The following is a 113,019-nucleotide window of genomic DNA, read 5'->3' on the forward strand; positions in this document are numbered from 1 at the left end:
GTACGATCGGGCCGCGCTGACCTTCGGCGAGGGTGTCACCAACCACGACAAGAGCAGCAAGGCGCCCGACATGGTGCTGAAGCTGGGCATGAGCTTTGCCGCGCTGAACCGCAAGAGCGATGCCTGCGGCGCCTATTCGATCCTCAATCGGAAATTCCCCAACGCGCCGGCCAATATCAAGGTGTTGACCGAGCGTGAGCAGAAGAGGCTCAGCTGCGGCTGAGCCGGTCCGTGACGAATGACCGGATCGGGGCCTGCTTCGCCCGGGCAATGGCGGCAGCCGGCTGCGTGGAAGCGGCGCCGCATGTAGCCGTGGCGCTTTCCGGCGGGCCGGACAGTCTGGGCCTGACCCTGCTTGCCCGCGACTGGGCGGCGGACCGCGGCGGGCGGGTCACGGCCTTCGTGGTCGATCACGGCCTTCGCCCCGGCAGCGCCGGAGATGCCCGGCGGGCGGCCGCACTGGCCGGGACCGTGGGCGTGCCGGCCCGGATCCTGACCCTCGCCCCCGGCGCCATCGGCGCGGCGGGGGTTGAGGCCGGGGCACGTGCGGCCCGCTATGTCGCCCTGACCGATGCCTGCCGGGCAGCGGGTATCCTGCATCTGCTGACCGGCCACAGCCTGGATGATCAGGCCGAAACCGTGCTGATCCGCCTTGGCCGCGGCAGTGGCGTCGACGGGCTCGCGGCCATGCCGGCGGTCAGGCCCGAGGGAGGCATCCGTCTGGTCCGGCCTGTGCTCGCCATCCGCCGCGCCGAACTCCTGGCGGTGGTGGCGGCGGCGGGGCTGACCCCCCTGCATGATCCGATGAACGATGACGACCGGGTGCAGCGGGTGCGGCTGCGCGCTGCGGCCACCGCCGCCGCCTTCGACGGCGCCGGGCTCGATCCCGTCCGGGTGGTGCAGTCGGCCGCCCGCGCGGCGGCGGCCCGTGCCGCACTTGATGCGCAGATGGTCCGGGTCGCTTTTCGCGGCGGATTGCGTCTGCATGGCTGGGGCGGGGCCGAACTGCCGCTCACGCTTTTCGCCGACCCTGATCTTTCGGCGCCGGGGCTGGATGCCGACCTGCCCGAGCGGCTTGTCGGGCGGCTGGCGATGGTGGTGGGCGGACAGGACCTGCCACCGCGTGGCGCCGCCGCTGCCCGGCTCGCTGCGGATCTGGTCGCGATGGCGCGCGGCGTGCCCGGGGGCGACCATCTGCCGCAGGGGGGGCGCACCTTGGGCGGCTGCCGGTTTCTGTGGGGGGGGCGCCGGCTTCTGGTGCTGCGGGAGCCGCGGGCGATCGCGCCGCCCCGGGCGGTGATGCCGGGGGACCGGCTGCATTGGGACGGGCGTTTCGCCGTCTCCATCCCCGATACGCCGGCATGCCGTGCCGCGGCTGCCGAAGGCCGCCTGCGGCTTCAGGCGGTGGGGGAGGATCTGGCGCGGCGTCTGGGGAAGGTGGCGCCGGCGGCGGCCGCGTCGCTGCGGGCATGTGTCGCTCCGCGCGCGATCGCATCATTGCCGCTCCTCACGCGACTTGACGTACCCCTCGCGTTCCCCCACTTAACAGAGAGCATCCGCAGGGAGGCTGCGGAGGATCAAACCCTTGCCCACACCACTTTCCGGGCATGGTTCGCGCCATCCCGTCCGCTCGACGGTGACGGCGTCTTCTGGGCGATGGCGGGCGAACATTCGGCAGGAAAGAGACCTCGGTCGTGAACAACGTTAAGAACCTCGCGCTCTGGGTGATCATCGCCCTGCTGCTGGTGGCTCTGTTCAATCTGTTCCAGAGTCCCCAAAGTCAGGGCCCGTCGCGCCAGGTCGCGTATTCGGACTTCCTCAATGCCGTCCAGGAGGGGCGCGTCACCGACGTGACCATCCAGGGCGACACGATCCGCGGTCATTTCAATGACGGCAGCGGCGTCGAGTTCCGCACCATCGCGCCGCCGAACGACAACGGCATGGTTGAGCGCCTGCGCGAGGGCAATGTCCGCATCAATGTCGCGCCGGTCGAGGACAACGTGCCCTCGCTGTTCGGCATCCTGATTTCCTGGTTCCCGATGCTTCTGCTCATCGGCGTGTGGATCTTCTTCATGCGTCAGATGCAGGGGGGCGGCGGAAAGGCGATGGGCTTCGGCAAGTCGAAGGCCCGGCTGCTGACCGAGAAGGCCGGTCGGGTGACCTTTGAAGACGTCGCCGGCATCGACGAGGCCAAGGACGAACTGCACGAGATCGTGGAGTTCCTGAAGGCGCCGCAGAAGTTCCAGCGCCTGGGCGGCCGCATTCCCAAGGGCGTGCTGCTGGTGGGCCCTCCGGGTACCGGTAAGACGCTGCTGGCGCGTGCCATCGCCGGCGAGGCGAATGTGCCCTTCTTCTCGATTTCGGGTTCGGACTTCGTCGAGATGTTCGTGGGCGTCGGTGCGAGCCGCGTGCGCGACATGTTCGAGCAGGGCAAGAAGAACGCGCCCTGCCTGATCTTCATCGACGAAATCGACGCCGTCGGCCGCCATCGCGGTGCCGGCCTCGGCGGCGGCAATGACGAGCGCGAGCAGACCCTGAACCAGCTGCTGGTCGAGATGGACGGTTTCGAGGCGAATGAGGGGGTGATCATCATCGCCGCCACCAACCGCCCCGACGTGCTCGACCCCGCGCTGCTGCGCCCGGGCCGCTTCGACCGCCAGGTCGTGGTGCCGAACCCCGACGTGTCGGGCCGCGAGAAGATCCTGTCGGTGCATATGCGCAAGGTGCCGGTCGGCTCCGACGTGAACGCCCGCGTCATCGCCCGCGCCACCCCCGGCTTCTCGGGCGCCGATCTCGCCAATCTGGTGAACGAGGCCGCCCTGCTCGCCGCCCGCCGCAACAAGCGCGTGGTCGGCATGGCGGAGTTCGAGGACGCCAAAGACAAGGTGATGATGGGTGCGGAGCGCCGCTCGATCGCGATGAGCGAGGACGAGAAGCGCCTGACGGCCTATCACGAGGGCGGCCATGCCATCGTCGCCATGCACTGCCCGGCATCCGATCCGATCCACAAGGCGACCATCATTCCCCGTGGCCGCGCGCTCGGCATGGTGATGCGTCTGCCCGAACGCGACCGTCTCTCGGTCTCGCGGGAGAAGCTGGAGGCCGATCTCGCCGTGGCCATGGGCGGGCGTCTGGCGGAAGAGATCATCTTCGGCCACGACAAGGTGACCAGCGGCGCGTCGTCGGATATCCAGATGGCGACCAAGCTGGCCAAGAACATGGTCACCCAGTGGGGCATGAGCGACAAGCTGGGCCCGCTGAACTATGGCGAGGGCGACAACGAGCCGTTCCTCGGCTATGCGGTCACCCAGTCGCGCGGCATCTCGGAAGCCACCGCCAACGTCATCGACCAGGAAGTCCGGCGGATCGTGGAAACCGCCTATGACCGCGCCCGGACCATCCTGACCGAAAACCACGACCAGCTGGAGCGGGTCGCCCAGGCGCTGCTTGAATACGAGACCCTGTCGGGTGACGAGCTGAAGGCGATCGCGGCCGGTGAGCGGATCAAGCCGCGCCGGTCGGACGACAGCGATGGCGGCTCTGCCACGGTGTCGGAGCCGCGCCCGCCGCGGGCCTCCGTCCCCACCGCCGGCGGTGATGACGGCCTTCGCCCCAGCCCGCAGCCGGGCGCCTGATCAACCGACCCGACCAGGACACGACCTTGGCCCACGACCTGCCTGCCAGCACTGCGGCCGCATCTTCGGATGCGGCCGCAGCCGCGTCTCTGGAGACCCGCATCCGCGAGGGCGATGCGGGTCTTCGTCTGTATGCCCGCCCCTTCGGTTTTGCGCCCGTCGGCGTCACGCCGGGGGCGGGGCTTCTGAAGCCCGCCATACGGCTGCCCGGGCCGGGTTTCCGGCAGCTGGCCGGTGGCTGGCTCGCCTTCAACATGGTCGAACTGCTCTGGCGGGGTGGGGAAGGGCGCCCCGGTCGCGTGGTGCTGCCCGTGGAGGCGGCCCTGCGCCTTGCCGACCGGGTGATGGAGTATCCCGGCGGGCGGCGGCTGGCCCGGCGGTTGTGGGCGCTGGAGGCGCCGCGGCAGCGCTTTGCCGGGCTCGATCTGCAGCACCGCGCCCGGGTGATGGCGATCGTCAACGTCACGCCCGACAGTTTTTCGGATGGCGGGGATGCCTTCGCCCCCGCCGATGCTGCCGCTGCGGTCCGTCGGGCGCTGGCCGAGGGTGCGGATCTGCTGGATCTGGGCGCCGAATCGACCCGTCCCGGCGCCGCCGATATCGACCCGTCCGAAGAGATCCGGCGGCTCGAACCGGCGCTCGACGCTGCGGCTGTCGCCGGAGCGGTGGTGTCGGTGGATACCCGCAAGGGTGCGGTGATGCGCCATGCCGCCGGCCGGGGCGCCGCGATCGCCAATGACGTCAGCGGCTTCACCCATGATCCTGCCGCGGCGGGCGTGGTGGCGCAGACCGGGCTTTCGGCGATTGTCATGCATATGCGCGGCACGCCTGAAACCATGCAGCAGCTGACCGCCTATGATGACGTGGTGCTGGATGTCTTCGACGAGATCGAGGACCGGCTCTGCCTGCTCGACGAGGCGGGCGTGTCGCCGGGGCAGGTGGCGGTCGATCCGGGCATCGGTTTTTCGAAGACGGTGGACCAGAATCTCGCGCTGTTGCATAACCTGTCGATCTTTCACGGCCTTGGCCGCCCTTTGCTGATCGGTGTGTCACGCAAGAGCTTCATCGGCCGGGTCACCGGCGAAGAGGCGCCCCGGGCGCGTGTGCCGGGCTCCCTTGCCGCTGCCCTGCTTGCGGTCGGCCAGGGCGCCCAGATCGTGAGGGTGCATGACGTGGCTGAAACGGTTCAGGCGCTGGTGGTCAGCCAGGCAATCGGCCGCGGCCGGGCGTAAAGCCGCCCGTGCTGCGGCCCGGCGGCGCCCGGCCGATGCGGGCCCGGCCGTCATTTCTCCACCATCGGGCCCCTGTGCGGGGGCCAGCCTCGCCCATCCGCCCGCCGGTCAGACCGGCGCGGACGGGCCTCGGGATAAGACATTCGGGTGATCTGATCATGGCGCGACGTTATTTCGGCACCGACGGTATCCGCGGTCAGGCCAATGCCTGGCCGATGACCGCCGAGGTGGCGCTCAGGGTCGGTGTCGCCACCGGCATGCATTTCCGCTCCGCCCGCGCACGGACCCGGGTGGTGATCGGCAAGGACACGCGGCTGTCGGGCTATATGATCGAGCCGGCGCTGACCGCAGGCTTCGTTTCGGCCGGATGCGACGTGTTTCTGGTCGGCCCGATCCCGACACCGGCGATCGCCATGCTCACCCGCTCGATGCGGTGCGATCTGGGCGTGATGATTTCGGCCTCGCACAACCCCTTTGCCGATAACGGCATCAAGCTGTTCGGTCCCGATGGCTACAAGCTCTCCGACGAGGCCCAGGCCGAGATCGAGGCCCTGATGGACGGCCCGCAGGAGGGGGCGCTGGCGGCGCCCGACAAGCTCGGCCGGGCCCGGCGCCTGGACAACGCCCGCGACCGCTATATCGAGGCGATCAAGGGCACGCTGCCGCGCGGGCTCAGGCTCGACGGGCTGAAGGTCGCGGTCGACTGTGCCAATGGCGCCGCCTATGCGGTCGCCCCCACCGTCCTGTGGGAGCTGGGCGCCGAGGTCACCGCGATCGGGGTGGAGCCCGACGGCTTCAACATCAATCGCGGCTGCGGTTCCACGGCACCCGAAGCGCTGGCGCGGACGGTGGTCGAGAAGGGCTGCGATATCGGTATCGCGCTCGATGGCGATGCCGATCGGGTGATCGTGGTCGACGAGGCCGGACGGCAGGTCGACGGCGACCAGATCATGGCTCTGATCGCCTCCAGCTGGGCCAAGCGCGGCCGCCTGACCGGCGGCGGCATCGTTGCCACCGTCATGTCGAATATGGGGCTGGAACGCTATCTGGAAGCCCGCGGCCTCACGCTCGTGCGTACGCAGGTCGGCGATCGCTATGTGGGGGAGCGCATGCGCGCCGACGGCTACAATGTCGGCGGCGAGCAGTCGGGCCACATGATCTTCAGCGACTATGCCACCACCGGCGACGGGCTGGTCGCGGCCCTGCAGGTGCTGGCGGTGATGGTGGATGAGGGCATCTCCGCCTCTGCCGCCACCCGCCGGTTCGATCCCTGGCCGCAGCTGCTGCGCAATGTCCGCTATGCCGGCATGGCGCCCACCGGCGACGAAGAGGTGGCGCGGGTGATCGCGCAGGAGACCTCGCGGCTCGACGGCCATGGTCGCGTCCTGATCCGCCCCTCCGGCACCGAGCCGCTGATCAGGGTCATGGCCGAGGCGGATGATCCCGCACTGGTGGAACAGGTTGTGGGACGTATCGTCGAAGTGATGGAGCGGGTGGCCACGCGACCTGAATGATCTTCGTTGAGAAGGTGGAAGCGTTAACTTTCGGCCCGCTAACATGATGGCGGGCAAAAGGTGGGGCCATGCTTCCGCCAGATCATGAGAACGGGCGTCGCCGGCCGGGGGGCTGGCGGCCCGGAAGCGTCAGGGTAGGGAAAGGGCAGTCCGATGACGGGTGTTTCATCTGCGACAGTCATGCCGCGGCTGCTCAGTGTCGACCACGGCGATCCCGAAGGCCGGGGCGGCATCGCTTTTGACCTGAAACTTGCCACCGCCTGCGGGGTCTATGCGGCAAGCGCGGTCACTGCCATCGTGGCCGACGGCGAGGCGATGCCGGTTCCGGCCGATGTCGTCGGTGGTCAGCTCAGGGCGGTGATGGAGGATATCGGCGCCGATGCCCTGCGCATCGGCCGGGTGACCGAAACCGACCAGCTGCTGGCGGTGTCGGAGGTGGTGGAGCATCTGGGCCACGGTGTTCCGCTGATCCTGGATCCGGTCCTGGTCGATGCCACCGGGCGCCATCTGATGAACCGCGATGCGCTGCAGGTGCTGAAGGCCCGGCTGGTGGTCCGCGCTCAGGCGCTGATCCTGGATCTGGCCGCCGCCGAAGTGATGGTCGGTCGTGAAATCCGCCATATCGACGGGCTGATCGAGGCCGTCGCAACGCTCGCGAGCCTGGGGCCGGAGCAGGTTGTCGTGGCAGGCGGCCCGGCTTTCGGTATCGCCATGCTCGCCGATGACGATATCGACCTGATCGCCGACGAAGGTCTGGCCGCCGGACCGCTGGGCGGGCCGCCGATCGGGCTTGCGACCGCGGTTGCCATGGGGGCGATCCGGGGGCTCGACGCAAGGCGGGCCTGGCGGCATCATGCCGATCTGATCCGCGCGACGGTGGCCGCAGATCCGGTCGCACGCGCCGCGGCCGGCTCGCATCCGTCGACCGACCTGCATGCCGCCTTCCGGGCGGTGACGCCCGACGATCCTGCCGGCGAGGAGACCTGCCCGTGACCACCAGTCTGCCGCGTGTGCTGATCATCGCCGGTTCTGATTCCGGCGGTGGGGCCGGCATTCAGGCCGATGTCAAGACCACGCTGGCTCTCGGTGCCGATGGCTGCCCGGCGATCACCGCACTCACCATCCAGAACACGCTGGGGGTGACGGGGGTTTGGGAAGTGCCGGCCCCTGCGCTGATCGCCGAGATCGATGCCGTGCTGGCAGGTGGCGTCGCCGCGGCCAAGACCGGCATGCTTCATTCTGCCGACGTGATCCGGACGGTCGCGGCCCGGCTCGATCCGGTGCTGGGGAGCGGGCTTGATCTGGTGGTCGACCCGGTGATGGTCGCCAAGGGCGGTCACCGGCTGCTTCGGGCAGATGCGGTCGATGCCTTGAAGGCGTTGATGCTGCCCCGTGCCGCAATCGTCACCCCGAACCTGCCCGAGGCCGAGGTATTGACCGGCCTCACCGTCACCGACCCTGCCTCGATGGTCGAGGCCGGCCGCAGCCTGATCGCCCAGGGCGCCCGCGCAGCGCTGATCAAGGGGGGCCATATGGAGGGGCCGGTACTCGTCGACATGCTGGTGACGCCGGCCCCCGAAGGCGGGCTCAGGGTGCTGCGCTTCGAAAGCGCGCGGATCGACAGCCGCCACACCCACGGCACCGGCTGCACCACCGCCAGCGCCATCGCGGCCGGGCTTGCCCGTGGTCGGCCGATGGCTGAAGCGGTGGCGGTGGCGCGATCCTATGTGCGCCAGGCCATGCTGGCGGCGCCCGGACTTGGCCGTGGCCATGGCCCGCTTCGCCACGACTGGAACCGCGTGGTGGCGTCGTCGTGACAGCCGATCGCCCATAACGGCGTTATTGTGAAACTGACGGTGGGGGCGCGCCAGGTTGGCATCCGGCGGCCAAGGCGTGTAAGGTGAACGAATGGGGCACGGGGTCGTCCGAGGGCGGCAGAGCGGGCCCCTCGACCTTTTGCGTATCCAAGTACCCTTCCCCCTGTCGTCGCGGAACCTTGCCACATGTCGAGCGGTCCGTCAGAGAAGCCGGAGCGGGGCGATCCCACCGCACCGGTCGAAGCCAGTACACTGGTCCGGTTCACGCCGACCAGGCCTCCCACAGCTGCGGGAGGGGCCTCGACGACCGCTACCCGATCCCAACGTTCCGAGACCTCCGGCCGCCGCATGCAGATCCCCATCTGCCATCTCGATGTTTTCGCCGACCGTGTGTTCCGCGGCGTGCCCGCCGTGGTCTGCCCGCTGGACGGCTGGCTTCCCGACGACATCCTGGCCGATATCGCCGGCGAGCATGCCAAGGCCGAAACGGTGTTCCTGGTCGGCTCCGCCGGGGTCTACGAGGTCCGCTGGTTCTCGCGCGCAGCCGAGGTGCCGCTGTCGGCGCCGGGTGCGCTGGCGGCGGCACATACCGTCTTTCACTATCTTGAGCCACAGCTTCGCCGGGTGCAGCTGCTGACGCCGTCGGGCATGATCATGGGCCAGCGCGACACATCATCGGTGCTGGTCGATCTGCCGTTGCGACCGCCGGTGAAGATGCTGGGTCGCGTGGATCTGACCGCGGCGCTGGGCGGCATTGCGCCCGAGACGGTGATGATGCTCGACAGCTCGTGCTATGTGGCGGTTCTGGCCGATGAGGCGGCGGTGGAGGCGGTCCGCATCGACCGTGCCGCCATGGACACGCTCGGCCGGCCGGTGGTGGTGCTCACCTCACCCGGCGATCAGAGCGATTTCACTGCCCGGGTGGTGGCGGCGAAATGGGGGCCCGAGGCACTGGCCGTGCGGTCGTCGGCGCTGTGTACCCTGCTGCCCTATTGGCGCCAGCGCCTGGACCGCGACGACCTGACCGTGCGGGTGGTCGGCCAGCGCGGCGGCAGTGCCTGGTGCAGCAGCGGGCGTGACCGGGCCGTGGTGGCGGCCCTGGTTCAGCGCTACATGGAAGGCATCATCTACCTTTAGGACCGGGCGTCAGGGCCGGACTTCGGCCCCCGGCCGGAACCGTGCTTGTCGGCATACATCCGCCGGTCGGCCGCCATGATCAGCGCATCCAGCGTCGATCCGTCGGCGGGCGCCGCGGCGGCGCCGATGCTGACACGCGCCGGCAGGGGAAAGCCGGCCCCGATGGTAATCCGGCCATTGATGTCGGCATCCAGTTCGGCCACCCGGCCGTCCAGATCGCTGCTGTCGCCCGTTCCGTCGATGAACAGCGCGAATTCATCGCCACCCAGGCGGATCGGCGTCTCGCCCGGCCTGATCAGCCCGCGCAGGGTGCCGGCGATCCAGATCAGCGCCCTGTCGCCCTGATCATGGCCGAAACTGTCATTGATGTGCTTGAACCCGTCCAGGTCGATCAGCACCAGGCCGGCCCGGCCATGGGCCAGGCTGCGTGTCGCCAGACGGTCGAGCAGGCGGCGATTGCCGATGCCGGTCAGCGGATCGCGATCGGCCAGATCGGCCAGCGCGCGATGCACTTTCAGGTTCACCATCAGCAGCATGCCGAAGGTCCAGCTCAGAATGAACACCAGCGAGACCGAGAAGACATAGGCATGTACCGGATCCCCGGGTGCCCGGAAGGTCCCCCGCGGTGCAGTCAGCGCGGTATCGATCCGCAGCAGATAGGCCGCGATGAGCAGGGTGGTGGCGACGGCCATCATCAGATGGATCACCCGCTCGTCCCGGCGGGCGCGCCTGATCAGGGCGGTGATCATGGCGATCAGGACAATGCCGTTCAGGACGTCGTTCAAAACGATCCTGAGCCAGTCCTGGTCCAGATTGACGATGGCCTGAACGGCTGCAACCAGCATGACGGCCGGCGTCATCCAGCGCAGCCGGCCGGGCGTGATCAGGCCGCGGAAGCGCAGGGCGCCGTCGAGAACCAGCACCAGACTACCGGTGGAGACGGCCAGATTGATCGGGACCGCGACGCTGCGCCCGATCCAGGGCATGGCCACCCAGGCGAGAAAGGCGGCGGTTCCGGCGAAGGCGGCCAGCATCCACGAGACGAGGCCGGCCATCGGCCGGTTGAGGCGCCAGAGAACGATCGAAACCATCGACGCGATGACGCAGGTCATGATGATCATGAGCCCGACCGTCCTGAGGTCGATGAAAGCCGGCCAGGAGAGCATTTGAGGGGCGTCGCCGATAGCGGTAGAGGCAGAACCGCACTATGCAGGTATTGAAGTTAAGATTTCATTCGTGTGCCGCAGGTCAGGCCGGAGCGTGAGACATGCACCAGACGCATGGCTTCCGTCGGATTCCTGCGCACCGGACATGTGTTGACCGGTGCAGGCGACCTCACTATCGTCGGCAGCGGGCCGCGACCCCCCAACGGGTCGCCACTCTTCCTGAGGGGAAGGCATATGACGACGAAACCCGCCGCGAAGCCGCTCGATCCGCGCTTCTCGTCCGGCCCCTGCGCCAAGCGCCCGGGCTGGAGCCTCGATGCCTTGAGCGACGCTGCGCTCGGCATCTCGCATCGTGCGAAGCTTGGCAAGGCCAAGCTCAAGGAAGCCATCGACCGCACCGCGGCGATCCTCGGCGTCCCGTCCGACTTCAAGGTCGGCATCGTTCCCGCCTCCGACACCGGCGCCTTCGAGATGGCCATGTGGTCGATGCTCGGCGCCCGTGGCGTCGATATCCTCTCGTGGGAGAGCTTCGGCGACGGCTGGAAGACCGACATCGTCAAGCAGCTGAAGCTGCCCGACGTCCGCAGCTTCACCGCCGGCTATGGCGAGCTGCCCGATCTGGCGCAGGTCGATTTCAGCCGTGACGTGATCTTCACCTGGAACGGCACCACCTCGGGCGTGCGGGTTCCGAACGGCGACTGGATTGCGGCCGATCGCGAAGGGCTCACCTTCTGCGACGCCACCTCCGCCGCCTTCGCGATGGACCTGCCCTGGGACAAGCTCGATGTCGTCACCTTCTCGTGGCAGAAGGTGCTGGGCTCGGAAGGTCAGCACGGCATGCTGATCCTCTCGCCGCGCGCGGTTGCCCGGCTTGAGAGCTACACCCCGGCCTGGCCGATGCCCAAGATCTTCCGCATGACCAAGGGCGGTAAGCTGATCGACGGCATCTTCAAGGGCGAGACGATCAACACCCCGTCGATGCTGGCGCTGGAAGACTATATCGACGCCCTGAAGTGGGCGGAGCAGATCGGCGGCCTGGAGGCCCTCATCGCCCGCACCGAAGGCAATTTCGCGGTGCTGGCCGACTGGGTGGCGAAGACCGACTGGGTCGATTTCCTTGCGACCGATGCCGCCACCCGCTCGCCGACCTCGATCTGCCTCGCCATCGTCGATCCCTGGTTCCAGGGCCTCGACGCTGCCGGCCAGGCCAAGGTCCAGAAGGATCTGACCGGTCTGCTCGAAGCAGAGGGTGCGGCGCTGGATATCGGCGCCTATCGCGATGCCCCGGCGGGTCTGCGCATCTGGGGCGGCGCCACGGTCGAGCGCGCCAATCTTGAAGCGCTGCTGCCCTGGCTCGACTGGGCCTGGGATCAGGTGAAGGCCAAGGCCGCCGCGGCCTGAGCCTCACCCCCTCCATACGACCTCATTTCCCCGAATTCCCGGTTCGAAAACGGTGCCCCGCCCTCCCGCAGGATCACGCGGGCGGGCGTGCGGCCCGCGATGGAGACTTCCCATGTCCAAAGTCCTGATTTCCGACAAGATGAGCCCCGCCGCCGCCGAGATCTTCGCCTCGCGCGGGATCGAGGTCGACGTGAAGCCGGGCATGACCCCGGACGAGCTGCGCGCGGTCATCGGCCAGTATGACGGCCTCGCCATCCGCTCGGCCACCAAGGTCACCAAGGACATTCTGGCGGCCGCGACCAATCTGCGTGTCGTCGGCCGTGCCGGCATCGGCGTCGACAATGTCGACATTCCGGCGGCGTCGGCCCATGGCGTGGTCGTGATGAACACGCCGTTCGGCAACTCGATCACCACCGCCGAGCACGCGATTTCGCTGATGCTGTCGATGCTGCGCCAGATCCCGGCGGCCAATGCCTCGACCCATGCCGGCAAGTGGGAAAAGAACCGCTTCATGGGCGTCGAAGTCACCGGCAAGACCCTCGGTGTCATCGGCGTCGGCAATATCGGTGCCATCGTCGCCGACCGTGCCCAGGGCCTGAAGATGAAGGTGATCGGCTTCGATCCTTTCCTGTCGCCCGAACGTGCGCAGGATCTGGGCGTCGAGAAGGTGGAGCTGGACGAGCTGTTCCGCCGCGCCGATGTCATCACCCTGCACACGCCCCTGACCGACGGCACCCGCGGCATCATCGGCGCCGATGCCTTCACCAAAATGAAGGACGGCGTCTATATCGTGAACTGCGCTCGCGGTGGCCTGGTGGTCGAAAAGGACCTGAAGGCGGCGCTTGAGTCCGGCAAGGTGGCGGGTGCGGCCCTCGACGTCTTCGCCGAAGAGCCGGCGAAGGAAAATGTGCTGTTCGGTGACGAGCGCGTCGTCGCCACCCCGCATCTGGGCGCCAGCACCGTCGAGGCGCAGGAGAATGTGGCCCTGCAGGTGGCCGAGCAGATGGCCGATTATCTGTTGACCGGCGCCATCACCAACGCAATCAACGTGCCGTCGGTGACCGCGGAAGAGGCGCCCAAGCTGAAGCCCTATATGAAGCTGGCCGAACAGCTGGGCAGCTTTGCGGGCCAGCTGGCCGAGAGCGGCCTGCGCGGCGTGACCGTCGAATATTCGGGCCAGGTTGCCACTCTCAACACCCGTCCGATCACGGCGGCCCTGCTGACCGGCCTGCTGCGTCCGCTGCTCGACAGCGTCAACATGGTCAACGCCCCGATCGTCGCCAAGGAGCGCAACATCGCCGTCACCGAGGTGCGCAGCGACAAGGCGACCGATTTCCAGACCCAGATCAAGCTGACCATCTCGGACGAACGCGGCGGCCGCAGCGTTGCCGGTACTCTGATCGCCGGCAATCGCCCGCGTCTGGTCTCGGTCGAGGATGTCGCGATCGAAGCCGAGCTGGCCGAGAACATGCTGTTCGTGGTCAACAACGACAAGCCGGGCTTCATCGGCGCGGTCGGCCGCGCGCTCGGTGAGGCGGGCATCAACATCGCCAGTTTCCATCTCGGCCGTCAGGCACCCGGCGCCCGCGCCATCTGCCTGATTGAGGTTGATCAGCCGCTGCGCGAGGCGGTGCTGAAGCAGGTCCAGGGCCTGCCCAACGTGATCACGGCCCTGTCGCTCAGCTTTTGAGCGACCCCTTGATAAAAACCGCGCTCAGCTTTTGAGCGACCCCTTGATAAAAACCGCGCTCAGCTTTTGAGCGACCCCTTGATAAAAACCGCGCTCAGCTTCTGGGCGTCGGGGGTTCTCACGGCATCGGAACCGGTCGCCCTCTCGGGGGCGGCCGGTTTCGTGCGTTTGCGGTTGAGTGCTTGGGCCCGGGGGGCTACACTCCGCCCCGGCCGTCGGCACCCGGAAAGCGGGGTCGTGACGGCCTTCGTGCGTCTTGAACCGGCCGTGGAAATGCGCGGTCCGGATGTTTTCCATGGGTTGAGATCGGGGCCGATGATCGACGATCGCCAGCGCGCGCTCCTGCCGAACGGGTTGCAGGACCTCCTGCCGCCCGACGCCGCCTTCGAGGCGCAGACGATCGAGCGGCTGATGGCGCATTTCGCGGCCGAAGGCTATGCGCGGGTGAAGCCGCCGCTCGTGGAATTCGAGGACAGCCTGTTGACCGGCCCGGGCCGGTTGCTGGCCGCCCAGATCTTCCGGGTGATGGATCCGGTGTCGCAGCGGATGATGGGCGTGCGCGCCGACATGACGCCGCAGCTGGCCCGCATCGCCGCCACCCGCCTGGCCCATGCCGCCCGGCCGCTGCGCCTGTCCTATGCCGGCCAGGTCCTGCGCGTGCGCGGCGGCATGCTGCGGCCTGAACGCCAGTTCGCCCAGGTCGGTATCGAGCTGATCGGCGCGCCCGAACCCACGGCGGATGCCGAAGTGGTGCGGCTGGCCGCCGAGGCGTTGACCGACATCGGTGTGAAGGGGCTGACCATCGACCTCAACCTGCCGACCATGGTCGATGTGGTGGCCGAGGCCTTCGGCCTGCCCGTCGATCAGCTGGGCCCGCTGCGCGAGGCGCTGGACCGCAAGGATCCGACGGCGGTGGCCGAACTCGCCGGGGCCGCGGCACCGCTTTATGCCGGGCTGCTCGATGCCGCGGGCATCGCCGCCGAGGCGCTGGCCCGGCTGGATGCGCTGGATCTGCCGGCAGAGGCGCGCCGTCTGGTCGCCATGGTCGCCGATGTGGTCCGGGTCATCGACCTGGCCGATCTGGATGCCCAGGTGACGATCGATCCGGTCGAGCATCGCGGCCTCGACTATCAGACCGGTGTCAGCTTCTCGCTCTTTGCCGCCGGTGTGCGCGGCGAACTGGGCAGCGGCGGCCGCTATGTCGCCGGTGCCGACCAGAACGGCGGTGGCGAGCCCGCCACCGGCTTCAGTCTTTATATGGACAGCGTGCTCAGGGCGATCGATGCGCCCGTGCGGCCGCGTCATCTCTACCTGCCGTTCGGTTGCGGTCCGGTTGCGGGCCGTGCGTTCCGTGCCGACGGCTGGATCACCGTCCAGGGCCTTGCGCCCGAGACCGACCCTGTCGCGGAGGCGCGCGCGCAGGGCTGTTCCCATATCCTGCGGGGGGCTGACGCCATCCCGCTCGACGCCATCGATATCCGGGGGGCGTAAGCTCATGAGCAACGTGGTCGTTGTCGGCTCCCAGTGGGGCGACGAGGGCAAGGGCAAGATCGTCGACTGGCTGTCGCACCGTGCCGACGTGGTGGTGCGGTTCCAGGGCGGCCATAATGCCGGTCACACGCTGGTTATCGACGGCAAGACCTATAAGCTCAGCCTGCTGCCGTCGGGCGTGGTGCGGGGCAAGCTGTCGCTGATCGGCAATGGCGTGGTCGTCGATCCCTGGGCCCTGCTCGACGAGATCGACCGGATCGGCAAGCTGGGGGTCAACATCACCCCCGACACGCTGCGGATCGCCGAGAATGTCTGCCTGATCCTGCCGCTGCACGGCGTGGTCGACCGCGCGCGTGAGGCGGCGCGTGGCGGCAACAAGATCGGCACCACCGGCCGCGGCATCGGGCCGGCCTATGAGGACAAGGTCGCCCGCCGCGCGATCCGCCTCTGCGACCTGACCGATCGCGATCTGCTGGCCACTAAGCTCGACGATCTGCTGCTGCACCACAACGCGCTGCTCACCGGCCTTGGTGCCGAAGAGCGCTTCTCGCGCGACGAGGTGATGGCGAAGCTCGACGAGATCGCGCCGAAGCTGCTGCCCTATATGGACCCGGTCTGGCGGACGCTGAACGAGGCCCGCCGCGCCCGCAAGCGCATCCTGTTCGAGGGCGCGCAGGGGGCGATGCTCGACATCGACCACGGCACCTATCCCTTCGTCACCTCGTCGAACACGGTGGCGGCGCAGGCGGCGACCGGCAGCGGCTTTGCCGTCGGCCAGATCGGCTATGTGCTGGGCATCACCAAGGCCTACACCACCCGCGTCGGCTCGGGTCCGTTCCCGAGCGAGCTGCATGACGAGATCGGCAAGCTGCTGGGTGAGCGCGGCCATGAATTCGGCACCGTCACCGGCCGTCCGCGCCGCTGCGGCTGGTTCGATGCCGTGGCCGTGCGTCAGGCGATCAAGACCGGCGGTATCGACGGCATCGCGCTGACCAAGCTCGACGTGCTCGACGGGATTGAGAAGATCAAGGTCTGCACCGGCTATCGCCACAAGGGTGCGGTCATCGACTATCTGCCGTCGAGCCCGCGCGCCCAGGCCGAGATCGAGCCGGTTTACGAGACCATCGAGGGCTGGAGCGAGAGCACCCAGGGCGCGCGCTCCTGGGCCGATCTGCCGGCGACCGCCATCAAGTACATCCGCCGCATCGAGGAACTGATCGAGGCGCCGGTGGCGCTGCTGTCGACCAGCCCCGAACGCGAGGACACCATCCTGGTCCACGATCCGTTCATCGATTGAACGGCGCGTAGCGGGACGAGATCAGGGCCGCCGGTGGGATTTCCGCCGGCGGCTCTGTCGTCTTGCGGATCCCTTCGGCCGTGCAGCATCGGCCGGAACCGGGTATACAGGGGTGATCGCAACCGGGCGGGTACGGAGCGGAGCGGGAAGACCGGGACAGAGCGGGGACGGGGCACGTCTGCATGTCGGAAGCCGGGCAGAACGAACACACCATCATTGGCGGACGTTACCGGATGGTGCCGGGCGTGCGGCTGGAGGAGTTCGACCGGCCGCATGTCGAGGCGTTCGGCGCCGAGGATCTGCGCGAAAAGGATCGCCCGCTGATCGCCCTGGTCGCCCGGCGCGGTCGGCCGGTGCGCGACGACTGGCTGCGGGTGGTGCGCCGGATCGATCAGCCCGGGTTGCTGCGCACCGTGGAAGGCGGGGTGATCGACCCTGGCGACGGCAAGGGCCGGCGCTTCGCGGTGATCCTGGAACGCCCGCTCGGCGGCCGGGTGATCGACTGGCTGAAGACCGATGGCCAGAACCGCGATGATCTGGAACTGTCGCGGCTGCTGCTCCGGCCGCTGATCGCGGCGCTGAAGGCGCTGCACGATGCCCGCATGGCGCACAGGACCATCTCGCTCGACAATCTCTATTTTGCCGATCTGGCCCGCACCCGCATCGCGCTTGGTGACTGCCTGTGCGGCCCCCCGGGCGAGGGGCAGCCGATCGCCTTTGAAAGCGTCGAGCGCGCAGCAGCCCTGCCGGCCGGGCGCGGCGAGGGCGGCCCGCGTGAGGATTTCTTCGCCCTGGGTGCGCTCTTCGCATCGGCCCTGGCCCGCCAGGTACCGGGGCTTGAAAGCGCGGATGCGGCCGCGGATCTGATGCGTCGCCGGCTGGAGCGGGGCTCTTATGTGGCGCTGACGGATCGTGCGCGCTTCGGCACCGATGTCGGCGGCCTGTTGCGGGGCCTGTTGAGCGACAATGCCGAGGAACGCTGGGGCTATGAAGAGGTCAGGGCCTGGTTGGACGGCCGGCGCAGCATCGGCGCCATGCATTCCACCCGGCCGCAGGCCGCCCGATCCTTCGTCTTCAAGGGCGTGGAGCACACCAATGCCATGAGCCTGGCGACGGCGCTGGCTCAGCAGTGGCGCGAATCGCTCCGGGTCGTGATCGACGAAAAGCTCGACGGCTGGGTCGCCCGTGCGATCGGTGACGAGCGGCGCGGCAACATGATCACCCAGGCGATCGCCGCCGGCCGGGTCGATGCCGGGCCCGGCGGCGATGCGACGCTTGCCCGGGTGCTGGCCGCACTCGATCCCGACGGACCGCTCCGGCTGCGCCATGTCGCGGTGATGAAGGACGGGCTGGGACCGCTGATTGCGGTCGCTTTCCTGGATGACGACCGCGACACCCGCCAGGCCATGGCGGAAATGCTGATGGAAGGCCTGCCGATGATCGGGCTCAGCCTGGTCGATCCGAACGATCAGACCAAGCGGCGCCTGGCGCAGAGCGAGATGGCGGATTTCATGCGGCTGCGTGGTTTCGTGGCCGAGCCGATGATGGGGTTCGGGCTGGAGCGCGTGCTCTACGATCTGAACCCGACCCTGCCTTGCCTCAGCCCCCTGGTGGCGGAAGCCTATCCGCAGACGGTCCCCGACCTGCTGATGGCGCTGGATCACCGGGCGCGCGGGGCCGGGCGCGGGACGGCACCGGTCGATCGCCACATCGCCGCTTTCATCGCCACCAGGCTCAGCATCTCTTACGCCGGTGCGCTGCGCGGCGTGGTGGTGGGGGGCGATGGCGAGGCCTCGGAACGGCTCGCCCAGCTCAATCTGTTGAGCCTGGCTCAGGAAACCGAGCCCCAGACGCGGGTGCCGATGCTGGCCCGCTGGCTGGTGCAGCGGCTGGGGCCGGTGGTGCAGAGCTATAACGGCAAGACCACCCGCGAGTGGATGGAAAAAGAGCTGGAGCGGGTGGCGCCGCTTGGCTCGCTGAGTGCGCTGCGGGCGATCGTCGACAATCCCGAGCGGCGCGAGGCCGACAGCCGGGGCATGGCCAATGCCCGGGCAGCCCATGCCCAGCTGTCTTTCGGCATCCGCCGGCTGAACGAGACCCGGGCCGCACGGCGGCTGGAGGCGCAGAATTTCGGCCGCCAGGTGGCGGCGATGCTTGGCTACATGATCCTGCTCGGGGTGCTGGCGGCACTCACCCTGGGCGACGTCTGACCGGCGGGGGCAAGGATGGCGAAGAAGAAGACTGCAGCCCGGGGCAAGCCGGCCAAACAGAAGGGCATGACCCTGCCGCTGATCTTCCTGGCGGTGCTGGGCACGCTCGCGATCTTCGCCACACCCACCGCGCTGGTGCTGGCGATCGGCATGGCGCCGTCGCTGGTGGCGGTGTTCATGGAAAACCGGCCGGGTGCCTATACCGCCAAGTGCATCACCGCCTGCAATATGGCGGGCGTGCTGCCGGTGCTGCGCGATCTCTGGCTGACCGGCCATCTGATGTCGCAGGCGCGGATGATGGTCGGCGATCCGATCGTCTGGCTGCAGATGTACGGCGCGGCCGGTGTCGGCTGGTCGCTGGTCTGGCTGGCCCCGATGGTTGCCGGTGTGTTTGCCGATGCCGGCCACGACCGCTCGGTCGCCAGGCTTGAAGCCCGCCAGGAAAAGCTGCGCGAGGAATGGGGCGACAGCATCACCGGGTGACGCCGTCGCCCCAAGCTCCGCCTCGGCTCAGATCGCCAGATATTCGTTCCGCAGTTCGACATCGTCGAGCACGGCCTGCGCCGTGCCGTCGAAGACGATTTCGCCCATATGCAGGATCAGCGCGCGGTTGGCGAGCTGAAGGGCTGCGACGGCGTTCTGTTCGACGATGATGGTGGTGATGCCCATCTGCTTGATCTCGGCGACGATGCGCTCGATCTCTTCCACGATCACCGGCGCCAGCCCCTCATAGGGTTCGTCCAGCAGCAGAAGCTTCAGGTCGCGGGCAAGGGCGCGCGCCACGGCCAGCATCTGCTGCTCGCCGCCCGACAGCGTCACGCCTTCCTGGTGGCGCCGCTCGGCCAGCCGCGGAAAGCGTTCATAGATCCGCTCCAGCGGCCAGCCCTTGGGCTCGGCGATCTGGGCCAGTTGCAGGTTCTCTTCCACCGTCAGGCCGGGGATGATGCGGCGGTCTTCCTGCACCAGCTGGACACCGTGCTTCGCGGCCTCGAAATCGCGCATCTTGTGCAGGGGCGCGCCGTTCAGCCAGATCTCGCCGCTCTTCAGTTCCGGGTCGGTGGCACGGGCGAGGGTGCGGAGCGTCGAGGTCTTGCCGGCGCCGTTGCGGCCAAGAAGGGCGACGACGTCGCCCTCGGCCATGTCGAAGCTGACCCCCTGGACGATGTAGCTTTCGCCGTAATAGGCATGGATGTTGCGCACGCTGAAATAGGGGGCCTTGGCGGCGGCGTTGGCCGGTGCGGCGGAAGGCATCGCGTTCATCAATGATTTCCTCCGAGATAGGCTTCACGCACCTTCGGATTGGCACGCACCTCGTCGGGTGCGCCGTCGGCGATGATCCGGCCCTGGGCCAGCACGGTGATCCGGTCGGCGAGCGAGAACACCACATGCATGTCGTGTTCGATGATCACCTTGGTCATGCCGCGCTCCTTGATCTTCTTCAGCAGGTCGATCGTGGAGTTGGTGTCGTGGCGCGACATGCCGGCGGTCGGCTCGTCCAGCAGCAGCAGGCGCGGGTGCTGGACCAGGGCCATGGCCAGCTCCAGCCGGCGTTTGTCGCCGCGTGACAGGCTGCCGGCGGTGCGGTGCATATGCTCTTTCAGCCCGACATCGGTCAGCCAGTGTTCCGCCTCGTCGCGAATCTCCGTCTGGGCTCCGACCATCTGCAAGGGGTTGAGCCTGAACGAGCCGTCGCGCTTGGCGAAGGCCGGCACCATCACATTCTGCAAGAGGGTGAGATCGGGGAAGATCTCGGGCGTCTGAAAGACGCGCGCGATGCCCATCTGGTTGATTTCATGCGGCTTCTTGCCGGTGATGACCTGGCCGTCGAACACCACCGCGCCCGAATCCGGCGGCAGCCGGCCGATGCAGACATTGAGCAGGGTGGATTTGCCGGCACCGTTGGGGCCGATGATGGCGTGGGTCGTGCCCTCCATGACCTGAAGGTCGATGTCCGACAGCGCCTTCAGGCCGCGGAAGTTCTTCTGCACATCGGCGACGTGGAGAACCGCATTATCCATGGCCGTCATCTCCTATTCCGCCTTGGCCGGGCGCAGGCCGCCCGTGGTCTGATCTGCCTTCGCAGGCTGCCGGCGCCGTGTCCAGGCCGCCCGGATCCGCCGGGCGCCTTCCATCAGCCCGCCGGGCAGGAAGATCACGATCACCAGGAAGATCAGGCCGAGCGTCAGGTGCCAGCCCTCACCCACGAAAGGCGAGACGATCGTCACCATGCCGTGCTGCAGCCCGTCGGGCAGGAAAGAGAAGGCATCCTCCAGCTTGGCGTGGTGATAGGCGGAGAAGATGTTCTCGAAATACTTGATGACCGTCGCCCCGATCAGCGGGCCGAGCAGGGTGCCGGCACCACCCAGGATGGTCATCAGCACCACCTCGCCCGAGGCGGTCCACTGCATGCGCTCCGCCCCTGCCAGCGGGTCGGTCACCACCAGCAGTGCACCGGCGAGGCCCGCATACATGCCCGAGATCACGAAGGCGGCCATGGTATAGGGTCGGGTGTTGAAGCCGGTATAGGCCATGCGGGTCTGGTTCGACTTGATCGCCCGCAGCATCATGCCGAAGGGCGAATTGTCGATCCGGAGCGTCAGGAAGAAGCCCAGGATCAGCAACACCGCGCAGAAATAGAAGCCGCCGAAGCCGCTCATATCCATACCGAAGATGGTCGGCACCGGCAGGCCGACGGTCTGTTCCACCCCGAGCGCGGCATCGATGATCCGCGGGTCGTTCTGCGACAGCTGCAGGCCGGTTTCGCCGTTGGTGATCGGGGTGAGCACCGAATAGGCCAGGTTGTAGGACATCTGGGCGAAGGCGAGCGTCAGGATCGAGAAATAGATGCCGCTGCGGCGCAGGCTGATGAAGCCGATCACCGCGGCGAAGATGCCTGAGACCAGCACGCCGAAGATCAGCGCCGGGATCGCACTCATGGTCAGCAGTTTGAACGACCACATGGCGGCATAGGACCCGACGCCCAGAAAGGCGGCATGGCCGAAGGACAGATAGCCGGTCATGCCGAACAGGACGTTGAAGCCGATGGCCAGGATGCCGTAGATCGCGAACCGCTGGAGCAGATCGGGATAGGCGGCGCCGAAGGGCTGCATCCACAGCGGCATGGTCAGGATGACCAGGGTGAAGACGCCCATATAGATCAGGTCGTGGCGAAGCGTGCGCATCTCAGTTCTCCATCACGCCCTTGCGGCCCATCAGCCCGCGCGGCCGGATCAGGAGCACGGCGACGGCGACGAGGTAGACGATCACCTGGTCGATGCCGGGGATCACGGCCTTCACCTCGGTCATCGAGGCGAAGCTCTGCAGGATGCCGAGCAGGAAGCCGGCGGCGACCGCGCCGCTGATCGATCCCATGCCGCCGACCACCACGACGACGAAGGAGAGCACCAGGAATTCCATGCCGATATGGTAGCTGGGCGGCACGATCGGCGTGTACATCACACCCGCCATGCCGGCGACCGCGGCCGCGATCCCGAAGACCACGGTGAAACGGCGCTGGATGTTGATGCCCAGGAAGCCGACGGTCTGGCGGTCCTGCATGCCGGCACGCACGACCATGCCGTAGGTGGTGAATTGCAGGAAGGCGATCACGCCTGCGATGATGACCGCTGCAAACCCCAGATAGACCAGCCGCCACCACGGATAGATGACGCCGGCCCCGAGCCCGAGCCATTCACCGATATTGGCGCTGCCGGAAAAGGCCGGCGGGGCGGCCATCGAGATCGGGTTGGCGCCGAAGGCGGCCTTGATCAGCTCCTGCAGCACGATGGCGAGGCCGAAGGTCACCAGGATCTGTTCGGCATGGGTGCGGCGGTAGAAATAGCGGATCAGCCCGCGTTCCATGGCCACCCCCAGCAGCAGCATCACCGGTACGGCGACCAGGATCGACAGCGGCACCGAATACTGCAGCAGGAAGCCGCCGAAATCGCCAAGCCAGGCCTGAACCAGGGGCGTGCGGACCTCCATCGGGGATCCCCAGGGGGTCAACTTGGTGGGATCGACGGTCACGGTTTCCAGGCGCAGCAGCCCGTTCACGCTGACGGCGATGAAGGCGCCGATCATGAACAGGGCACCGTGGGCGAAATTCACCACGCCGAGCGTGCCGAAGACCAGGGTGAGGCCAAGGGCGATCAGCGCATAGGCGCCGCCCTTGTCCAGACCGTTGAGCAGTTGGAGAGCGAATGCGTCCATGGTTTTGTCCAGCCCCGCCTGCGCGGGCCGCTTCCAAGAGGGCAGGAAATGCGCGCCTGGGTGACGCGCGCATATGAGGATGGGCCGGTCCCGTCGCCGGGGCCGGCCCTGGATCCCTCATCGGGTCAGCAGCGGGAGTTGACCGGGCCGAGTTCGCCGCCGAACATCGCGGCGTCGTAGATCACGTCCTCGGTGGGCACCTGCTTGACGATGCGCATCAGGTCGAACTTGTCGGACGGGTTCTCCTTACCCTGCACGACCAGCACCGGCTTGAAGCACTGGTGGTCGTCGGCACGGTAGAGGGTGGGGCCGTTGCCGAGCCCGTCGAACTGGAAGCCTTCCAGTGCCTTGACCACGCCTTCAGGGTTGAAGGTGCCGGCCATCTGGCAGGCATTGGCGTAGAGCAGGGCCTGCACATAGCAGGTCTGGGCGGCCTGCGACGGCGGCTGGCCATATTCCTGGCCGAAGGATTTGGTGAAGGCCCTGGTGCCTTCGTCCTCAAGCTTCCAGTCCCAGTTGGCGGTGCCGTAGATGCCCTTCACGGCATCGCCCGCACCCTGGGCCATCAGTTCCGAGAACAGCGGAACCACGATCTCGAAGCTCTTGCCGTTCACCTGCTTGTCGCGCATGCCGAACTGCACCGCCTGGGTCAGCGAGTTGATCATGTCGCCGCCATAGTGGTTGAGGATCAGCACATCCGCGCCCGAGCTCAGCACCGGGGTCAGATACTGCGAGAAATCCGCCGCACCGAGCGGGGTTCTGACGGTCGCGACCGTCTTCCAGCCCAGTTTCTCGGTGGCGGCCTTGATCGATTCTTCCTGGGTCCAGCCCCAGGTATAGTCGGCGGTCAGGTGATAGGCCTTGCGGTCCTTACCATAGGCCTCGCCCAGCACCGGCCCCAGCGCCTGACCCGACATATAGGCATTGAAGAAGTGCCGGAACCCGTTGCGGCGCTTGTCCTTGCCGGTGGTGTCGTTTGAATGGGTCAGGCCGGACATGAAGATCACGCCGGCGTCCTGGCAGAGCGACTGCACCGCCACGGCCACACCCGACGACGAGCCGCCGGTGATCATGATCGCGCCGTCACGCTCGATCATGCGGGTGGCCGAGGCGCGGGCCGCGTCGGATTTGGTCTGCGTGTCGCCGGTGACGAAGACGACCTTCTTGCCCAGGATGCCGTTGCCCTTCAGCTGCGAGCCCTTGAACGTATTCAGCATGCCGCCGTCGCCCTCGCCGTTGAGGTGCTTGACGGCCAGCTGATAGGCGCGCAATTCGTCCGCTCCCTCGTCGGCATAGGGCCCCGTCTGGGGCACGTTGAAGCCGAGGGTCACGGTGCTGCCGGTCGGTGCGTTGCAGAAGTCCGCGGCTCTGGAGGCGCTGGTGAAGATGGTCGGTACGGCGAGCCCGGCACCGACAAGGGCACTGCTCCTCAGGAAGGCACGTCGGTTCATCCGAACGATGCTCATTATGTCTCCTCCCGTATCTTGATCGCGCCGATCCGCGGGCCGGCGCGTCAGGCGTTCCCGCCTGGGCACCATCCTTCCCCCATTTGTCGCATATTTCAATAAGTCATTGTTTTGATTATATAATTTTGTAAATATTTTGAGTCGATATGTCACCATTCTGTGATTAATTTACAAGAAGGCAGGCTGGGGGAGGGGGATATGTCACGCACGCTGACCGGCATGAAGATCCGGGCCCTGCGCAAGGAGGCGGGGTTGACGCAGGGCGCGCTTGCGCGTCGGGCCGGGATTTCTGCGGCCTATCTCAACCTGATAGAACATGATCGCCGGCCGGTGGCGGGGGAGCTGCTGGACCGGATCGCCCGCGGCATCGGTGTGCCCCGCGGCCTGCTCGACGGCGGTGCCGAACGCCGGCTGGTCGACATGCTGAACGAGATCGCCGCCGATCCGGCGGTGTCCGATGGCGCGCCGCCCGCCGAAGCGGCCGAGGAACTGGTCGGTCGTGCGCCTGGCTGGGCGGCGCTGCTGCTGGGGGTCTACCGGGCCTGGCTGGATCAGCGCCAGGCGGTGCTGGCCATGGCCGACCGGCTGAACCACGACCCTTTCCTGGGCGAAAGCGTTCACCGCATCCTGACCCGGGCGGCGGCGGTGTCGTCGGCGGCCGAAATCCTGGAGGGCGGTGATCTGGAAGAGGCCGACCGGGCGCGCTTCATGGCGATCGTCGCCTCCGACAGCCGCCGTCTGGCGGAAACCGCTCAGCGTCTGGCCGGGTTTTTCGACAGCGCCCATATGCGGGTCCGTTCCTCGACCGTGATGGAACATGTCGACACCTTCATCTATGAAACCGGCAACCATTTTCCGTTTCTCGAAGCCGCGGCCGAGAGCTTTCGCGCCGGGCTGACCCGGGGAGAAACGCCCGAAGCCGCCGCCGCCGCCCGGCTGGGGGTGGCGATGCCAGAGGATGATCCGCTGACGCCCGAGCGGCGGCGCTTCGGCCTGCTGCGCGATCTTGCCGCCGTGCTGGCAGGGGACGAGATCGAGGCCTTCGTCGCCGCCCATCCGGCACTCGGCACCGACGAGGCACGGGTTCTGGCCGCGGCGGCGCTGCAATCCTATATGGCCGCCGCCATCGTCATGCCCTATGACCGCTTCCTTGAGGCGGCCGAACGCCATCGCTACGACCTGGATCGGCTGGGCCGGATCTTCGGCGTGTCGTACGAACAGGCCGCCCACAGGGCGGCCACGCTCCGCCGGCCGGGTGCCGAGGGGGTGCGCTTCGCCTTCATGCGCTCCGACAGTTCCGGCTATGTCACCAAGCGCATGTCGCTGCCACACCTGCCCTTGCCCCGGTACGGCAATGCCTGTCCGCTCTGGCCGATCTACGGCGCCTTCCAGACCCCGGGGGTGACGGCGCGGGCTTTCGGTGAACTGCCGTCGGGTGATGCCTTCCTGTTCTTCGCCCGTGCGGTCGAAAAGCGGCCGCCTGCGGCCGACCGGCCCCGGCATCTGCTGTCGGTGATGCTGGCCGCCGCGGCGGCCGATGCCGACCGGCTGGTGCAGGGCGACGGCATCGACCGCACCACCGCGACCATACCCCTCGGCACGGTCTGCCGGCTCTGTCCGCGCAACGGTTGCGACCATCGTCAGGAAGCCCCGTTGATCACATGATCCGGAAAACCCTTGGGGGCGGGTCGGCGATGGCTGTAGGCTGGAGAAAAAACCGGGGAGGATAGATGCCTTGTCAAGGGCGCGCATACTCATCGCTGAAGATGAGCCGAATATCGCGGAGTCGCTGAGCTTCATACTCTCGCGGGCAGGCTTCGAGGTCGACACCATCGCCAATGGCGCAGATGCGCTGGACCGGCTGCGACGACAACCGTTTCAGGCCCTGATTCTCGACGTCATGCTGCCGGGCATGAACGGTTTCGACGTGCTGCGGGCGATCCGGACCGATCGGGCGATCGGCCGGCTGCCGGTGATCGTGCTCACGGCCAAGGGGCAGGCGCATGACCGCGAGATGGCCGAACAGATCGGCGCCAGCGCCTTCATCGTGAAGCCGTTCTCCAACGCCCACATCGTGGAACGGGTCAGCCACTTCGTCGGGGCCTGATTTACGGAAAGTCCGAGGCATGGAGACCGATCCCGTCGAGGGCGGCGGGGGGCACGACCGGGGGCAGGGCGTCCGCGACCTGGCCGGGGTGCTGCCCTATGCCGCCATCCTGCTGCTGATGCCGCCGATCATCCTGATCTTCACGGCCCCGGTTCAGATCGCCGGCATTCCGCTGATCGTGGTCTATCTGTTCGGGGTCTGGGCGCTGATCGTGGCCGGCGCCTTCGTCGTGGCAGAGCGGCTGCGCCGGCAGGAGACGGCGACGGGCTCCCAAGCGCGGCGCAGACGGGCAGGGCGGGGGTGAGCCGATGCTCCAGGCCAATCTGGTCATCACCGTCTGCCTGCTTTACGTCGCGGTGCTGTTCACCGTTGCCTTCATCTGCGACCGCCAGGCCCGGGCGGGCCGCGCCCGCTGGTCGGCCTCGCCGCTGATCTATACCCTGTCGATCTCGGTCTACTGCACCTCGTGGACCTTTTTCGGCGCGGTGGGCTCTGCCGCCCGCAGCGGGCTCGAATTCGCCACGATCTATATCGGCCCGACCATCGTGTTCACCGGCTGGTGGGTATTCCTGCGCAAGCTGGTCACCGTCGGGCGGGTGCACAACACCACCTCGATCGCCGATCTGATCTCGGCCCGGTTCGGCAAAAACCCGGCGCTGGGCGCCGTGGTCACCCTGGTGGCCCTGGTCGTGACCACGCCTTACATCGCCCTCCAGCTGCAGGCGCTGACCGCCAGCTTTCAGGTCATCACCTTCCCGGCCGGGGCGGTCACCGCCACCAAGATCGATCTGGTGCCCGACTACTGGTCCGGGGCCTGGGTGGCGGTCGGGCTCGCGGTCTTTTCGATCATGTTCGGCGTGCGCAATATCGACGTGAACGAGCGTCATCACGGCGTGATCGCGGCGATCGCGCTCGAAGCGGTGGTCAAGCTGGTGGCGCTGCTCGCGGTCGGGCTCTGGGTGGTGTTCTGGCTGGCGGGCTCCCCCGCGGCTGCCCTCGCCGATGCGCCGGTCAGCCTTACCAACCCGCAGCAGACCTTCGGCGTGCGCTGGATCACACTCTGCATCCTGTCGGGGGCGGCGATCATCTGCCTGCCGCGCCAGTTTCAGGTGACGGTGGTCGAAAACTCGAACGAACGTCAGCTGCGCACCGCCTCCTGGCTGTTCCCGCTCTATCTCTTCGTTTTCTGCCTGCTGGTGGTGCCGATCGCGGTCACCGGGCTCAACCGCCTGCCGCCGGATGCCAATCCCGATCTCTATGTGCTGACCCTGCCGCTGGATGCCGGCCAGGATGTGATCGCGCTGATGGCCTTCATCGGCGGCTTCTCGTCCGCGACATCGATGGTGATCGTATCGTCGATCGCGCTTTCGACCATGATCTCCAACCATATCGTGACCCCGCTGGCGCTGCGCTTTTCTGCGTTGTCGGAGGCGAGTGCCGAAACCGTGCGGAGCTTCATCCTGGGGTCGCGGCGGGCCAGCATCCTGTTCATCATCCTGCTGGGCTTCCTCTATTTCCGCCTGGCCGCAACCTCGGGGGCCCTGGCCGATATCGGCCTGATCTCGTTCTGCGGGGCGGCGCAGTTCCTGCCCGCGCTGGTCGGCGGGCTCTACTGGCGGCGGGCGACCCATATCGGTGCGCTCGCCGGCATGATCGCGGGTTTCCTGATCTGGGCTTATATGCTGTTCCTGCCCAGCTTCCAGAACCATTTCCTGATCTCGACCGCGCTGGTCCAGGACGGCCCCTTCGGCTGGGCGTGGCTGAAGCCGCGCACGCTTTTCGGGTTGAGCGGGCTTGATCCGCTGGTCCATGCCGCCTTCTGGAGCCTGTTCGTCAACACTGCGCTCTTCGTCGTGATCTCCATGATGACCGAGCCGACACCGCTCGCCCGGCTGCAATCGGCGCTGTTCATCGATGTCTTCCGCCGGAGGACCGAAAGCGAGCAGCGGGTGCTGCGCCGCACGGCGCCGATCGCCGAACTTCGCCAGATCGCCGATCGGGTGCTGGGTCCGGCCGAGACCGTGCAGATCTTCGTCCGCGACCGCAGGGCAGGGCGGGCGACGGTGGCGAGCGACGAGCTGATAACGGCGGTGGAGCAGCGGCTTGCCGCCCATATCGGCGCCGCTTCGGCCCGGACCATGATTTCGCGCATCGTCTCCAGCGAGACGATCAGCGTCGAGGAGCTGAAGCGCCTGGCGGGGGAGACCGAGCGGATCCGCGCCTATTCGGCCGAGCTGGAGCGGAAGTCGCAGCAGATCGAGAGCACGGCTGCGGAACTGGCCCGGGCCAATGCCCGGCTGCGCGAGGTCGACAAGCAGAAGGATGATTTCCTGAGCCAGATCAGCCACGAATTGCGCACACCCATGGCCTCGATCCGCTCGTTCAGCGACATCCTGCTTGAGAACCAGGACCTGGACGAGGCGAAGAAGTTGAGATTCCTCGGGATCATCCAGAATGAAAGCCTGCGCCTGACGCGGCTTCTGGACGGGATTCTGGACATGAACCTGCTGGAGACGCGGGGCCTGTCGTGGTCGCCGGGGCTGCTCGATCCCGAAACCGCCCTCGATCAGGCCATCGAAAGCTGTGAGGCGCTGGCGCTGCGCTCGGGCGTGGTGCTGAAGCGGGGCACGCGCACCCGTGACGTCCTGATTCTGGGCGATCGCGACAAGCTGGCCCAGGTGATGGTCAACCTCATCGCCAATGCGATCAAGTACAACACCGATCCCACGCCCCAGGTGGTGGTGTCGAGCCGGGTGCGCGGCGACCGCTACGAGGCGAGCGTGCGCGACAATGGCCGCGGCGTGCCCGACGAGGATCGCGAGCGGATCTTCGAAAAATTCGTCCGCGGCTCTGCCCACCAGCAGACCGGCGCCGGGCTCGGCCTCGCCATCAGCCGCCAGATCGTGGAGAGCTTCGGCGGTCGCCTGGGCCTTGGGACCGGCCGCAGCGGCGCCGAATTCGTCGTCTCACTCCCCCTCCAGCCCCTGCCGGGGGCTGAACGCGAAAGGGCGGATCTGCCGAAAGCTTAGGCAGATCCGCCCGATGGTGATCGTTCAGGGCGCAGTCGGGGCGTCAGCCGCGGTTTTGCCTAGGCTTCGTGAGACGTGATATTTGCGGCCAGGAATGCCTGGTAGCCATTTTCATCCATCAGCCCCGACGCCAGGCTGAGCACCGCATTCGCCGCGTCTTCTTCTTGGGCCGTGAAGCTATAGCCATTCAGCTCAAGGAACAGCACCCCGACCATAAAGCCCGTGCGCTTGTTCCCGTCAATGAAGGGATGATTTTTCACAATACTGGACATATAGATGGCTGCAAGCTTTGCAGGATCAAAAGCTATGGCGCAAGGTTATGCCTTGCTAAGGCCGCGCAAGTGCGGATCTCAAGAGATTGGCATCTCGCAAGCCAGGTGCACCGCCATGAACATCTATTGAATGGCCATGTATTTCTATGACTTCCGGCTCATCTATCCAGATGAATGCCGTCATTGTGCCAGGATGCGCAATGTATTATGATAGCGCTTCATGATGTCTTTGGCTTTTGACATCTTCTTTTCAAAATCAGGACCAGAGGATGCCAGCCGGTAACCGCCTTCTGGCGCTTCAATGAGATAAAGCGCGGCGCCGTCCTGTGCGTTCAGGCGCGAGACTACTTCTTCCGGTAGCACAACTCCAAGAGAGTTCCCGATTTTTCTGACCTTCAACTCGATTATCGCCTGCCCCCTTGATGGTGCTGTTGCAAATGTAACTGCGTCTGGCGATCAGGCAAGCACTGAACGGGGATCTGCAATCGAAAAAGGCGGCCTCTCGGCCGCCCTTTCCGTCTGATCTTCAGTGGTGCATCGCCACCGCCGGCAGCACCGGGGTGCGGCCCATTTCGCGGCGGGTTTCGCGTTTCACCCAACGGCTGACCTTCTCCAGCGCGCGCGCCTCGATCTGGCGCACGCGTTCGCGGCTGATGCCGTAAACCTGGCTCAGATCCTCCAGCGTCGCCGGGGCGTCGACCAGGCGGCGGCGGCTGAAGATGTCGCGTTCCCGGTCGCCGAGGCTCGCGACCGCACCTTCGATCAGGGTGCGCGCGCGGCCGGTTTCCTCGGCTTCGGCCAGCATGGTTTCCTGGTCGTCCTCGGGGCTTTCCAGCCAGTCCTGCCATTCGGTATCGGCTTCCTGGCGCACCGGCTCGTTCAGCGAACTGGCGATGCCGTCCAGATAGCGTTCCATGGCCACCACGTCCGAGGGCTCGACATCCAGCTTCTGGGCGATGATCGCCACCTGATCGTCGTTGAGCCCGGCCTCGCCCATGATGTCGAGTTCGCTCTTCACCCGGCGCAGGTTGAAGAACAGCCGCTTCTGCGAGGCGGTGGTGCCCATGCGGACCACCGACCAGGACCGCATGATGTATTCCTGGATGGCCGCACGGATCCACCAGATCGCATAGGTGGCGAGCCGGAAGCCCCGGTCGGGGTCGAAACGATGTACCGCCTGCATCATGCCGAGATTGCCCTCGGAGATCAGATCGGCCAGCGGCAGACCATAGCCGCGATAACCCATCGCGATCTTTGCGACCAGGCGGAGATGGCTGTTGACCAACTGATCCGCAGCGCGTACATCACCTTCGTCGCGGAAGCGACGGGCGAGACGCTGCTCCTGCTCAAGTTCAAGCACCGGATAGCGGCGGATCTGCTGCAGATAGGGGCCGAGGCCGGCATCGAACATGTTGTCGCGTCCGGCGGTGCGGGGCGTGCGTGTAGCCATGGCACGTGCCTCCTCTCGACTGACCCCAGGGGAGTCAAGGTCCCGGTGGGGTGGGTCCGGCCGCGCCTCTCCCTGGTGCGACCGGCAGGGCTCGTCCACACAACGTGGCTCGACGACCCTCTAACATCCCGTCGCGGGGAGATATGCAAGCAGTGCGCCAATTTCCGGCGCGCGTGACCCGTTGAGTTCATCTCGGGCGGTTTTCGTCCCTCTTATGAGGCTTATACGAGCCGCCGCCCAATATCCTACGTTTCAGGTTGCACCAATCTTACGTGTCGGTCGTCCATCCGGATGCGGCCACGTCGCATTATTTGTCGCGCCGCGCCGTCTTCCGGTCGTCTGTCTGCCGGCATGTCCGGCAGCCGGGACATCTGGTCGGGCAACCGATAGGATGGCCCCGAAGTTCCCAGGGGATGACATGCTCTTTTCGTGACCATGCTGCCCCTCGACGTCCCGAGGATGTCACGCCTTTCGTTACCACGCCCTTAAGGCCCGGCGAGAATCTGCAGGGCGAAGATTTCACCTTGCGGGTGAGCCATTCTCGTCCGGCACGCCCTTGGTCGGGGTGGACAGGCGCGCCCGTTGCCGGGCACGCTTGTGTTGTAGCTCAGCCTGACATAGTCGGACGATGACGTCCATCACACTTTAGAAGAATTCCAAACTGGCCAGAAGCTCCCGCATGTCCTGCGGCAGGGGGCTTTCGAATTTCAGGCGCCGGCCGGTGATCGGGTGCACGAAACCCAGCCGGCGGGCATGCAGGGCCTGGCGCGGGAAATCGCACATCGCCTTCACCCGGGGGTCTTCCATCCGTTGCAGCCGGGCCGGGCTGCGGCCATAGACCGGATCGCCGACCAGAGGGTGGCCGACATGGGAAAGGTGGACGCGGATCTGATGGGTTCGCCCGGTTTCCAGCCGGCAATCCAGCACCGAGGCGAGCGGCTTTTCCGACACCTCCACCACGCCGACCATATTGGCGATCCGGTAATGGGTCACCGCGTGCTTGCCGCCGCGGGTGACCACGGCCATGCGCTGGCGATCGGTGGCATGCCGGCCGATATTGCCCTCGATCCGGCCGGGATCGACGGACGGCACACCCCAGACGATGGCGGTATAGGCCCGGCGGATGGTGTGGTCGGCGAATTGCCGTGCCAGGGCGAGATGGGCGGCATCGGTCTTCGCGAACACGATCAGGCCGCTGGTGTCCTTGTCGATCCGGTGCACCACGCCCGGCCGGGTGGGGGCGCCGATGGAGGACAGCCGCCCCTCGCCATGGGCCAGCAGACCCGAGACCAGGGTGCCGCGATCATTGCCGGCGCCCGGATGCACCACCAGCCCGGCCGGCTTGTCGACCACGATCAGCCACTCGTCCTCGTAGACGATGTCGAGCGCCATGGGCTCGGGGTCCAGGCGGCGTTCCTCGGGCACCGGCACGGTGACGGTCAGCTTCTGGCCGGGCTTTACCCGCCGGGAGGCGTCGGCTATCGTCGCGCCGTCGAGCGTGACCCGGCCGTCGCGGATCAGCGCCTGGACGCGCCCGCGCGACAGCGAGGGCGCGGCATTGGCCAGCAGCCGGTCCGCCCGTTCTTCCGCGAAACCGGCCGGCAGGGTGATGTCGACCGTGCCGCCGAGCACCGCCGCGGCTTCAAGGGCCGACAGCTCGTCATCGTCGAGGCCGGCCTCGGCAAGGGGCTCGTCTTCGTCTGCGTCGGCCGCGTCATCTGCGGTAAGGTCCGGATCTGCGGTCAGATCAGGATCAGCCGGCACCGCCGTCTCGCGGGGCAGGTCGTCGTCGCCGGGCCGGCGGGAATCGCGTCCGCTCAATACATCAACTCCCTTCGGGGGATCGGGGACTTCCAGATGAACGACAAGGCGCCCGAGACGATCGAACAGCGCATGACCCGCATTCTGAAGCGGGTGATCATCGGGCTCGGCATCGCCATCCTGGTGGTCGGTGCCGGTCTAGGCGTGCTGATATACCAGCGGGCGACGTCTAACAAGGACCAGAAGCCGGCACAGACCCCTGTCGCGACGGCGCCGGCTGTGCCGGATGCCGCCGGCCCGGCGCCGCAGCCGGCGGCCCCCGGCCAGATCGCCGGCGATTTCCGCACCGCCAACCCGCCGGCGGCCCCGGTCCGGCCGCTTCGCCCGGCGGGCACCGAGGGGCCGGCCCTGATGTCGGGCGAGAGGGTCGTCGCCCTGGCCGCCGCGGGGGAGGATGTGATGATGGTTGCCGAAGGTGCCGATGGGGTGCAAGTGCTGGTGGTGATCGACCGGGCCTCCGGCCTGTTGATCCGGCGCATCCCGCTGAATGCCGCGGCTGCGGCGGCCGGGGCGAAATGATCCGGGCGCCGCGGGTGACGATCCGCCCCGCGGCGATGCGGGCGGCGGTCGATACGGTCGAAGCCGCCTATCCGGCCGAAGGCTGCGGTCTGCTGCTGGGCCATGTCCGTGCGGACGGGATCGAGGTGACGGAGGCGGTGGCCTCGATCAACCTCGCCCCCGATCCGCGGCGGGCCTTCGAGATCGACCCGGCCTTGCGCCTGCGTCTGCAGCGCCGCTCCCGCGAGGGTGGGGCGCGGATGATCGGCCTTTATCACGGCCATCCGGACATGGCGGCTTCGCCTTCGGCGGCCGATCTGGCCGGCGCCTGGGAGGCGGGGCTGATCTGGATGATCCTCAGGGTCGAGGACGGCCAGATGATCGAGGCCCGCTGCTGGCGGCTGGCGGCCGATGGCAGCTGTTTCACCGAAGGCGTGCTGAGGGTGGGCGAAGACCGACCGGTCGCCTATGGCCCGCCGCGGCCGGTTGAACCTTGACCTGGTGCTGCCTGTAACGATGTTCGACCAGGGCCGGCGGTTTCATGGGACCGGTCCCGACAAAAAAGAGACGGTGTGTGGACGACGATCGCGACGACGACCGCGAAGATGCGGAACTGGACGGCATCCCGGGTGGCGAGGATGACGCGGGCGGGCTGCGTCCGGGCACCCAGATCGAGGTGAGGATCACCGATCTGGGCAGCCATGGCGACGGCATCGGTGCGCATGAAGGCCGGCCGGTCTTCGTGCCCCATGCCCTGCCGGGCGACCTGGTGGCGGCGACCGTGGAGACGGTGGAGCGCGACCGTATCCGCGCCCGCTGGCTGGAACTGGTGGAGCCGGGCCGCGTGCGCGTGGAGCCGGCCTGTCCGCATTTCGGCCCCTGCGGCGGCTGCGCCCTGCAGCACATGGCGCTGCACGACTATCGCGGCTGGAAGCGCGGCCTGGTCGCCGACATCCTGGCCCGCAACGGTTTCGAGGAGGCGACGCTGGCGCCGATGATGCCGGCGGAGCCGCATGAACGCCGCCGGACCAGCTGGAAGCTGCGCGCCACCGCCCGCAAGGCGGTGGTGGGCTATATGGAGGCCGGCAGCCGCCATGTGGTCGATGTCGACCATTGCCTGCTGCTGGTGCCCGAACTGGACCGGCTGATCCCGCGGTTGCGGGATTTCATGGCCGGCCCCGACGGCTATCCCCATCCTGCCCATTTCCGCGAGGCCCATGCCGAGGCCACCGAGGGCGGCGTCGATCTGGTGCTGATGCTGTCTGAAGCCCCCGATGCCGAAGGGCTGCAGGCGCTGGCCCGTTTCGCCGAGACCGCCGGACTTGCGCGGATCTCGTGGCGGCCGGAACCCGATCCGGTGCCCGAGCCGCAGCGCGGCGGGCGTGGCCGGCACCAGAAGGGCCGGCAGAGGGGTCCGGCCCGCGGCGGTCCCCGGGCCGGCAACGCGCCGGCGATCCTGGCCGAGCCTGAGGTGGTGGTGCGCCGCCAGGCGCCGGTGGTCCATCGTGGCGGTGTGGCACTGGAACCGCCACCGGCCGGCTTCGCCCAGGCGACGGCATCGGGTGAGGAGGCGCTGGTGAGCTTCGTCGCCGGTGTCTTCGGCCATGTGATCGCAGAGGGCGGCACGATCGGCGATTTCTTCGCCGGCTCCGGCACGTTCGCCCTTGCCCTTGCCCATCGCGGCGCGCGGGTGATCGCGGCCGAGGTGGAAGGGCCGGCGCTGGAGGCGTTGTCGCGGGCCGCGGCTGCCGCAGGATTGTCCGACCGGGTGACGGTGGAGCCGCGCGACCTGATGCGCTGGCCGCCTTCCGCCCGTGAACTCGCCATTCTGGACGCGGCGGTCTTCGATCCGCCACGGGCGGGCGCCCGGGCGCTGACGGAACAGCTTGCGGCGTCCGGCATTCCGCTGATCGCCGCGGTGTCGTGCAACCCGGTGACCTTCGTGCGCGATGCCAGGATCCTGGCCGCGTCCGGCTACCGGCTGGTGCGGGTGATGCCGGTCGATCAGTTCCTGTGGTCGCGCCATGTGGAGCTTGCCGCCGAATTCCGGCTGGATCCGGCGCTGGCGGCTGCCCGTGGCGGAACGGGGCGTCAGGCGCCGCGCGACGATCCGCATGCCCCGCCCCGCGGTCGGGGGGCGGCCAAGACCGATCGTCATCCGAAGCAGAGGGGGATGCGATGAATTTTCACAGCGATCATGTCGTGGGGGCCCATCCCAAGGTGATGGAGGCGCTGGTCGCCGCCAATCAGGGCTCTGTCCCGTCCTACGGCAATGATCCCGTCTCGGCGGCGCTGGAAGAGGATCTGGCGGTCCTGTTCGGCCGCGAGGTCCGGGTGTTCATGACGCCCACCGGCACGGCCGCCAATGCGCTGTCGCTGGCGGCACTCACCCCGCGCTGGGGCACGATCTATGCCCATAGCGAAGCGCATGTGGAGATGGATGAATGCGCGGCACCGGAATTCTATACCGGCGGCGCCAAACTCTCCCTCGTGCCCGGTGACCATGGCCGGATGGATCTGGACCAGCTGGAGGCCCGGCTGGCCGCGGCGCCGCGCGGCTTCGTCCACGCCGCCCAGCCGGCGGTGATCACGCTGACCCAGGCGACCGAGGCCGGCACGGTCTACACCCCCGATCAGGTCCGGCGGGCCGGCGGGATCGCCCGGGCCCAGGGCGTGCGCCTGCACATGGATGGCGCGCGCTTCGCCAATGCCTGCGTCCATCTGGGTGTGGCGCCGGCCGAGATCACCTGGGATGCCGGCGTCGACGTGTTGAGCTTCGGCTCGGCCAAGAACGGCACGCTGGGGGCCGAGGCGGTGGTGGTCTTCGACCCCGAGCTTGCCGAGGCGATGGGCTATCTGCGCAAGCGCGCCGGCCTGCTGATCCCCAAGATGCGCTTCCTCTCGGCCCAGTTCCGCGCCTATCTGGCCGGCGATCTCTGGCTGTCGCTGGCGGGCCACGCCAACGCCATGGCAACCCGGCTGGCCCATGGCCTGCAGTCGCTGCCCGGTGTCAGGCTGGCCCATCCGGTGGAGGCGAACGAGCTGTTCGTCGACCTGGCGGAGCCTGCGGTCGCGGCGCTGGAGAAGGCCGGCGCCGGCTTCTATCGCTGGGCCGAGCCGGCGCCCGGCACGGTGCGCATCCGCCTGGTCACCTCGTGGGCGACCGACCCGGCGGAGGTCGACCGTTTCCTGGACCATGCCTCGATCGCAGCCGCCCACGGCCGGCGCTGATCCGGCCTGACGAGCCATGAGGGGGTGGAAGCCGTTGATTTTCCGGCCCCCTCATCTCCCGGGAAATATTTCGTCATCGGAGCTTCATTTTTTCTCTTGCACGGCCTGACGGGTGGCTGTAAATATCCGCCCACACGACGACGCCCCCATCGTCTAGCGGTCCAGGACGCCGCCCTCTCACGGCGGAAACAGGGGTTCGATTCCCCTTGGGGGTGCCAATCCTCAAGCGTCGTCAGCGAAACGCCGCGCGGATCTCATGATCCAGCGCGGCGTTTCGCATTTCTGGACTTGGCTTCATTTTTCCTGATCTTCAGCACCCGCCGCCGGATCTTGCCCGGCCGCCGGCGCGCTTGTCCTCTTCCCCGGCCGGGCCTATCGTGCCGGGGCCCAGGATTGCTTAGACCGGAATTGCTCAGGCCAGAATTGCTCAGAGAGGAGGCCCCGCGGTGAGCGACAACCTCTACGCCCGTATCCGTGCCCGTTTCCCGGCCGATCCGGCCCGGCCGATGCTCTACCGGCCCGACGGCAGCGTGCTCACCTATGGCGATGCCGACCGGATTTCGGGCCAGGTCGCGGCCCTGCTGGATCAGCTGGGCGTCGCCCCCGGCGACCGGGTGGCCGTGCAGGTCGACAAGTCGCCGATGGCGCTGATGCTCTATCTGGGCTGCCTGCGCCGGGGCGCGGTCTATCTGCCGCTCAACACCGCCTACAAGCCGGCCGAACTCGAATACTTCATCGACGACGCCGAACCGCGGCTGGTGGTCTGCCGGCCCGAGGCGGAAACCGCGGTCAGGACCATGACCAATGGCCGGCCGATCGAGGTGGCGACGCTTGATGCCACCGGCGACGGCGCCTTCGCCGACCGGGTCCGCGCCACCGCAGGGGTGGCCGAGCCGGTTGCCCGCAGCCGCGACGATCTTGCCGCCATCCTTTATTCCTCGGGCACCACCGGCCGGCCCAAGGGGGTGATGCTCTCGGGCGAGAACCTGTGGAGCAATGCAGAAACGTTGGTCGAGGCCTGGGGCTTCACCGACCGGGACGTGCTGCTGCACATGCTGCCGATCTTCCACACCCACGGTCTGTTCGTCGCCACCCATTGCGTGCTGCTTTCCGGGGCCGCCATGCTGTTCGAACCGAAATTCGATGCGGCCCGTGCGCTGGCGCTGATGCCCAGGGCGACGGTGATGATGGGCGTGCCGACCTTCTATGTCCGCCTGCTGGCCGAGGCCGGGCTCACGCGGGAGGCCACCGCCCATATGCGCCTGTTCGTCTCGGGCTCGGCACCCCTGCTGCCCGAGACCTTCGCCCGGTTCGAGGCCGTTACCGGCCATCGCATCCTTGAGCGCTATGGCATGACCGAGACCAATATGAACACCTCCAACCCCTATGACGGCGACCGCCGCCAGGGCACGGTCGGCCGGCCGCTGCCCGGGGTGGAGCTGCGCATCACCGGCGAGGACGGCGGGCCGGTGGCGCCGGGCGAGGCGGGCATGATCGAGCTCAAGGGCCCGAACGTGTTCAAGGGCTATTGGCGCAAGCCCGAGAAGACCGCCGAGGACTTCACCGCCGACGGCTTCTTCCGCAGCGGCGATATCGGTACCATCGACGACGACGGCTATGTCTCGATCGTCGGTCGGGCCAAGGATCTGGTGATTTCGGGCGGGTTCAACGTCTACCCCAAGGAGATCGAGCTGGTCATCGACAGGATCCCGGGCGTGGATGAAAGTGCCGTGATCGGCGTGCCGCACCCCGATTTCGGCGAGGCCGTGGTGGCGGTGGTGGTCCGCGAGGCCGGGGCCGATGCGCCGGACGAGGCCGGCGTGCTGGCGGTGACCCGCGAGCAGCTGGCCAATTTCAAGCAGCCCAAGCGCGTGCTGTTCGTGGCCGAGCTGCCGCGCAATGCCATGGGCAAGGTGCAGAAGAACCTGCTGCGTGACGCCCATCAGGGCCTCTTCACCGGCTGATCGTGCTGCGCTGCTTGCATCCGTACGGAGGCGGGGGCATGTGAAGGGGAAGCCAGGAAGGGGGGAGGGGGCGCCGCGCGCGTCCCGGTCCTCCATCCTCATCAATATCCTCCACCCTCATCAATACCTTAAGTCTGCAACCGGAAGGCCGACACCATGCGTATCGACGTGATTTCCGACACCGTCTGTCCCTGGTGCTTCATCGGCAAGCGCCGGCTTGAAGAGGCGCTCGACATGTTCGCCGGCCATCCGGCGGCGCAGCCGGTGGAGGTGCGCTGGCATCCCTTCCAGCTGAACCCGTCGATGCCGCGCGAAGGCACCGACCGGGCAGGCTATCTGGCGGCCAAGTTCGGCGGGTCCGAGCGGGCGGCCCAGATCTATGGCCGCATCCGTGCCGCCGGTGCCGAGGCGGGCATCGACATCGATCCCGAGCGCGCAGCCGTGATGCCCAACACGCTCGACAGCCACCGGCTGATCTATCGCATGCAGCTGCGCGATCTGGCGGCGGCCGATGGCGGCAATCGCGGCGATCGGGTGGTCGAGGCGCTGTTCACCGCCTTCTTCGAACAGGGCCGCAATATCGGTGACGCTGCCGTGCTGACCGAGATCGGCCTCGCCGTCGACCCCGAGGACACGGATCTCGGCGCCTGGCTCGCCTCCGACGACGACCGCGATGTGATGGCCGAGGCCGACGCCCAGGCGCGGCGGATCGGCGTCGATGGCGTGCCCTGTTTCATCATCGACGGCCGCTGGGCGGTGATGGGCGCGCAGGCGCCCGAGCAGATGATGATGGCCCTGGTCCGCGCCGCCACCAACCCGGCCGGCGGTGGTGTTGCCGATGACGGCGAGGGCGGCATGTCGGATGACGAGGTGGATGGCGACGGCTGCTCGCCCGAGGATGGCTGTGCGGTGCCGCCGCGCTGACCCCGGGCCTGAGGCTCAGCTGCCGAGCAGGGTGAGGGCGAGCGAGACGGTGGCGACCGAGCCCAGTGTCGAGACCAGGATCGCGGCCGAGATCCGGCTGGTGTCCATCCGGTACTGATCGGCCAGCACGAAGACCGACACCGCGATCGGCAGCGAAGCCTCCAGCACCAGGATCCGCACCAGCAGCGGGTCGAGCGCGAAGACGATGGTGGCCATCCCCAGCACCAGCAGGGGGTGGACCACGATCTTCAGCAGGGCCAGCCCCGAGACCTCGATCATGCCGCGGGTGAGCGAGCAGCCGGCGAGATTGGCGCCGAGTGCGAACAATGCGCAGGGCGCGGCCGCCAGGCCGACGAGATTGCCATAGGCCGCGACCGGCTTGGGCAGCGGCAGCCCCGAGACGCCATAGAGCGCGCCGGCCACGATGGTCAGGATCAGCGGGTTGAAGGCAAGCCCGCGGGCGATCTTGATCAGCGCCCGCTTCAGCCCGCCGCCGGCCGCGCGCTCGCTTTCGATCAGCAGCACGGTCAGCCCCATCATCAGCACGTGGTCGAGCACGATGATGGTCATGGCCGGGGCCGCAGCTTCGGGGCCGAAGGCGAAGATCACCAGCGGCAGGCCCATATAGCCGACATTGGAAAAGGTGGCACCCAGCCCGCGGATCCCCGAGAGCGCCGGGCCGCCCCCGAACAGCCGGCGGCCACCGAAGACCGCAATCGCATAGACGATCAGCCCGGCGCCGTAATAGGCCCCGATCAGTTTCGGGTCGAGCAGCCGGTCGAGCGGGATTTCCGCGACCTTCACGAACAGGAAGGGCGGCAGCGCCACCCAATAGGTGAAGCGGTTGAGCCCGGCCAGCCCGCCCGCATCGATGAAGCGCCGCCGGCCGACGATCCAGCCGGTCAGGATCACCGCGAAGAACGGCAGGCATACATCGATCAGGATCTGCATATCTCGGTCTGTCTCGGCATAAGGGCTTCCAGGCGGCGGAAGGCAGCGGCCGATCCTGACCGGGCGCCCGGCGCATTGCAAGCCCACCACACCTGAAGCGATAACATGTGGACCCTAACTCGCCATAAGCTTGACAGCGGGGGCGGGAAGGGTCGATCATCACGAACAGGTTGAATGGTCCTGTCACCGGATCGATCAGGCGGGGATGCGATGGGGGATCGTCCCCCGTCAGGCCGCCGGTGAGTTTGGTGGTCCGTCTTCTGTACCGGGCACAGGTACGCGCATGGCCTTGTCCGGCCTTCCGTTCACGAGCAAATTCCGGGCGGACTTCGGTCCGCCCGCTTTTTTTATGCCTCCGATGAGATTTTATGCCCCCGATCAGACCGGCCCCGATCAGATTCGGCCCCGGCAGATCACGCCTGCGCGGCAGCCTTGCGGGTGCGACCGCTCGCAAGCCCGCCCCGGCTGCGCTATAGTGCGCCGCGCCGGCCCATGCCGGCACAGCCCATGCGACCCATACCCTATGCGACCCTTCGAGGAGCGGCCCTTCCCATGAGCGGCAAGCCCACCGTATTCATCGACGGCGAGGCCGGAACCACCGGCCTGCAGATCCGGGCACGTCTGGCCGGACGCGAGGATCTCGCGCTGGTCTCGATCGCGCCCGAGCGTCGCAAGGATCCGGCTGAGCGTCGACGCCTGCTGAACGAGGTCGACCTCGCGATTCTCTGCCTGCCCGATGCGGCGGCGGTCGAAAGCGTCTCGATGATCGAGAATCCGGCCGTGAAGGTGCTGGACGCCTCCACCGCCCACCGGGTGAAAGCCGGCTGGAGCTATGGTTTCGCCGAACTTCTGCCCGGCCAGCGCGCCGCCATCGTCGCCGCCACCCGCGTCGCCAATCCCGGCTGCTATCCCACCGGTTTCACCGCCCTGGTGCGGCCCCTGGTCGATGCCGGGATCATCGCGGCCGATGCGGCATTGTCGGTGAATGCCGTCTCGGGCTTTTCGGGCGGTGGCCGGCAGATGGTCGAGGATTACGAGGCAGCCGCCCCCGTCGGGCGCGAGGCGGCCTATCCCTACGGCGATTATGCGCTGGGGCTGGAACACAAGCATCTGCCGGAAATGGCGGTCTATGGCGGCCTCTCCTCGGCGCCGCTGTTCGTCCCGGCCGTCGGTCACTTCAAGTGTGGCATGCTGGTGCATGTGCCCCTGACCCGGGCCCAGCTGGCGAAGACGGCCAGTGTCGCCGATGTTCAGGCCGTGCTCGCCGAACGTTATGCCGGCGAGCGCTTCGTCAGCGTTGCCCCGGCCGGCGGCGGCGACCGGCTGCGCGACGGCAAGTTCCTGGACCCGCGCGAGCTGAACGGCACCAATCGGCTGGAGCTGTTCGTGTTCGGCAATGATGCCGCCGGCCAGATCCTGCTCGCCGCCCGGCTCGACAATCTGGGCAAGGGCGCTTCGGGCGCTGCGGTCCAGAACCTCAACCTGATGCTTGGCCTGGACGAGGCGGCGGGTCTGGAGACGACGCTGCCGCTGTCCGAGACGACGATGTAAGCCCGCTCTTTCAGGCCTGGAACGACAAAGACGGCTGTTCCGCATCGGCGGAACAGCCGTCAGTTCGTTTATCGCGTGCCGGCCCGTGTGGGATCCGTGCCGGTCCGGGACCGGAGACCGGGGACGGGGGGATGGCGGGCTGGGCTCAGGAGCCTGGATCGGGGGACGATCCGCCATCCCGGTGGGCCGGCGGTGCACGATCGACATACCCGAAGCCTAAGATGGCTTTGCCGCTGCGTCAATCTTATTGCGGTATTTTCATAGACTCTATACGCGCAGTGGTGGTGGCGTGGTCTCAGAAGCTCGGCGGCGTGCAGGCGGAGACGATTTCGGCTTCTTCCTCGCCGACATTGCGGAAGCGGTGGGGCAGGCGGCTGTCGAAGTAATAGCCGTCGCCGGCTTCCAGCACGCAGCTCTCGCCGCCGACGGTCAGTTCGATCCGGCCGCGGACCACGATCCCGCCCTCTTCCGACTCGTGTCGCAGCAGCTGCTTGCCGGTATCGGCCCCGGGGGCGTAGCGCTCGTGCAGGATCTGCATCCGCCGCCGGCTCAGATTTTCACCGATCTGGGCATAGGCGACCGAGCCGCGGGCGATCTGGGTCAGCTCGTCGGCCCGATAGAAGGCCCGCTGCCGGGTGGTGAGGTCGAGCGAGAAGAACTCCGACAGCGAGATCGGAATCCCCTCCAGCACCTTCTTCAGTGATCCGACCGAGGGGCTGACCTTGTCCTGTTCGATCAGCGAAATGGTCGCATTGGTCACTCCGGCCCGCTTGGCCAGCTCACGTTGCGACAGGCCATAAATCTGCCGGATGGTCTTGAGGCGCGCACCCAGATCGCCGCTCATCGTCCCGCTTCTCCCCGCTCCATGCCGGCCGCCCTGCCGGTTCCTGTTCAAGATATTTGACATTCCATGTGTGCTGCAACGCAAAATCAATGGCTTGCAATACCGATGGAAATCACTTTGTCGAGTTTAATTGCCAATGCTAGGCTGTTCCACAGGATGAGAGGTGACGCCCGCTGGTCGTCGCCGATCCCCTTCAGCCGCCATTGCGGCGGCGGCCAAGGGCGCGGCAGCGCCCGCCCGGCGAGGGACGAACAACCAGACTCCAGCCGCCATTGCGGCGGCGGCCAAGGGCGCGGCAGCGCCCGCCCGGCGAGGGACGAACAACCAGACTCCAGCCGCCATTGCGGCGGCGGCCAAGGGGTGCGGGAGCACCCCGCCCGGCGAGGGACGAACAACCAGACTCCAGCCGCCATTGCGGCGGCGGCCAAGGGGTGCGGGAGCACCCCGCCCGGCGAGGGACGAACAACCAGACTCCAGCCGCCATTGCGGCGGCGGCCAAGGGCGCGGGAGCACCCCGCCCGGCGAGGGACTGACAAACCAACAGGAGCGACGCGGTCATGGCGCGCATCACGGTTCCGAACGATCTGGACGCGCATTGGATGCCGTTCACGGCCAATCGCCAGTTCAAGGCGGCGCCCCGCCTGCTGGTCGGGGCGAAGGACATGTACTACACCTCGCATGACGGCCGTCAGGTGCTGGACGGCTGCGCGGGGCTGTGGTGCGTGAATGCCGGCCACGGCCGCGACAAGATCTCCGAGGCGGTCGCCCGTCAGATCTCGGAGATGGATTATTCGCCCTCGTTCCAGATGGGCCATCCGCTGAGCTTCGAGCTGGCGAGCCGCCTGGTGGAGCTGGCGCCGGACGGTATCGATCATGTGTTCTACTGCAATTCCGGCTCGGAAGCGGTCGACACGGCGCTGAAGATGGCGCTGGCCTATCACCGCATCCGCGGCGAGGGCAGCCGTACCCGCCTGATCGGCCGTGAGCGCGGCTATCACGGCGTCGGCTTCGGCGGTATCTCGGTCGGCGGCATCGTCTCCAACCGCAAGCATTTCGGCACGCTGCTCTCGGGCGTCGACCATCTGCGCCACACCCATGATCTGGCCCGCAACGCCTTCTCGTGGGGTCAGCCCGAGCATGGTGCCGAGCTGGCCGACGATCTGGAGCGGCTGGTTGCACTGCACGACGCCTCGACCATCGCGGCGGTGATCGTGGAGCCGATCGCGGGCTCGACCGGCGTGCTGATCCCGCCGAAGGGCTACCTGAAGCGCCTGCGCGAGATCTGCGACCGCCATGGCATCCTGCTGATCTTCGACGAGGTCATCTGCGGCTTCGGCCGGACCGGCAAGGCCTTCGGCGCCGACAGCTTCGAGGTGACGCCGGATCTGATGACCACCGCCAAGGGCATCACCAATGGTGCGGTGCCGATGGGTGCGGTCTTCGCGAAGAAGGAGATTTACGACACCTTCATGACCGGGCCCGAGCATCTGATCGAATTCTTCCACGGCTATACCTATTCTGGCCATCCGCTGGCCTGTGCGGCGGCGCTCGCCACGCTCGACATCTATGCCGAAGAGAAGCTGTTCGATCGGGCGGCGAGCCTGTCGGAGTATTTCGGCAAGGCGGCGCATGCGCTGCGCGATCTGCCGAATGTCATCGACATCCGCAATTACGGCATGGTCGCCGCGGTCGAGCTGTCGCCGCGTGCGGGTGAGCCGACCAAGCGGGCCTATGAGGTGTTCGTGCGGGCCTATGAGCAGGGCGTGCTGCTGCGCTTCACCGGCGACATCATCGCGATTTCGCCGCCGCTGATCATCGACGAGGCCCAGATCGACCATCTCTTTGCGGTCCTGTCCGAGGCGATCAGGACGACCGCCTGATCGGGCATCGCTCAATCCATCCGGCGCAACCGTCGCCGATCCGCATCCCCCGCCCGGGCATAGCCCGGGCGGTGCGGCCCAAGCCGGCACAAGATCCGGCGGCCCGGAGATGCGGAGGCGGCGTTGCGTCATTCCTGGGGAGGAAACACCATGCTTCTGGGCGTGCCCAAAGAGATCAAGACCGACGAGCACCGGGTCGGCCTGACCCCCGCCGCCGTGCGCGAGCTGGTTCATCATGGCCACAACGTGCTGGTGGAGCAGGGCGCCGGGCTGGGGGCAGGGCTCGACGATGCGGCCTATGAGGCGGCGGGTGCCACCATCGTGGCCGATGCCGAAGAGGTCTTCGCCCGTGGCGACATGATCGTGAAGGTCAAGGAGCCGCAGCCGGTGGAATGCCGCAGGCTCCGCCCCGGCCAGCTGCTGTTTACCTATCTGCATCTGGCGCCCGATCCTGAACAGACCCGGCTGCTTCTGGACAGCGGCGCCACCGCCATCGCCTACGAGACCGTCACCGATGCGGCGGGCCGCCTGCCGCTGCTGGCGCCGATGAGCGAGGTCGCCGGCCGCATGTCGGTCCAGGCCGCCGCCCATGCGCTGGAAAAGACCCAGGGCGGGCGCGGGGTGCTGATGGGCGGCGTACCGGGTGTTCGCCCGGCGCGGGTGGTGGTGCTGGGCGGTGGCGTGGTCGGCACCAATGCCGCGCGGCTCGCCATCGGGCTTGGCGCCGAGGTGGTGGTGATCGACCGTTCGCTCAACCGGCTGAAGGAGCTGGACGGGCTTTACGGCCCGGCCATGCGCACCCTCTATGCCACGCGTGAGACCATCGAAGAGGCCGTGATTACGGCCGATGCGGTGATCGGCGCGGTGCTGGTGCCGGGGGCGGCGGCGCCCAAACTGATCGACCGGCCGCTCCTCAGCCGCATGCAGCCGGGGGCGGTGCTGGTCGATGTCGCCATCGACCAGGGCGGCTGTTTCGAAACCTCGCGCGCCACCACCCATCGCCAGCCGACCTACGAGGTCGACGGCATCGTCCATTACTGCGTCGCCAACATGCCGGGCGGCGTTGCCCGCACCTCGACCTTCGCGCTCAACAACGCGACCCTGCCTTTCGTGCTGGCGCTGGCCGACAAGGGGGCCGCCCGGGCGCTGGCCGAAGATCCGCATCTGATGAACGGTCTGAACGTCCATGCCGGACAGCTGACCATCGAGGCCGTGGCCGAGGCCCAGAACCTGACCGCCGTCACCCCCGCCGACGCGCTCTCGCGCGCCGCCTGACGGCCGGCCGGGTTGCTCCCGCCTGAACCTCGCCACCGTCCGACGCCCGCAGGCCTGGCCTGCGGGCGTCGGTTCGTTTCCGGGGCAGCTGCCATGACCGGATCACACCCCCCGCCGCGTCAACCTGAACGCCGCGATGATGCCGATCAGACCCACCGGCAGGAAGGCGGCGAAGACCCAGAAGCCGACGGTTTCCGCCGTGGCGGGTTCGGGCAGGGCGCCGGCATGGGCGCCGCCGAAGCCTGAGAGATTGGCGGCGATGCCGGCGGCCGCGGCGCCCAGCGCATAGCCCAGGATCTGCATGGTCGGCACGGCCGAGGAGGCGCTTTCGCGGACCTCTTCGGGTACGGCAGAGACGATCCGGCGGACCAGGAAGGCCCAGCACATGCCGAAGCCGATGCCCTGAGCGGTCGCGAAGGGGGCCACCATCCACAGCTCGCCATGGGGCACGACCAGCGCGAAGCCGGCGACACCGGCCACGATCACCAGGGCGCCGATGCGGATCAGCCAGGGCTCCAGCCGGGCGCCGGCGCCCGAGAGCAGGATGGCGGCCAGCGTCCAGGCCACGCTTTCGATCGCGACCAGATAGCCCGCGGTCAGGGCGTCTGCCCCATGCAGCACCACGAACAGGATCGGGCCGTAAACGGTGAAGGGCACGGTTGCCGCCGAAAGCGTCAGCACCATGGCGAGCCCCATGCCCTGGCGGCGGCGGAGATCGAGCGCACCCGGCGGCAGCAGGCCCTGGCCAAGGGGGGCCCGGCCGTCCCGGCGGAAGAACAGGGTGAGCAGGGCAAGGCCGCCCAGGCCCGTGACGGCTGCGGTCGCCACATCGCCGGTCACCCCGGCGGTCGCCACTGCCAGCACCGCCACGATCAGCAGGGCCAGCCGGCCGGTGGGGACCGCGGCCGAGGGCAGGGCATGGGCGTCGCCCGATCCGGCGGCCGCCTCGGCCGCCGCGGTCACCCGGCGGAGCAGCAGCCCGCCCGCCACCGCCACCAGGGCAGCCTGGGCGCCGAAGGCCCAGAAGGCGCCGCGCCAGAGCCCGGCATCGGCAAACAGCCCGCCGACCAGCGGCCCGGCCAGGGCGGACGCCCCCCACAACCCCGACATGATCGCATAGAGCCGGGGCCAGAGCCTGGGTTCGTAAAGCCTGGAGACCGAGACATGGGCAAGCGCCACCAGCATGCCGCCGCCCAGCCCCTGGACCAGCCGGCCGGCAAGCAGCGTGCCCATATCGGGGGCGACGGCGCTGATGACGCAGCCGATGGCGAAGGTGGTGGCGGCCAGGGTGGTCGCCCGGCCCAGCCCGGCGGCGCGTGCCGCAAGCCCGGTGCAGGCGCCGGCCACGATCGAGCCCAGTTCGTACAGCGCGAGCGCCCAGTTCACCCAGGCGAGCCCGCCGATCTCCATCGTCACCGCCGGCATCACGGTCGTGGTCAGCAGGCTGTCGGCGGCATGCAACCAGATGCCCAGGCACAGCACCATGAAGGCGCCGAAACGTCCGCCGCGGCGGATCTCGGCCCAGTCACCGGCCGGGGTGCCGGTGGTCGTGCGGCCTGCGGGGGACATGGCGGCTCCTTTTTCCAAGTTCAAACTTGTTTTAATCCGGCAAATGCCGCTTCACAAGCCCAAACCGCCGGCCCTCCTGTTGGTTGACGCCTGACGCGCTGTCCGATCCTTCCGGCTGTGCTGGGCCGATCCCGCGCCGTCAGAAGCGGAAGCGGTCCAGGGTCAGGCCCTCGATCGGAATTTCGGGCACGCGGCCCGAGACCAGATCTGCCACCACCCGGCCCGATCCGGCGGCCATGGTCCAGCCCAGCGTGCCATGGCCGGTGTTGAGGAACAGGTTGCGGAAGCGGGTGGGGCCGATCACCGGCACACCATCGGGGCTGGCCGGCCTGAGCCCGCACCAGTATTCCGGCACCGCATCGCGGGCGATGTCGGGGAAGACCGCCTGCACGCCCTTCAGGATCGCTTCCGAGCGGATCCTGTTCAGGCCGAGATCATAGCCGGCAAGCTCTGCCGTGCCGGCGGCGCGCAGCCGGTCGCCCAACCGGGTGAACACGATCCGGCGGGCGTCGTCGGTCAGGCTGCCCCGGGGCGCGTCGTTGCGCCCGGCGACGTTCAGCGTCACCGAATAGCCCTTCAGGGGATAGACCGGCAGGCGGATGCCGATCCGGCGCAGCAGCAGCGGCGTATAGCTGCCCATGGCGGCAACGACGGCATCGGCCTCGATCTGCGTGCCCATGTCCAGCCGTATGGCGGTCACCCGGTCGCCGCTGGTTTCCAGCATCTCGACACTCCGGCCATAGAGCAGGCGACCGCCCCTGGCGGCAACGGCGTCAGCCAGCCGGGCGGTGAACAGATGCGCATCCCCCTGCTCGTCGATCGGGCTCAACACGCCGCCGGCCAGCCGGCCCTGCACCGGTGCCAGGGCGGGTTCATGGGCGACGCACCCGGCCGGGTCCAGCACCTGATGAGGGATGCCGAGCGTGCGGTCCAGCTCCGCCGCATGCCGGCAGGCATGCCCGAAACCTTTCTGATCCTCGAACACATGCAGGATGCCGCGGTGCGCCTCGTCATAGGCGAAGCCTTCCGCGGCGCGGATCGCTTTCATGCCGTCGAGCGAATAGCGGGCAAGCCGCCAGGCGCGTTCGGTGTTGCGGCGGGCAGCCGCGCGGGTGCAATTGGCCAGGAACCGCAGGCCGAAGCGCCAGAGATCCGGATCGGCGCGCCAGCGGAACACCAGCGGCGCATCCTCGCGCAGCAGCCATCCGGGCAACGATTTCAGCGTGACGGGGTTTGCCCAGGGTTCGGCATGGCTGGGGCTGATCTGGCCGCCATTGGCGAAACTGGTCTCAAGCCCCGGCCCCATCCTGCGGTCGACGACCGTGACCTCATGCCCCTGATCGGCAAGGTGCCAGGCGGTGGCCATGCCCACCACACCGGCGCCCAGAACCACCACCTTCACGAACCGGACCCTCCTTCGGGGCGATGGCGGCGGATATGTCGGCGGGCCTGCGACCGCGCGCCGCCTTGTCCGGTGCAGGCGCCCCAGGATATAAGCCCCTCTGGCGCTCGGGCCAAGCTTTCCGCCAGGATCGACCCACGATACGGACCTCAACCGGAAGGAAGACGGATGACGCGGACGATCTGGATCATCGGCACGCTGGGCGCGCTGATCGCCGTCGCGGCGGGTGCCTTCGCGACCCACGGGCTGGAGCAGGCGGGGGATCTTCACACCGCGCAGATCGTGCGCACCGGCGCGCTCTACGGCCTGGTTCACTCCCTGGTGCTGATGATCCTGGCGGTGCTGCGGCCGCTGGTCGATCGCGGCCTGGTCGTGCTGGACGCGCGGCTGCTGATGGCCGCTGCCGGCGCACTGGCCGCCGGTGCGATCCTGTTTCCCGGCAGTCTCTACCTCTATGCCGCCACCGGCTGGCGGCCGCTGGTCTTCGTGACCCCGGTGGGCGGCACCGCCTTTCTGATCGGCTGGGTGCTGGCGACGCTGGCGGCGCTGAAGCGGCCGCGGAGGCGCTGATCCATCGACGTCGATATATCGACGTCAATGTACCTCCGCCCGACCCGATTACATCGATATCGATATATCGATGTCGATGCATCTGATCGACCCTCGGGCGTGCATCCGTGTGTGTGACGCAACCCTTGCGCGGTCGAACATCGCTTGAAATTCTGCTTAATGGTTTAATGCCTTGAACCCACCGGTCGCGATGCTACCCTCTGGCCAGAGATGAGGCTTTCACGGGACCAGACGGGCCATGGACCAGACCACGCAGCCGGCCAAATTCACGGGCACCGACAGCTACGTCGCGACCGAGGACCTGATGATGGCGGTCAACGCCGCCCTCACCCTCGGCCGTCCGCTGCTGATCAAGGGCGAGCCCGGCACCGGCAAGACCATGCTGGCGGAAGAGGTGGCGCGCGCCCTTGGCCGGCCGCTTCACCAGTGGCATGTGAAGTCGACCAGCAAGGCGCAGCAGGGCCTGTACGAATATGACGCCGTCTCGCGCCTGCGCGACAGCCAGCTGGGTGACGACCGGGTCAAGGACGTCAGCAATTACATCCTGCGCGGCGCGCTGTGGGAGGCCTTCGCCAGCGATGAACCCTCGGTCGTGCTGATCGACGAGATCGACAAGGCCGATATCGAGTTCCCGAACGACCTGCTTCGCGAACTCGATCGGATGGAGTTCTACGTCTACGAAACCCGCGAGACCGTCCGCGCCGTCCATCGGCCGCTGGTGATCATCACCTCGAACAACGAGAAAGAGCTGCCCGACGCCTTCCTGCGCCGCTGCTTCTTCCACTTCATCGCCTTCCCCGATGCCGATACGATGCGCGCCATCGTCGACGTGCATTATCCGGGCATCAAGCAGATGCTGGTCAAGGAGGCGCTGGAAATCTTCTTCAGCGTGCGCGAGATGCCCGGGCTGAAGAAGAAGCCCTCCACCTCGGAACTGCTCGACTGGCTGAAGCTGCTGCTGGCCGAGGATCTGGATGCCGAGACGCTGCGCGAGTCCAAGGACAAGGCCCTGCCGCCGCTTTACGGCGCGCTGATCAAGAACGAGCAGGACGTGTCGCTGGCCCAGCGCCTGGTGTTCATGGCCCGCCGTCGGGCCGAAGGCCCCGGCCGTCCGGGCTGAGCCCCGGCACAGGGCTGACAGTGGTACACAGGTCGAGGCGAGAGGGCGGGTCCGGATGCTGATCGATTTCTTCTTCAAGCTTCGCGAGGCGAAGCTGCCGGTCACGATCAATGAATATCTGGTCCTGATCGAGGGCATGAAGGCCGGGCTCGCCCAGTTCTCCCCTGAGGAGTTCTATTACCTCGCCCGCACCTCGCTGGTGAAGAACGAGAAGCATTTCGACCGCTTCGACCAGGTCTTCGCCGCCTATTACAAGGGTGCCCAGGCCCATTTCACTGCCATCGAGGGCCAGATCCCCGAGGAATGGCTGCGCAAGCTGGCCGAGAAGCATCTTACGCCCGAAGAGATGGCCGAGATCGAGGCGCTGGGCGGTTGGGAAAAGCTGATGGAGACGCTGAAACAGCGTCTCGAAGAGCAGAAGGGGCGCCATCAGGGCGGCAACAAATGGATCGGCACGGCCGGTACCAGCCCCTTCGGCGCCTATGGCTACAACCCGGAAGGCGTGCGCATCGGTCAGGACCGCTCGCGTCATCGCCGGGCGGTGAAGGTCTGGGATCAGCGCGCCTTCAAGAACTATGACGACGATGTCGAGCTGGGCACGCGCAACATCAAGGTGGCGCTGAAGCGGCTGCGCGCTTTCGTGCGCGAAGGATCCGACCTGGAACTGGATCTGGATGACACGATCCGTTCCACGGCGCGCAACGCCGGCTGGCTGGACCTGAAGCTTGTGCCGGAAAAGCGCAACAAGGTGAAGGTGCTGCTGTTTCTGGATGTCGGCGGATCGATGGATGATCATGTCAAGATCTGCGAAGAGCTGTTCAGTGCCGCACGCACCGAGCTGAAGCATCTGGAGTATTACTACTTTCACAATTTCATCTACGAGAACGTGTGGAAGGACAATTACCGCCGCTTCTCGGAACGCACCCCCACCATGGATGTGCTGAACAAGTTCGGCCCCGACTACAAGGTGATCTTCGTCGGCGATGCGACCATGAGCGCCTACGAAATCGTGATGCCGGGCGGATCGGTCGAGCATTGGAACGAGGAATCGGGCCAGGTCTGGCTGAAGCGCTTCACCGACCATTTCCCCAAGATGGTCTGGCTGAACCCCGAACCCCAGCAGCGCTGGCGCTATACCGAAAGTGCCAAGATCACCCAGAAGCTGATGGAGGACCGGATGTATCCGCTGACCCTCCGCGGCCTGGACGAGGCGTTGCGCTATCTGAGCCGTTGACGCTTACGTCATCGGGCTTGATGGTTGCGCCAGACGGGCCTTCGACGCTATAGTTGCACCCAACGGACCGCGAGAACGACGGTTCGAAAATCGTGCCACGAAAATCAAACGGCCAGGGGCTGACCCGGCCTGTCGGAACACGCCGCCGGTCTGACCAGGCGGCGCTGTCTGCCTGTTTTCGAATGGTGGCACGATGGTGTCTTCTACATCAGACAGGAACCCGCTGCGGTTCCCGGGGGCAAGGGCGACACCGTCGGCGTTGAGCGATCCGCCGGCGGTGCCCCGGCCTGTTGCCGGCCTGGCGCGACTTGCCCCGGGCGGCACCAGCGCGTCGGCCAGCCTGCCCGCAGTCTATCTTTCCGCGACGGTGTCCGGCGGCACCGAGAGGGATGCCGACGATCCCTTCATCGCCGGCCTGCGCGACCTGCGTGCGGCCCTGGCAGCCCTGTTCCGCCTGATGGGCATGAGCCCGGCCGAGGCCGCAGGCGTCGCCGACAAGGCCGTGGCGGGGGAGGATCTGCCCAAGGGCCAGGACGAGGCCGTACCGGCAACCGGGGGCACGGCGGCAGCGTCGTTCGGCCTTGCGGGGACCACGGTCGAGGATGGTGCCGCGGCCCGGCTGGGCGAGGCCATGGCCAAGGGCGCGCAGGCCCTGCACGGAGAGCTGATCGCTCTGCTGATGCGGCTGGGGCTGGACCCGTCGGCCGCGCGCATCGCAGCCTCGCAGCTGCTGGCCGGTATTGCCGCAGCCGGCGGCACGGGCGGTGCGTCCCCCGCCAGCCTTCTGGCCGATATCCGCCGGGGCGTGCCACCGTCTGCCGGTGCCGTCGGGCTGGCGGTGGGGGTGAAGGACCTCACCCTGTCGCGCGATCCCACCCATGTGCATCTTCATCTGGGCAGCCTGGTGCTGCGCGGCTTCCCGCTTGCCTCCGACGGCGTGCGGCTGGTCCGCGCCGATGCCTCGGGCACCCGGCTGACGGCGGATCTGGTGCTCCCGACCGGCGTGCCGCTGGATGGCGAGGCGGGTTTTACTCGGAAGCCAAGGCCCTGACCGGATCCATGCCGGCCGCCTTACGGGCAGGCAGCCAGCCGAAGATCAGCCCGGTCAGAAAGGAACAGCCGAAGGCGGCCATCGCCGGGGCCGGCCGGATGACGACGTCGAAGCCGCTGCGGGCGAGGATAAGCGCTGCACCGATGCCCAGCGCCACACCGATGATCCCTCCCAGGCCGCAGACCACGACGGCCTCGATGTTGAATTGGGTCAGCACGTCCCGGCGCCTGGCACCTGTGGCCATACGGATGCCGATTTCACGGGTCCGCTCGGTTACGCCCACCAGCATGATATTCATGACGCCGATGCCGCCGACCAGAAGAGAAATGGTGGCCACGGCACCGAGCAGCATCGCGAAGCTGCGCTGACTTTCCGAGAGAGCCTGCTGGGCGGCAGCGCTGTCGGTGATCTGGAAGTTCCGGATGCCGTGTCGCGCCATCATCAGACGGTCGATGTCAGTGGCCACCGCCGCCATGCCTTCGGCGCGATCGACCTTCACCGTTACCGAACTGACATAGGGCTTGCCGAGGATGCGCAGGAAGCCGGCCGAGAGCGGGATGAGTGCGACGTCATCATGGTCGTTACCCCATTGGTCGGCACCGCGGGTGTTCAGGATACCGATCACCTCGAACGGCATGTTCCGGATCACCAGCAGGCGTCCGGTCGGATCCGGGGTCTCGGGAAAGAGGTTGCGGGCGACCGTCTGGCCCAATACCACGACGGCACGATAATCGGCGACGTCTTCGGCAGAAATGAACTCGCCGATGACAGCCCGCCAGTTGCGGACCACGGCGATATCCGGCCAGACACCATGGACCGTGGTGACGTAGTCATTGGTGCCGGCACGCAGTGTGGTCCGGAGGCTGCGAACCGGTGACACCGCCGTCAACCCCTCGACGCCCCGGATGGCCTGGATATCTTCGATGGTGAGCGAGGTGAGATCGGCCGTGTTCCGCACGCCGGGGGCACCCGGCCGTACGATGAGCAGATTGGTCCCCATCTTCTCAAGCCGGGCGAGTGTCGTCTCCCGGCCGCCCTCGCCCACCGCCAGCATCGCAATGACCGAGGCAACGCCGATCATTACCCCCACAAGGGTGAGCAGGGTCCGGAAGGGGGCGCGCCGCAAAGATCGCAGCGCCGTGCGGGCGGCGGCGGCCACCATGTCCAGACGCCAGTGGCCGCCGTGAGGCACGGGATCTGCAAGCGGCTCGGAACTCATGAGGGGGGACGGCGGATCCATATTGCAGAGCTCGTCAGCCACGATCCGGCCGTCGGCGATCCGGATCCGTCGCCGGGCCCGTGCCGCCACCTGCGGATCATGGGTCACGATGATGATCGTGCGGCCGTTGCGGTTCAGCTCTTCCAGCCTGCGGAGCACGTCTTCTCCGCTGGCGGCATCGAGTGCACCTGTCGGCTCGTCGGCAAGAATGACCTGGGCATTGTTGATCAGCGCACGGGCGATCGACACCCGTTGCTGCTGACCGCCGGACAGTTCGGACGGACGGTGGTGAAGGCGATCGCCCAGCCCCAGTCGGGTGAGCAACTCCACTGCCCGTGTCCGCCGCCACCCCGCCGGCGCGCCGGCATACAACGCCGGAAGTTCGACGTTCTCGGCCGCGCTGGCATCAGGGAGCAGATTGTAGCGCTGAAAAACAAAGCCGAACAATTGGTTGCGAAGAGTTGCCAGCGCGTCCGGGGTCATCGTCCCCGTGTCGTGACCGTCGATCAGGCACTGCCCGTCACTCGGCCGGTCGAGGCAGCCCAGGATGTTCATCAATGTGCTTTTACCCGAGCCGGAGGTACCGGTGATCGCGATCATTTCTCCGCGATGGATGTCGAGGGAGATGTCGTCGAGGGCCAGAACGTCGCCGTTGGCGCTGAAACGCCGCGAGATACCGCGAAGCCTGAAGAGGGGCGGGGTGCCGGTCATTCCGTCCCCGCCGCCGCTGGTACCCGGCCGCCAGCGCCCCAGTTGCCCACGCGGGCCGGATCCATGCCGGCGCTGGCAGCGTCGATCGGCAGGACGATCTCTCCGACGTCGAGGCCCGATGTCACCGCGACCCGGCCCCGGGCCGCCAGGCCGATTGTCACCCTTCGGACTTCATGCCGGCCATCCACCAGGCGTACATGCACGCGATCGCCATCCGTCCCGCGATCGAGTGCCGAAAGAGGGATGATCGGTTGATCGACCGCCTGATCCAGCACGAAGAAGACCTGAGCGGTCATGCTGGTCATCAGGGCACCGTCGGGGTTGGCGACATCGATCAGCACGTCGTAGAGCACAACGTCGTTCAGGGTCTGCGGGGTGGGGAGGATCTGTCGGATCCGGCTGTGCCACACCCGATCAGGCCGGCCGAGGGTTGAGAACCGGATCGGCTGTCCGGGTGCGAGGCGTACCACATCTGCCTCCACAACCTGAGCCCTGACCGTCATGGTGGCCAGATCGGCCAGCCTGAGGATGATCGGCGAGGTCTGGTTGGCATTGAGCGTCTGGCCGACTACCGAGGTCTGCGAGACCACCGTGCCGTCAATGGGGGCGAGGATGCGGGTATAGGACAGGTTGGTGCGGTCTCCGTCGAGCGTGGAGCGCGCCTCGCGGAGCTGGGCGTCGATCGCTGCGATTGCAGCCTCGGCGATGGCGAGATTGGCTGCGCTGGTATCGGCTTCCTCGCGGCTGGCGGCCCGATGTTGAAACAGCCGGCGGATGCGTGCCTCGCGCAGACGTGCCAGATCCCGTTCTGCCTTTGCCTGACGTAGCTGTGCTTCCAGATTGAGCAGCCTTGCCTCGCCGCCGGTGACACGGGTCTCGTAGATCCTGGGGTCGATTTCTGCCAGCAGGGTGCCCCTGGTCACCGCGTCGCCGACACCGACATGAACCGCACGCAGCTGTCCCGACACCTGGGTGCCGACATCGACGAAAACCCGCGGCTCCACGACGCCGAGGGCCGAGATGGTTCGTTCGATGGTGCCGCGGACCACCGCTATCGAGGCAGGTGTCGCATCCGTGGCGGCTATCGGCCATTGCGGGATCAGCCGGTCCGACCAGTGGCCGATGCCGACGCCGGCCGAAAACAGGAGGATGCCTGCGGCAAGGACCGCCGGGCGCCGCCGGGAAGTGGCTGTGGGATGCGACATCGGGTCCGGTGCTGTCCGTGGCTCTCGGCTGCAGGGTTCGGAACATGATATGCAGCTGGTTGCCGGTCGCCAGGGCGGAAATCGACAGGTCGCGGATTGATCGCCGGCCCGCCCGGCGTTTCAATGAGATTACACCGGGTCACCGGCCCACCCCCGCGAGGATTGCTGCCCATGGGCAAGAAGGACAAGAAGCAGAAGAAGGCCGAAGAGGCCGAGCGCAAGGCCAAGGCCGAGGCGGCGGATTGGCGCGAGGAGGCCGCGGTCGCAGAACCCGCGCTGGAAAAGGGGGAAGGGCCGGATGCGGCGCTGAAGCGGCTGCAGGATCAGCTCGTCCTGCTGCAGCATGCCTACGTCATTCACGGCCATCGCGGGATCGTGGTGCTGGAGGGCTGGGATGCCGCCGGCAAGGGCGGGCTGATCCGCCGGATCGGCTGGTGTCTGGATCCGCGCCATCTGCGGGTGCATTCGATCGGCGCGCCGAGCCAGGGCGAAAAGCGTCAGCACTGGATGCAGCGCTTCTGGACCCGGGTGCCCGAGAGCGGCCGCATGGCGATCTTCGACCGGTCCTGGTATGGCCGGGTACTGGTGGAGCGGATCGAGGGCTTCGCGACCGAGAGCGAATGGACCCGCGCCTATGACGAGATCCGCGCCTTCGAGACGACGCTGCTGGACGAGGGCATCCGTATCGTCAAACTGCTGCTCGACATCACGCCCGAAACCCAGCTCGACCGGCTGCAGTCGCGCTACGACAATCCGGAAAAGCGGTGGAAGCTGACGGAAGACGATCTGCGCAACCGCGCCCGCTGGCGCGATTACGAGATCGCCTATGGCGAGATGGTGGAGCGGACCTCGCTGCCGCGCGCGCCCTGGCTGCGCATCGATGCCAACGACAAGGACATGGCCCGGATCGCCGCCTTCGAGGCGATCATCAAGGGGCTGGGCGACGGCGTGGATGTCAGCGAGCCGACCGTGCCGCCGCTGATCCGCGCCTTCTTCGGCGATCCGTCCTGATCCGCCGGCCGTCCCATGCCGGAGCTTGGCTGGCCGACGCCCTATCTCGACGTCGCGAGCGCGCTTGCCATCGGCGCACTCATCGGCTTCGAACGTGAAAAGCACAAGGCCGACGAACATCTTCAGGGCGCGCTCGGCCTCAGGAGTTTCATCATTGCAGCCCTCGCCGGGGCCGTCGGTGCGCTGATGACCCGCGCGGTCGGCAGCCCCTGGCCTCTGGTCGCGGTGCTGCTGGCCGTCTCCGGCGTGGTGGTCGCCTCTTACGTCGTGGAGGTCTCGCTCGATCCGCGCAAATCGGGCGCCACCACGGAACTCGCCGCGGTTGCGACCACGGCTCTGGCGGCACTGGCCGTGCTGGGGCATCGCGATATGGCGGTGCCGCTGGCGGTAGCCTGCGCGGCGGCGCTCGCCTTCAAGAAGCCGCTCCGCCGGGTGGTGAAGGGTTTCGACAAGGCGGATCTGCTGGGCATGATGAAGCTGCTGATCGCAAGCTTCATCGTGCTGCCGCTGCTGCCCGACCGCACGCTCGACCCGTTCGATGCGCTCAACCCCTACAGGCTGTGGCTGCTGGTGATCCTGATCACCGCACTCGGGCTGGTGGGCTATGTGGCGATGCGCCGCTTCGGCACCCGCACCGGCACGCTGATGACCGCCGTTGCAGGCGCCCTGGTTTCATCGACCGCGGTCACCCTGTCGCTTGCCCGCCACGCCGCGGCAGTGGACGGTACGGCCGTCCGCCCCGCAGCCGGCGGCATCCTGATCGGCTGGTCGGTGATGGCGGGGCGGATCGCGGTGCTGCTGGTTGCCGTCAATCCGGCCCTGCTGGCGCTGCTCTGGCCGGTGCTGCTGGCGCTGATCCTGCCGGCCATGGCCGGCGCGGGCTGGCTGCTGCTCCGGCGGACCGGCGGAGCCGTCGGACCGGAGCAGCCGGCAGGCGAAGGCACGGATGGTGCGGGGACCGCCCGGACGTCCGCGGCCGGGGTGTCGGCCGCGGTCGCCAACCCGTTCAGCCTGGGGCCGGCGATCCGCTTTGCGGCGCTGATGGCGGTGATCATGTTCGCCTCGGCCCTGGCCGAACGCTATCTGGCGCCCGAGGCGCTGGTTGCGGTCGGGGCCCTGTCGGGCCTGGCGGATGTCGATGCCATCACCGTCTCGATGGCCGAGCGCAGCCTGGCCGAGGCCGCCCGGCTGGATGTCGCCGCCGCCGCGATCATCGCCGCCGCCCTGGTCAATACCGGGGTCAAATACGGGCTGGCCGCCACCGCCGGCGGCCGGGTGATGGCCCGGTTGCTGGCGCCGGCAACGGCGGTATCGCTTCTGGCCGCCCTGGCGGCGGCCTGGCTCAGGCTCTGACGACGGCAGAGGGGAGCGGCGCGGGGGGATCAGTCTTCCCGCGCCGCTCCCTCGATGCTCCGCAGCAGCGGTTCCACCAGATAATCGAGGGCGGTGCGTTCGCGCAGCGGCACCATCACTTCGGCCGGCATGCCGGGGGTGAGGCCGGCATCGGGGAGGCGGTGCAACTCGCTGGTCGGCACCTCGATCCGCATCTCGTAATAGGCGAGGCCGGTGCGTTCTTCGGTGAAGCGGTCGGCCGAAATCTGCGCGACATTGCCGTTCAGGATCGGTGTGGTGCGATAGGGATAGGCGGTCAGCCGCACTTCCGCGACCATGCCGTGGTGAACGTCGTCGATCTGGTCGGGGGGAAGCTGTGCACGCACGACCAGCGGCGTATCGCTGGGCACGATTTCCATCACCGTCTCGCCCGGGCGGATCACGCCCCCCACCGTGAAGGCGGTGAGGCCGACCACCGCGCCCGAGGCCGGCGCCCGGATCTCGGTCCGGCCCAGCTGGGCGCGGACGGCTTCCAGCCGGGGCGTCAGGTCGAAGAGCTGTTCCTGGGTCTGGCGCAGCTGCTCCGCCACTTCAGTCTGGCGTTCGCGCTCGATCTGGTCGATCTGCAGCCGCGCCTCGCCGATCGCCTGGCGGGCGCGGGCGGCGTTCGCCTCGTTCTCTCCCCGCTCTCCATCGAGAGAGGCGGCGGCACGTTCCAGTGACAGCACCCGGGTCTTGGGTGTCAGTCCCTTTTCATAGAGCGAGCGCGTGCCCTGGAGTTCATCGCGGATCAGCGCCAGCTGGCGGCTGTTTGCGGCGGCCTGTGCCTCGAAGCCCTTGATCTGGGCGCCCAACTGCACGATGCGCTGCTGCAGGATGTCGACCTGATTGCCGCGCGAACTGGTCCGGGTGGCGAAGACCCGCTCCTGGCCATGGACCAGCTGATCGACCTCCTCGCCTTTGCCCAGCCGTGCGGTGATGTCGGCTGGAAAGACGATGGCATCCAGTCCGTCGCGCTCGGCGACCAGCCGGGCTTCCAGGATCTTCAGCGCGTCGGTCTGCTTGGAGAGGATCGAGGCCTGGGCGGCCAGTTCGGTATCGTCCAGGCGGACCAGCAACTGCCCCGCCTCCACCCGGTCGCCTTCGCGCACTGGCAGGTCGGCGACGATGCCGCCGTCGCGGTGCTGCACGGCCTGGCGGTTGTTTTCCACCACCACGACACCGGGGGCAACCGCGGCGCTGTCGAGGGGGGCGAAACCGGCCCAGCCGCCAAGCACGCCGAAGAACAGCACTGAGACGATCAGCCCGGTGCGAAGCGGCCTGCCGGCGCCGTCGTCGATGCGGGGAGCAGTCGTCGTCGCGGTCATGCCGGACCTCCGCGCGGGGATGTATCGGGGCCGGAACCCGTCTGATGTCCCGGACCCGTCTGATGTCCCGGACCCGTCTGATGTCCCTGGGCCCCCTGATGCCCCTGATGGGTGGGGGCGGGCGGGCGGCCACCCTGGGATGCATTCAACGCCTTCACAACCTCTGCGGTGGGGCCGTACATCTGCACCCGGCCGTCGCGCATCACCAGCAGCCGGTCGGCGAGACCCAGAATGCCGGTGCGATGGGCGACGATCAGCACGGTGCGGCCCTCGGCACGCAGGCGCTTCAGCGCAATGACCAGCGCCTGCTCGCCCTCGCTGTCGAGGCTGGAATTGGGCTCGTCCAGTGCCACGATCGCCGGGTCGCCATAGAGCGCGCGGGCCAGGCCGATGCGCTGGCGCTGACCGCCCGACAGGCCGAGCCCGCCATCGCCGACCCGGGTGTCATAGCCCTGGGGCAGGCCCAGGATCATCTCGTGTGCGCCGGCCCGTTCGGCCGCCTGGATCACCGCCGCATCATCGGCCTCGCCGAAACGGGCGATGTTGTCGCGGACGGTTCCTGCCAGCAGCACGACATCCTGTGGCAGATAGCCGATCGCCGGGCCCAGCGTTTCGCGCGGCCAGCGCGCCGCATCGGCCCCGTCGAGCCGTACGCTGCCCGACAGCGGAACCCACAACCCGATCATCAGGCGCAGAAGGGTGGATTTGCCGGCGGCCGACGGCCCCAGGATCCCCACGGTCTCTCCCGGCCGGACATCCAGGTCGATGCCACCGATCGCGGGCCGTTCGGCGCCGGGCATGCGGAAGACGACCTTGTCGAGGGTGATCGCACCCTTCGGCCGCGGGAGCTGCGTTTCGCCCGGGCGTGGCGGCGGGGTGGCGGCAAGTGCCTTCGTGACCCGGCCCCAGGCATCGCGGGCAGAGGTCATCTGCCGCCACATGCCGACGATCTGCTCGATGGGCGCAAGTGCCCGGCCGATCAGGATCGAGCCCGCGAACATGGCGCCCGGCGTGATCATCCGCTCGATGGCGAGCCAGGCGCCGATCGCCAGCACCAGGATCTGCAGTGACAGGCGCACGCCCTTGGTGGCAGCGGACCAGAAGGCGCCGCGTTCGGCGGCGCGGGCATGGCCGGCCAGGGCCTCGACCCGCGCCTCGTTCCAACGCGACACCAGGGCCGGGGCAAGGCCCATGGCCTCGATCGGCTCCGCCTCGCGGATCAGCGCGTCACTGGCGGCATGGGCGCGCAGCTGCGCCTGACCGGCCGTGGTCGTGGCCTTGCGCATGCTGTATTCGCCGGCGATCGCCAGCGCCATCAGCAGAAGCGCGCCGCCGAGCGCCAGCATGCCGAGCCAGGGGTGGATCACCCACATGATCGCGACATAGACCGGCATCCATGGCAGGTCGAACACCGCCCCCGGCCCCGGGCCGGCCAGGAAGACCCGCACCGTTTCCAGATCGCGCAGCGGCTGGGCCGCCGGCGGCTGGCCGGGCAGGGCCGACTGGCGGATCAGCCTGGCAAGCAGGGGCCCCGCGAGAGCCCGGTCGACCCTGAGGCCGGCACGGCCCATCAGGATGCCGCGGACCCGGTCGAGCGATGCCATGGTGGCGAGTGCGACGAGGGCGATGACGCTGACGAAAACCAGCGTCGCTTCGCTGCCGCTGGACAGCACGCGGTCATAGACCTGCAGCATATAGAGCGATGGTGTGAGGTAGAGCAGATTAACCGCGGCGCTGAACACCGCAGTTCCGCCCAGATGCCGGCGGATCGAGGCGCGGGCATCCGCAATCAGGCGGTTGCCGTCGGCGGCATCGGTTCTGTCGGGCGTGCTTTTGCCGGGCCGGCGGCCGGCGAGCGGGGGCGCAGTCATCGGGGGGGCGGCTTCCGTGGGGTGCGGCCGTGGATCATGGCAGGAGGATCTGACAACGAATCGAGCTGGGTCGACAGAGACCGGATACGGAACCTGTGAGCGAGCCCCGGTGGTCTCTCTTATCAATATCGATGAAACTGCCGGCTGTCATCCGGCTTCGGGCGGCACGTTACCGGTGCGCTGACGCCAGCGAAAGAAGACCGGTGCGAACATGATGACGTAAACCACCCGCATCACATGGAAAACCGCCACCACGGCGGCATCCAGCCCCAGCGACAGGGCGATCAGCCCCATCTCGGTGAAGCCGCCCGGCACCAGGCTGAGCAGCATCGCCAGGCGTGGTGCACCGGTGAGAGACGTGAAGACCGGGGCGAGAAGAACGGCCGTCCCCAGCATGATGGCGGCAGAAACGAGCGCCAGGATCACGACCCGCGCCAGATGATGCAGCGACAGCCCGGCGAAGCGGGCCCCCATCATCGAGCCCGCGACCAGCTGGGCGAGCGCGATGCCCCAGACCGGGATCTGCACCGTGACGGCGCCCGAGAGATGCAGCCCGCCCGACACCAGCAGCCCGCCCACGAAGCTGGCCCCCGGCAGCCGGATCCGTTCGGCCAGGCGCCAGCCGGCAAGGCCGCCCGTGATCAGCACCAGATATTCCAGAATCCGGCCGGCATCGACGCCGCCGGCCCATGCAGAGACGATCCCGGTATGTGCAGCCATGGCTGGCCGGATGGTGGCTGCCACGCCATGGCCTTCGACATAGGCGAGATAGAGCGGCACGGTGAAGACCACCGCATAGATCCTGACGGCATGGGTGAGGGCGACGGTGGCGATGTCGGCCCGGTATTCCTCGGCGACCCGCGTCATCTCGTTGATGCCGCCGGGCATGGCGGCAAAGAAGGCGGTGGCCCGGTCGACCCGGCCGAAGGCGATCATCAACCCGTAGCCCAGGGCGAAGAGCAGCAGGATATAAAGGGTGAGGGCGGCCAGCCCCAGAGGCCAGCCTGCGGCATGGGCGAAGGTGTCGGGCCGGAAGCTGCCGCCCAGCACGATGCCGAGCGCCACCACCGTCCAGATCCTGAGCCGGCGGTTGATGCCGAGCGGCGCCCCCAGAATCCCGGCCACGGCGGTCAGGCTCATCGCCCCCAGCATCCAGGCCAGAGGCAGATGGAACCAGGCGAACAGGGCGCCGCCGAGCGCGCCGGTCACAAGAGTGAGGGCGATCCTGAAGGGCATCACGTCCGGAGGTATCCTGCTCGCCTTTGGGTTGTGGTTCGACCACTATCGCGCCCGATGGTATACCAGTTCGGCCGCGGCTTTCCCATCCCGTCCCCGTCCTGCCCCGGTGCATGTATCGGCACTTGCCTCCGGCGCGGCTGCGCGGGAGAGTAGGGCGACTGTCGAAGTGTGATGCCGATCCGGCGACGCCGCCCTGCCGAAAACGCCCAGGTGCTGCCAACGCCGGACAGTTCGTTCCGCCTCAGGCCGTGTCCGGCCAACCTCTTCTCGGGTTGGAGGCCGCCCTGCGGGACATGCGAGGAAACGCTGAACCTGATGTCGGTGCTGTTGCTGACCCACCCGGCCTGTCTCAACCACGAGACCGGATCCTGGCACCCGGAATCGCCCGATCGCCTGCGGGCGGTGCTGAAGGCGCTGGACGCCCCCGAATTCGCGGCCCTGGTGCGCGAAGAGGCGCCGCTCGCCTCGGACGAGACGCTGGCCCTTGCCCATGATGCCGCCTATGTGAAGAGCGTGCTGGCCGCGATTCCCCAAACCGGTGCGCAGGCGCTGCATCTGGACCCGGATACCGTGGTCTCGCCCGGGTCGGGAGAGGCGGCGCGCCGTGCGGCGGGCGCCGTGGTGGCGGCGGTGGATGCCGTGATGGCCGGGCGCTTCGACCGCGCCTTCTGCGCCATCCGCCCCCCCGGACATCATGCCGAGCCGGCGCGGCCGATGGGCTTCTGCCTGTTCAACAACGTTGCCGTGGGTGCCATGCATGCGCGTGCCGTGCACAAGGTGAACCGGATCGCGGTGGTGGATTTCGACGTCCATCACGGCAACGGCACCCAGGCGATGTTCGAAAACGACCCCGACCTGTTCTATGGCTCGATCCATCAGGCGCCGTTCTATCCGGGCACCGGGCGGATCTCGGAGCGGGGCGTTGCCGGCAACATCATGAACATTCCCTTCGGTGCCGGATCGGGGGGGATCATGGTCCGCCGGGCCTTCATCGAGCGGCTGATCCCGGCGCTGGACGAATTCATGCCCGACCTGCTGCTGGTCTCCGCCGGCTTCGACGCCCATCACCGCGACCCGGTTGGCGGCATGGACCTTGGCACGGAAGATTTCGCCTGGATGACGAAGGAGCTGATCGAGGTTGCCCGGCGCCATTCCGGCGGCCGCATCATCTCCACGCTTGAAGGCGGCTATGACCTGAGAGCGCTGGCCGATGCCGCCGCATCCCACGTCCATGTGCTGATGACGACCCCCTGATCCCGACCTCCTGATCCTGCGGTCTGATTCTGGCCGGCCTTGCCCGTGGGCGCGGGGCCGGCTTACACTCCGCGCTCATCCGATCTGCCCCACCCCCAGACCGCCCCCCAGACAGACCGAGGAGGTTCCGAGGCCATGGCCGCCGCCGACACCCTGCCGCCGGAGATCGCGGAGCTGAGCTTCGAGGATGCCCTGAAGCAGCTTGAACAGATCGTGCGCAAGCTGGAAAGCGGCGAGGCGCGGCTGGAAGAGGCGATCGAGGATTACGAGCGCGGTGCCCTGCTGCGCCGGCATTGCGAGCGCAAGCTGGCCGAAGCCAAGGCCAAGGTGGAGCGCATCGTGCTGGGCGGCGATGGCCGCCCCGCCGGGCTTGAGCCGGTGGATCCCGAATGAGCACCGGCCCCCGGGATCCCGTTGCCGAAGACCCGTTCGCGAGCGACGAGACCGTGATGCCGCTGCCCGTCTTCGACGCGGCGGCGCGTGCGGCGCTGAACGCCCGGCTGACCGAGGTGGCGGCGGGCGTCGATGCGGCGATGGACCGGCTGCTGCCGCCTGAAGGCGGCGGCGCCTCCCCCCGGCTGACCGAGGCGCTGCGCTATGCGGTCTTTGCCGGCGGCAAGCGGCTGCGGCCCTTCCTGATCGCGGCATCGGGGGCGCTGTTCGACGTGCCGGCAGACCGGCTCTATCGCGCCGGGGCGGCGGTCGAATTTCTGCACACCTATTCGCTGGTCCATGACGATCTGCCGGCGATGGACGACGACGATCTGCGTCGCGGCCGTCCGACCACCCATCGCCGCTTCGACGAGGCGACCGCGATCCTGGTGGGCGACGCGCTGCTGACGCTCGCCTTCCAGGTGCTGGGCGAGCCCGACACCCATCCCGACGGCACGGTCCGCGCCGATCTGGTGGTGGCGCTGGCCGAGGCCGGCGGTGCCGGCGGCATGGTCGGCGGGCAGATGCTGGACATCGAGGCCGAGACCGGCAGCGAGGCGCAGGATCTGGGCGCCATCGGCCGCATGCAGCGGCTGAAGACCGGCGCGCTGATCGAATTCTGCTGCCGGGCCGGCGCAATACTGGGCGGCGCCGGCATGGAGGCGCGCACCAGCCTGCGCGATTATGCCCGTGCGGTGGGCCTGGCCTATCAGATCGCCGACGACCTGATCGATGTGACGGGCGATCCAGCGGCGGCGGGCAAGGCGGTGGGCAAGGATGCGGCCCGCGGCAAGGCCACCTTCGTCGGGCTCATGGGGGTGGACGGCGCGCGTGCCGAGGCCGCCCGGCTGATGGACATGGCGCTGGCGGCGCTTCAGGGCTTCGACGGACGGGCCGACGACCTGCGCCGGCTGGCGGTTCATGTCGTGACGCGTGACCGCTGAGTGCAACCTTTTTGCAACGATGATGGTTGATCGGCGCATGGCTGCGGGCTGTGCAAGCCTTGTGGCGGCCGTTATATTGGCCGGATTTCCGTCGATCCCCTGATCGGCGGGTTTCATTGCCGGTGACGGGCTGCCATATCACCGGTAATGCCTGATCCCCGCGGCGATATCCGTCGTTGCGGGTTGCAAGGGCAGGCCGAGAGCCCTAAGAAACGGGGCTCCCGATGCGGCGGGGTCGTCTTCTGCCGCATCGGTCAACAAAACATCGCGTGCGCGAGGAGAGGTCGCCAGTGTCCGATCGCCCGTCCACCCCGCTGCTCGACACCGTTCGGGTGCCGGCCGATATCCGCGGCTTCAACCGCGACCAGCTCCGCCAGCTGGCCGATGAGCTGCGGGCTGAAACCGTCTCGGCGGTCTCGGTCACCGGCGGCCATCTGGGCGCAGGGCTCGGCGTGGTTGAGCTGAGTGTCGCGATCCATCATGTCTTCGACACGCCGCGCGACCGGCTGATCTGGGATGTCGGCCATCAGTGCTACCCGCATAAGATCCTGACCGGCCGGCGCGATCGCATCCGCACGCTGCGCCAGAAGGACGGGCTGTCGGGCTTCACCAGGCGCGACGAAAGCGAATACGACCCCTTCGGTGCCGCGCACAGCTCTACCTCGATCTCCGCCGGCCTTGGCATGGCGGTCGCGAGCCGGCTGAAGGGCGAAGCGGAGCGGCGGGTGATCGCCGTGATCGGCGACGGCGCAATGAGCGCCGGCATGGCGTACGAGGCCATGAACAATGCCGGCGCTATGCCCGACCGGCTGATCGTGATCCTGAACGACAACGACATGTCGATCGCGCCGCCGACGGGGGCGATGAGCGCCTATCTCTCGCGGCTGATCTCGTCGCGCTCCTACCGTTCGCTTCGCGACATCGCCAAGCAGATGGCCCGGGTCTTCCCCAAGCCGCTGGAGCAGGCGGCGCGGCGGGCCGAGGAATTCGCCCGCGGCCTGGTCACCGGCGGCACGCTGTTCGAGGAACTGGGCTTCTATTATGTCGGCCCGATCGACGGCCACAATCTGGATCACCTGCTGCCGGTGCTGCTGAACGTGCGCGACGCCGACCAGGATGGGCCGGTGCTGATCCACATCGTCACCCAGAAGGGCAAGGGCTATCCGCCGGCCGAAAAGGCGGCGGACAAGTATCACGGCGTGGCGAAGTTCGACGTGGTGACCGGCGCCCAGGTCAAGCCGGCGGCGGGCGCCCCCAGCTATACCAATGTCTTCGCCGATGCACTGATCGCAGAGGCCGAGCATGATCCGCGGGTGCTGGCGGTGACCGCCGCCATGCCGACCGGCACGGGGCTCGACCGCTTCGGCCGGCGCTTCCCCGACCGGGTGTTCGATGTCGGTATCGCCGAGCAGCATGCCGTGACCTTCGCGGCCGGCCTTGCCGCCGAGGGCATGAAGCCCTTCGCCACCATCTATTCGACCTTCCTGCAGCGCGCCTACGACCAGGTGGTGCACGACGTCGCCATCCAGCGCCTGCCGGTGCGCTTCGCCATCGACCGCGCCGGCCTGGTCGGTGCCGACGGCGCCACGCATATGGGCTCGTTCGACCTGACCTATCTGTGCTGTCTGCCCGATTTCGTGGTGATGGCGCCGGCCGACGAGGCCGAGTTGATGCATATGGTGGCGACCGCCGCCCTGATCGACGACCGGCCGAGCGCCGTGCGCTACCCGCGCGGTGAGGGGCTGGGTGTGCCCCTGCCGGCGCGCGGCACCCCGCTTGAGATCGGCCGCGGCCGTATCCTGCGCGAGGGCACCAAGGTCGCCATCCTGGCGCTGGGCAGCCGGGTCGCCGACGCGCTGAAGGCGGGGGAGGAACTCACCGCCCGCGGCTATTCGACCACTGTCGCCGATGCCCGCTTCGCCAAGCCGGTCGACGCCGATCTGGTCCGCCGCCTGGCATCCGAACACGAGGTGCTGATCACCATCGAGGAGAACGCCATCGGCGGCTTCGCGAGCCAGGTGACCCAGCTGCTGTGTGACGGCGCACTGATCGAGCGCGGGCTGAAGCTGCGCCCGATGATGCTGCCGGATCTGTTCATCGACCATGCCAGCCCGCGCGATCAGGTGGAGATGGCGGGCCTCGGCGTGCAGGCGATCGTGGCCAAGGCGCTGGAAGCGCTGGGCCATAACGACGTCGATGTGGTGCTGACCACCAACAGCCGCGCCTGATCCGGACCGCTGCCCCATGGCCACCGCAACCACCCGCCTGGACCAGGCCCTTGTCGACCGCGGGCTTGTGGAGACGCGCAGCCGTGCCCAGGCACTGATCATGGCAGGCCACGTCTTCGTCGACGACCGCAAGGAAACCAAGCCCGGCACGAAGGTGAAGCCGGAGGCGGCTTTGCTGGTCAAGGGGGCCGATCATCCCTGGGTCTCCCGCGGGGGGCTGAAGCTGCAGGGGGCCATCGACCAGTTCGGCCTGGACCCGACTGGGGCGGTTGCGATCGATGTCGGTGCCTCGACCGGCGGCTTCACCGATGTGCTGCTGACCCGCGGCGCCGCCCGGGTCTATGCGGTCGATGTGGGGCATGGCCAACTGGCCTGGAAGCTGCGGCAGGACGAGCGGGTGGTGGTGCTTGAGAAACTGAACGCCCGCTATCTGACCGCAGAGCATGTGCCCGAGCCGGTCGACTGGGTGGTCTGCGATGCCAGTTTCATCGGCCTGCGCACGGTTCTGCCCGCCGCCCTGTCGCGGCTGAAGCCGGGCGGGCTGGCGGTCGCGCTGATCAAGCCGCAATTCGAGGTCGGCAAGGGCCGGGTCGGCAAGGGCGGCATCGTGCGCGAGCCCGAACTGCATGCCGAAGTGGTGGAGACGATTTCCGGCTGGTTCGCGGGCCTTCCCGGCGTCGAGGTGGCCGGGGTGACGCCAAGCCCGATCAAGGGCCCTGACGGCAATGTCGAATTCCTGATCGTGGCACGCTTCACCACCGGCGGCGCGGGGCTTTTCATGCCGCGCGATCCGGGCGAAGCTGACGGGGATGCCGCCGGGGACTGACCGGCGGCCCGTGCATCCCGAGAGGTCCCGCCCCTCACGAGAGGTCAAGCCCGTGCAGCCAACCCGGATTGCCGCCGCCTGGAAGGGGCTTGCCGCGTGCCAGAGCTGCGGCATCCGCCGCCTTGCGCTTTTCGCCGATCTGGAGGCGGAGGATTTCGCCCATATCCACCTGCCGATCGAAGAACGCAGCATCCCGGCGGGCGCCGGGCTCTACGGGCTGGATGATCCGGCAGGGGCGGTGTTCACCATCCGCAGCGGGCTGGTGAAACTGGTCCATATCCAGCCCGATGGCGGCCAGCGCATCGTGCGGCTGGTGCGGGCGGGCGGTGTCGCCGGGATCGAGGCGCTGGTCCGGCCGACCTATCCCCATGCCGCGATGGCCTTGCAGCCGGTGGAATTCTGCCGGATCCCGACATCGGTGGTGACCCGCCTGCAGACCGAGACGCCGCGGCTGCATCAGCGGCTGATGGAGAAATGGTACGAGGCGTTGAGCGTGGCCGACGACTTTCTGACCGAGCTTGCCACCGGCCATGCCCGCCAGCGCCTTGCCCGGCTGCTGCTGTGGCTGAGCGAGGACGCCCCCGATCAGCCGGTGCGGCTGTTCAGCCGCGAGGATCTGGGGGCGATCCTGGGGGTGACGCTGGAGACCACCAGCCGGACGATTTCCGAGTTCCGCCGCAGCGGCGCGCTGACCACGCTGTCGCACAATCTGGTGCGCTGCGACCGGGCGGCGCTCGCAGAAATCGCCGGCTGATCCTGGCCCTCAACCCTGGCTGGCGATCCAGCGGGCAATCCCCGGCCAGTCGTCCCTCAGCGTGCGCGCCCCCATGAACAGGCCGATATGCCCGCCAGGCACGGTCTGCTGCACGATGTCGGCTGCGGGCGTGCCGATGTATTTCGCCGCGTCCAGCACCTGTTCCGGCGTGGTGATGTCGTCGCCGGCGCCGGCCAGAAGATAGGTCGGGCAGGTGATCGTCTTCAGGTCCAGCCGGCGGCCGAGTGCGGTGAAATCGCCCTTTGCCAGCCGGTTCTCCTTGAACAGCAGACGGATCGCCTGAAGATACCAGCGCCCGGGCAGATCGAGCGGATTCTCGTACCAGCTTTCGAATACCTCTTCCTTGGCCAGATAGGCCGGGTCGTCGATATGCTCGTAGAGATCGATATGAGACTGGATGTAATGCTGCTCGGGATGCATGTTCTTCCAGCCCTGCAGCATGAACTTGCCGCGCATCAGACCGCCGCCCAGCTTCACCAGATCCTCGTAAAAGGCCATCGGCGAGGCATGGGCCATGCGCTTGATCGGCCCGTCGCCGGCATCGGTATCGATCGGCGCGCCGGCCAGTACCAGTGAATTCACCTTGTCGGGGAAGCGGGCGGCGATCATGGCCGAGGTCCAGCCGCCCTGACAGAGACCGACCAGATTGACCCGCCCGCCCAGATCGTCGATCGCAACCACCAGCTGGGCCAGATAGTCGTCGATCTCCAGGTCTTTCATGTCGGCCGTGGCGCTTTTCCAATCGGTCAGCGCGACATGGCCGATGCCGTTGGCGAGCAGGGTTTCGACCAGGCTCTGGCCCTGGTGGTAATCCGCGATCATTGCGGTATGGCCGGCATAGGGGGCATTTACCAGCGTCGGAATGCCCCGGCTCTCCTGGCCGTAATCGCGCAACGCCATGGTCCTGAGATCCAGGCGCAGCCGGTTGGGTGTGGCGAGCTTCGGCCGGAGATCATCATGGATGCGGATCTCTTCCTCGACGAATTTCGCGTTGCGGGCATACAGCTCCAGCCCCTGCTGCAGCATGTCGCTGGCCATGGCCAGCGGCCAGAAGGCGGGAACGGCGCTGGGGGTGGCTGCGCCGGGGGATGCGACGGATTTCGACGACATGAGCGACTTCCTTTGCACGGCGTCGCCGGGTCTCCGGCTGCGCGTCCGGGCGGGGTCAGCCGTCCGGGGCGGAGGCTCGACGATCTCATCGACGGGCCGAGTCTATGCCGCAACGCAGCATGGCAAAAATGAATTCCCTGTCAGGATGCCGCAGCCGGGGCAGGGCAGCCATGCATCTCCGCCCAGTGGAGCAGGGTCGGCAGCTGAACATGGCGCAGCGCGTCATGCAGGCGCATCAGCACGGCTTCGGCATCGGGATCGCCGCGGACAGCCGGCAGCAGCCGGCCTTCATAGCATCCGATCGCCGCCACGGCGCCGTCGGCCGCCATCCGGCAGGCAGCGGACAGATCCTCCGGCAGGGCCGGCGGGGCGGCGACCGGGCGCTCGGGCGCAGAGAAGCCGCGGGCCGCAAGCAGGCGGATCAGGGTCGCCGCGTGCAGGTAATCCGACATCAGCAGGTTGCGGAAGGGCATGACCGGCCCGAAGCGCGCGATCACCGCTTCGGCGATCGCCGCTGCCCGCCAGGCTTCGTCCAGCGCCGCCCGGATTGCGGCATCGGTTGTGACGGGCATGACGGACCTCCCTTGGGCTGCACGGGGTCGGGGCACAGCCGATCCTGGCGGCGAAGGCTGGGGCGCGCTTTGAGATTCCGCAAGGACAGGACGGGCGATCTGAAGATGATCAGGGGCAGCCATCCGCAGCAAGGAAAGGTCCGGCCCCATGCCGACCCGCGAGATTCTGGGCATCACCGAATTCGACGCCTATACCCCCGAAGAGACCCGTGCCGCCCTGGCGGCGGGGGAAATCGTGCTGATCGATGTCCGCACCCCGCAGGAATATGCGGTGGAACATATCGAGGGCGCCCTGCTGATGCCGATGGCCTTCTTCGATCCGCGCTTCCTGCCACCCCAGGACAGCCGTCGCATCGTGCTGCATTGCGGATCGGGCATGCGCTCCACCCGCATGGCCGAACGCTGCGCCGCTGCCGGCTTCGACCGCATCGCCCATATGGCCGGCGGCATGAGCGCCTGGAAGGAGCAGGGCCTGCCCTATATCGCCACCGACCCTGCGACGGGCGGGCCGGTCAGGAAGTGAAGGATGTCTGCCATGGATTGAGCAGTTCCACCCCAGTGTCAGCGACATCCTTGACGTTTCGTGTGACCAGGGTGAGACCATGGACGAGGGCCGTGGCGGCTATGAGTGTATCGATGATGGGCCGGCTGCGCTGTACGGCCAAATCGCCCCATTGCCGCGCGACGGCCTGGTCCACCACCAGCAGACGGGACGCATAGTGTTCTTCGAGGTTGGTCACCGGCTCGCGAGTTCCTGTGCGTATACGACATCCCGGCGAGCCACGGACGATATGCCTTTCCGAAGCTCGCCGATTGTCAGCACGCTCAAATACAGCTGCTCAGCTCTGGTCGACGTCAGAAACGACCACACTGACGCATCCATGTGGCGCCGGCGTGTTTCTGAGATGACATTGGTGTCGAAAAGATATCCTGCTTCCCTCATCACAGGGCGATATCCCGGCCCGTATCTTTGTCGCGCGGGATATCGAAATCGTCGATCTTCGGACCGCCTAGAAGATATTCACGAAAATCGGGCTTACGATTAACGAGCGCACGATAATCTTCAAGGGAAAGCACCACGACCCCGGCATCCCCGTCATCCGCGATGGTCTGGGGACCTTCGCGGCGAGCGCGATCAATCACATCTTCAAGTTGTGCCTGGGCCTGAGCAACTTTCCAGGTTGTCATTGGCTTGTCCTCCCGCCGCTGGCTGACCAAGTATATGATCTCCGGCGGCGGGAGGCACAAGTGATGTGATCGACCTCAGTTCACCCGCCGGTCCCGCCCTTCCCAATAGGGCTTGCGCAGATCCCGCTTCAGGATCTTGCCGGCGCCGGACATGGGCAGCGGTTCGTCGCGGATTTCGACGCTGCGCGGGCATTTGTAGCCGGCGATGTGCTGCTTGCAGAAGGCGATGATCTCTTCGGCCGTGGGGCGGGCATCGGATTTCGGCACCACCACGGCATGGACGATTTCGCCCCAATGCTCGTCGGGGATGCCGATCACCGCGCATTGGGCGACGTCCGGATGGCGGGCGACGACGTTTTCGACCTCCAGCGAATAGACGTTCTCGCCGCCGGAGATGATCATGTCCTTCACCCGGTCGACGATATAGATGAAGCCGTCCTCGTCCATGCGCGCGCCGTCGCCGGTGTGCATCCAGCCGTCGACGATCGCCTTCGCGGTCTCTTCCGGGCGTTCCCAATAGCCCATCATGACATTGCGGCCGCGCACGACCACCTCGCCCACCTCGCCCACCGGCACCGGCCGGTCATCGGCATCGACGATGCGCACCTCGCAGCCGATCACTGCCCGGCCGGCCGAGCGGTGGCGGCCTTTGGCCCGGCTTTCGCCCACATGTTCTTCCGGGTGAAGCAGGGTGGCGACGGGGGAAAGCTCGGTCATGCCATAGGCCTGCATGAACTCCACCCCCGGCAGCCTTGTCGAGGCACGATCGAGCACGGCCTCGGTGATCGGCGCGGCGCCGTAGATGATCCGCTTCAGCGAGGAGAGGTCGTAATTGCCGATCGCCGGATGGTCGACCAGCATCTGGATCATGGTCGGCACCAGCAGGGCCGAGGTCACCTTGTGCTCCTGGATCGCCTTCATCACGCCTTCGGGCGTGAAAGAGGGGATGATCACATGCGGCTCGCCCTTCATCAGCAGGGAGAAGGTCGCTGCGCCGTCGGCCAGGTGAAACATCGGTGCGCTGTGCAGATAGATCGTGCCGTCGGGGAACATGCCTTCGGCAAGCGCGTGCAGGCTGTTGGTGATGATGTTCTCGTGCGACAGCATCACGCCCTTCGACCGGCCGGTGGTCCCGCCGGTGTAGAAGATCCCGAACAGATCGTCTCCGCCGCGTTCGGCATCGGGGACCGGATCATGGCTCCGGATCAGATCTTCGATATGGGGCATGTCTTCGGGGGCCGGCCCGTCGCCGGCATAGATGAGCGCGAATTGCGAGCCCGAGGCCGCCGCAATCGCCCGGCCCATTTCGGCGAAGGCATCGTCGACGATCAGCAGGCTGGCGCCGCAATCCTCGATCGCATCGGCATTTTCGGCGCGGCTCCAGCGGATGTTCAGAGGCACGATCACGCCGCCCGCCCAGGGGGTGGCGAGGTAGAATTCGATGTAGCGGTCGGAATTCAGCGTCAGCAGCGCGACGCGGTCGCCATCCTCCAGCCCCAATGCCCGGAAGGCGCCGGCGATGCGGGCGACGCGGTCGGCGGTTTCTCCCCAGTTGCGGGTGCGGCCCGCGCAGATCGTCGAGGTCCGATCGCGGGCGATCGCGATCGTCCGTCGGAGCCCTGATGTGATGCCCATATATCCTCCCAGTGAGTTTGAGCGTTGCCTCCGGTATGCCGTCCGCACTTCTTTTCCGGGCGGATCGGGCAGGAACGCCGGCACGGGGGGAGGGCAGGGCGGCGGGCCGCCGCCGGGGCCCTAACGTGCCAGCGCGTGCCGCGCCATGTCTGCCATGACGTCGGCGATTTCTTCGGCCGTGCGCGGCCCGTCTTCGCGGAACCACTGGCCGACCCAGTTGACCGCACCTGCCAGCAGAAAGGCGGCGATGCGGGTGTCGACCTCGCGGATCGACCCGTCGGCGACGCCCTGGGCGATATAGCCGCGCAGCCTGGTGTCGATCGACCGCTTCCAGTCACGCACCTTCCGCCGGCTTTCGGGCGCCAGATCGCGATCATCCACGCTGACCAGGCACATGCCGAAATCGGCGGTCATGTTGAGCGTATAGGCCCTGAGGAAGGCCACCGCCCGGTCCAGCCCGCGCTTGCCTGCATCGTCGACATCGGCAAGCTCGGATTCGATCAGCTCTCCGCCCAGCTGATAGCAGGCGTAGAGGATGTCTTCCTTGTTGCGGAAATAGTGGTAGAGCGCGGGCTTGGTGATGTGCAGCCGCTCGGCCACGTCCGCCATCTTGGTCCGGTGGAAGCCGTTCTCGACGAACAGCCGCGCTGCCGTACGCAGCACCGCATCACGCTTGGCGTCGCGGTCGCGCTGGCGTTCGGCGGCGGGCTTCCAGGGGGAGGCGGGAATCTCGATCTGCACGGGGGGTCTGATCTCTCTGCTGCACGGGCCTCGGATCGCCGCCCCCCGGAACCGCCGGAGCGGGCCGGTGGGCAGATCCGCGTGATGATCGCACGACCGGCCCGGGATCGGAACGGCCGCGCATCACAATCCGGACGATTGACGGCCCGACTTCGTATTCGCTATCTTACCCATGGGTAAAAGAAAATGTCCATGCCCGTCGCGGCGACCGGCCGCCGGGCCCGTCCATAAGCCCAGTCATCCCAAGGGCCCAGTCATCCCAAGGACGGCGAGCCTTGAGGGCAGTCGTCCCCCCCAACAGGCGAGGAAAGCTCATTATGGTCGAGAGCGTGAGGATCGCGGGCGTCGGCATGATCCCGTTCGTGAAGCCGGGCACCAGCGCGCCCTATAGCGATATGGGGGCCGAGGCTGCCCGTCAGGCCCTGGCCGATGCCGGCATCGGCTACGACCAGATCCAGCAGGCCTATGTCGGTTATGTCTATGGCGACAGCACCTGCGGTCAGGCGGCGCTCTACGAAGTCGGCATGTCCGGCATCCCGGTGGTGAACGTCAACAACAACTGCTCGACCGGCTCGTCGGCGCTGTTCCTGGCGCGGCAGGCGGTGGCCTCGGGTGCGGCGGACTGCGTGCTGGCGCTGGGCTTCGAGCAGATGGTCCCGGGCGCGCTCGCCGATGTCTATCAGGACCGGCCGAGCCCGATGGCGAAGTTCATCGAGGTCGCCAAGGAATTCGATCCCGCCGCCGAGGCGCCGATGGCCATCCGCCTGTTCGGCGGCGCCGGCAAGGAATACCAGCAGAAATACGGGGCGAGCGACGCCGCTTTCGCGATGATCTCGGTGAAGGCACGCCGCCATGCCGAGCATAACGAGCGGGCGATCTTCCGCACGCCGACCTCGGTGGAAGAGGTGCTGGCCTCCAAGCACATGTACGGGCCGCTCACCCGCCTGCAGTGCTGCCCGCCGACCTGCGGCGCCGCGGCGGCGGTGGTGGTGTCGGAAGCCTTCGCCCGCAAGCACGGCCTGACCGACGCCATCCGCCTGCGCGCCCAGGTGATGACCACCGACTTCCCGTCCAGCTTCGGCGAGAAGAGCATGATGAAGGCGGTGGGCTACGACATGGCCCGCGCCGCGGCCGATGCGGTCTATGAGCAGACCGGCGTCGACCCGATGGATGTGAGCGTGGTGGAGATGCATGACTGCTTCACCGCCAACGAGCTGATCTCGTACGAAGCGCTCCGGCTGACGCCCGAGGGCACGGCCGAGAAGTTCATCATGGACGGCGACAACACCTATGGCGGCCGCGTCGTCACCAACCCCTCGGGCGGGCTGATCTCCAAGGGCCATCCGCTGGGTGCGACCGGCCTTGCCCAGTGCGCCGAACTGGTCTGGCAGCTGCGCGGCCAGGCCGGTCCGCGCCAGGTGGAGGGTGCGAAGATCGCGCTTCAGCACAATCTGGGTCTGGGCGGTGCCTGCGTCATCTCGCTCTACGACCGCGCCTGACCGGCATCGAGCAGGAGAGGATGATCATCCATGCTCGATAGAGCGGCGATCGGGCGGGTTCTCCCGCCCGTCACCGCGACGGTCGAACGCGGCCGTCTGCGGTTTTTCCTGAATGCGATCGGCGAGACCAGCCCGATCCACCACGATACGGCCGCGGCGCAGGCCGCCGGCTATCGCGACTGCCCCATCCCGCCCACCTATCTGTTCTGCCTGCGCATGCTGGATGCGCCCGAGCCCTATGCCCTGCTCGACGAGTTGGGGGTGGATCTGGGAACCGTGCTGCATGGCGAGCAGAGCTTCACCTATCACGAGCCGGTGGTGGCGGGTGACGAGATCCGCTTCATCGGCCGGATCGCCGACATCTTCGACCGCAAGGGCGGCGCGCTCGAATTCCTGGTCGAGGAGATCCGGGTCGAGCGGGTGTCGGACGGTGCCCATGTCGCCGATGTGCGGCAGGTGACCGTGATCCGCAATCCCGTGGCCGGAGGTGCGGCATGAGCGGCGAACCGATCCGGGTGGTGGCGGAGATGCCGCCGATCACCCGTACCCAGCTGGCGCTCTATGGCGGCGCCTCGGGCGACCACAACCCGATCCATATCGACATCGACTTCGCGAAGGCCGCCGGTTTCCCCGATGTCTTCGCCCACGGCATGCTGGTCATGGGGCTCGCCGCGCGGGCCGTGACCGGGGCGGTGCCGCTCTCGCGTCTTAAGTCCTATGGCGTGCGCTTCACCGCCATCACCCAGGTCCATGACCGGCTGACCGTGGAGGCCGTGGAGACCGGTGTCACCGAGGCGGGCGACCGTCGGCTGGACGTCACCGTCCGCGACCAGAACGGCCAGGTGAAGGTGCAGGGCGAAGCGCTGATCGCCGCCGGCTGATCCGGCCCGGGCCTGTCTGCCCTTTTCAAAAAACCTCAGAAAATATCGGGAGTGACGTCAAGATGGGCAAGCTCGACGGCAAGGTCGCGCTGGTTTCCGGATCCGGCCGCGGCATCGGCCGCTCCATCGCCCTCAAGCTGGCGAGCGAGGGGGCGAAGGTCGTGATCAACGACCTCGACGAGGCGCCGGCCGAGGCTGTGGCCGCCGAAATCCGCGCGATGGGTGGCGAAGCCCTGATCTGCGCCGGCAATGTGGCGGCCGAGGATTTCGGCACCCGCTTCGTGAACACCGCGGTCGAGGGCTTCGGCGGGCTCGACATCATCGTCAACAATGCGGGCTACACCTGGGACTCGACCATCCAGAAGATGACCGACGAGCAGTTCCAGGCGATGATCGACGTTCATCTGACGGCGCCGTTCCGCATCCTGCGGGCCGCGGCCGAGCCGATCCGCATCTTCTCGAAGCGCGAGGCGCAGGAGGGGCGCGAGGTCTTCCGCAAGGTGGTCAACATCTCGTCGATCGCCGGCCTCTACGGCAATGCCGGCCAGGTCAGCTATTCCTCGGCCAAGGCGGCGCTGGTCGGCATGACCCGCACGCTGTGCAAGGAATGGGGCCGCTACAAGGTGAATGTGAACTGCGTCGCCTTTGGCCTGATCGCCACCCGTCTGACCCAGGCGATCGAGAAGGAACAGGCGACCATCGATGTCGAAGGCCGGGAGATCAAGGTCGGTGTGCAGCATCAGCTGCTCGACACCATGGCCCAGCTGATCCCGCTCGGCCGCGCCGGCACGCCGGACGAGGCCGCGGACGCGGTCTATCTGTTCTGCGCGCCCGAAAGCAACTACGTCAGCGGCCAGGTTCTGGTCTGCGGCGGCGGCATCCTGCTCTGATATCTGCTGGCGGCGGCGGGCCCGGGGCCTGATGTCCAGGCCCCGCCCGCCGCGCCCGATCCGACGGAGACATCCCCATGATCGCTTCTGCTCCCCGGACGACCTCTTCGTGGATGACGCCGGAGCTTGAAAGCCTCCGCGACCAGTTCGGTCGCTTTCTGGAGGCGGAACTGAAGCCCCATGCCGCGCGCTGGCGCCGGCAGCGCATGATCGACCGCTCGGCCTGGACGGCGCTGGGGGGCATGGGTGCGCTGGGTGCGGCGATCCCCGAGGAATGGGGCGGCAGCGGCGGCGACGTCTATCAGGAGATGGTGCTGCTCGACACCATCAACCGGCGCTGCTCGGATCTCGCCAACGGCTACAGCGTGCATTCGGGCATCGTGACCCATTACGTGCTGACCTATGGCACCGAGGATCAGAAGCGGCGCTGGCTGCCCAAACTCTGCTCGGGCGAATGGATCGGTGCGATCGCGATGACCGAGCCGGGCGGCGGGTCCGACCTGCAGGCGCTGACCACCCGCGGCCGGCGCGACGGCGACGACTATGTCATCGACGGCCAGAAGACCTTCATCACCAACGGCATCGCCGCCGATCTGGTGCTGGTGGCGGTGCGCATCGACGGCACGCCGGGGGCCAAGGGCATTTCGCTGATCGGTGTGGAGAAGGGCGCGCCCGGTTTCCAGCCCGGCCGGCCGCTTGAGAAGATCGGCCTGCATGCGGCCGATACCGCGGAGCTCTTCTTCGACGGCGCCCGCGCGCCCGTCGACAACCTGCTGGGCGGCATCGAGGGGCGCGGCTTCTATCAGATGATGGAGCAGCTGCCGCGCGAACGCCTGATCCTGGCGGTGGGGGCGGTTGCGGCGATGGAGCACGCGGTCGAGATTACCCGTGCCTATGTCCACGAGCGCAAGGCCTTCGGCAAGACCCTGTTCGACTTCCAGACCATTTCCTTCCGCCTGGCCGAGCTTGCGACCGAGGCCCATATCGCGCGCGTCTTCGTCGACGACTGCCTGGTCAAACTGGCCGAGAACCGGCTCGACAACGTCACCGCTTCGATGGCCAAGTGGTGGTGCAGCGAACGCCAGGTTCAGACCGTCGATGCCTGCCTGCAGATGTTCGGCGGCTATGGCTATATCGAAGAAACCGAAATCGCCCGCATGTATACCGACGCCCGGATCCAGAAGATTTATGGCGGCGCCAACGAGATCATGAAGATGCTGATCGCACGCTCGCTCTGACGGCGCGGTTGCCGGCGATATGAGGATGGGGCCTGCCCGGTGATCGGGCGGGCCTTCTTTCCAGGAGGGATATGGCTTTCAGTCGGAGGAGTGGCTCGTCTGCATGGCCTTCTGCAGGTCGTCGGGCAGTTCCTCCGCCGATTCCAGGAGGTCATTCCAATCGTCGGGAGGGTCGTCCCGATCAAGCTTGGCTTTGAAGACCTCGTAAGGATCGGTTTTCGCGCCCGCGGCGCGCTTTGTCTTTTCGTCATTCACCCAGGCAAAGATGATGATTCGTGACCGGCTGTCATAGCGAAAGAAGAGTCGAAATCTCTGGTTGAATTTTGCGCGCGACCAGTGTTGGTAGTCATCACCCATCGTATTGCCGAGCCGGTACCGCGTGTCGCCTGGATCCTGAGGAATGGTCGACAGCACCAGTTTGGCAATTGCAGCCAGCGTACGGACGTTTGCATTGCTCCGATACCCGGCAGGATCACGGCTTCGGGCCTTGTGGAACGCGTCGGCCAGGGCGCGGATCTGGCGGATCATCCCCTCGTGGAACAGCAGCGTCCAGCCATTCACCGTCAGAGGCAAACGTCACCTTCAATCGGCTCGTCCAGATCGACATCAACCTCCTTCAATGCCTGCCTGAGCGTCTGGAGCAGGTCGTCGGGGAGAGCCGCAATATTACGCGCGGCGGCGATGTCGTCGGAGATCAGCTTCAGGAAGGCGCCGATAGCCGGATCCTGGTGTTCCGTCTCCGCGGGTTCGATGATGATGCGGTTGCCGTCGGCGCGCACCACGATTTTCCCCCCGTCCCGAACCCCGAGAATCTGCCGGACGGCCAGAGGCAGCGTGGTCTGCCCCTTGGAACTGACCTTGCAGGTGCGTTCGATGATCGTGCTGTCATTCATGGCCTGTCTCCGGTGCACCTGAAAAAGTAAAGAAATTTCCTTACCTCGTCAAGGCAGGGCCCGATGGGAGGGGGAGGCCAAGTGCCGCAGTGCCGTGCCGCTACCCCCGCGCCCGCAGCCCCGCGCCGGCGGCCAGGGTGAGGGGCAGGCGGCCGACGGCCAGCGCGGCGGCGGTGGTGCGCTCCACGTCCAGGCGGTTGAGGACGAGCCGGCCTTCGGAGTATTCGACCACCCGGCCGGTCAGCATCACATGATCCGGTCGGGGCATCACCGTCACCCGGCCGCGGCGGGGAGAGAGTTGCAGGCCGTCCAGCCGGTCGCGGGCCAGCATGTCGGCGAAAAGCGGCGCCAGACCGGCATGGACGATGCCGGTGACCGGATCCTCGGGCACGCCGAGCTTGGGAGCGAAGAAGCGGCAGACATAGTCGGCGCCATCGGCCAGCGCGGCGCCGTCGGCGAGGCTGGCGACCGCCACGGCCCGGGGCGGCAGGGCGGCAATGGCGTCGTCGTCGGGGCGGACCGCCTCGACCTCTGCCGGATCTTCCATCAGCACATACCAGTCGTGGCGGCCTTCCAGCACCGCGGCGGGGGCGACATCGCCCAGCGCTGCGGTGATCGCGCGCAGCAGCGCCGGGCGCGGTTCGATCCCGGTCAGCCGTTCGCGCGGCAGCGACAGGCACAGCCGGTCGTCCGCCTCCGGATCCCGGGCGACATGAAGCAGCCCGCCACGGGTGCGGAATACCACCGCCGGCGCCTCGGGGGCCAGCCTGCTCAACACCACATGAGCGGCCGCCAGCGTGGCGTGGCCGCACATCGGCATCTCGGTGGTGGGGGTGAACCAGCGCAGGTGGAAGGGGCCGGCCGCGGTGCCATCGCCGGTGCCGAACCCGGCCGGATCCTCGGGCACCAGGAAGGCGGTCTCGGACAGCCGGTTTTCGGCCGCGATCGCCTGCATCACCGGCACCGGCAGCCAGGCATCCATCAGGCAGACCGCCGCCGGATTGCCGGCGAACAGTCGCTCGGCGAAGGCATCGAGGTGAAAGATCCTGACGTTTCGCATGGCGGGACCATTCCTTCGCAAACTATGGGTTGCGTTTAAAAGGAATGATCACGCCAATTAAGATCATGAGGCAAGCGGCATTTGCGCGCTGCGGTAAATCTGTGGTCAGCGGTTCATATCGTGATATTCGTCGTTGGGCAGCATGTCGACCGCGCTCGCGATGCGGTTGGTCATGTTGTAGAAGCCGATGACATTGGCGAGATCGAAAATGTCTTCGACAGAAAAGCCTGCATCGCGCAACCGGGCCCGGTCGGCCTCGTCGACCAGCGTCGGGGTTTCGGTCACTTTGGCGGCGAAATCGAGCATCGCCCGGTGACGGTGCGACAGCGGCGCCACCCGGTAGTTCATCACCAGCATCTCGCCAAGCTTCGGGTCACCCGACAGTGCCCTGACCGCCTGGCCATGGGCGACCAGGCAGTAATAGCAGCGGTTGATCGACGAGACCACCACCGCGACCATCTCGCGCTCCAGTTTGTCGAGCCCGCTGTCGCCCAGCATCAGTTCGTTGTAGAAGCGGCTGAAGGTGCGGAATTTCTCCGGACGCAGCGTATAGGCCTGCAATACATGCGGGACCATGCCGAGCTTTTCGCGGCACTTCGCGTAATAGGCGCGGATATCATCGTCATTGCCGGCTTCGTCGGGGATGGGCAGGGCCATCACCTCGGGCTTCAGCTGCAGCGGCTTGTCGGCGGACATGGATGGGCGTCTCCCCGGTTCTTGTGTGATCCGGGGAGTATGCCTGCCGGGGCCGGGGCTGTCTTCAGAAGCCGGGCATCACCCGCCACATTGGCCGCGATGGCGCAGCAGGTGATCGGCCAGCACCACCGCCATCATCGCCTCGCCCACCGGCACCGCGCGGATGCCGACGCAGGGGTCGTGGCGGCCCTTGGTCACCACCTCGGTATCCGCGCCGTCGCGGGTGACGCTGAGCCGGGGGGTGAGGATGGAGCTGGTCGGCTTGACCGCAAAGCGCACCACCACCGGTTCGCCATTGGCGATGCCGCCCAGGATGCCGCCGGCGCGGTTGCCCAGGAAAGCGGGCTTGCCCTCGCGCATCCGCATCTCGTCGGCATTCTGCGAGCCGGTAAGACGTGCGGCCGCGAAGCCGTCGCCGATCTCGACCGCCTTGACCGCGTTGATGCCCATCATCGCCTTGGCGAGATCGGCATCCAGCTTGTCGTAGAGCGGATCGCCCAGCCCGACCGGCACGCCCTCTGCCACGACCTCGATCACGGCCCCACAGCTGTCGCCGGATTTGCGCAGCCCGTCCAGATATTCGGCCCAGCGCGCGGCGGTTTCGGCATCGGGGCAGAAGAAGTCGTTGCGGCCGGTCTCGTCCCAGTCCCAGCGGCTGCGATCGACGGCGATGCCGCCCATCTCGACCAGGGCACCGCGAATGGTGACGCCGTCACCCAGAACCTTGCGGGCAACGGCACCGGCGGCCACGCGCACCGCGGTTTCGCGCGCGCTGGACCGGCCGCCGCCGCGATGGTCGCGAATGCCGTATTTGGCCTGATAGGTGAAGTCGGCATGACCCGGACGGAACTTGTCCTTGATCTCGCCGTAATCCTTCGAGCGCTGATCGGTGTTGCGGATCAGCAGGCTGACCGGGGTGCCGGTAGTGAGGCCTTCGAAAGTGCCCGACAGGATCTCGACCTCGTCGGGCTCGCGCCGCTGGGTGGTGAAGCGCGACTGGCCCGGGCGGCGCTTGTCGAGGAAGGGCTGGATGTCGGCCTCGGTCAGCGCCAGGCGCGGCGGCACGCCGTCGACCACGCAGCCGATCGCCGGGCCATGGCTTTCACCCCAGCTCGTGAAGCGGAAAAGCTCGCCGAAACTGTTGCCTGCCATGGTCGGTCCGATCCTTCAAGATGTTGGTGTGAGAGAGATCTGTGGTCAGCTCAGATTGATGTCGGGCGCATCCTCGGCCTTCATGCCGACGATGTGATAGCCCGCATCGACATGCATCACCTCGCCGGTGATGCCGCTGCCCAGGTCCGAGAGCATCAGCAGCGAGGCGTTGCCGACCTCTTCGATGGTGACCGTGCGGCGCAGCGGCGAGTTCATCTCGTTCCAGCGCATGATGTAGCGGAAGTCGCCGATGCCCGAGGCGGCCAGCGTCTTGATCGGCCCGGCCGAGATGGCATTGACCCGGATGTTCTCAGGGCCCAGATCCGCCGCCAGATACTGCACGCTGGATTCGAGAGCCGCCTTGGCCACGCCCATCACGTTGTAATGCGGGATCACCCGCTCCGCGCCCAGATAGGAGAGCGTCAGGATGCTGCCGCCGTGCTGCATCAGCGGCCGGGCATACTGCGCCATCTGCACCAGAGAGAAGGCAGAGATCTGCATGGTGCGCAGGAAGTTGTCGAGCGTGGTGTCGACATACTTGCCCTTCAGCTGGTTCTTGTCGGAATAGGCGACGGCGTGCACCAGGAAGTCGAGCCGGCCCCAGGTCTCGCCGATCGCGTCGAACAGGGCCTTCATGCTGTCGTCGTCCGTGACGTCGCAAGGGGCGACCAGGGTTGCGCCAACCTCGGCGGCAAGCGGGCGGACCCGCCTTTCCAGCGCCTCGCCCTGATAGGTCAGTGCCACCTCGGCGCCGTTCGACGTCACCGCCCTGGTGATCCCCCAGGCGATCGAACGGTCATTGGCGACGCCGACGATCAGGCCGCGCTTGCCGGCCATCACGTTCGATTGAACGATCATGCGGTCCCCTCGCTGTATCCAGGCGGCCGGTCCAGGGAGGGGCCGGGGGCGCGGCCGGCCCTGGCGGACCATGATTTTGACAGGGTGCATCCTGCGGGTTGCGGACGTGCCTCGCAGCCGGCGGCCGGGCACAGGTGCGGCGCATCCTACACGAAACCACGGTCCGGTCAAATCGCCACCCGAAGGGCAGAAAAGGCGGATTTCAGCGCCATCCGGGCCGGTGCATGTGCCGTCGTGCGAGCCTGCGGGCTGCCGCATGTCGGTGCCGGTGACGGTCGATCCGCGACCGCACCGCGGCCCAATAGCCCCCCAGCAGGAAGACATAGGCCGCCAGGTACAGAAGCAGCAGGGTGGCGATCATGCTGCCCAGGCTACCATAGACCGCATTCATGCCGCCGGTCTGGCGCAGATAGACGGAAAAGCCGGTCAGCAGCGCCATCCAGCCCAGAACGATCGCCGCGGCCGGCGGCAGAAGCACCCGCCGGCGCGGCGGCAGCGCATCGGGCAGCAGGCGCAGCAGGCCCCAGACCACGGTGACCGTACCGATCAGCAGCAGCGGCGGGCGCAGGGTGTGGACCAGCCAGATCCAGGCATCCGACAGGCCGAAGAAATCGACCGCCGGCCCGATCACGATCGGCAGAAAGACCAGCAGCGCCAGCGCCACCGGCAGGGCCAGCGCACCGCCCGCCACCAGCATCAGGCTTTGCAGCCGCCGCTTCCAGAGCGGCCGGACCATCTTTACCCGGAAGGCGCGGTTCAGCGCATTGCGCAGGCTTTCGAGCGCATTGGAGGCGGACCAGAGGGCCGTCAGGATGCCGAAGGTCAGCAGCCCGCCCTTGGGGCCGAAGATGATCGTGTCGATCGGCCCGCGCAGCGCCTGGGCGACATCGGGCGGGAGGTAGTCGAGCAGGGTGAGGACGAAGGTATGAACCTGAACACCCTGGCCGACCGCGCCGGCCAGTACCACCAGCACGATCAGGAAGGGGAACATGGAAAACAGGCTGGCGAAGGCGATATGGCCGGCAATCTGGTCGGCGCCGTCGCGGCTGAAGCGGCCGTAGGTGACCGTCAGTTCGCGGACCCGCCGGTTGCTGCGCAACCGGCGGAGCAGGGGGCGGTAGAACGGGGTCTTTTCCGTCGGTGTCGTTGCCGTCATTCGATCCCGGCTCGCCGCCGGACCTGATCGTAATCCGCAGGCGGCTTCCACCGCTTCACGAATTCCGTCAGCGCGGGGTCGTCGCGATCGGGCAGGACCAGTTTCAGCACCACGAACAGGTCGCCGCGATCGCCCTTTTCCGCACCCATGCCGCGGCCCTTGAGCCGCAGCCGGCGTCCGCCCGAGGATCCGGGCGGCACGGCGACCCTGACCGGGCCATCCAGGGTGGGGACGACGATGCCGGCGCCGAGCACCGCTTCAGGCAGCGTGATGGGCACATCGATCAGGATGTCGCGGCCCTCGGCGCGGAACAGGGGGTGGGGGCGGACATTCACCTCAACCAGCGCATCACCGGCCTCGGCATTGCCGAAGCCGGGCATGCCCTGGCCGTTCAGCCGCAGCTTCTGGCCGTCACGGATACCGGCGGGCACCGCGACTTCCAGTTCACGGCCCTCGGGCAGGCGGATGCGCTTGCGGGTGCCGCGGGCGGCCTCGATGAATTCGACCGTCACGGTATAGGTGACATCGACCCCGCGGCGATGGATGCCGGTGCGGCCGCCACTGCCGCCGGCACTGGACGCGGTACCGGTGCCGGCTTCACCACGCCCGGCCTGGGCGCGGCGGCTGCGTGCGGGGTCGGTGAAGATGTCCGAGAAGAAATCGGCGAAACCGCCGCTGTCGCCGCCCTTGGGGCGCGGGCGGGCGCGGCCGTTGCCGGCGCTGTCGATCTCGCCGCGGTCGAAGGCGGCACGCCGGGACGGATCGGAGAGGATCGCATAGGCGGCAGACACGTCCTTGAACCGGCGCTCCACCTCGACATCACCCGGATGCAGATCCGGGTGATAGGCCTTGGCCAGGCGCCGATAGGCGGTCTTGATGGTGTCGGGCGTGGCATCGCGGCCCACACCCAATGTCTGATAAGGATCGGCGTTCACGCGGTCCCCCGTGGACATAAGCAGGCCGCCGCCGGATCAGGCGGCGGCCCGTGCCCAAGGGTCGTTGCGGCCGGCCCCTGCGTCAAGTGCGGAGACGTTCAGGAGTTGACGATCTTCCAGCTGCCATCCGGCTGACGGCAGGCGGTGCCGTAGGCCTCTTCGGTCTTGCCGCCCACATTCACGCGCTGGGTGAATTCGCGGCAATATTCGCCACTGGAGCGCTGATAGGTCTTGACCGGGGTGATCGTGCCGGAATTGCCGCTGTCCGGATTGCTCCAACTGGTGCTCTGCCCGGTGGGATTGCTTTCGAGCGCGCGCTGGCTGGCGCGCTCGGCTTCAAGCCGATCGGCGGTGTCGAGCGACTTGCCGAGTTCGTTGCCAAGGAAGGCGCCGAGCAGCGCGCCCGCGGCGGTCGCGGCCAGCTGGCCGGTACCCTTGCCGAACTGGGCACCGGCGACGGCGCCGCCGACGCCGCCCAGCACCGCACCGACACCCTGCTTGGTGCCCATATCGGACTGGGCGCAGGCGCCGAGGGCAAGGCCGGCTGCGACGATCAGGGGGATGAACGGCTTCATGGGAGTTTCCGGTAGATGATGTGTTGGGTGCGGGGATGTGTCGGGTGCGGGCGCCGCATCCGGGGCGCCGTTTCGTATCGGTGCGCATGGTAGCACGCGACCAGCCATGGCCAAGCGGCCTCGGCGTGTCAAATTTCGGTCGCACGGCGCCGCGAGGGCGACCCTGGCAAGATATCGGCTGCCCGCTCCCGTCTGCCAAGGGGTGCGACAGATGCGACCATGGAAGGGGGCAGGGGGGCCCGGCAGCGCTTGCCGCCCTGCCGGGTGTGGTGCATCTATTGAGCGGAGGGCCGGTTCGCGCCACCAGACCGCCTCCCGACTCCCCCGCCCATCATTCGCGGAGCCTTTGAAGCCATGTCCCTTCCCGAACTTGAAGATCCGTTCGAGCAGTTCGGCAAATGGTATGCCGAGGTGCGGGACGAACCCGCGATCACCGAGCCGACGGCGATGTGCGTCGCCACCGCCGGGACCGACGGTCTGCCGGCGGCCCGCATGGTGCTGCTGAAGGCCTGGGACCGCGACGGTTTCGTGTTTTACACGAATTACGAGAGCGACAAGGGCCGCGACCTGCTGGCCAATCCGCAGGCGGCGCTGCTGTTCTACTGGATGCCGCTGGGCCGGCAGGTGCGGGTGCAGGGCCGGGTGGAACAGGTGACCGCCGAAGAGGCCGATGCCTATTTCGGCAGCCGGGCCCGCGACAGCCAGATCGGTGCCTGGGCCTCGCGCCAGTCGCGGCCGATGACCGGGCGTTATGATCTTGAGAAGCGGGTGGCCGAATTCGCGATCAGGTTCAATGTCGGCCGGGTGCCGCGCCCCGATTACTGGTCGGGCTTCCGGGTGGTCCCGCAGCGCATGGAATTCTGGCAGGAAGGCCGCTTCCGTCTGCATCAGCGCCTGGTCTACCTGAAGGACGGGGACGGCTGGACCCGTCAGTGGCTGTTCCCGTGATCAGACCGCTGGGCGTTCTGGCGCCGCCCGATCCCGAGGTGGCGCGGCTGAAGCGGCGGGTGACGCTTGCCTCGCTTGCGGTCGCGCTCACCCTGGTGGCGCTGAAGCTCGCCGCTTCGATCACGACCGGATCGGTCAGCATCCTGTCCAGCCTGGTCGACAGCATATCGGATACGGGCGCAAGCCTGGTGACGCTGATCGCCGTGCGCCAGGCCATGCGCCCCGCCGATGCCCATCACCGCTTCGGCCATGGCAAGGCCGAACCGCTGGCGGCGCTGGGCCAGGCGCTTTTTGTCGCCGGCTCCGCCCTGCTGCTGTCCGTCGAGGCGGTGCGCCGGCTGATCGAGCCCGAACCGGTGGGGGAGGGGCCGATCGGCATCGCGGTGATGGTTTTCGCCATCGTGGCGACGCTGCTGCTGGTCCGCTATCAGGACCAGGTGATTGCGCGCACCGGATCACTCGCGGTCGGTGCCGACCGGCTGCATTATGTCGGCGACCTGCTGATCAATCTGGGCGTCATCCTGTCGATCCTGCTCAGCCAGTATGCGGGTGTGACCGAGGCCGATCCGGTGATCGCCGCGCTGATCGCGCTGCACCTGATCCGCGGTGCCTGGAAGATCGCGCGCGGGGCGCTGGATGCCCTGATGGACCGGGAGCTGCCCGAAGCCGAGCGGGCGGAGATCCGCCGGATCGTCCTGGCGGTGCCGGGGGTGCGCGGCATGCATGATCTGCGCACGCGGTCGTCCAGCGTGCACACCTTCATCCAGCTGCATCTGGAGCTGGACCCCGAAGCACCTCTTGCCGACGCGCATGGAATTGCCGATCGGGTTGAAACGCTGCTGCATGCGCGCTATCCCGATGCCGAAATCATCACCCATCTCGATCCGAAGGGCGTGAAGGAATTCGTTCCCACCTTCCGCTGATCGTATCGACGGTGGTGATATCGAAACATCTCCACTACAGGTTGTCGGTTTGCTAGGCTCGCATGGTGGATCGCAGAGCCGACCACCATGCGCCCCATGCCGTGCGCCCTGCCTGTCGACGTCCAGAAGGAAGACTGCCGCGATGGATCTTGCCAGCCATATCCGCCGGGTGCCCGATTTCCCGAAGCCGGGCATCCTGTTCTACGACATCTCGACCCTGCTGGCCCATTCAGGGGCCTGGCGCGAGACCATCGACCGGATGGCCGAGGCGATCCGTCCGATGCAGCCGGATCTTCTGGCCGGGATCGAAAGCCGCGGCTTCCTGGCCGCCGCCCCCCTGGCGCTGGCGCTGGGCAAGGGGTTCGTGATGGTCCGCAAGCGCGGCAAGCTGCCGGGGCGCACCGTCTCCCATGCCTATGCGCTGGAATATGGCGAGGATGTCGTCGAGGTGCAGGATGGCATGATCGAGCGCGGCCAGCGGGTGGTGCTGGTCGATGACCTGCTCGCCACCGGCGGTACCGCCGCCGCCTCGATCGAACTGCTGCGCAAGGTCGGTGCCGATGTGCCGGGTGCAGCCTTCATCATCGAACTCATGGGGCTGGGCGGCCGTGAGCGGCTGGACGTGCAGGATGTGCGGACCGAAACGGTGCTGCAGTTCCCGGCATAACACCCCGGACGGTCAGGCGCCGGCGCTGATCTCCGTATGACGCGGACAGGTGGTGAGGTGGTCGTTGACCAGCCCTGCCGCCTGCATGAAGGCATAGACCGTGGTCGAGCCCAGATGCCGGAAGCCCGCCTGTTTCAGCCGGCGGGCAAGCGCATCCGAAACGGCGGTCTTGCCCGGCACCTCGGCGCCGGTCGTGAAATGATTGGTCAGCGGCTGCCCGTCCACCGCCGCCCACAGAAAGGCGGCGAGGCCGGGCCCGCTGTCGCGCAGCGCCAGAACCGCCCGGGCATTGATGATGGTGGCCTCGATCTTGCCGCGATGGCGGATGATGCCGGGGTCGGCGAGCAGCCGGTCGATATCGGCGGGGCCGAACCGGGCCACGCGCTCCGGATCGAAGCCGGCAAAGGCCCGGCGAAAGCCCTCGCGCCGGCGCAGGATCGTGATCCACGACAGCCCCGACTGGAAGCTTTCGAGCGCCAGCATTTCGAACAGCGGCCGTTCTTCGCGCACCGGCACGCCCCATTCGGTATCATGATAGGCCCGATAGAGCGGGTCGGTGCCGCACCAGGGGCAGGGGCCGTGCACGGCTTCCTCCTGCTCAGCCATCGGTTCGCGGCCGGGCCGTGATGGTCAGCCCCTGGGCGGTGAGGGCGGGGCCGCTGCCGTCGGTGGCCTCGGTCGTGCGGTCGATGCGCAGCAAGGCGAGGCCGACAGGGCCGATCGCGCTGCGCAGCTGGCCGGCCTCGCGCTCCCCCGCCATCACCGGCGTGCCGGGGGCGGGAAGGGGCGTCCCGTCGGCGGCATCGACCACGAACAGCCGCTTGCGGACCTGGCCGCGGAACTTGCTGCGGGTGGTGACCTCCTGGCCGACATAACAGCCCTTGTCGAAGGCGACGCCGTTCAGCCGGTCCAGATCATGTTCAAGTGCCAGCCCCTGTTCGGGCGGCAGATCCTCGGGGCCTTCCGGCACGCCCGCCTCGATCCGGTGCAGATGCCAGGCGGCTTCCGGCACAGGGGCGAGACCGGTATCGGCCGCGAAGACCTCAAGCGCCGCCTCGGGCCCCCAGAGCCGCAGACCCAGGCCAGCCTTGCGCGGATCGGGCACCTGCAGCACGTCGTTGCCGTCACCCTGTACGACCGGCCCGGCACCCTGCACCCCCGGCCCGAAGGCGACGGCGACCGCAAGCCCGGTGGCGGGCGCGATCTTCACCTTTGCCCGCAGCTTGTAGAGCGTCAGCCGCCGGATCAGATCGGCGGCAAGGCCGGTTGCACATTCGACCAGCAGCCGATCGTTGCCGGCACGGGCGACGATCAGATCATGCAGGATCTTGCCCTGGGGTGTGAGCAGGGCGCCGTAACAGGCCCGCCCCTCGGCCACCGGGTCGAGATCGCCCGAGACCAGACCGTCGAGGAATTTGAGCGCGTCTTCCCCTTCCACCGCGACCAGGCTGCGGGCAGGCAGGCGGGTGAAGGCGGGGACCGTCGGCCGGAGGGGCAGGGTCGCGGTCGTCGTCGCGGGCTCGGTCATGGCGATGGATCCGGATCCTTGATGGGCGGCTGGGCAAGGTCGCTCAACAGTGGCGTCGCCGGGCCGATGGTTCAAGAGGCGACGACCGGCCGTGACCGGCCATGGTTGCGCCCGAACCCCCGCGCGCCCTATAACCGGCGGGATGCCCATCTTCGGGACCGCGCATGGACCTGCTGTTCATCACCTCCACCCGCATCGGTGACGCCGTCCTGTCGACGGGGCTGCTCGATCACCTGATCGCAACTGAAACCGCTGCCGGCCGCCCGGTACCGCGGGTGACGGTGGCCGTGGGTGCGCCCGCAGCGCCGCTCTTCGCCGGGGTGCCGGGGCTGGTCCGGGTGCTGCCGATCGTCAAGCGGCCCCGCGCCGGCCACTGGCGCGATCTCTGGCGGGCGACGATCGGCACGCGCTGGGATCTGGTGGTCGATCTGCGCGGATCCGCCATCGCCTGGCTGCTCCGTGCCCGGCAGCGTCGGGTGCTGTCGCGCCATGAAGACGGCCGGCACAAGCTCTATGAACTGGCCCGCACGCTCGATCTGGACCCGCCGCCGGCGCCGCGGATCTGGACCCGGCCGCAGGATCACGCCGCGGCTCTGGCGGCCTTTCCGGAAGGTTCGCAGCCGATCCTGGCGCTGGCACCGGCGGCAAACTGGGTGGGCAAGCAATGGCCGGCGGGGCGTTTCGCCGAACTGGTCGGCCGGCTGGCCGGGCCGGGCGGGGTGATGGCCGGGGCACGGGTGGCGGTGATCGCAGCCCCCCATGAACGCCCGCAGGCCGAACCGGCGCTGGCCGCCGCGCGCGCGGCAGGGCTGGAGGCGCCCGATATCATCGGTACCCTGCCGCTGCTGGGCGTGCAGGCGCTGCTGGAACGTAGCGCCCTGTTCATCGGCAATGACAGCGGGCTGATGCACATGGCGGCTGCGGCCGGCGCGCCGACCCTGGGCCTGTTCGGACCTACACCCGATGCCCTCTACGGCCCATGGGGCAGGCATGCCGTGGCGGTGCGCACGCCGGAGACCTATGACAGGCTGGCCGCTGAACGGCCGACCTCACCTGCCGATCGCTGCTATATGACCGGGCTGGCCACGGATACGGTGGAACGGGCGGCGGTGGCGCTGCTGGACCGTGTGGCGCGGCCGGGGCTGGTGTCGGCATGACGGCGCGGCCGGCCGGTCTCGCCATCCTGCTGCCACCGAGCGAGAGCTTCCAGGCGGCAAATGCCGGCGCCATCTCGCTCTCCGTGCGCGATTTCGTCCGCTTCAGCGACTATGCCCATCAGACCACGGTCTTCGGCGCCCGGGTCGACGACCCCTTCGCGGGCATCCGTTTCCACGGGCTTGCCACCCGCGGGCTGGCGGGCTCCCGCCGGGTCGCCTATCTGCTCTCGGCGACGCGGGCCCTGCTGGCATCACGCCCGAAGCTGATCGAGGTTCACAACCGGCCCGAATTCCTGCCCTGGCTGATGCGGGTGGCGCCCGGTGCGGGTTTTGCGCTGTTCCTGCACAACGACCCCCAGGCGATGCGCCGCTTCCGCAGCCCGGCCGAACGCCGGGCACTGCTTGCCCGGCTCGACACGGTGTTCTGCGTCAGCGGCCATATCCGCACCCGGCTGCTGGAGGGTGTCGACGATCCGGCGTCGGCCCGCAAGGCGGTTGTTTGCCCGATCGGCTTCGACCTGCCGGTCTTCGACGCCAGGCGGGCGGCGATTGCGCCGCCGCGGGACCCGGTGGTGCTGTTCGTCGGCCGGATCGTGAAGGACAAGGGGGCCGATCTGTTCGTCGAGGCCGCGGCCGCGGCGCTGGCCGGCCGGCCGGGCTGGCAGGCGGTCATGGTGGGGGCCGACCGGCCGCCGGAAGGGGCGACTGCCCGTGCGGCGGCGCTGTCGCCTTTCGAAGCGGCGGTGCGGGCGCGGGTGGCGGCGATCAATGCCGGCCGTGACCGCCCGCTGATCGAGATGACCGGTTTTCGCACCTATGATCAGGTGCTCGACCTCTATGGTCGGGCGGCGATGGCGGTGGTCCCCTCGGTCTGGGACGAACCTTTCGGCCGCACGGCGGTGGAGGCGATGGCCATGGGCTGCCCGCTGATCGCGACCGAACGCGGCGGCCTGCGGGACATCGTCCATGGCGCCGGGCTGACGCTGGACCCGGCCACGCCCGATGCGCTGGCAGCCGCGATCGGCATGCTGGCCGATGATCCCGCGCGCCGCGAGACCCTGGCGCGGAACGGCCGTGCGCATCTGGACCGGCAGGGCTACGATATCCGCGATGTCGCGGCCGGGATGGACCGGACCCGCCGCGACCGGCTGGGGCCGCCCGTGCCCGCCCCGCCGGTTTCGACTTCCGGGAACCCGCCTCGCCCCCCGCTAACCCGACGGACGGATGATGCCTGATACCGAACAGCCGCGACCTGCAACCGCCCCGGACCGCCCCATCCTGCAGAGGGACGGCCGGCCGCTCCGGGTGATGCAGCTCATGGCGGGTGCCGCCCATGGCGGTGCCGAAGCCTTTTTCGACCGCCTGGCCATCGCCTTTCATCGCGCCGGCGTCGAGCAGGTGATTGCGGTCAGGCCGCATGAAGAGCGGATGACGAAGCTGAGGGCCGCGGGGCTTGACCCCAAGGGGCTGCGCTTCGGCCGCCATTTCGATCTGAAGACCTGGTGGACGCTGCGGCGGATGGTGAAGCGCTTCCGCCCGGACATCGTTCTGACCTGGATGAACCGGGCAACGGCCGCCTGTCCGGCGGGTGATTTCGTCCATGTCGCCCGGCTGGGCGGCTATTACGACCTGCGCCATTATCGTGGCGCCGATCATCTCGTCGGCAATACCCGCGACATCGTCGCCTATCTGCGCCGCAAGGGCGTGCCGGCCGATCGCAGCCATTACGTGCCGAATTTCGTGGATGCAACGCCGCTGCCGGCCGAGCCGCGCGCCCGCTGGGGCACGCCCGAGGATGCGCCGCTGATCCTGGGTCTTGGCCGGCTGCATCCGAACAAGGGCTTCGACGTGCTGATCCGGGCGGTGGCGCAGGTGCCGCGCGCCCATCTGTGGATCGCGGGTGTGGGGTCGCTGGAAGACGATCTGCGGGAACTGGCGCGGTCGCTGGGCGTCACCGACCGGGTGTCGTTCCTGGGCTGGCGGGCCGATGTCGCCGCCCTTTATGCCGCGGCCGATGTCTTCGTCTGCTCCTCGCGCCATGAGCCGTTGGGTAATATCGTGCTGGAGGCCTGGGCGCATCGCGTGCCGGTGGTCGCGGCCGCATCCCAGGGGCCGTCGGAGCTGATCGCCCATGGCGTGAACGGCCTGCTGGTGCCGGTCGACAATGATACGGCCATGGCCGCGAGCATCGAGACGGTGCTGCGCGAGACCAGGCTTCGCGAGACCATGGTCGCCGGCGGCCGGGCAACTTATGAGGGGCATTTCACCGAGGCGGCGGTGGTCCGGGCCTATGCCGATCTTTTCGCCCGCATCCTGCCCGCCCGCTGACCGGGACCCGCTGATCGAGAGGACCGCCCCCCATGTGTGGCATCGCCGGCATCATGACCCGCGACGGCAGCCCGCCTGCGGCAGAGCTGCTCGACCGTCTGGCCCGGGGACTGGCTCATCGCGGGCCCGATGGTCATGGGGTGACGGTGCGGGGCTGCGTGGGGCTGGTCCATACCAGGCTTGCCATCATCGACCTCGTCACCGGCGATCAACCGCTGCTCTGGCCGCTGGATCCCGATGCCGGCGATGCGGGTGATACACTCGCACTGGTAGGTAACGGCGAAATATACAACTATCGCGAGCTAAAGGCGGACCTGGCCGGCCGGGCCTTCCGCACCGGATCGGATTGCGAGCCGCCGTTGCCGCTCTATCTGGAGCAGGGGCTGGACGGGCTCGACCGGCTGCGCGGCATGTATGCGCTGGCCATTCACGATCCGCGGCAGGGCGGGCGGCTGGTGCTGGCCAGGGACCCCTTCGGCATCAAGCCGCTCTATTATGTCGAAGGCCCGTTCGGTCTTGCCTTCGCCTCTGAGCCGGGGGCGCTGATCCGGGCCGGGCTGGCGGGGGCGGCGCTGGACGATGCCCGCATCCTGGAACTGCTGCAGCTGCATTTCACCACCGGCGCCGATACCGTGTTGCCGGCGATCCGGCGGGTGCTGCCCGGTGAGCGGCTGGTGGTGGAGGCGGGGCGGGTGGCGGCCCGCCGGCAGAGCCCGGCCCTGCCGCCGGCCGATGCCCGGCCTGATCCCGACCCCGGCCGCGACATGGCGGCGGCGGTGGAGGCTTTCGATCGGGTGTTCGAGCAGGCGATCGACCTGCACCAGCGCAGCGACGTGCCCTATGGCCTGTTCCTGTCGGGCGGCATCGACAGTGCCGCGGTGCTGGCGATGATGGCCCGGCTGAACCCGCGGCCCGTGACGGCCTTCACGGCGGGCTTTGCCGATGGCGGCGTCCATGACGAGCGCGCCCAGGCCCGCATCGTCGCCGGGGCTGTGGGGGCCGAATTGATCGAAACCCTGGTCACGCGCGCGGATTTCGAGAGGATCGCCCCGCTTGCGGCGCAGGCGCTCGACGACCCGACGCTCGACTATGCCGTGTTGCCCAGCTTCAGACTGGCCGAGATCGCCCGCCCGCAGGTCAAGGTGGTGCTGTCGGGCGAGGGTGGCGATGAACTTTTCGCCGGCTATGGCCGCTATCGCCGGGCCGCGCGCTGGCGGCTGCTGGGGGGGCGGCCGATGCGGCGCAAGGGCGATCTGGACGGGACGGGGCTGCTGCGTCCTGAATACGAGGCGGCGGCCGCGCGCTGGCGCGACGGCCTGGCTGCGGCAGAGGCCGCGGCGGCGCGGGCCGGTGGCAGCCGGCTGCGCCGGCTTCAGGCGGTGGACTGCACCGACTGGCTGCCCAACGACCTGCTGCTGAAGCTGGACCGGATGCTGATGTTCAACGGCATCGAAGGGCGCACGCCCTTTCTCGACCGCGGGGTTGCAGGGTTTGCACTGCCCTTGCCCGACCGGCTGAAAATGGATGGCCGGCGCGGCAAGCTGGTGCTGCGTCATTGGCTGGCCCGCCATCTGCCGGCCGCTACCCCCTTCGCGCCCAAGCGCGGCTTTACCGTGCCGGTCGGCGCCTGGATCGCGGCCGATGCCGACCGTCTGGGCCATCTGGTGGCGGACGAGCCTCTGATTGCCCGGCTGGCGCGGCGCGAGGCGGTGATCGATCTGTTCCGCGATGCCGGCCGCCAGGGCCAGCGCGCCTGGGGGCTGCTGATGCTGGCGCTATGGCATCGCATCCATGTGACCGGCGGCGCGCCCTGCGAGAGCATCGCCGCCACACTCGCCGAGACCTGAACCGCCTTTTGCCGGTCAATCGATCCCTTCCACCTTCGCCCGATACACGACCGGCCAGTCGTCCCAGACGATGCCCTGGCAGATGCCCATCATCTCCATGCCGGCCAGGCTGAAACGCGCGCCGTCCCACACCCAGCGGGTGCCGACACCGCAATCGCCGATACCACGCCCCTTGGCGAAGCTGGTGAGCGTGCGGGTGGCCGGATCATAGGCGGGATTGACCGGCTGGAAGGCTTCGCCATCCAGACCATCGGGCGCATCGTATGCCGCCGGCAGCGGATCACTGCCATCGGCGGCGACGAAGAGGTCATAGGCAATATTGTAGGCGCCTGAGAAGCAGGCCCGGCCGTAGAGGATATGGGTGTCGTCCAGGCGCTCGACGATCGGCTCGAACTGATCCGCGGCGGCGGCCTCGCAGATTTCATCGTCCTGGGACGGGTTCAGGATGGCCGGGCGCGCGGCCGGGATCGGCCGTGCGGACGCCGGTGCCGCGCGCACGACCGGCAGGTCGGGGACCGGCGGCACGGTCTCGGCCGGCTTCTGGCCGGGTTTCCAGGCGGCTGTGACCGTGCCGACCCGGCCCTGGGTGTCGTCGACGAACAGCATCGCGGCTGCCGATCCCGAGAGCGAGATCCGGGCCGTGACCGGCGTGGCGACGGCCCCGCCCGACAGGGTGACCGGCAGGATGTCGGCATGACGCAGCCGGTCGAGCAGGCCCGGCAGGGCCTCCGCCGGCAGGTCGGCCAGCACGACGCCACCCTCGATCCGCGCCGGTACCGTTACAACCGGCGCCTTGCCGTCACCCTGCACCACGAGCGTCGCCGACCCGTCGATCGCCTGATCGGTCAGGGTCATGCCGATCCGGGCGGTAAGGGGGGCTGCTGCTGCGCCGTCCCGGCTGAGCCTCAGCCAGGCGCCGTAGTGGTCATCGGCGGACTCCATCTCCGGCCCATAGGCTGAACACGACCTGAGGTTGTCACATGCAACCCACCAGTCTTTAAAGCTGCGGTCGTTGATGGCGGCGGCCGGAGAGGCAGCAGACAGCAGAAGCGGGCCGGCGAGGGCGAGCCCGGCAAGCAGGGGGGCCGCGGTCAGCGAGGGGCGACGGATCATGACATGTTCCGGACAGGCGGGTTGGAGGGGCCGCCATTCTGAAAGCTTCTGCGGGCTGCGGCCAGTGTCCGCGCTGTGGCGACCGCCGGTGTCCCATCGCGTATCAGCTTCGCGTGTTGCGGGTGGTGCGCGTGATAAGCGTAAAATATGATGAAACGCCACAGGTTCTGCCGCTACACTCGACCATCCCTGTGACGGGCCGGAGACGGATGAGCGAACAGCACTCCACACGCACGGGTCCTCAGCCGGAAGGAGAGGCCGGACATGTCCTGCCGCGCCGCGGCTGGCGCGGTCTGCCGCGCTGGTCGCCCGGACGCTGGCGGCTGATCCACGCGCTGATCGTGGCGGCAGTGGCCGTGTTCCTGCTGTTTGCGGGCGTGGGAGCGGTGCAGCTGGTCTCTGCCTATGATCAGCCGCTCAAGGATGCGGCGGTTCGCGCCGAGGGGACGGCACGTCTGCTGGCGGAACATGCTGCCCGGACGCTTGAAGGGGTGGAGCTCACGCTTGGCCGCGCGGTCGACATCGTGGCGGCCGGCACGCCCCCGGTGGCGGATGGCGGCACCGGCGATGAGGCGCGACAGCTTCAGGCCCGGCTCGGGACGATCATCCGCAACGGCACCACATTGAGTGCGATCTGGGTGATCGATCGCGAGGGGCGGATCTATTTGCATACGGGGGTCTTTCCCGCCCCGCCCGTCGACCTTTCGGGCATGGCCGCCGTACAGCGGCTGATGCTGAGTCCGTCGGCAGGGCCGGTGGCGGGGGCGCTGGGGGATGCGGGCACCCGCAAGGAAGTGTTCCTGGCCCGGGCCCTGACGGACGAAGCCGGCGGTTTCACGGGGGCCGTGGTGGCGGTGATGGATGCCGACCAGTTCGCGGCGCTCTATCGCAGCGCCTCAATCGGGCCGCACGGTCGGGTGATGCTGCTGTCGACCACAGCCGGCGGCGTGATGGCCGTTGCCCCGGAACTGCCGGATGAGACGCATCAGCGGATGGCAGACCTTGCGGGCATGGTGCAGCCGATGCCGGCCGGCGCTGACAGGTCCGGTGCCGGCCGGCCGGTGCTGGTGGGGGATGGCGATCCCGAGGGCCCCTGGGTCGCGGCCGTGGCACCGGTCCACGGCCGGGACATGGAGGTGGCCGTCCTGCTTGCCACTGCCGATGCCCTGGGCGGATGGCGGGCTTCCGTGTGGCGCACGGCGGGGCTGACGCTGATCGTGGCGGCGGGGCTGGCCTGCACGGTGCTGATCGCACGCAGCACCGTGTCGCGGCCGCTCGACCGGCTGTGTGCCGCGGTGCGGCGGGTGGAACAGGGCAGTTTCGACCGCCCCGTCGGCGGCAGCGGCGGCATCCGCGAAATCGAGGACGCCATGGCCGGCATCGAGCATCTGCGCCTGTCGCTGGCCCATCTGACCGACCATCTGAACGCCGAAGTGGAGGCCCGTACCCGCGAACTGGAAGAACGCAGCCAGCAGTTCAATGCGGCGCTGGAGAATGTCTTCCTGGGCCTTGCCATGTTCGACGGCGAACGCCGGCTGGTGGTATGCAATCAGCGCTATCGCGAGCTGTTCGGGCTGAGCGAGGATCTGGCCTGCCGGGGGACCACGCTGCATGCGATTCTGGAACATGCGGCACGAGCCGAGGGGTATGTCGTAACCGAACTGGGCGACATCCTGTCGCGGCGGTTGGCGCGACTGGCGACGCGCGAGATCCGCACCTGGTCAGAGGAACTGCGTGACGGCCGGATGCTGGATCAGTTCGTCCGGCCGCTGGCGTCGGGCGGCGCGCTGGTGGCGGTTCAGGATGTGACCGAGCAGCGCCGCTTCGAACAGGCGCTGATGGAAGCCAAGATGGTCGCCGAGCGGGCCAACCGCGCCAAATCGGAATTCCTGGCCAATATGAGCCATGAACTGCGCACGCCGCTGAATGCCATCATCGGCTTCTCCGAGATCATCGGCGCCGAGATGTTCGGCCCCGTGGGCAACCCGCGCTATGCCTCTTACGGGCGCGACATCGCGACCTCCGGCCGGCATCTGCTGACGTTGATCAACGACATCCTGGACCTGTCCAAGGCGGAATCCGGACGGATGAGCGTGGCCGTGACGGATGTGTCACCAGCCCGCCTGGCAGAAACCTGCCTCAGGATGATAGAGACCCAGGCGCAGGAAAACGGTGTCCGGCTGGTGACCGAGGTGCCCGAGGACCTGCCGCGGCTGCGCACCGACGAACGCCGCCTGGTTCAGGTGTTGATCAATCTTCTGTCCAATGCCGTGAAGTTCACACCGCGCGACGGCATGGTGTCCATGCGCGCCAGCATCGCCGGCGACCGGCTGATCCTGGTGGTGGAAGACACCGGTATAGGCATGACGCCCGACGAGATCGAGGTCGCGCTGAGCGTCTTTGGCCAGATCGAAAGCGCCATGCATCGCCACCATCACGGCACCGGCCTCGGCCTGCCGCTTGCCGCCCGTCTGGTGGAGCTGCTGGGCGGCCGTTTCGACCTGACCAGCACACCCGGCGTCGGCACGCGGGCGGTGGTGGTGCTGCCGCTTGACGGCAGTACCCCGGCATCGGTGCGGGATGTAGAGATGAGCGGGGTGTCCTGACCCTGCCGACCGCTTCGCCGCAGGTTCGGACGCAAAAAAACCGCCTGGAGAACAGATCTCCGGCGGGTTACGGATAGCAGATCTGCGCCAGTTGGAAATGGTGCCGCCGGCGTGGATTGAACACGCGACCTCTCCCTTACCAAGGGAGTGCTCTACCACTGAGCTACGGCGGCGCCTCTGGCGAAGCGGGGCGGAACCTGCCATGAAATCGGAAGAGCCGCAACCGGATTTTTCCGGAAGATCATCCTGTTTTCGGACGGGTCCGTGGTCATTCGCGGAAGCTGGTGCCGCCGGCGTGGATTGAACACGCGACCTCTCCCTTACCAAGGGAGTGCTCTACCACTGAGCTACGGCGGCGACGCTCGCGAATGTGGGCGGGGTGTGCCATGTTTCCGGGCGTCATGCAACCCTGTTCTTCATCGAACCCTTATCCGACCGCAAGGCCAGACGCCCGATGACCGACCGCGAGCCGATCGAAACCACTGATACGACATCGAAAACCACCCGCGAACCCAGGCCGCGCCCGAACGAGACCGAAGCGGCCCGCCAGGCCGCCGCCGAACGTCGGGCACGGCAGGCGGCGCAGCTGCGGGCCAATCTGGCCCGGCGCAAGGCCCAGTCCCGCGACCGCGCGGCCGAGGAGGAAGGGCTCTGACGCCCCTGCCGCCGACGCAATGGAGGGTTCCGCCAACGCGGCGTTGAGCCGTGCTGCGGCGTCGTCTATAAGTGGCCGGCTGCCCCCGGGGCAGCTTCGGGCCTGCACCGCCCGCCCGTTCGTGCCCGGCCCGCACCGTCTTGCGCGGACCAGATGCCGCGGGCGGCGGAATGCGGCCCATCGCCTGTTGCCAGACTTCGCCTGTTGCCAGATGCGGGCCCGCGCCCGTCGCCAAACGTCCGGGAGACGCCCCGATGTCGATCATGTCCGATCTGTGGATCCGCGAAACAGCCTTGAACGAGGGGATGATCGAGCCCTTCGTCGAGAAGCAGGTCCGCGAGGGCATGATCTCTTATGGTCTGTCGTCTTACGGCTATGACGCTCGCGTCGCCGACGAGTTCAAGATCTTCACCAATGTCGACAGCGCGGTGATCGATCCGAAGCAGTTCTCGGATCAGAGCTTCGTGGACCGCAAGCTGGATGTCTGCGTGATCCCGCCGAACAGTTTCGCCCTGGCCCGGACGGTGGAGTATTTCCGCATTCCCCGCGACGTGATGGTGATCTGCGTCGGCAAGTCGACCTATGCCCGCTGCGGCATCATCGTCAACGTGACGCCGCTTGAGCCGGAATGGGAAGGTCATGTGACGCTGGAATTCAGCAACACGACGCCGCTGCCGGCCAGGATCTATGCGGGGGAGGGCGCCTGCCAGTTCCTGTTCCTGAAGGGTGACCGCCCCTGCGAGACCTCGTACAAGGACCGGCTGGGCAAGTATATGGGGCAGCGGGGCGTGACCCTGCCGCGCCTTTAAGCGTGGCGCCGCCGGTGACCGTACTGAATTCGGCTGCACTGCAGCAGGCATCGTCCCTCGATCCCACTCTCAGGCAGAACGGGGCAGGCATGGACAGCATCCGCATCCGCGGCGGGCGGCCGCTCGAAGGGGTGATCCCGATCGGGGGCGCCAAGAATGCGGCGCTGCCGCTGCTGGCTGCCGCCCTGCTCACCGAGGACCGGCTGGTTCTCTCCAACCTGCCGAGCCTCGCCGACATCACCACCATGGTGAAGCTGCTGGCCCAGCACGGGGTGATCTGCGCGATCGACGAGACCCGCGATGCCGCCAATGGCGGCCGGGTGATCACGCTCGACGCCGGCCGGATCGGCAACACCACCGCCCCTTACGATCTGGTGCGCAAGATGCGCGCCTCGATCCTGGTGCTGGGGCCGCTGCTGGCGCGGGTGGGGGAGGCGCAGGTCTCGCTGCCCGGCGGCTGCGCCATCGGTACCCGTCCGGTCGACCTGCACCTCAAGGGCCTTGAGGAACTTGGCGCGGTCATCGAACTGGAAGGCGGCTATATCCATGCCACGGCGCCCAGGGGGCTGAAGGGCGCGCATATCCGCTTCCCCTTCGTCTCGGTGGGGGCGACGGAAAACCTGCTGATGGCGGCGGCGCTGGCCGAGGGCACCACCGTGCTCGACAATGCCGCGCGTGAGCCCGAGATCGGCGATCTGGCCCGCTGCCTGATGGCGATGGGCGCCCGCATCGAGGGCATCGACACCGAGACGCTGACCATCCACGGCGTCGCCCGGCTGCACGGTGCCAGCCATGCGGTGCTGCCCGACCGCATCGAGGCGGGCACCTATGCCATCGCCGGTGCGATCACCGGCGGCGATGTTGAGCTGACGGGGCTGGATGCCGGGCTGATCCGGTCGGTGCTCGACAAGCTGGAAGAGGCCGGCGTACGGGTAACGCAGACGGCGCGCGGCGTGCGCATCGCCCGCACCGACGGACCGCTGCGTGGCACCGACGTGATGACCCAGGTCTATCCCGGCTTCCCCACCGACATGCAGGCGCAGTTCATGGCGCTGATGACGGTGGCCGAGGGCGCGGCCATGGTCACCGAGACGATTTTCGAGAACCGCTTCATGCATGTGCCGGAACTGCACCGCATGGGCGCCAACATCGTGCTGCACGGCGCCTCGGCGCTGGTGCGCGGCGTGCCGCGGCTGAACGGGGCGCCGGTGATGGCGACCGATCTGCGCGCCTCGTCGTCGCTGGTGCTGGCCGGTCTTGCCGCGCGCGGTGAAACCCTGGTCAACCGCGTCTATCACCTGGATCGCGGCTACGAGAACATCGAAGCCAAGCTCGCCGCCTGTGGCGCCGATATCGTCCGGATCGCCGGCGGCGCCTGATCGTTGCCCGCCCCCGCCCGCCACGCCCGCGGACAGCCAAACCCGAGGACAGGTCAGAGATGAGCCCCGCCACCACCGCCCGCCGCGGCCTGACGATCGCCCTGCCCAAGGGGCGCATCCTGAAGGAAGTGCTGCCGATGATGGCGCGCGTCGGGATCGAGCCGGAGCCCGACTTCTTCGATGATGCCTCGCGCAAGCTGGAATTCGAAACCAGTGTGCCGGACATCCGGCTGGTGCGCGTGCGCAGCTTCGACGTCGCAACCTTCGTCGCCTTCGGTGCCGCCGAGATCGGCGTCTGCGGCCGCGACGTGATCATGGAGTTCGACTATCCGGAACTCTATGCGCCGCTGGACCTGAATATCGGCCGCTGCCATATCGCCGTGGCGGAACCCGCCGATCTGGCCCATGGCGACGACCCCCGCCGCTGGAGCCATGTCCGCGTCGCGACCAAATACCCCCATGTCACCCGCGCCCATTTCGCGGCGCGCGGCGTGCAGGCGGAGTGCATCAAGTTGAACGGGGCGATCGAGCTTGCGCCCAAGCTTGGCCTCTGCCGGCGCATCGTCGACCTGGTTTCGACCGGATCGACGCTGAAGGCCAATGGTCTGGTCGAGATCGAGACCATTGCCGAGGTGACCTCGTATCTGGTGGTCAACCGCGCGGCGCTGAAGACGCGGCCGCAGCTGGTCGGTACCTGGATCGACCGTTTCCGTGAGGTGGTGAACGATGCCGTTCCGGCTTGACGTCAACGACCCGTCCTTTCCCCAGGATTTTCAGGCCCTGCTGGGCATGAAGCGCGAGACCACGGCCGAGGTGAACGATGCCGTGCATGCGATCCTGGAGGATGTGCGCCTGCGCGGCGATGCGGCGGTGCTTGCCTACACCGCCCGCTTCGACCGGATGACGATCGATGCCGAGCGGCTGGCGATCACTTCCGAAGAGGTCGATGCGGCGCTCGCCGCCTGCCCGCATCATCTGATCGACAGCCTGGAAACCGCCGCCGAGCGGATCCGTGCCTATCACGCGAAGCTGGTGCCGGAAGACCTGGACTATGTCGACGAGACCGGTGTGCGGCTGGGGGCACGCTGGCGGCCGGTCGCCGCTGCCGGCATCTATGTGCCGGGCGGGCTTGCCGCCTATCCGTCCTCGGTGCTGATGAACGCGATCCCGGCGCGGGTTGCGGGCGTCAAGCGCATCGCCATGGTGGTGCCCACCCCCGGCGGTGAGATCAACCCGCTGGTGCTGGCCGCCGCGCGGATCTGCGGCGTCGACGAGATCTACCGCATCGGCGGCGCCCAGGCCGTGGCGGCGCTGGCCTATGGCACCGAGACGGTGGCGCCGGTCGACAAGATCGTGGGCCCGGGCAATGCCTATGTCGCGGCGGCCAAGCGCCAGGTCTTCGGCACGGTCGGTATCGATATGATCGCAGGCCCGTCCGAGATTCTGGTGGTGGCGGATGCCGCCAATGATCCGCGCTGGATCGCCGCCGATCTTCTGTCCCAGGCCGAGCACGACACTGCCGCCCAGTCGATCCTGATCACCGATGATGCGGGCTTCGCCGACCGGGTGGCGCAGGCGGTGGACGATCTTCTGGCGAAGCTGCCGCGCGGCACTATCGCCGCCGAGAGCTGGAACACCAATGGCGCGATCATCGTGACCGGTGATCTGGCCCAGGCCGCGCCGCTGATCGACAGCATCGCGCCCGAACATCTGGAACTGGCGGTGGACGATCCGGATGCGCTGGCCGCCCGGGTCAACAATGCCGGCGCGATCTTCCTGGGACGCCATACCCCGGAGGCGATCGGCGACTATGTCGCCGGGCCGAACCATGTGCTTCCCACCGCACGCAGCGCGCGTTACTCTTCGGGCCTGTCGGTGCTCGACTTCATGAAGCGCAGCTCGCTGATCGCCTGCGACGAGAACTCGCTGCGCGTGATCGGCGGCCATGCGATCAGCCTGGCCGAAGCGGAAGGGCTTGGTGCCCATGCGCTTTCGGTGGCGATTCGCCTGGATGTGGCGGACGACTGATCCGCGGCGCAGAGGGGGCGGGCATCCGGTAGAGTTAAGGGGCCCGCCGCCGTTCCGGGGCGGACCTCTCCGACCCACCGCCGACCGCCGTCAGGAGTCAGCGCCCCCATGACCGACAGTCCCGAGCCAGAGCCCACCGATCCGGAACCCCGCCGGCCCGCCGATCCGCGGATCGCCAATCTGACCCTCGATCAGGGCAGCGTGCTTGCGTGGAGCCCGCAGGTTGAGCACGAGCGCAAGGTGGCGATCTTCGACCTGCTGGAGCAGAACCATTTCGTGCCGCTGGGGGTCGAGTCGGACGGTCCCTTCGATCTGCTGCTCAGCATCCAGGACAACCGGCTCTATTTCGACATTTCCGAGACCGGTGGCCGTCAGCTGACCCGGATCACCCTGCCGATCACGCCGTTCCGCGGGATCGTGAAGGATTATTTCATGATCTGCGAAAGCTATTTCTCCGCGATCAAGACCCAGAGCCCGTCACAGATCGAGGCGATCGATATGGGCCGGCGCGGTATTCATAACGAGGGCTCGGAACTGCTGCGTGACCGGCTGGAGGGCAAGGTGGAGCTTGACCTCGATACGGCACGGCGCCTGTTTACCCTGCTTTGCGTGCTTCATATCCGTCAATGAGGGGCGGGGCTGGGCTGCAGGTACCGGCCGGAACGGGAAGGCTGCGGATGCCGTCCAGCGTGCTGTTCTGCTGCACGTTGAACTCCATCCGCTCGCCTCTTGCCGAGGGCATGCTGAAACTGTTCCACGGCAGGCGGATCTTCGTCGACAGCGTCGGCGTGCGCACCGCCCCCATCGATCCCTTCGCGGTGGCGGTGGCTGAAGAGCTGGGCGTCGACATCTCCCGCCACCGCCCCAAGACGTTCGACGACCTTGAAGACGGATCCTACGACCTGATCGTCTCGCTGTCGCCCGAAGCTCAGCACAAGGCCGTGGACCTGACCCGCGACATGGCCTGCGAGGTGGAATACTGGCCAACCTTCGACCCCTCGGTCGCGGAAGGCAGCCGCGAACAGCGCCTGGATGCCTATCGCAGCGTCCGCGACCAGCTGATGCGCCGCATCCGCGAGCGCTTTCCGCCGGCGGGGTCGGTGGCGGTCTAGGGTGATACTTCGGCGCCGGCTGATTTCGTCATCTCATCGTCCAGCCAGGCGGTGAAGGCGGCGAGGCGCGGATCTTCGTCTTCCGCCATCCGCCAGACCAGGTGATAGGCGAACTGGTCGGGGCAATCGATGTCGAACAGGCGCACCAGCCGGCCGCCGGCCAGGTCGCCCTCCACCAGGGCGGCACGGGCCAGCGCGATGCCCTGGCCGGCGGCCGCGGCTTCCAGCAGCAGCGACATCTCGGAGAAGAGCGGGCCGCGGGTCGGTTCGGGCAGATGCAGCCCCGCGGCCTGGAACCAGGGCGACCAGGGCTGGCGCTGATGGCGCAGCAGCGGCAGCGTCGCCAGATCCGCCGGCCGTTCCGGCAGTCTGCCATTCCGGAAACCGGGGGCGCAAACCGGGAACAGCTGCTCGCCGAACAGGCGCCGGGCGGTCAGCCCCGGCCAGGGGCCGCGACCATAGCGGATGGCGGCCACGATGCCGTCGCGCCCGGGCGGCTCCAGCTCCTGCGTGGCGCGGACCGCGACGTCTATGTCGGGATATCGGCTGGTGAAACCGGGCAGGCGGGGGATCAGCCAGCGGGTCGCGAAGGCCGGCAGGGTGCTGATGGTGAGCGTGCCGGCCGACGGCCGCCCCCCGGCCTGGCGCAGGGCGGCATCCAGCGTCGCCAGGATCTGACGGATGGCGGTGGCGAGTTCGGCGCATGCATTGGTCGGAACCATCTCATGGCCCTGCCGCTCGAACAGCCGCCGGCCGAGATCGGCTTCCAGCCCCCGGACCTGCTGGGCCACCGCGCCATGGGTGAGGCCCAGTTCGGTGGCGGCGCCGGTGAAGCTGCGATGGCGCGCGGCGGCTTCCACCGCACGAAGCGCCCTCATCGACGGGAACATCCGGGTCTTGGTCCTCAAGGACTGCCTTCATGGATTTCTGTCATTCAATCGTAGATTAAATGAATGGCCGCCGCCAGCCGTGGATGTGACCCTGTGCCGGGAAGGGCATGGGTATGACTGGTTGGATCGGTCAAAAATTCATGCCCTCCGGACTCGATGTTCCGGAGGCGGATTGTGGATAATCAGCATGTATTGCGACGCGAATACCTGGTGGCGCTGGGCCTGTCACTTGGCCCGGCGGCGTCCAACGGGCTTGCCCGCTTCGCTTTCGCCCTGATCCTGCCGGCGATGCGCAACGACCTTGGCTGGACCTATACCCAGGCGGGCCAGGTCAACACCGCCAATGCCCTCGGCTACCTGGCCGGCGCGGTGGCGACACTCGCCCTGATCGATCGGGTCGGCGCCCGGCGGCTGTTCAATCTGGGCATGGTCATGACGGCGGTGGCGCTGATCGCGTCGGGCCTGGTGGTCGACTATCTGTTTCTGCTGGTCCTGCGGGCGGTTGCCGGCATCGGCGGGGCCTTCGTCTTCATCTCGGGTGGTGTGCTCGCAGCCGGCATCGGTGACGGCGATCCCCGGCGTGCCGCGCAGGCGATCGCGGTCTATTTCTCGGGTGGGGGGCTTGGTATTGCGCTGTCGGGTGGCGCCTTGCCCTGGCTTTTCACGATCTATGGCGATGGTGGATGGCATGCGGCATGGCTGGTTCTGGGCCTGCTGTCGGCCGCCTGCTGTCTCGGAACCTGGGCGGCGGCCCGGGCCGTGCCTGTCCGGCCCCGTTCGGACGCGCCGTCCTCATTGTCGTCGGCCCCATTGTCGTCGACCCGATGGTCGCTGGCCCGTTTCCGCTGGCTTGCCACCGGCTATCTGCTCTTCGCCTTCGGCTATATCGGGTACATGACCTTCGTCATGGCCTGGATGGCCGAAGCCGGCGCATCCGCGACCCGGATGGCCCTCGTCTGGGTGGTGCTGGGCGTCTTCACCGCCTGTTCTCACCGCTTCTGGCGGCGCCCGCTTGCCCAATGGTCCGGCGGCCGGCCAATGGCCGCCACCATCCTGGTGGTCGCCATCGGTGCGGCCCTGCCGCTTCTGGGGGCGTCGCTGCCGTTGATGCTGGTGTCGGCCGTGCTGTTCGGCGGCGCCTTCTTCATCACGCCTGCCGCAGCGACCGCCTTCCTGCGCAAATCCCTGCCGCGGGAAGCCTGGGGGCGGGCGGTCGCCGTCTTCACCCTGCTGTTTGCAGCCGGCCAGACGGCCGGCCCGGTCGTCGCCGGCTGGTTCGCCGATCTGGGCGGGCTGCAGGCGGGGCTGGCGGTCTCGGCCGTGGCGCTGCTTCTCGGGGCGGGCTTTGCGCTGATGCAAAGGGACGTCCGGGCGCATCACCGATAAAGGTTGCGTCCCGGGCGCCTCCGGTCGATAATTCGCCGCTCGTTTCCGGCGGGCGCTTATCCCGTCGCCGGATCCCGCAAAAGTTTCCCGCGCCGCCGCGGCGACCGCCGCGTGCGGCGCGTGCGTTCGGTTTTCCCCCAGATTACATACGGAAGCAGAAGGTTACATGGCGAAGGAAGACGTTATCGAATTCCAGGGCACCGTTACGGAGCTCCTGCCCAACGCGATGTTTCGCGTAAAGCTCGACAACGAGCACGAGATCCTGGCCCATACCTCGGGCAAGATGCGCAAGAACCGCATCCGGGTCCTGGCGGGCGACCGGGTGACGGTCGAGATGACCCCCTACGACCTGACCAAGGGACGCATCACCTACCGCTTCAAGTGAGGCGCGGCGTGTCCGCGCCCGACGAAGCGGCCGCTGCCGGCGGTTGCACCGGCGGAGCGGGGGACGGCGGACCGGCGGGCGATCATGGCCCGGCCGGCCATTTCGCGCGTCCGCGTCTGGTGCTCGCCTCGGCATCGCCGCGCCGGCTGGATCTGCTGAAACAGATCGGCCTTGTGCCCGATCTGGTCCAGGCCGCCGATATCGACGAGACCCCACTCAGGGACGAAGCCCCCCGCGCGCTGGCCCTGCGCCTGGCGATCGCCAAGGCCATGGCGGCCCGTGCGGCACTGGGGGCCCTGGCCGACGGGGCCGTGGTGCTGGCGGCCGATACGGTGGTGGCGGCCGGGCGCCGGGCGCTGGGCAAGCCGCGTGATGCGGCCGAAGCGCGGCGCTTTCTGGAACTGCTGTCGGGGCGCCGGCATCGGGTTCACGGCGGGCTCTGCGTGATCGACGCCAACGGCCGGGCGCGCTCGCGGCTGGTGACCACCCAGGTCGGTTTCAAGCGCCTGTCCGAGGCCGAGTTCCGCGCCTATCTCGCCTCTGGCGAATGGGAGGGCAAGGCCGGCGGTTATGCCATCCAGGGCCGGGCGGCGGCCTTCATTCCGTTCGTGAGCGGGTCGTACCCCAATGTCGTCGGGCTGCCGCTGGTCGAGACCGCGGTGCTGCTGGCGGCATCGGGCATCGACATCACCGCTGCCGACGCCAGCCTGATGATCGGAGAGGCCACCATATGACCAACCGGCTGCTGATCGACCAGGCGGAACACGAGACCCGGGTCGCGCTCATCGAGGGCGACCGCGTTGTCGATATCGTGATCGAACGCCAGGCCCATCGCAGCGCGGTCGGGAATATCTATCTGGGCAAGGTGTCGCGCGTGCTGCCGGGCATGCAGGCGGCCTTCGTCGGTGTGGGGCTGGGGCGCAACGCCTTCCTGCACGCCGATGATGCCCGCGTGCTGCCGCGGGCCCGGGCGGCCGCCGACCGCCTGTCGCGAGAGGCGGCCGAAGCCGCCGCCGCCTCGGCGGCCGCGGCAGCCGCTGCCGCAGCTGCGGTGACCGCGGCGCTGGAGCCGGACGATGAGACGGAAGAACCGGGTGTCGCCGCCAGCGCGGCTCCGGTGCCCCATACCCGCCCGCGCCGGCTGACCATCGGCGACTGCGTGGCCGATGGCGACCAGATCATGGTCCAGGTGACCAAGGATGCGGTGAAGGGCAAGGGCGCGCGGCTGACCGCCAATATCAGCCTGCCCGGCCGGCATCTGGTCTTCACCCCCTTTCAGGGTGGGGTGGGGGTGTCGCGCCGGATCGAGAGCGAGGCCGAGCGCCAGCGTCTGCATGACATCGTGCAGCCTCTGGCCGAGGCGGGCGAGGGCGGCTTCATCGTCCGCACCGCCGCCGAAGGGGCGACGTCCGAGGAACTTCAGGCCGACGCCCAGTATCTGCGCACGCTCTGGGCGGATCTGGAAGCCTCTGCCGCCCGCGGCGGCGCGCCCCGGCCGCTGCATCTGGACCTGGACCCGCTGCTGCGGGCGCTGCGCGACCAGGCGCAGGAAGGCGTGGCCGAGATCCTGGTCGACGAGCCGGTCGCCTATGAACGTGCGCTGGCATTTGCCCGCCGTTTCATGCCGCATCTGGAAGATCGCATCCGGCTCTGGGACCGGCCCGAGGCACTTTTCGAGGTCTTCGACGTCGAAGAGGTGATCGCCGAGGCCCTGCAGCCGCGGGTGCGCCTGCCGTCCGGCGGTTTTGTCGTTATCGATCAGACCGAGGCGCTGACCTCGATCGACGTGAACACCGGTCGTTTCGTCGGCGAGGCCGACCAGGAAGCGACGGTGCTGCACACCAATCTGGAAGCCGCCGAGGTCATCGCCCATCAGTTGCGTCTGCGCAATCTGGGCGGGCTGATCGTCATCGATTTCATCGATATGGAGCGGGCGGAGAACCGCCAGAAGCTTTATGACGCCTTCCGCGCGGCGATGGTCGCCGACCGCGCGGCTACGACCGTGCTGCCGATGTCGGAGCTGGGCCTGGTCCAGATGACCCGCAAGCGCGGCCGCGAGAGCCTGGCCCAGGTGCTGACCGAGGACTGCCAGGCCTGCGGCGGCACCGGCCGGGTGAAATCCGCCGAGACGGTCGCATATGAGGTGATGCGCGCCGCGCGCCGCCTGCTGCTCCGCCCCCGCCCGGGCAAGGTGGCCGCCCGGGCGTTGACGGTGATGGCGGCGCCGGAAGTGGCGGCGCTGCTGACTGATCCCCGTCTCGGCATGGTCGAGGCGGTGGCCGAACTGACCGACGCCGTGCTGGAGGTCCGTGCCGACCCGGCGCTCGCCCGCGACGCCTTCGATCTGGTGGAGCGGGATTGAGCGGCCCTGCACCCGGCCTGCCTTCCGGACGCCGGCGTCCCGGAAGAGGGGACCGATCCCATGAGCCATGACCACACCCATGACGCCACCGCCGGCCAGGGCAGCTGCCCGGTCTGCGGCCGCCCGCGCAAGCCCGATCCGGAGCTGGCCCGCTACCGGCCGTTCTGCTGCAAGCGCTGCGCCGATATCGATCTGAACCGCTGGCTGAGCGGCAATTACGTCGTGGCCGGCGGCCCGGCCGACGAGGCCGACAGCGAGCTGTGGTCGGCCGACAGCCTGAAGCATTAAGGCGCGGACATGCCCTCTGGCGGGGGTGGTTCCGGGCCAAGCCCTTGACGGATCAACCATCGTCATCGGATGTTCATTTTCGCTGAAAACGGCGCTTTACAGCCGTCCGGCTTTGCCCTATAACCCCACCCACGCCGCGGCGGACGCCGCAGCGGGACACGCCCAGGTAGCTCAGTTGGTAGAGCAGCGGATTGAAAATCCGCGTGTCGGTGGTTCAAATCCGCCCCTGGGCACCATATTCTCCGAAGCCGTCGCTGCCGGCCCGATCAGGGTCATTCGCAGCGGCGGCTTCGTCGTTTCTCCCCCTCGCTCTTCGGGTTCCATGTCCATTCGGGGGCAGAGGGTGCCGCCCCGTGACGGCACGGCGCCAAGGCGGTGACAAGACCGTGCAGCGCTTGAGGGCGGGGGCCGGATGGCCCAGTTCCGGTTCATGAGCCAACCGGAATGGAGCCCGATCATGTATCGCGAAGCCGAAACCACCGAGGTCACCGCCGCCGACACCGCCGCCGCCCGCCACCCCTTGCGCATGCTGGCGGCGGCCGTGGTCGCCATGGGTCTGGCCACCGGGCTTGCCGCCTGCGGTGGGGGCGACGACTCGGTCGCGGTCGACGGCCGCACCAAGGGCGAGGCGCTGACCGACATGAAGGGCGCCTATGACAAGGGCGCGATCACGCCTGACGAGTATGAGGAACAGCGCGAGGAGATTCTGGACGAGTGATCGGAACCATGCACAAGTCCGGCAACGATCAGGCCTCGGCCGCCACGACAAGACCGGCGGCCTGAAGCTCGGCCAGGATGCGTGCAAGATCGACGCGGGCGTCTACCTCGGTGACGTCGTAGTAATCGGTCACATGAGCCACCATCTCGTCCAGGGATGCCCCGTCCCGCAGTGGCGCCGTCAGCCGGCTGACGGCGCCGGTCAGGCCGAAATATTTCCCTGACGCATAGTCGAGCAGCATGACGTCGGATTCGACTTCGACCTCAAGCACGTCCGGCGTAAAGCGATAGATCGACGGCATTCAGGAGTTTTCCTGTCATCGGGTATGTGATGGTCTTTGGCGGAAAGTTTCGTAATACTTGGCCAAGTTGCCTGAGGGTGGAGGCTTGATTAAGCCCCACATGTGCACTTTACCCCGCGGCTGCGTCGAGTTTATACTAAATATAGTTTTTAAGAGAGGGTATCTGAATGTCTCATGAACGCTCTGATCTCGTGAGCCCGGAGAAGAGCCGGGCTGTGTTCGAACCTTCTGCGCTGAAAGAGCATGGGACGGTCGAGGCGCTGACGCAGAGCAGCGGTAGCACCATCGCGGACGCAGCCTATCAGTCCTGAACAGGTATCGCGGAAGCGTGACCGCCTCTTAGCGGCCTGATCATCGATGCGGCAGGCCGGTTGGCCTGTCGTCGATGGCAAGGCGTTATGCGCCGCATGGTGCCATTGATCTCGTCACGACGCAGGCCCACATCGGCATGGAGTTTTTGAATGCGCGCCACGATCTGTGGTCTGTCTGTCGCCATCTGCGGAAGGGCAGATGAGGACGCAGCCGGCAGCGCAGTCGAAGGCGGTGCGGACATCGTCTGGCGGGACAGAGCTGTCAGCGACGCCCTGGTGGTTCCCGATCTGCCCTATGGCACGGCGGCAGTCATCCGGCACGAAGAGACGGTCTGGATTGAGCAGAGTTATGGCGACTCCGAGGGCATGCCGATCTGCCGCTTCCGGATTTCCGGTGACGGGCGCGTCCTGCTGTCCGAAAGCCTGGTCAGGCTGGCCTGGTCAGATCTGTATGGCCTGTTCACGGAACCCGTGATGCGCACCATTCTGTCGCGGATGGGCTTGGTGTCGTTTCATGCGGCGGCCCTGGTGAAGCAGGATGCGGCGATCCTGATCATGGGGCAGAAGGGGGCCGGCAAGTCCAGCCTGTCGGCGGCGCTGAGCCGGGTCGGCTGGCAGCTGATTGCCGATGATCTGGTGCGGATCGTCGAACGCAACGGACATTGCTTTGCGACGGCGGGCGGCACGGTGCCGCGGGTCAATGCCGATACCGCACGGGCGCTGGGCTTCGATCCGGCCACGCTCGCAACCCGCTGGACCAATCCGAGGGCTGCCGGC

At 67.8% G+C, this 113,019-nt stretch carries 106 protein-coding genes and 4 tRNA genes (2 of these 110 cut by a window edge); 69 read left to right on the forward strand and 41 right to left on the reverse strand.

Going from position 1 to position 113,019, the window contains the following annotated elements; genetic code table 11:
• The 8 genes from ybgF to P7L68_RS12515 form a co-directional block, all read left to right on the forward strand.
• Positions 1-223 carry the 3' portion of a tol-pal system protein YbgF gene (ybgF, locus tag P7L68_RS12480; RefSeq protein ID WP_372005814.1) on the forward strand. It extends 803 nt beyond the left edge of the window, so only the last 223 of its 1,026 coding nucleotides appear in the window; its start codon lies off the left edge, out of view; the stop codon is at positions 221-223.
• A gap of 8 nt (positions 224-231) precedes the next feature.
• Positions 232-1,698, forward strand: a complete 1,467-nt coding sequence (tilS, locus tag P7L68_RS12485) for a tRNA lysidine(34) synthetase TilS (protein WP_372005816.1) — start codon at positions 232-234, stop codon at positions 1,696-1,698.
• Entirely contained in the window at positions 1,695-3,635 is a 1,941-nt protein-coding gene (gene ftsH / locus P7L68_RS12490; RefSeq protein ID WP_372005818.1) for an ATP-dependent zinc metalloprotease FtsH, read from the forward strand. The genes tilS and ftsH overlap by 4 nt, the downstream gene beginning before the upstream one ends.
• Before the next feature lie 26 nt (positions 3,636-3,661).
• The gene (gene folP, locus P7L68_RS12495) at positions 3,662-4,867 is read left to right on the forward strand and encodes a dihydropteroate synthase (protein ID WP_372005820.1); all 1,206 of its coding nucleotides are present in this window, start codon (positions 3,662-3,664) and stop codon (positions 4,865-4,867) included.
• Between the two features lie 158 nt (positions 4,868-5,025).
• Complete coding sequence (gene glmM, locus P7L68_RS12500; protein ID WP_372005822.1) at positions 5,026-6,381, forward strand: phosphoglucosamine mutase; 1,356 nt, start codon at positions 5,026-5,028, stop codon at positions 6,379-6,381.
• Between the two features lie 153 nt (positions 6,382-6,534).
• Positions 6,535-7,374 (forward strand): bifunctional hydroxymethylpyrimidine kinase/phosphomethylpyrimidine kinase, encoded by an 840-nt coding sequence (locus P7L68_RS12505; RefSeq protein ID WP_372005824.1) that lies wholly within the window; start codon positions 6,535-6,537, stop codon positions 7,372-7,374.
• Positions 7,371-8,198, forward strand: coding sequence for a bifunctional hydroxymethylpyrimidine kinase/phosphomethylpyrimidine kinase (thiD, locus tag P7L68_RS12510; protein WP_372005826.1), 828 nt, complete (start codon positions 7,371-7,373; stop codon positions 8,196-8,198). The genes P7L68_RS12505 and thiD overlap by 4 nt, the downstream gene beginning before the upstream one ends.
• Before the next feature lie 348 nt (positions 8,199-8,546).
• Entirely contained in the window at positions 8,547-9,335 is a 789-nt protein-coding gene (locus P7L68_RS12515) for a PhzF family phenazine biosynthesis protein (protein WP_372005828.1), read from the forward strand.
• Here the strand turns inward: P7L68_RS12515 and P7L68_RS12520 are convergent.
• Positions 9,332-10,456 carry a GGDEF domain-containing protein gene (locus P7L68_RS12520; protein WP_372005830.1) on the reverse strand — a complete coding sequence of 375 codons (1,125 nt, stop codon included), beginning with the start codon at positions 10,454-10,456 and terminating at the stop codon, positions 9,332-9,334. The two genes, P7L68_RS12515 and P7L68_RS12520, sit on opposite strands and share 4 nt — an antisense overlap.
• A gap of 279 nt (positions 10,457-10,735) precedes the next feature.
• On the opposite strand from P7L68_RS12520, the gene P7L68_RS12525 reads away from it, so the two are divergent.
• The 6 genes from P7L68_RS12525 to P7L68_RS12550 all read left to right on the forward strand — a co-directional run bounded on the left by P7L68_RS12525 (position 10,736) and on the right by P7L68_RS12550 (position 19,073).
• Positions 10,736-11,902, forward strand: a complete 1,167-nt coding sequence (locus P7L68_RS12525; RefSeq protein ID WP_372005832.1) for a phosphoserine transaminase — start codon at positions 10,736-10,738, stop codon at positions 11,900-11,902.
• Between the two features lie 112 nt (positions 11,903-12,014).
• Complete coding sequence (gene serA / locus P7L68_RS12530) at positions 12,015-13,592, forward strand: phosphoglycerate dehydrogenase (protein ID WP_372005834.1); 1,578 nt, start codon at positions 12,015-12,017, stop codon at positions 13,590-13,592.
• Positions 13,593-13,907: 315 nt separating this feature from the next.
• Positions 13,908-15,083, forward strand: a complete 1,176-nt coding sequence (locus P7L68_RS12535; RefSeq protein WP_372005836.1) for an ATP phosphoribosyltransferase regulatory subunit — start codon at positions 13,908-13,910, stop codon at positions 15,081-15,083.
• Between the two features lie 4 nt (positions 15,084-15,087).
• Positions 15,088-16,380: an adenylosuccinate synthase gene (locus P7L68_RS12540; RefSeq protein ID WP_372005838.1), complete on the forward strand. Its 1,293-nt coding sequence runs from the start codon at positions 15,088-15,090 to the stop codon at positions 16,378-16,380.
• A gap of 182 nt (positions 16,381-16,562) precedes the next feature.
• Positions 16,563-18,590, forward strand: coding sequence for a hypothetical protein (locus tag P7L68_RS12545; protein ID WP_372005840.1), 2,028 nt, complete (start codon positions 16,563-16,565; stop codon positions 18,588-18,590).
• Between the two features lie 15 nt (positions 18,591-18,605).
• Positions 18,606-19,073: a hypothetical protein gene (locus P7L68_RS12550; RefSeq protein WP_372005843.1), complete on the forward strand. Its 468-nt coding sequence runs from the start codon at positions 18,606-18,608 to the stop codon at positions 19,071-19,073.
• Positions 19,074-19,100: 27 nt separating this feature from the next.
• Here P7L68_RS12550 and P7L68_RS12555 read toward each other — a convergent pair whose 3' ends face one another.
• The 5 genes from P7L68_RS12555 to P7L68_RS12575 form a co-directional block, all read right to left on the reverse strand.
• Entirely contained in the window at positions 19,101-19,850 is a 750-nt protein-coding gene (locus P7L68_RS12555) for an ABC transporter ATP-binding protein (RefSeq protein ID WP_372005846.1), read from the reverse strand.
• Entirely contained in the window at positions 19,850-20,608 is a 759-nt protein-coding gene (locus P7L68_RS12560; protein WP_372005849.1) for an ABC transporter ATP-binding protein, read from the reverse strand. The genes P7L68_RS12555 and P7L68_RS12560 overlap by 1 nt, the downstream gene beginning before the upstream one ends.
• A 12-nt stretch (positions 20,609-20,620) precedes the next feature.
• Positions 20,621-21,772: a branched-chain amino acid ABC transporter permease gene (locus P7L68_RS12565; RefSeq protein ID WP_372005851.1), complete on the reverse strand. Its 1,152-nt coding sequence runs from the start codon at positions 21,770-21,772 to the stop codon at positions 20,621-20,623.
• A gap of 1 nt (position 21,773) precedes the next feature.
• On the reverse strand, positions 21,774-22,799 hold the full coding sequence (locus tag P7L68_RS12570; RefSeq protein WP_372005853.1) for a branched-chain amino acid ABC transporter permease: 1,026 nt from the start codon (positions 22,797-22,799) through the stop codon (positions 21,774-21,776).
• A 125-nt stretch (positions 22,800-22,924) separates the two neighbouring features.
• Positions 22,925-24,265 carry a substrate-binding protein gene (locus P7L68_RS12575; protein WP_372005855.1) on the reverse strand — a complete coding sequence of 447 codons (1,341 nt, stop codon included), beginning with the start codon at positions 24,263-24,265 and terminating at the stop codon, positions 22,925-22,927.
• Between the two features lie 198 nt (positions 24,266-24,463).
• On the opposite strand from P7L68_RS12575, the gene P7L68_RS12580 reads away from it, so the two are divergent.
• From P7L68_RS12580 to P7L68_RS12595, 4 genes are all read left to right on the forward strand, one after another.
• Positions 24,464-25,930 (forward strand): helix-turn-helix domain-containing protein, encoded by a 1,467-nt coding sequence (locus P7L68_RS12580; protein WP_372005858.1) that lies wholly within the window; start codon positions 24,464-24,466, stop codon positions 25,928-25,930.
• Positions 25,931-26,000: 70 nt separating this feature from the next.
• Entirely contained in the window at positions 26,001-26,372 is a 372-nt protein-coding gene (locus P7L68_RS12585; RefSeq protein WP_372005860.1) for a response regulator transcription factor, read from the forward strand.
• Positions 26,373-26,391: 19 nt separating this feature from the next.
• Positions 26,392-26,676 (forward strand): hypothetical protein, encoded by a 285-nt coding sequence (locus tag P7L68_RS12590; RefSeq protein WP_372005861.1) that lies wholly within the window; start codon positions 26,392-26,394, stop codon positions 26,674-26,676.
• Between the two features lie 4 nt (positions 26,677-26,680).
• Positions 26,681-29,401: an ATP-binding protein gene (locus P7L68_RS12595; protein ID WP_372005864.1), complete on the forward strand. Its 2,721-nt coding sequence runs from the start codon at positions 26,681-26,683 to the stop codon at positions 29,399-29,401.
• Positions 29,402-29,460: 59 nt separating this feature from the next.
• On the opposite strand, the gene P7L68_RS12600 is transcribed toward P7L68_RS12595, so the two are convergent.
• The 4 genes from P7L68_RS12600 to P7L68_RS12615 form a co-directional block, all read right to left on the reverse strand.
• Positions 29,461-29,673, reverse strand: a complete 213-nt coding sequence (locus tag P7L68_RS12600; protein WP_372005866.1) for a type II toxin-antitoxin system death-on-curing family toxin — start codon at positions 29,671-29,673, stop codon at positions 29,461-29,463.
• Positions 29,674-29,853: 180 nt separating this feature from the next.
• On the reverse strand, positions 29,854-30,081 hold the full coding sequence (locus P7L68_RS12605) for an AbrB family transcriptional regulator (protein ID WP_372006835.1): 228 nt from the start codon (positions 30,079-30,081) through the stop codon (positions 29,854-29,856).
• 118 nt (positions 30,082-30,199) lie between these two features.
• Positions 30,200-31,123 (reverse strand): RNA polymerase sigma factor RpoH, encoded by a 924-nt coding sequence (gene rpoH / locus P7L68_RS12610; RefSeq protein ID WP_372005868.1) that lies wholly within the window; start codon positions 31,121-31,123, stop codon positions 30,200-30,202.
• Between the two features lie 645 nt (positions 31,124-31,768).
• Positions 31,769-32,944 carry an RluA family pseudouridine synthase gene (locus tag P7L68_RS12615; RefSeq protein WP_372005870.1) on the reverse strand — a complete coding sequence of 392 codons (1,176 nt, stop codon included), beginning with the start codon at positions 32,942-32,944 and terminating at the stop codon, positions 31,769-31,771.
• 36 nt (positions 32,945-32,980) lie between these two features.
• Between P7L68_RS12615 and P7L68_RS12620 the strand changes: the two genes are divergently transcribed.
• The 7 genes from P7L68_RS12620 to P7L68_RS12650 all read left to right on the forward strand — a co-directional run bounded on the left by P7L68_RS12620 (position 32,981) and on the right by P7L68_RS12650 (position 39,561).
• Positions 32,981-33,463 (forward strand): hypothetical protein, encoded by a 483-nt coding sequence (locus P7L68_RS12620; protein ID WP_372005873.1) that lies wholly within the window; start codon positions 32,981-32,983, stop codon positions 33,461-33,463.
• On the forward strand, positions 33,460-33,939 hold the full coding sequence (locus P7L68_RS12625; protein ID WP_372005874.1) for a Mov34/MPN/PAD-1 family protein: 480 nt from the start codon (positions 33,460-33,462) through the stop codon (positions 33,937-33,939). The genes P7L68_RS12620 and P7L68_RS12625 overlap by 4 nt, the downstream gene beginning before the upstream one ends.
• 77 nt (positions 33,940-34,016) lie before the next feature.
• Entirely contained in the window at positions 34,017-35,624 is a 1,608-nt protein-coding gene (locus P7L68_RS12630; protein WP_372005876.1) for a class I SAM-dependent RNA methyltransferase, read from the forward strand.
• Entirely contained in the window at positions 35,621-36,673 is a 1,053-nt protein-coding gene (locus P7L68_RS12635) for a low specificity L-threonine aldolase (protein WP_372005878.1), read from the forward strand. Before P7L68_RS12630 ends, P7L68_RS12635 begins: the two co-directional genes overlap by 4 nt.
• A 142-nt stretch (positions 36,674-36,815) precedes the next feature.
• Positions 36,816-36,891: transfer RNA gene (locus P7L68_RS12640), tRNA-Glu, on the forward strand.
• A gap of 228 nt (positions 36,892-37,119) precedes the next feature.
• Complete coding sequence (locus P7L68_RS12645) at positions 37,120-38,637, forward strand: malonyl-CoA synthase (protein WP_372005880.1); 1,518 nt, start codon at positions 37,120-37,122, stop codon at positions 38,635-38,637.
• A gap of 156 nt (positions 38,638-38,793) precedes the next feature.
• Positions 38,794-39,561 (forward strand): DsbA family oxidoreductase, encoded by a 768-nt coding sequence (locus P7L68_RS12650; RefSeq protein WP_372005883.1) that lies wholly within the window; start codon positions 38,794-38,796, stop codon positions 39,559-39,561.
• 15 nt (positions 39,562-39,576) lie between these two features.
• Here P7L68_RS12650 and P7L68_RS12655 read toward each other — a convergent pair whose 3' ends face one another.
• The gene (locus P7L68_RS12655) at positions 39,577-40,512 is read right to left on the reverse strand and encodes an AEC family transporter (RefSeq protein ID WP_372005885.1); all 936 of its coding nucleotides are present in this window, start codon (positions 40,510-40,512) and stop codon (positions 39,577-39,579) included.
• A 552-nt stretch (positions 40,513-41,064) separates the two neighbouring features.
• On the opposite strand from P7L68_RS12655, the gene argC reads away from it, so the two are divergent.
• Positions 41,065-42,063: an N-acetyl-gamma-glutamyl-phosphate reductase gene (gene argC, locus P7L68_RS12660; protein ID WP_372005888.1), complete on the forward strand. Its 999-nt coding sequence runs from the start codon at positions 41,065-41,067 to the stop codon at positions 42,061-42,063.
• Between the two features lie 295 nt (positions 42,064-42,358).
• Here argC and P7L68_RS12665 read toward each other — a convergent pair whose 3' ends face one another.
• Complete coding sequence (locus tag P7L68_RS12665) at positions 42,359-42,907, reverse strand: cupin domain-containing protein (protein ID WP_372005891.1); 549 nt, start codon at positions 42,905-42,907, stop codon at positions 42,359-42,361.
• 557 nt (positions 42,908-43,464) lie between these two features.
• On the opposite strand from P7L68_RS12665, the gene P7L68_RS12670 reads away from it, so the two are divergent.
• Both P7L68_RS12670 and ald read left to right on the forward strand, forming a co-directional pair.
• The gene (locus tag P7L68_RS12670) at positions 43,465-44,787 is read left to right on the forward strand and encodes an aspartate aminotransferase family protein (protein ID WP_372005894.1); all 1,323 of its coding nucleotides are present in this window, start codon (positions 43,465-43,467) and stop codon (positions 44,785-44,787) included.
• A 150-nt stretch (positions 44,788-44,937) separates the two neighbouring features.
• Positions 44,938-46,062, forward strand: a complete 1,125-nt coding sequence (ald, locus tag P7L68_RS12675; RefSeq protein WP_372005896.1) for an alanine dehydrogenase — start codon at positions 44,938-44,940, stop codon at positions 46,060-46,062.
• A 102-nt stretch (positions 46,063-46,164) separates the two neighbouring features.
• Here ald and P7L68_RS12680 read toward each other — a convergent pair whose 3' ends face one another.
• Complete coding sequence (locus P7L68_RS12680) at positions 46,165-47,631, reverse strand: MFS transporter (RefSeq protein WP_372005898.1); 1,467 nt, start codon at positions 47,629-47,631, stop codon at positions 46,165-46,167.
• A 139-nt stretch (positions 47,632-47,770) separates the two neighbouring features.
• The gene (locus P7L68_RS12685; protein ID WP_372005901.1) at positions 47,771-49,033 is read right to left on the reverse strand and encodes a D-amino acid dehydrogenase; all 1,263 of its coding nucleotides are present in this window, start codon (positions 49,031-49,033) and stop codon (positions 47,771-47,773) included.
• 168 nt (positions 49,034-49,201) lie between these two features.
• Here P7L68_RS12685 and P7L68_RS12690 point away from each other — a divergent pair, with 168 nt between their 5' ends.
• The 4 genes from P7L68_RS12690 to P7L68_RS12705 all read left to right on the forward strand — a co-directional run bounded on the left by P7L68_RS12690 (position 49,202) and on the right by P7L68_RS12705 (position 53,008).
• Complete coding sequence (locus tag P7L68_RS12690; RefSeq protein WP_372005904.1) at positions 49,202-49,603, forward strand: DUF423 domain-containing protein; 402 nt, start codon at positions 49,202-49,204, stop codon at positions 49,601-49,603.
• A 238-nt stretch (positions 49,604-49,841) separates the two neighbouring features.
• Positions 49,842-50,723 carry an AAA family ATPase gene (locus P7L68_RS12695; RefSeq protein WP_372005907.1) on the forward strand — a complete coding sequence of 294 codons (882 nt, stop codon included), beginning with the start codon at positions 49,842-49,844 and terminating at the stop codon, positions 50,721-50,723.
• A 55-nt stretch (positions 50,724-50,778) separates the two neighbouring features.
• Positions 50,779-51,957: a VWA domain-containing protein gene (locus P7L68_RS12700; protein WP_372005910.1), complete on the forward strand. Its 1,179-nt coding sequence runs from the start codon at positions 50,779-50,781 to the stop codon at positions 51,955-51,957.
• A 259-nt stretch (positions 51,958-52,216) separates the two neighbouring features.
• Positions 52,217-53,008 carry a hypothetical protein gene (locus P7L68_RS12705; protein WP_372005913.1) on the forward strand — a complete coding sequence of 264 codons (792 nt, stop codon included), beginning with the start codon at positions 52,217-52,219 and terminating at the stop codon, positions 53,006-53,008.
• Here P7L68_RS12705 and P7L68_RS12710 read toward each other — a convergent pair.
• Positions 52,986-54,938 (reverse strand): MacB family efflux pump subunit, encoded by a 1,953-nt coding sequence (locus P7L68_RS12710; RefSeq protein WP_372005916.1) that lies wholly within the window; start codon positions 54,936-54,938, stop codon positions 52,986-52,988. The two genes, P7L68_RS12705 and P7L68_RS12710, sit on opposite strands and share 23 nt — an antisense overlap.
• On the reverse strand, positions 54,935-56,143 hold the full coding sequence (locus tag P7L68_RS12715; protein ID WP_372005919.1) for an efflux RND transporter periplasmic adaptor subunit: 1,209 nt from the start codon (positions 56,141-56,143) through the stop codon (positions 54,935-54,937). The genes P7L68_RS12710 and P7L68_RS12715 overlap by 4 nt, the downstream gene beginning before the upstream one ends.
• Before the next feature lie 171 nt (positions 56,144-56,314).
• Between P7L68_RS12715 and P7L68_RS12720 the strand changes: the two genes are divergently transcribed.
• Positions 56,315-57,154 carry a polyphosphate kinase 2 family protein gene (locus tag P7L68_RS12720; protein WP_372005922.1) on the forward strand — a complete coding sequence of 280 codons (840 nt, stop codon included), beginning with the start codon at positions 56,315-56,317 and terminating at the stop codon, positions 57,152-57,154.
• 15 nt (positions 57,155-57,169) lie between these two features.
• Positions 57,170-58,507: an MgtC/SapB family protein gene (locus P7L68_RS12725; protein ID WP_372005925.1), complete on the forward strand. Its 1,338-nt coding sequence runs from the start codon at positions 57,170-57,172 to the stop codon at positions 58,505-58,507.
• 29 nt (positions 58,508-58,536) lie between these two features.
• Here P7L68_RS12725 and P7L68_RS12730 read toward each other — a convergent pair whose 3' ends face one another.
• The 3 genes from P7L68_RS12730 to P7L68_RS12740 all read right to left on the reverse strand — a co-directional run bounded on the left by P7L68_RS12730 (position 58,537) and on the right by P7L68_RS12740 (position 62,960).
• On the reverse strand, positions 58,537-59,853 hold the full coding sequence (locus tag P7L68_RS12730; RefSeq protein WP_372005928.1) for an HlyD family type I secretion periplasmic adaptor subunit: 1,317 nt from the start codon (positions 59,851-59,853) through the stop codon (positions 58,537-58,539).
• Positions 59,850-61,724, reverse strand: coding sequence for a type I secretion system permease/ATPase (locus P7L68_RS12735; protein ID WP_372005931.1), 1,875 nt, complete (start codon positions 61,722-61,724; stop codon positions 59,850-59,852). The genes P7L68_RS12730 and P7L68_RS12735 overlap by 4 nt, the downstream gene beginning before the upstream one ends.
• Before the next feature lie 147 nt (positions 61,725-61,871).
• Positions 61,872-62,960, reverse strand: coding sequence for an AbrB family transcriptional regulator (locus tag P7L68_RS12740; RefSeq protein WP_372005934.1), 1,089 nt, complete (start codon positions 62,958-62,960; stop codon positions 61,872-61,874).
• Positions 62,961-63,278: 318 nt separating this feature from the next.
• Between P7L68_RS12740 and P7L68_RS12745 the strand changes: the two genes are divergently transcribed.
• The 6 genes from P7L68_RS12745 to P7L68_RS12770 all read left to right on the forward strand — a co-directional run bounded on the left by P7L68_RS12745 (position 63,279) and on the right by P7L68_RS12770 (position 69,401).
• Complete coding sequence (locus P7L68_RS12745) at positions 63,279-64,217, forward strand: histone deacetylase family protein (RefSeq protein WP_372005937.1); 939 nt, start codon at positions 63,279-63,281, stop codon at positions 64,215-64,217.
• Between the two features lie 135 nt (positions 64,218-64,352).
• The gene (locus P7L68_RS12750) at positions 64,353-64,610 is read left to right on the forward strand and encodes an exodeoxyribonuclease VII small subunit (protein WP_014744482.1); all 258 of its coding nucleotides are present in this window, start codon (positions 64,353-64,355) and stop codon (positions 64,608-64,610) included.
• 56 nt (positions 64,611-64,666) lie between these two features.
• Positions 64,667-65,593 (forward strand): polyprenyl synthetase family protein, encoded by a 927-nt coding sequence (locus P7L68_RS12755; RefSeq protein ID WP_372006836.1) that lies wholly within the window; start codon positions 64,667-64,669, stop codon positions 65,591-65,593.
• 290 nt (positions 65,594-65,883) lie between these two features.
• Complete coding sequence (dxs, locus tag P7L68_RS12760) at positions 65,884-67,821, forward strand: 1-deoxy-D-xylulose-5-phosphate synthase (protein ID WP_372005941.1); 1,938 nt, start codon at positions 65,884-65,886, stop codon at positions 67,819-67,821.
• A 16-nt stretch (positions 67,822-67,837) separates the two neighbouring features.
• Positions 67,838-68,647: a TlyA family RNA methyltransferase gene (locus P7L68_RS12765; RefSeq protein WP_372005944.1), complete on the forward strand. Its 810-nt coding sequence runs from the start codon at positions 67,838-67,840 to the stop codon at positions 68,645-68,647.
• Between the two features lie 52 nt (positions 68,648-68,699).
• Positions 68,700-69,401, forward strand: a complete 702-nt coding sequence (locus P7L68_RS12770) for a Crp/Fnr family transcriptional regulator (protein WP_372005947.1) — start codon at positions 68,700-68,702, stop codon at positions 69,399-69,401.
• A gap of 9 nt (positions 69,402-69,410) precedes the next feature.
• Here P7L68_RS12770 and P7L68_RS12775 read toward each other — a convergent pair whose 3' ends face one another.
• A complete protein-coding gene (locus P7L68_RS12775; RefSeq protein WP_372005950.1) occupies positions 69,411-70,532 on the reverse strand; it encodes an alpha/beta fold hydrolase in 1,122 nt (373 codons plus the stop codon).
• A gap of 140 nt (positions 70,533-70,672) precedes the next feature.
• Positions 70,673-71,104 (reverse strand): DUF2202 domain-containing protein, encoded by a 432-nt coding sequence (locus P7L68_RS12780; protein ID WP_372005953.1) that lies wholly within the window; start codon positions 71,102-71,104, stop codon positions 70,673-70,675.
• Between the two features lie 148 nt (positions 71,105-71,252).
• On the opposite strand from P7L68_RS12780, the gene P7L68_RS12785 reads away from it, so the two are divergent.
• On the forward strand, positions 71,253-71,627 hold the full coding sequence (locus tag P7L68_RS12785) for a rhodanese-like domain-containing protein (RefSeq protein ID WP_372005956.1): 375 nt from the start codon (positions 71,253-71,255) through the stop codon (positions 71,625-71,627).
• Here P7L68_RS12785 and P7L68_RS12790 read toward each other — a convergent pair.
• The 4 genes from P7L68_RS12790 to P7L68_RS12805 form a co-directional block, all read right to left on the reverse strand.
• Positions 71,617-71,895, reverse strand: a complete 279-nt coding sequence (locus P7L68_RS12790) for a PIN domain-containing protein (RefSeq protein WP_372006837.1) — start codon at positions 71,893-71,895, stop codon at positions 71,617-71,619. The two genes, P7L68_RS12785 and P7L68_RS12790, sit on opposite strands and share 11 nt — an antisense overlap.
• Before the next feature lie 151 nt (positions 71,896-72,046).
• Positions 72,047-72,322, reverse strand: coding sequence for a type II toxin-antitoxin system prevent-host-death family antitoxin (locus P7L68_RS12795; RefSeq protein ID WP_372005959.1), 276 nt, complete (start codon positions 72,320-72,322; stop codon positions 72,047-72,049).
• Between the two features lie 45 nt (positions 72,323-72,367).
• On the reverse strand, positions 72,368-73,927 hold the full coding sequence (locus P7L68_RS12800; protein ID WP_372005961.1) for a long-chain fatty acid--CoA ligase: 1,560 nt from the start codon (positions 73,925-73,927) through the stop codon (positions 72,368-72,370).
• A gap of 120 nt (positions 73,928-74,047) precedes the next feature.
• On the reverse strand, positions 74,048-74,668 hold the full coding sequence (locus tag P7L68_RS12805) for a TetR/AcrR family transcriptional regulator (RefSeq protein WP_372005964.1): 621 nt from the start codon (positions 74,666-74,668) through the stop codon (positions 74,048-74,050).
• Positions 74,669-74,985: 317 nt separating this feature from the next.
• On the opposite strand from P7L68_RS12805, the gene P7L68_RS12810 reads away from it, so the two are divergent.
• The 5 genes from P7L68_RS12810 (at position 74,986) to P7L68_RS12830 (ending at position 79,176) form a co-directional block, all read left to right on the forward strand.
• Entirely contained in the window at positions 74,986-76,167 is a 1,182-nt protein-coding gene (locus P7L68_RS12810; RefSeq protein WP_014744493.1) for a lipid-transfer protein, read from the forward strand.
• Positions 76,168-76,197: 30 nt separating this feature from the next.
• Positions 76,198-76,665 (forward strand): MaoC family dehydratase N-terminal domain-containing protein, encoded by a 468-nt coding sequence (locus P7L68_RS12815; protein WP_345959649.1) that lies wholly within the window; start codon positions 76,198-76,200, stop codon positions 76,663-76,665.
• Complete coding sequence (locus P7L68_RS12820) at positions 76,662-77,048, forward strand: MaoC/PaaZ C-terminal domain-containing protein (protein WP_014744495.1); 387 nt, start codon at positions 76,662-76,664, stop codon at positions 77,046-77,048. The genes P7L68_RS12815 and P7L68_RS12820 overlap by 4 nt, the downstream gene beginning before the upstream one ends.
• 62 nt (positions 77,049-77,110) lie before the next feature.
• Positions 77,111-77,938: an SDR family NAD(P)-dependent oxidoreductase gene (locus tag P7L68_RS12825; RefSeq protein ID WP_372005966.1), complete on the forward strand. Its 828-nt coding sequence runs from the start codon at positions 77,111-77,113 to the stop codon at positions 77,936-77,938.
• A 77-nt stretch (positions 77,939-78,015) separates the two neighbouring features.
• Entirely contained in the window at positions 78,016-79,176 is a 1,161-nt protein-coding gene (locus tag P7L68_RS12830; protein WP_372005969.1) for an acyl-CoA dehydrogenase family protein, read from the forward strand.
• A 78-nt stretch (positions 79,177-79,254) separates the two neighbouring features.
• Here the strand turns inward: P7L68_RS12830 and P7L68_RS12835 are convergent, their stop codons facing one another.
• The 9 genes from P7L68_RS12835 to P7L68_RS12875 all read right to left on the reverse strand — a co-directional run bounded on the left by P7L68_RS12835 (position 79,255) and on the right by P7L68_RS12875 (position 86,501).
• The gene (locus P7L68_RS12835; protein WP_372005972.1) at positions 79,255-79,749 is read right to left on the reverse strand and encodes a type II toxin-antitoxin system YhaV family toxin; all 495 of its coding nucleotides are present in this window, start codon (positions 79,747-79,749) and stop codon (positions 79,255-79,257) included.
• Positions 79,740-80,069: a type II toxin-antitoxin system PrlF family antitoxin gene (locus tag P7L68_RS12840; RefSeq protein WP_296715348.1), complete on the reverse strand. Its 330-nt coding sequence runs from the start codon at positions 80,067-80,069 to the stop codon at positions 79,740-79,742. Before P7L68_RS12840 ends, P7L68_RS12835 begins: the two co-directional genes overlap by 10 nt.
• Positions 80,070-80,169: 100 nt before the next feature.
• On the reverse strand, positions 80,170-81,129 hold the full coding sequence (locus P7L68_RS12845; RefSeq protein ID WP_372005974.1) for a PhzF family phenazine biosynthesis protein: 960 nt from the start codon (positions 81,127-81,129) through the stop codon (positions 80,170-80,172).
• 105 nt (positions 81,130-81,234) lie between these two features.
• The gene (locus P7L68_RS12850; RefSeq protein WP_372005976.1) at positions 81,235-81,825 is read right to left on the reverse strand and encodes a peroxidase-related enzyme; all 591 of its coding nucleotides are present in this window, start codon (positions 81,823-81,825) and stop codon (positions 81,235-81,237) included.
• Between the two features lie 78 nt (positions 81,826-81,903).
• A complete protein-coding gene (aroC, locus tag P7L68_RS12855) occupies positions 81,904-82,977 on the reverse strand; it encodes a chorismate synthase (protein ID WP_372005979.1) in 1,074 nt (357 codons plus the stop codon).
• Positions 82,978-83,022: 45 nt separating this feature from the next.
• A complete protein-coding gene (gene fabI, locus P7L68_RS12860; protein WP_372005981.1) occupies positions 83,023-83,835 on the reverse strand; it encodes an enoyl-ACP reductase FabI in 813 nt (270 codons plus the stop codon).
• Positions 83,836-84,037: 202 nt separating this feature from the next.
• A complete protein-coding gene (locus P7L68_RS12865; protein WP_372005984.1) occupies positions 84,038-84,991 on the reverse strand; it encodes a YihY/virulence factor BrkB family protein in 954 nt (317 codons plus the stop codon).
• On the reverse strand, positions 84,988-85,926 hold the full coding sequence (locus tag P7L68_RS12870; protein WP_372005987.1) for a DnaJ C-terminal domain-containing protein: 939 nt from the start codon (positions 85,924-85,926) through the stop codon (positions 84,988-84,990). The genes P7L68_RS12865 and P7L68_RS12870 overlap by 4 nt, the downstream gene beginning before the upstream one ends.
• Positions 85,927-86,024: 98 nt before the next feature.
• Positions 86,025-86,501: an RT0821/Lpp0805 family surface protein gene (locus P7L68_RS12875; protein ID WP_372005990.1), complete on the reverse strand. Its 477-nt coding sequence runs from the start codon at positions 86,499-86,501 to the stop codon at positions 86,025-86,027.
• A gap of 354 nt (positions 86,502-86,855) precedes the next feature.
• Here P7L68_RS12875 and pdxH point away from each other — a divergent pair, with 354 nt between their 5' ends.
• From pdxH to P7L68_RS12890, 3 genes are all read left to right on the forward strand, one after another.
• Positions 86,856-87,449, forward strand: a complete 594-nt coding sequence (gene pdxH, locus P7L68_RS12880) for a pyridoxamine 5'-phosphate oxidase (protein WP_296715359.1) — start codon at positions 86,856-86,858, stop codon at positions 87,447-87,449.
• Complete coding sequence (locus P7L68_RS12885; RefSeq protein ID WP_372005993.1) at positions 87,446-88,372, forward strand: cation diffusion facilitator family transporter; 927 nt, start codon at positions 87,446-87,448, stop codon at positions 88,370-88,372. The genes pdxH and P7L68_RS12885 overlap by 4 nt, the downstream gene beginning before the upstream one ends.
• A gap of 142 nt (positions 88,373-88,514) precedes the next feature.
• On the forward strand, positions 88,515-89,039 hold the full coding sequence (locus tag P7L68_RS12890) for an adenine phosphoribosyltransferase (RefSeq protein ID WP_372005996.1): 525 nt from the start codon (positions 88,515-88,517) through the stop codon (positions 89,037-89,039).
• Between the two features lie 12 nt (positions 89,040-89,051).
• Here P7L68_RS12890 and P7L68_RS12895 read toward each other — a convergent pair whose 3' ends face one another.
• Complete coding sequence (locus tag P7L68_RS12895; protein ID WP_372005999.1) at positions 89,052-89,645, reverse strand: DNA-3-methyladenine glycosylase I; 594 nt, start codon at positions 89,643-89,645, stop codon at positions 89,052-89,054.
• Positions 89,638-90,567 (reverse strand): folate-binding protein YgfZ, encoded by a 930-nt coding sequence (locus P7L68_RS12900; protein WP_372006002.1) that lies wholly within the window; start codon positions 90,565-90,567, stop codon positions 89,638-89,640. The genes P7L68_RS12895 and P7L68_RS12900 overlap by 8 nt, the downstream gene beginning before the upstream one ends.
• Before the next feature lie 164 nt (positions 90,568-90,731).
• Here P7L68_RS12900 and P7L68_RS12905 point away from each other — a divergent pair, with 164 nt between their 5' ends.
• The 4 genes from P7L68_RS12905 to asnB are packed head-to-tail and all read left to right on the forward strand — an operon-like array spanning position 90,732 to position 95,899.
• Positions 90,732-91,724: a glycosyltransferase family 9 protein gene (locus tag P7L68_RS12905; protein WP_372006005.1), complete on the forward strand. Its 993-nt coding sequence runs from the start codon at positions 90,732-90,734 to the stop codon at positions 91,722-91,724.
• Positions 91,721-92,959 carry a glycosyltransferase family 4 protein gene (locus tag P7L68_RS12910; RefSeq protein WP_372006007.1) on the forward strand — a complete coding sequence of 413 codons (1,239 nt, stop codon included), beginning with the start codon at positions 91,721-91,723 and terminating at the stop codon, positions 92,957-92,959. Before P7L68_RS12905 ends, P7L68_RS12910 begins: the two co-directional genes overlap by 4 nt.
• Positions 92,952-94,052 (forward strand): glycosyltransferase, encoded by a 1,101-nt coding sequence (locus P7L68_RS12915; RefSeq protein WP_372006010.1) that lies wholly within the window; start codon positions 92,952-92,954, stop codon positions 94,050-94,052. The genes P7L68_RS12910 and P7L68_RS12915 overlap by 8 nt, the downstream gene beginning before the upstream one ends.
• 32 nt (positions 94,053-94,084) lie before the next feature.
• A complete protein-coding gene (asnB, locus tag P7L68_RS12920; RefSeq protein WP_372006012.1) occupies positions 94,085-95,899 on the forward strand; it encodes an asparagine synthase (glutamine-hydrolyzing) in 1,815 nt (604 codons plus the stop codon).
• A 15-nt stretch (positions 95,900-95,914) separates the two neighbouring features.
• Here asnB and P7L68_RS12925 read toward each other — a convergent pair whose 3' ends face one another.
• Positions 95,915-97,012 carry a DUF1176 domain-containing protein gene (locus P7L68_RS12925; protein ID WP_372006014.1) on the reverse strand — a complete coding sequence of 366 codons (1,098 nt, stop codon included), beginning with the start codon at positions 97,010-97,012 and terminating at the stop codon, positions 95,915-95,917.
• A gap of 209 nt (positions 97,013-97,221) precedes the next feature.
• Between P7L68_RS12925 and P7L68_RS12930 the strand changes: the two genes are divergently transcribed.
• A complete protein-coding gene (locus P7L68_RS12930; RefSeq protein ID WP_372006016.1) occupies positions 97,222-99,618 on the forward strand; it encodes an ATP-binding protein in 2,397 nt (798 codons plus the stop codon).
• 98 nt (positions 99,619-99,716) lie between these two features.
• On the opposite strand, the gene P7L68_RS12935 is transcribed toward P7L68_RS12930, so the two are convergent.
• Positions 99,717-99,791, reverse strand: a tRNA-Thr gene (locus tag P7L68_RS12935).
• Between the two features lie 109 nt (positions 99,792-99,900).
• Positions 99,901-99,975, reverse strand: a tRNA-Thr gene (locus P7L68_RS12940).
• Between the two features lie 97 nt (positions 99,976-100,072).
• Here P7L68_RS12940 and P7L68_RS12945 point away from each other — a divergent pair.
• The 7 genes from P7L68_RS12945 (at position 100,073) to P7L68_RS12975 (ending at position 105,601) form a co-directional block, all read left to right on the forward strand.
• Positions 100,073-100,273 carry a hypothetical protein gene (locus P7L68_RS12945; RefSeq protein WP_372006017.1) on the forward strand — a complete coding sequence of 67 codons (201 nt, stop codon included), beginning with the start codon at positions 100,073-100,075 and terminating at the stop codon, positions 100,271-100,273.
• Between the two features lie 254 nt (positions 100,274-100,527).
• On the forward strand, positions 100,528-101,082 hold the full coding sequence (dcd, locus tag P7L68_RS12950; protein ID WP_372006019.1) for a dCTP deaminase: 555 nt from the start codon (positions 100,528-100,530) through the stop codon (positions 101,080-101,082).
• Positions 101,083-101,171: 89 nt separating this feature from the next.
• On the forward strand, positions 101,172-102,461 hold the full coding sequence (gene murA / locus P7L68_RS12955; RefSeq protein ID WP_372006021.1) for a UDP-N-acetylglucosamine 1-carboxyvinyltransferase: 1,290 nt from the start codon (positions 101,172-101,174) through the stop codon (positions 102,459-102,461).
• Positions 102,462-102,520: 59 nt separating this feature from the next.
• Positions 102,521-103,204: an ATP phosphoribosyltransferase gene (gene hisG, locus P7L68_RS12960; protein ID WP_062765818.1), complete on the forward strand. Its 684-nt coding sequence runs from the start codon at positions 102,521-102,523 to the stop codon at positions 103,202-103,204.
• Positions 103,188-104,489, forward strand: a complete 1,302-nt coding sequence (gene hisD / locus P7L68_RS12965) for a histidinol dehydrogenase (protein ID WP_372006024.1) — start codon at positions 103,188-103,190, stop codon at positions 104,487-104,489. The genes hisG and hisD overlap by 17 nt, the downstream gene beginning before the upstream one ends.
• 108 nt (positions 104,490-104,597) lie before the next feature.
• Entirely contained in the window at positions 104,598-105,119 is a 522-nt protein-coding gene (locus P7L68_RS12970) for a UPF0262 family protein (protein WP_372006026.1), read from the forward strand.
• A 47-nt stretch (positions 105,120-105,166) separates the two neighbouring features.
• On the forward strand, positions 105,167-105,601 hold the full coding sequence (locus P7L68_RS12975; RefSeq protein ID WP_372006028.1) for an arsenate reductase ArsC: 435 nt from the start codon (positions 105,167-105,169) through the stop codon (positions 105,599-105,601).
• Here the strand turns inward: P7L68_RS12975 and gcvA are convergent.
• Complete coding sequence (gene gcvA / locus P7L68_RS12980) at positions 105,598-106,491, reverse strand: transcriptional regulator GcvA (RefSeq protein ID WP_372006838.1); 894 nt, start codon at positions 106,489-106,491, stop codon at positions 105,598-105,600. The genes P7L68_RS12975 and gcvA overlap by 4 nt on opposite strands.
• A 174-nt stretch (positions 106,492-106,665) precedes the next feature.
• On the opposite strand from gcvA, the gene P7L68_RS12985 reads away from it, so the two are divergent.
• The 7 genes from P7L68_RS12985 to P7L68_RS13015 all read left to right on the forward strand — a co-directional run bounded on the left by P7L68_RS12985 (position 106,666) and on the right by P7L68_RS13015 (position 111,630).
• Positions 106,666-107,877 carry a YbfB/YjiJ family MFS transporter gene (locus tag P7L68_RS12985; protein WP_372006030.1) on the forward strand — a complete coding sequence of 404 codons (1,212 nt, stop codon included), beginning with the start codon at positions 106,666-106,668 and terminating at the stop codon, positions 107,875-107,877.
• Between the two features lie 166 nt (positions 107,878-108,043).
• Positions 108,044-108,262 (forward strand): translation initiation factor IF-1, encoded by a 219-nt coding sequence (gene infA, locus P7L68_RS12990; RefSeq protein WP_014744523.1) that lies wholly within the window; start codon positions 108,044-108,046, stop codon positions 108,260-108,262.
• 119 nt (positions 108,263-108,381) lie between these two features.
• Complete coding sequence (locus tag P7L68_RS12995) at positions 108,382-108,996, forward strand: nucleoside triphosphate pyrophosphatase (protein ID WP_372006839.1); 615 nt, start codon at positions 108,382-108,384, stop codon at positions 108,994-108,996.
• Complete coding sequence (locus P7L68_RS13000; protein WP_372006032.1) at positions 108,993-110,624, forward strand: ribonuclease E/G; 1,632 nt, start codon at positions 108,993-108,995, stop codon at positions 110,622-110,624. The genes P7L68_RS12995 and P7L68_RS13000 overlap by 4 nt, the downstream gene beginning before the upstream one ends.
• 60 nt (positions 110,625-110,684) lie before the next feature.
• The gene (locus P7L68_RS13005) at positions 110,685-110,912 is read left to right on the forward strand and encodes a DNA gyrase inhibitor YacG (RefSeq protein WP_372006034.1); all 228 of its coding nucleotides are present in this window, start codon (positions 110,685-110,687) and stop codon (positions 110,910-110,912) included.
• 160 nt (positions 110,913-111,072) lie between these two features.
• Positions 111,073-111,148 (forward strand) — tRNA-Phe (locus P7L68_RS13010).
• Positions 111,149-111,369: 221 nt separating this feature from the next.
• Positions 111,370-111,630, forward strand: a complete 261-nt coding sequence (locus P7L68_RS13015; RefSeq protein WP_372006036.1) for an SHOCT domain-containing protein — start codon at positions 111,370-111,372, stop codon at positions 111,628-111,630.
• A gap of 28 nt (positions 111,631-111,658) precedes the next feature.
• Here P7L68_RS13015 and P7L68_RS13020 read toward each other — a convergent pair whose 3' ends face one another.
• On the reverse strand, positions 111,659-111,931 hold the full coding sequence (locus P7L68_RS13020; RefSeq protein WP_372006038.1) for a PqqD family protein: 273 nt from the start codon (positions 111,929-111,931) through the stop codon (positions 111,659-111,661).
• Between the two features lie 587 nt (positions 111,932-112,518).
• Between P7L68_RS13020 and P7L68_RS13025 the strand changes: the two genes are divergently transcribed.
• Positions 112,519-113,019: the 5' portion of a hypothetical protein gene (locus P7L68_RS13025; protein WP_372006040.1), read on the forward strand. The gene runs 339 nt beyond the window's last position; 501 of the gene's 840 nt are visible here — the first part of the coding sequence; its start codon is at positions 112,519-112,521; its stop codon lies off the right edge, out of view.

The sequence above is a fragment of the Tistrella mobilis genome (assembly GCF_041468085.1).
In the GTDB taxonomy this organism is placed as follows: Bacteria; Pseudomonadota; Alphaproteobacteria; order Tistrellales; family Tistrellaceae; genus Tistrella; species Tistrella mobilis_A.

Bases quoted from the DNA above. Each gene is read 5' to 3' on its own strand.
- P7L68_RS12945 (WP_372006017.1), top strand. From the start codon at position 100,073: ATGACCGACCGCGAGCCGATCGAAACCACTGATACGACATCGAAAACC.
- P7L68_RS12565 (WP_372005851.1), bottom strand. From the start codon at position 21,772: ATGCGCACGCTTCGCCACGACCTGATCTATATGGGCGTCTTCACCCTG.
- P7L68_RS13000 (WP_372006032.1), top strand. From the start codon at position 108,993: ATGACCAACCGGCTGCTGATCGACCAGGCGGAACACGAGACCCGGGTC.
- P7L68_RS12555 (WP_372005846.1), bottom strand. From the start codon at position 19,850: ATGAACGCGATGCCTTCCGCCGCACCGGCCAACGCCGCCGCCAAGGCC.
- P7L68_RS12830 (WP_372005969.1), top strand. From the start codon at position 78,016: ATGATCGCTTCTGCTCCCCGGACGACCTCTTCGTGGATGACGCCGGAG.
- P7L68_RS12840 (WP_296715348.1), bottom strand. From the start codon at position 80,069: ATGAATGACAGCACGATCATCGAACGCACCTGCAAGGTCAGTTCCAAG.
- P7L68_RS12540 (WP_372005838.1), top strand. From the start codon at position 15,088: ATGAGCAACGTGGTCGTTGTCGGCTCCCAGTGGGGCGACGAGGGCAAG.
- gcvA (WP_372006838.1), bottom strand. From the start codon at position 106,491: ATGTTCCCGTCGATGAGGGCGCTTCGTGCGGTGGAAGCCGCCGCGCGC.
- hisD (WP_372006024.1), top strand. From the start codon at position 103,188: ATGCCGTTCCGGCTTGACGTCAACGACCCGTCCTTTCCCCAGGATTTT.
- P7L68_RS12720 (WP_372005922.1), top strand. From the start codon at position 56,315: ATGGGCAAGAAGGACAAGAAGCAGAAGAAGGCCGAAGAGGCCGAGCGC.
- P7L68_RS12750 (WP_014744482.1), top strand. From the start codon at position 64,353: ATGGCCGCCGCCGACACCCTGCCGCCGGAGATCGCGGAGCTGAGCTTC.
- P7L68_RS13020 (WP_372006038.1), bottom strand. From the start codon at position 111,931: ATGCCGTCGATCTATCGCTTTACGCCGGACGTGCTTGAGGTCGAAGTC.
- P7L68_RS12930 (WP_372006016.1), top strand. From the start codon at position 97,222: ATGAGCGAACAGCACTCCACACGCACGGGTCCTCAGCCGGAAGGAGAG.
- P7L68_RS12710 (WP_372005916.1), bottom strand. From the start codon at position 54,938: ATGACCGGCACCCCGCCCCTCTTCAGGCTTCGCGGTATCTCGCGGCGT.
- P7L68_RS12970 (WP_372006026.1), top strand. From the start codon at position 104,598: ATGACCGACAGTCCCGAGCCAGAGCCCACCGATCCGGAACCCCGCCGG.
- P7L68_RS13005 (WP_372006034.1), top strand. From the start codon at position 110,685: ATGAGCCATGACCACACCCATGACGCCACCGCCGGCCAGGGCAGCTGC.
- P7L68_RS12810 (WP_014744493.1), top strand. From the start codon at position 74,986: ATGGTCGAGAGCGTGAGGATCGCGGGCGTCGGCATGATCCCGTTCGTG.
- glmM (WP_372005822.1), top strand. From the start codon at position 5,026: ATGGCGCGACGTTATTTCGGCACCGACGGTATCCGCGGTCAGGCCAAT.
- P7L68_RS12825 (WP_372005966.1), top strand. From the start codon at position 77,111: ATGGGCAAGCTCGACGGCAAGGTCGCGCTGGTTTCCGGATCCGGCCGC.
- P7L68_RS12590 (WP_372005861.1), top strand. From the start codon at position 26,392: ATGGAGACCGATCCCGTCGAGGGCGGCGGGGGGCACGACCGGGGGCAG.
- P7L68_RS12525 (WP_372005832.1), top strand. From the start codon at position 10,736: ATGACGACGAAACCCGCCGCGAAGCCGCTCGATCCGCGCTTCTCGTCC.
- murA (WP_372006021.1), top strand. From the start codon at position 101,172: ATGGACAGCATCCGCATCCGCGGCGGGCGGCCGCTCGAAGGGGTGATC.
- P7L68_RS12900 (WP_372006002.1), bottom strand. From the start codon at position 90,567: ATGACCGAGCCCGCGACGACGACCGCGACCCTGCCCCTCCGGCCGACG.
- P7L68_RS12515 (WP_372005828.1), top strand. From the start codon at position 8,547: ATGCAGATCCCCATCTGCCATCTCGATGTTTTCGCCGACCGTGTGTTC.
- P7L68_RS12635 (WP_372005878.1), top strand. From the start codon at position 35,621: ATGAATTTTCACAGCGATCATGTCGTGGGGGCCCATCCCAAGGTGATG.
- serA (WP_372005834.1), top strand. From the start codon at position 12,015: ATGTCCAAAGTCCTGATTTCCGACAAGATGAGCCCCGCCGCCGCCGAG.
- P7L68_RS12650 (WP_372005883.1), top strand. From the start codon at position 38,794: ATGCGTATCGACGTGATTTCCGACACCGTCTGTCCCTGGTGCTTCATC.
- P7L68_RS12545 (WP_372005840.1), top strand. From the start codon at position 16,563: ATGTCGGAAGCCGGGCAGAACGAACACACCATCATTGGCGGACGTTAC.
- P7L68_RS12600 (WP_372005866.1), bottom strand. From the start codon at position 29,673: ATGTCCAGTATTGTGAAAAATCATCCCTTCATTGACGGGAACAAGCGC.
- P7L68_RS12520 (WP_372005830.1), bottom strand. From the start codon at position 10,456: ATGATCATCATGACCTGCGTCATCGCGTCGATGGTTTCGATCGTTCTC.
- P7L68_RS12740 (WP_372005934.1), bottom strand. From the start codon at position 62,960: ATGCCCTTCAGGATCGCCCTCACTCTTGTGACCGGCGCGCTCGGCGGC.
- P7L68_RS12505 (WP_372005824.1), top strand. From the start codon at position 6,535: ATGACGGGTGTTTCATCTGCGACAGTCATGCCGCGGCTGCTCAGTGTC.
- P7L68_RS12560 (WP_372005849.1), bottom strand. From the start codon at position 20,608: ATGGATAATGCGGTTCTCCACGTCGCCGATGTGCAGAAGAACTTCCGC.
- P7L68_RS12765 (WP_372005944.1), top strand. From the start codon at position 67,838: ATGGCCACCGCAACCACCCGCCTGGACCAGGCCCTTGTCGACCGCGGG.
- P7L68_RS12550 (WP_372005843.1), top strand. From the start codon at position 18,606: ATGGCGAAGAAGAAGACTGCAGCCCGGGGCAAGCCGGCCAAACAGAAG.
- P7L68_RS12915 (WP_372006010.1), top strand. From the start codon at position 92,952: ATGCCTGATACCGAACAGCCGCGACCTGCAACCGCCCCGGACCGCCCC.
- P7L68_RS12875 (WP_372005990.1), bottom strand. From the start codon at position 86,501: ATGAAGCCGTTCATCCCCCTGATCGTCGCAGCCGGCCTTGCCCTCGGC.
- P7L68_RS12820 (WP_014744495.1), top strand. From the start codon at position 76,662: ATGAGCGGCGAACCGATCCGGGTGGTGGCGGAGATGCCGCCGATCACC.
- argC (WP_372005888.1), top strand. From the start codon at position 41,065: ATGAGCGGCAAGCCCACCGTATTCATCGACGGCGAGGCCGGAACCACC.
- P7L68_RS12580 (WP_372005858.1), top strand. From the start codon at position 24,464: ATGTCACGCACGCTGACCGGCATGAAGATCCGGGCCCTGCGCAAGGAG.
- P7L68_RS12755 (WP_372006836.1), top strand. From the start codon at position 64,667: ATGCCGCTGCCCGTCTTCGACGCGGCGGCGCGTGCGGCGCTGAACGCC.
- P7L68_RS12620 (WP_372005873.1), top strand. From the start codon at position 32,981: ATGAACGACAAGGCGCCCGAGACGATCGAACAGCGCATGACCCGCATT.
- P7L68_RS12890 (WP_372005996.1), top strand. From the start codon at position 88,515: ATGGATCTTGCCAGCCATATCCGCCGGGTGCCCGATTTCCCGAAGCCG.
- dcd (WP_372006019.1), top strand. From the start codon at position 100,528: ATGTCGATCATGTCCGATCTGTGGATCCGCGAAACAGCCTTGAACGAG.
- P7L68_RS12895 (WP_372005999.1), bottom strand. From the start codon at position 89,645: ATGGCTGAGCAGGAGGAAGCCGTGCACGGCCCCTGCCCCTGGTGCGGC.
- P7L68_RS12725 (WP_372005925.1), top strand. From the start codon at position 57,170: ATGCCGGAGCTTGGCTGGCCGACGCCCTATCTCGACGTCGCGAGCGCG.
- P7L68_RS12670 (WP_372005894.1), top strand. From the start codon at position 43,465: ATGGCGCGCATCACGGTTCCGAACGATCTGGACGCGCATTGGATGCCG.
- P7L68_RS12690 (WP_372005904.1), top strand. From the start codon at position 49,202: ATGACGCGGACGATCTGGATCATCGGCACGCTGGGCGCGCTGATCGCC.
- P7L68_RS12745 (WP_372005937.1), top strand. From the start codon at position 63,279: ATGTCGGTGCTGTTGCTGACCCACCCGGCCTGTCTCAACCACGAGACC.
- ald (WP_372005896.1), top strand. From the start codon at position 44,938: ATGCTTCTGGGCGTGCCCAAAGAGATCAAGACCGACGAGCACCGGGTC.
- aroC (WP_372005979.1), bottom strand. From the start codon at position 82,977: ATGGCAGGCAACAGTTTCGGCGAGCTTTTCCGCTTCACGAGCTGGGGT.
- P7L68_RS12815 (WP_345959649.1), top strand. From the start codon at position 76,198: ATGCTCGATAGAGCGGCGATCGGGCGGGTTCTCCCGCCCGTCACCGCG.
- P7L68_RS12735 (WP_372005931.1), bottom strand. From the start codon at position 61,724: ATGACTGCGCCCCCGCTCGCCGGCCGCCGGCCCGGCAAAAGCACGCCC.
- P7L68_RS12575 (WP_372005855.1), bottom strand. From the start codon at position 24,265: ATGAGCATCGTTCGGATGAACCGACGTGCCTTCCTGAGGAGCAGTGCC.
- P7L68_RS12845 (WP_372005974.1), bottom strand. From the start codon at position 81,129: ATGCGAAACGTCAGGATCTTTCACCTCGATGCCTTCGCCGAGCGACTG.
- P7L68_RS12775 (WP_372005950.1), bottom strand. From the start codon at position 70,532: ATGTCGTCGAAATCCGTCGCATCCCCCGGCGCAGCCACCCCCAGCGCC.
- P7L68_RS12595 (WP_372005864.1), top strand. From the start codon at position 26,681: ATGCTCCAGGCCAATCTGGTCATCACCGTCTGCCTGCTTTACGTCGCG.
- P7L68_RS12785 (WP_372005956.1), top strand. From the start codon at position 71,253: ATGCCGACCCGCGAGATTCTGGGCATCACCGAATTCGACGCCTATACC.
- P7L68_RS12570 (WP_372005853.1), bottom strand. From the start codon at position 22,799: ATGGACGCATTCGCTCTCCAACTGCTCAACGGTCTGGACAAGGGCGGC.
- P7L68_RS12850 (WP_372005976.1), bottom strand. From the start codon at position 81,825: ATGTCCGCCGACAAGCCGCTGCAGCTGAAGCCCGAGGTGATGGCCCTG.
- P7L68_RS12680 (WP_372005898.1), bottom strand. From the start codon at position 47,631: ATGTCCCCCGCAGGCCGCACGACCACCGGCACCCCGGCCGGTGACTGG.
- P7L68_RS13015 (WP_372006036.1), top strand. From the start codon at position 111,370: ATGTATCGCGAAGCCGAAACCACCGAGGTCACCGCCGCCGACACCGCC.
- infA (WP_014744523.1), top strand. From the start codon at position 108,044: ATGGCGAAGGAAGACGTTATCGAATTCCAGGGCACCGTTACGGAGCTC.
- P7L68_RS12625 (WP_372005874.1), top strand. From the start codon at position 33,460: ATGATCCGGGCGCCGCGGGTGACGATCCGCCCCGCGGCGATGCGGGCG.
- P7L68_RS12925 (WP_372006014.1), bottom strand. From the start codon at position 97,012: ATGATCCGTCGCCCCTCGCTGACCGCGGCCCCCCTGCTTGCCGGGCTC.
- P7L68_RS12730 (WP_372005928.1), bottom strand. From the start codon at position 59,853: ATGACCGCGACGACGACTGCTCCCCGCATCGACGACGGCGCCGGCAGG.
- P7L68_RS12535 (WP_372005836.1), top strand. From the start codon at position 13,908: ATGATCGACGATCGCCAGCGCGCGCTCCTGCCGAACGGGTTGCAGGAC.
- P7L68_RS12700 (WP_372005910.1), top strand. From the start codon at position 50,779: ATGCTGATCGATTTCTTCTTCAAGCTTCGCGAGGCGAAGCTGCCGGTC.
- pdxH (WP_296715359.1), top strand. From the start codon at position 86,856: ATGTCCCTTCCCGAACTTGAAGATCCGTTCGAGCAGTTCGGCAAATGG.
- P7L68_RS12910 (WP_372006007.1), top strand. From the start codon at position 91,721: ATGACGGCGCGGCCGGCCGGTCTCGCCATCCTGCTGCCACCGAGCGAG.
- P7L68_RS12655 (WP_372005885.1), bottom strand. From the start codon at position 40,512: ATGCAGATCCTGATCGATGTATGCCTGCCGTTCTTCGCGGTGATCCTG.
- P7L68_RS12905 (WP_372006005.1), top strand. From the start codon at position 90,732: ATGGACCTGCTGTTCATCACCTCCACCCGCATCGGTGACGCCGTCCTG.
- P7L68_RS12695 (WP_372005907.1), top strand. From the start codon at position 49,842: ATGGACCAGACCACGCAGCCGGCCAAATTCACGGGCACCGACAGCTAC.
- fabI (WP_372005981.1), bottom strand. From the start codon at position 83,835: ATGATCGTTCAATCGAACGTGATGGCCGGCAAGCGCGGCCTGATCGTC.
- P7L68_RS12865 (WP_372005984.1), bottom strand. From the start codon at position 84,991: ATGACGGCAACGACACCGACGGAAAAGACCCCGTTCTACCGCCCCCTG.
- P7L68_RS12975 (WP_372006028.1), top strand. From the start codon at position 105,167: ATGCCGTCCAGCGTGCTGTTCTGCTGCACGTTGAACTCCATCCGCTCG.
- asnB (WP_372006012.1), top strand. From the start codon at position 94,085: ATGTGTGGCATCGCCGGCATCATGACCCGCGACGGCAGCCCGCCTGCG.
- P7L68_RS12780 (WP_372005953.1), bottom strand. From the start codon at position 71,104: ATGCCCGTCACAACCGATGCCGCAATCCGGGCGGCGCTGGACGAAGCC.
- hisG (WP_062765818.1), top strand. From the start codon at position 102,521: ATGAGCCCCGCCACCACCGCCCGCCGCGGCCTGACGATCGCCCTGCCC.
- P7L68_RS12665 (WP_372005891.1), bottom strand. From the start codon at position 42,907: ATGAGCGGCGATCTGGGTGCGCGCCTCAAGACCATCCGGCAGATTTAT.
- rpoH (WP_372005868.1), bottom strand. From the start codon at position 31,123: ATGGCTACACGCACGCCCCGCACCGCCGGACGCGACAACATGTTCGAT.
- P7L68_RS12800 (WP_372005961.1), bottom strand. From the start codon at position 73,927: ATGGGCATCACATCAGGGCTCCGACGGACGATCGCGATCGCCCGCGAT.
- P7L68_RS12715 (WP_372005919.1), bottom strand. From the start codon at position 56,143: ATGTCGCATCCCACAGCCACTTCCCGGCGGCGCCCGGCGGTCCTTGCC.